Source organism: Cohnella fermenti, from assembly GCF_004801405.1.
In the GTDB taxonomy this organism is placed as follows: Bacteria; Bacillota; Bacilli; order Paenibacillales; family Paenibacillaceae; genus Cohnella; species Cohnella fermenti.
Window position 1 is genome coordinate 1 of sequence record NZ_SSOB01000018.1, and the last position, 115,343, is coordinate 115,343.

73 protein-coding genes (1 of these 73 running past the window's edge) are annotated in these 115,343 nt (G+C 56.5%); 11 read left to right on the forward strand and 62 right to left on the reverse strand.

Annotated features, from left to right (window positions below):
* Window positions 1-479: 479 nt before the first annotated feature.
* From E6C55_RS15435 to bglB, 7 genes are all read right to left on the reverse strand, one after another.
* A complete protein-coding gene (locus tag E6C55_RS15435) occupies window positions 480-6,752 on the reverse strand; it encodes an S-layer homology domain-containing protein (protein ID WP_136370705.1) in 6,273 nt (2,090 codons plus the stop codon).
* A 21-nt stretch (window positions 6,753-6,773) separates the two neighbouring features.
* The gene (locus E6C55_RS15440) at window positions 6,774-8,588 is read right to left on the reverse strand and encodes a hypothetical protein (RefSeq protein WP_136370706.1); all 1,815 of its coding nucleotides are present in this window, start codon (window positions 8,586-8,588) and stop codon (window positions 6,774-6,776) included.
* A gap of 105 nt (window positions 8,589-8,693) precedes the next feature.
* A complete protein-coding gene (locus E6C55_RS15445; protein ID WP_136370707.1) occupies window positions 8,694-10,214 on the reverse strand; it encodes an ABC transporter substrate-binding protein in 1,521 nt (506 codons plus the stop codon).
* Between the two features lie 86 nt (window positions 10,215-10,300).
* Window positions 10,301-11,194, reverse strand: a complete 894-nt coding sequence (locus E6C55_RS15450; protein ID WP_136370708.1) for a carbohydrate ABC transporter permease — start codon at window positions 11,192-11,194, stop codon at window positions 10,301-10,303.
* A gap of 17 nt (window positions 11,195-11,211) precedes the next feature.
* Complete coding sequence (locus E6C55_RS15455; RefSeq protein ID WP_168735663.1) at window positions 11,212-12,171, reverse strand: ABC transporter permease; 960 nt, start codon at window positions 12,169-12,171, stop codon at window positions 11,212-11,214.
* A gap of 161 nt (window positions 12,172-12,332) precedes the next feature.
* Window positions 12,333-14,615, reverse strand: coding sequence for an AraC family transcriptional regulator (locus tag E6C55_RS15460; protein ID WP_168735664.1), 2,283 nt, complete (start codon window positions 14,613-14,615; stop codon window positions 12,333-12,335).
* Window positions 14,616-14,683: 68 nt separating this feature from the next.
* Window positions 14,684-15,748, reverse strand: a complete 1,065-nt coding sequence (gene bglB, locus E6C55_RS15465; protein WP_136370711.1) for a beta-galactosidase BglB — start codon at window positions 15,746-15,748, stop codon at window positions 14,684-14,686.
* A 128-nt stretch (window positions 15,749-15,876) separates the two neighbouring features.
* Between bglB and E6C55_RS15470 the strand changes: the two genes are divergently transcribed.
* Window positions 15,877-16,764, forward strand: coding sequence for an AraC family transcriptional regulator (locus E6C55_RS15470; protein ID WP_136370712.1), 888 nt, complete (start codon window positions 15,877-15,879; stop codon window positions 16,762-16,764).
* A gap of 36 nt (window positions 16,765-16,800) precedes the next feature.
* On the opposite strand, the gene E6C55_RS15475 is transcribed toward E6C55_RS15470, so the two are convergent.
* From E6C55_RS15475 to E6C55_RS15545, 15 genes are all read right to left on the reverse strand, one after another.
* Window positions 16,801-18,402 (reverse strand): response regulator transcription factor, encoded by a 1,602-nt coding sequence (locus E6C55_RS15475; RefSeq protein WP_136370713.1) that lies wholly within the window; start codon window positions 18,400-18,402, stop codon window positions 16,801-16,803.
* The gene (locus E6C55_RS15480; RefSeq protein ID WP_136370714.1) at window positions 18,399-20,234 is read right to left on the reverse strand and encodes a sensor histidine kinase; all 1,836 of its coding nucleotides are present in this window, start codon (window positions 20,232-20,234) and stop codon (window positions 18,399-18,401) included. Before E6C55_RS15480 ends, E6C55_RS15475 begins: the two co-directional genes overlap by 4 nt.
* Before the next feature lie 283 nt (window positions 20,235-20,517).
* Entirely contained in the window at window positions 20,518-22,887 is a 2,370-nt protein-coding gene (locus E6C55_RS15485; RefSeq protein ID WP_136370715.1) for a helix-turn-helix domain-containing protein, read from the reverse strand.
* Window positions 22,888-23,001: 114 nt separating this feature from the next.
* Window positions 23,002-24,573, reverse strand: coding sequence for a type 2 periplasmic-binding domain-containing protein (locus tag E6C55_RS15490; RefSeq protein WP_168735665.1), 1,572 nt, complete (start codon window positions 24,571-24,573; stop codon window positions 23,002-23,004).
* Window positions 24,574-24,653: 80 nt separating this feature from the next.
* Entirely contained in the window at window positions 24,654-25,520 is an 867-nt protein-coding gene (locus E6C55_RS15495) for a carbohydrate ABC transporter permease (RefSeq protein WP_136370717.1), read from the reverse strand.
* Window positions 25,521-25,533: 13 nt separating this feature from the next.
* A complete protein-coding gene (locus tag E6C55_RS15500; protein WP_211093592.1) occupies window positions 25,534-26,499 on the reverse strand; it encodes an ABC transporter permease in 966 nt (321 codons plus the stop codon).
* 279 nt (window positions 26,500-26,778) lie between these two features.
* Window positions 26,779-28,995 (reverse strand): sensor histidine kinase, encoded by a 2,217-nt coding sequence (locus E6C55_RS15505; protein ID WP_136370719.1) that lies wholly within the window; start codon window positions 28,993-28,995, stop codon window positions 26,779-26,781.
* A gap of 1 nt (window position 28,996) precedes the next feature.
* Complete coding sequence (locus E6C55_RS15510; RefSeq protein WP_136370720.1) at window positions 28,997-29,689, reverse strand: response regulator transcription factor; 693 nt, start codon at window positions 29,687-29,689, stop codon at window positions 28,997-28,999.
* Between the two features lie 760 nt (window positions 29,690-30,449).
* Window positions 30,450-35,939, reverse strand: coding sequence for an S-layer homology domain-containing protein (locus E6C55_RS15515; RefSeq protein ID WP_168735666.1), 5,490 nt, complete (start codon window positions 35,937-35,939; stop codon window positions 30,450-30,452).
* Window positions 35,940-36,172: 233 nt separating this feature from the next.
* On the reverse strand, window positions 36,173-37,528 hold the full coding sequence (locus tag E6C55_RS15520) for an ABC transporter substrate-binding protein (RefSeq protein ID WP_136370722.1): 1,356 nt from the start codon (window positions 37,526-37,528) through the stop codon (window positions 36,173-36,175).
* A 99-nt stretch (window positions 37,529-37,627) separates the two neighbouring features.
* A complete protein-coding gene (locus E6C55_RS15525; RefSeq protein ID WP_136370723.1) occupies window positions 37,628-39,019 on the reverse strand; it encodes a response regulator transcription factor in 1,392 nt (463 codons plus the stop codon).
* Between the two features lies 1 nt (window position 39,020).
* On the reverse strand, window positions 39,021-40,784 hold the full coding sequence (locus tag E6C55_RS15530) for a sensor histidine kinase (protein WP_136370724.1): 1,764 nt from the start codon (window positions 40,782-40,784) through the stop codon (window positions 39,021-39,023).
* A gap of 68 nt (window positions 40,785-40,852) precedes the next feature.
* Entirely contained in the window at window positions 40,853-41,689 is an 837-nt protein-coding gene (locus E6C55_RS15535; protein ID WP_136370725.1) for a carbohydrate ABC transporter permease, read from the reverse strand.
* On the reverse strand, window positions 41,689-42,657 hold the full coding sequence (locus E6C55_RS15540; protein ID WP_136370726.1) for a carbohydrate ABC transporter permease: 969 nt from the start codon (window positions 42,655-42,657) through the stop codon (window positions 41,689-41,691). Before E6C55_RS15540 ends, E6C55_RS15535 begins: the two co-directional genes overlap by 1 nt.
* Before the next feature lie 86 nt (window positions 42,658-42,743).
* Window positions 42,744-44,963 (reverse strand): glycosyl hydrolase 115 family protein, encoded by a 2,220-nt coding sequence (locus E6C55_RS15545; RefSeq protein WP_407923737.1) that lies wholly within the window; start codon window positions 44,961-44,963, stop codon window positions 42,744-42,746.
* Between the two features lie 208 nt (window positions 44,964-45,171).
* On the opposite strand from E6C55_RS15545, the gene E6C55_RS15550 reads away from it, so the two are divergent.
* Together E6C55_RS15550 and E6C55_RS15555 are read left to right on the forward strand one after the other, a co-directional pair.
* The gene (locus tag E6C55_RS15550) at window positions 45,172-45,552 is read left to right on the forward strand and encodes a hypothetical protein (protein ID WP_136370727.1); all 381 of its coding nucleotides are present in this window, start codon (window positions 45,172-45,174) and stop codon (window positions 45,550-45,552) included.
* 474 nt (window positions 45,553-46,026) lie between these two features.
* A complete protein-coding gene (locus E6C55_RS15555; RefSeq protein ID WP_136370728.1) occupies window positions 46,027-47,289 on the forward strand; it encodes a helix-turn-helix domain-containing protein in 1,263 nt (420 codons plus the stop codon).
* 34 nt (window positions 47,290-47,323) lie between these two features.
* Here E6C55_RS15555 and E6C55_RS15560 read toward each other — a convergent pair whose 3' ends face one another.
* The 8 genes from E6C55_RS15560 to E6C55_RS15595 form a co-directional block, all read right to left on the reverse strand.
* Window positions 47,324-48,838: a beta-N-acetylhexosaminidase gene (locus E6C55_RS15560; RefSeq protein ID WP_136370729.1), complete on the reverse strand. Its 1,515-nt coding sequence runs from the start codon at window positions 48,836-48,838 to the stop codon at window positions 47,324-47,326.
* A gap of 13 nt (window positions 48,839-48,851) precedes the next feature.
* Window positions 48,852-50,171 (reverse strand): glycoside hydrolase family 125 protein, encoded by a 1,320-nt coding sequence (locus tag E6C55_RS15565; protein WP_136370730.1) that lies wholly within the window; start codon window positions 50,169-50,171, stop codon window positions 48,852-48,854.
* Window positions 50,172-50,304: 133 nt separating this feature from the next.
* Window positions 50,305-51,222, reverse strand: a complete 918-nt coding sequence (locus tag E6C55_RS15570; protein ID WP_136370731.1) for a dihydrodipicolinate synthase family protein — start codon at window positions 51,220-51,222, stop codon at window positions 50,305-50,307.
* A gap of 40 nt (window positions 51,223-51,262) precedes the next feature.
* Window positions 51,263-53,137 carry an SUMF1/EgtB/PvdO family nonheme iron enzyme gene (locus E6C55_RS15575; protein WP_136370732.1) on the reverse strand — a complete coding sequence of 625 codons (1,875 nt, stop codon included), beginning with the start codon at window positions 53,135-53,137 and terminating at the stop codon, window positions 51,263-51,265.
* A gap of 24 nt (window positions 53,138-53,161) precedes the next feature.
* Window positions 53,162-54,775: an extracellular solute-binding protein gene (locus E6C55_RS15580; RefSeq protein WP_136370733.1), complete on the reverse strand. Its 1,614-nt coding sequence runs from the start codon at window positions 54,773-54,775 to the stop codon at window positions 53,162-53,164.
* Window positions 54,776-54,855: 80 nt separating this feature from the next.
* Complete coding sequence (locus E6C55_RS15585) at window positions 54,856-55,737, reverse strand: carbohydrate ABC transporter permease (protein ID WP_230986703.1); 882 nt, start codon at window positions 55,735-55,737, stop codon at window positions 54,856-54,858.
* A 13-nt stretch (window positions 55,738-55,750) separates the two neighbouring features.
* Window positions 55,751-56,671 carry an ABC transporter permease gene (locus E6C55_RS15590; protein WP_136370734.1) on the reverse strand — a complete coding sequence of 307 codons (921 nt, stop codon included), beginning with the start codon at window positions 56,669-56,671 and terminating at the stop codon, window positions 55,751-55,753.
* Between the two features lie 36 nt (window positions 56,672-56,707).
* On the reverse strand, window positions 56,708-57,739 hold the full coding sequence (locus tag E6C55_RS15595; protein ID WP_230986704.1) for a LacI family DNA-binding transcriptional regulator: 1,032 nt from the start codon (window positions 57,737-57,739) through the stop codon (window positions 56,708-56,710).
* 389 nt (window positions 57,740-58,128) lie between these two features.
* Here E6C55_RS15595 and E6C55_RS15600 point away from each other — a divergent pair, with 389 nt between their 5' ends.
* The 4 genes from E6C55_RS15600 (at window position 58,129) to E6C55_RS15615 (ending at window position 63,432) form a co-directional block, all read left to right on the forward strand.
* The gene (locus E6C55_RS15600) at window positions 58,129-59,085 is read left to right on the forward strand and encodes an ABC transporter permease (protein WP_136370735.1); all 957 of its coding nucleotides are present in this window, start codon (window positions 58,129-58,131) and stop codon (window positions 59,083-59,085) included.
* Between the two features lie 12 nt (window positions 59,086-59,097).
* Window positions 59,098-59,982, forward strand: coding sequence for a carbohydrate ABC transporter permease (locus tag E6C55_RS15605; protein WP_136370736.1), 885 nt, complete (start codon window positions 59,098-59,100; stop codon window positions 59,980-59,982).
* A 109-nt stretch (window positions 59,983-60,091) separates the two neighbouring features.
* Window positions 60,092-61,648: an ABC transporter substrate-binding protein gene (locus E6C55_RS15610; protein WP_136370737.1), complete on the forward strand. Its 1,557-nt coding sequence runs from the start codon at window positions 60,092-60,094 to the stop codon at window positions 61,646-61,648.
* Window positions 61,649-61,872: 224 nt separating this feature from the next.
* The gene (locus E6C55_RS15615; protein ID WP_136370738.1) at window positions 61,873-63,432 is read left to right on the forward strand and encodes a DUF3502 domain-containing protein; all 1,560 of its coding nucleotides are present in this window, start codon (window positions 61,873-61,875) and stop codon (window positions 63,430-63,432) included.
* A 430-nt stretch (window positions 63,433-63,862) separates the two neighbouring features.
* On the opposite strand, the gene E6C55_RS15620 is transcribed toward E6C55_RS15615, so the two are convergent.
* Both E6C55_RS15620 and E6C55_RS15625 read right to left on the reverse strand, forming a co-directional pair.
* Window positions 63,863-66,175 (reverse strand): glycoside hydrolase family 95 protein, encoded by a 2,313-nt coding sequence (locus E6C55_RS15620; protein ID WP_136370739.1) that lies wholly within the window; start codon window positions 66,173-66,175, stop codon window positions 63,863-63,865.
* A 577-nt stretch (window positions 66,176-66,752) separates the two neighbouring features.
* Entirely contained in the window at window positions 66,753-69,059 is a 2,307-nt protein-coding gene (locus E6C55_RS15625) for a sugar-binding domain-containing protein (protein ID WP_136370740.1), read from the reverse strand.
* Between the two features lie 120 nt (window positions 69,060-69,179).
* Here E6C55_RS15625 and E6C55_RS15630 point away from each other — a divergent pair, with 120 nt between their 5' ends.
* Window positions 69,180-70,010, forward strand: coding sequence for an AraC family transcriptional regulator (locus tag E6C55_RS15630; RefSeq protein WP_136370741.1), 831 nt, complete (start codon window positions 69,180-69,182; stop codon window positions 70,008-70,010).
* Between the two features lie 318 nt (window positions 70,011-70,328).
* Here the strand turns inward: E6C55_RS15630 and E6C55_RS15635 are convergent, their stop codons facing one another.
* Window positions 70,329-70,778: a hypothetical protein gene (locus E6C55_RS15635; RefSeq protein ID WP_136370742.1), complete on the reverse strand. Its 450-nt coding sequence runs from the start codon at window positions 70,776-70,778 to the stop codon at window positions 70,329-70,331.
* Window positions 70,779-70,919: 141 nt separating this feature from the next.
* On the reverse strand, window positions 70,920-73,487 hold the full coding sequence (locus tag E6C55_RS15640) for a glycosyl hydrolase (RefSeq protein WP_136370743.1): 2,568 nt from the start codon (window positions 73,485-73,487) through the stop codon (window positions 70,920-70,922).
* A gap of 142 nt (window positions 73,488-73,629) precedes the next feature.
* Between E6C55_RS15640 and E6C55_RS15645 the strand changes: the two genes are divergently transcribed.
* Window positions 73,630-74,508 carry an AraC family transcriptional regulator gene (locus tag E6C55_RS15645; protein WP_136370744.1) on the forward strand — a complete coding sequence of 293 codons (879 nt, stop codon included), beginning with the start codon at window positions 73,630-73,632 and terminating at the stop codon, window positions 74,506-74,508.
* A 7-nt stretch (window positions 74,509-74,515) separates the two neighbouring features.
* Here E6C55_RS15645 and E6C55_RS15650 read toward each other — a convergent pair whose 3' ends face one another.
* From E6C55_RS15650 to E6C55_RS15680, 7 genes are all read right to left on the reverse strand, one after another.
* The gene (locus E6C55_RS15650; protein WP_136370745.1) at window positions 74,516-76,900 is read right to left on the reverse strand and encodes a glycoside hydrolase family 95 protein; all 2,385 of its coding nucleotides are present in this window, start codon (window positions 76,898-76,900) and stop codon (window positions 74,516-74,518) included.
* 473 nt (window positions 76,901-77,373) lie between these two features.
* On the reverse strand, window positions 77,374-80,157 hold the full coding sequence (locus E6C55_RS15655; protein ID WP_136370746.1) for a glycoside hydrolase family 2 protein: 2,784 nt from the start codon (window positions 80,155-80,157) through the stop codon (window positions 77,374-77,376).
* Window positions 80,158-80,394: 237 nt separating this feature from the next.
* A complete protein-coding gene (locus E6C55_RS15660; RefSeq protein WP_168735667.1) occupies window positions 80,395-83,472 on the reverse strand; it encodes a carbohydrate binding domain-containing protein in 3,078 nt (1,025 codons plus the stop codon).
* A gap of 106 nt (window positions 83,473-83,578) precedes the next feature.
* Window positions 83,579-84,868 (reverse strand): alpha-L-fucosidase, encoded by a 1,290-nt coding sequence (locus tag E6C55_RS15665; protein WP_136370748.1) that lies wholly within the window; start codon window positions 84,866-84,868, stop codon window positions 83,579-83,581.
* Between the two features lie 67 nt (window positions 84,869-84,935).
* Window positions 84,936-86,579 (reverse strand): extracellular solute-binding protein, encoded by a 1,644-nt coding sequence (locus E6C55_RS15670; protein ID WP_136370749.1) that lies wholly within the window; start codon window positions 86,577-86,579, stop codon window positions 84,936-84,938.
* Window positions 86,580-86,649: 70 nt separating this feature from the next.
* Window positions 86,650-87,528 (reverse strand): carbohydrate ABC transporter permease, encoded by an 879-nt coding sequence (locus tag E6C55_RS15675; protein WP_136370750.1) that lies wholly within the window; start codon window positions 87,526-87,528, stop codon window positions 86,650-86,652.
* A 9-nt stretch (window positions 87,529-87,537) separates the two neighbouring features.
* Complete coding sequence (locus E6C55_RS15680; RefSeq protein WP_136370751.1) at window positions 87,538-88,488, reverse strand: ABC transporter permease; 951 nt, start codon at window positions 88,486-88,488, stop codon at window positions 87,538-87,540.
* A gap of 357 nt (window positions 88,489-88,845) precedes the next feature.
* Here E6C55_RS15680 and E6C55_RS15685 point away from each other — a divergent pair, with 357 nt between their 5' ends.
* Complete coding sequence (locus tag E6C55_RS15685; RefSeq protein ID WP_136370752.1) at window positions 88,846-89,679, forward strand: AraC family transcriptional regulator; 834 nt, start codon at window positions 88,846-88,848, stop codon at window positions 89,677-89,679.
* 53 nt (window positions 89,680-89,732) lie between these two features.
* Here E6C55_RS15685 and E6C55_RS15690 read toward each other — a convergent pair whose 3' ends face one another.
* From E6C55_RS15690 to E6C55_RS15725, 8 genes are all read right to left on the reverse strand, one after another.
* Complete coding sequence (locus tag E6C55_RS15690) at window positions 89,733-91,388, reverse strand: FAD-dependent oxidoreductase (protein WP_136370753.1); 1,656 nt, start codon at window positions 91,386-91,388, stop codon at window positions 89,733-89,735.
* Between the two features lie 29 nt (window positions 91,389-91,417).
* Window positions 91,418-91,795 carry a rhodanese-like domain-containing protein gene (locus tag E6C55_RS15695; RefSeq protein ID WP_136370754.1) on the reverse strand — a complete coding sequence of 126 codons (378 nt, stop codon included), beginning with the start codon at window positions 91,793-91,795 and terminating at the stop codon, window positions 91,418-91,420.
* 4 nt (window positions 91,796-91,799) lie between these two features.
* Window positions 91,800-92,060, reverse strand: coding sequence for a metal-sensitive transcriptional regulator (locus tag E6C55_RS15700; protein WP_136370755.1), 261 nt, complete (start codon window positions 92,058-92,060; stop codon window positions 91,800-91,802).
* Window positions 92,061-92,118: 58 nt separating this feature from the next.
* The gene (locus E6C55_RS15705; protein WP_136370756.1) at window positions 92,119-92,598 is read right to left on the reverse strand and encodes a DsrE/DsrF/DrsH-like family protein; all 480 of its coding nucleotides are present in this window, start codon (window positions 92,596-92,598) and stop codon (window positions 92,119-92,121) included.
* A 56-nt stretch (window positions 92,599-92,654) separates the two neighbouring features.
* On the reverse strand, window positions 92,655-93,224 hold the full coding sequence (locus E6C55_RS15710; protein WP_230986707.1) for a sulfurtransferase TusA family protein: 570 nt from the start codon (window positions 93,222-93,224) through the stop codon (window positions 92,655-92,657).
* A 31-nt stretch (window positions 93,225-93,255) separates the two neighbouring features.
* Window positions 93,256-93,576: a rhodanese-like domain-containing protein gene (locus tag E6C55_RS15715; protein WP_136370757.1), complete on the reverse strand. Its 321-nt coding sequence runs from the start codon at window positions 93,574-93,576 to the stop codon at window positions 93,256-93,258.
* Window positions 93,577-93,615: 39 nt separating this feature from the next.
* Entirely contained in the window at window positions 93,616-94,401 is a 786-nt protein-coding gene (locus E6C55_RS15720) for a sulfite exporter TauE/SafE family protein (protein ID WP_136370758.1), read from the reverse strand.
* A 98-nt stretch (window positions 94,402-94,499) separates the two neighbouring features.
* A complete protein-coding gene (locus E6C55_RS15725) occupies window positions 94,500-95,645 on the reverse strand; it encodes an MBL fold metallo-hydrolase (RefSeq protein WP_136370759.1) in 1,146 nt (381 codons plus the stop codon).
* 168 nt (window positions 95,646-95,813) lie between these two features.
* Here E6C55_RS15725 and E6C55_RS15730 point away from each other — a divergent pair, with 168 nt between their 5' ends.
* Window positions 95,814-96,077, forward strand: coding sequence for a sensor histidine kinase (locus E6C55_RS15730; protein ID WP_136370760.1), 264 nt, complete (start codon window positions 95,814-95,816; stop codon window positions 96,075-96,077).
* A gap of 27 nt (window positions 96,078-96,104) precedes the next feature.
* Here the strand turns inward: E6C55_RS15730 and E6C55_RS15735 are convergent, their stop codons facing one another.
* The 13 genes from E6C55_RS15735 to E6C55_RS15795 all read right to left on the reverse strand — a co-directional run.
* A complete protein-coding gene (locus tag E6C55_RS15735) occupies window positions 96,105-96,641 on the reverse strand; it encodes a type III toxin-antitoxin system ToxN/AbiQ family toxin (RefSeq protein WP_136370761.1) in 537 nt (178 codons plus the stop codon).
* Between the two features lie 256 nt (window positions 96,642-96,897).
* A complete protein-coding gene (locus E6C55_RS15740; protein WP_136370762.1) occupies window positions 96,898-98,379 on the reverse strand; it encodes a stalk domain-containing protein in 1,482 nt (493 codons plus the stop codon).
* Between the two features lie 449 nt (window positions 98,380-98,828).
* Window positions 98,829-100,253: an L-fucose/L-arabinose isomerase family protein gene (locus tag E6C55_RS15745; RefSeq protein ID WP_136370763.1), complete on the reverse strand. Its 1,425-nt coding sequence runs from the start codon at window positions 100,251-100,253 to the stop codon at window positions 98,829-98,831.
* Window positions 100,250-101,413, reverse strand: a complete 1,164-nt coding sequence (locus E6C55_RS15750) for a carbohydrate kinase family protein (RefSeq protein ID WP_168735668.1) — start codon at window positions 101,411-101,413, stop codon at window positions 100,250-100,252. The genes E6C55_RS15745 and E6C55_RS15750 overlap by 4 nt, the downstream gene beginning before the upstream one ends.
* Before the next feature lie 34 nt (window positions 101,414-101,447).
* Window positions 101,448-102,350, reverse strand: coding sequence for a sugar phosphate isomerase/epimerase family protein (locus E6C55_RS15755; RefSeq protein WP_211093591.1), 903 nt, complete (start codon window positions 102,348-102,350; stop codon window positions 101,448-101,450).
* 34 nt (window positions 102,351-102,384) lie between these two features.
* On the reverse strand, window positions 102,385-104,037 hold the full coding sequence (locus E6C55_RS15760; RefSeq protein WP_136370765.1) for a glycoside hydrolase family protein: 1,653 nt from the start codon (window positions 104,035-104,037) through the stop codon (window positions 102,385-102,387).
* 26 nt (window positions 104,038-104,063) lie between these two features.
* Entirely contained in the window at window positions 104,064-104,954 is an 891-nt protein-coding gene (locus E6C55_RS15765; RefSeq protein WP_407923738.1) for a carbohydrate ABC transporter permease, read from the reverse strand.
* A 6-nt stretch (window positions 104,955-104,960) separates the two neighbouring features.
* Window positions 104,961-105,863: an ABC transporter permease gene (locus E6C55_RS15770; RefSeq protein ID WP_136370766.1), complete on the reverse strand. Its 903-nt coding sequence runs from the start codon at window positions 105,861-105,863 to the stop codon at window positions 104,961-104,963.
* Between the two features lie 84 nt (window positions 105,864-105,947).
* Window positions 105,948-107,606: a type 2 periplasmic-binding domain-containing protein gene (locus tag E6C55_RS15775; protein WP_136370767.1), complete on the reverse strand. Its 1,659-nt coding sequence runs from the start codon at window positions 107,604-107,606 to the stop codon at window positions 105,948-105,950.
* 198 nt (window positions 107,607-107,804) lie between these two features.
* Complete coding sequence (locus E6C55_RS15780; protein WP_168735669.1) at window positions 107,805-112,364, reverse strand: S-layer homology domain-containing protein; 4,560 nt, start codon at window positions 112,362-112,364, stop codon at window positions 107,805-107,807.
* A 190-nt stretch (window positions 112,365-112,554) separates the two neighbouring features.
* Window positions 112,555-113,661: a GntR family transcriptional regulator gene (locus E6C55_RS15785; protein ID WP_136370769.1), complete on the reverse strand. Its 1,107-nt coding sequence runs from the start codon at window positions 113,659-113,661 to the stop codon at window positions 112,555-112,557.
* A 230-nt stretch (window positions 113,662-113,891) separates the two neighbouring features.
* On the reverse strand, window positions 113,892-115,247 hold the full coding sequence (locus E6C55_RS15790) for an FAD-dependent oxidoreductase (RefSeq protein WP_136370770.1): 1,356 nt from the start codon (window positions 115,245-115,247) through the stop codon (window positions 113,892-113,894).
* Window positions 115,244-115,343, reverse strand: partial view of a glycoside hydrolase family 130 protein gene (locus tag E6C55_RS15795; protein ID WP_136370771.1) — the 3' end only. The gene runs 920 nt beyond the window's last position; 100 of the gene's 1,020 nt are visible here — the last part of the coding sequence; the start codon falls outside the window, past its right edge — the gene reads right to left on this strand; the stop codon is at window positions 115,244-115,246. Before E6C55_RS15795 ends, E6C55_RS15790 begins: the two co-directional genes overlap by 4 nt.

A 115,343-nucleotide genomic window follows, 5' to 3' on the forward strand; every position in this document is an offset into this window, starting at 1 on the left:
GGCTGTCTACGCTTAAACGACTCTGTTGCCAGCTTCGCTCCAAGACTCGCTATTGGTGGCGTGGCTTCGCCTTTTCCAAGCAGGGTTTCCACCTGCTAAGTTACTCAACCTATGCTCGGTCGCTCTGGTTTTTCACATTCATCGGGTTCAATCAGCGGCAATCTCGGCGTTTTATGTGATTTTTAGCATATATGCGGCAACGGGAGCCGGAATTTTCTCTATATAGGCTATTTTTCACATAGAATCGTCCAACCTGCCCGTTATCGCGCCGCTCGAATGTGATGTTTCACATAAATCCCTCTATCCGGCGAGTCCGGCGAGATGCCCGGCGCCCCCCTCCCGCACGATTCTAAATCGGCTGCCCCAAAACTTTAGATTCTTATATGTCAAAAAAAGTACAGCTCCTTGTATGAAGGAAACTGTACTTGATTTGGGTACTATGGAGGGTTATGTCCGAGCAATAGAATAGATCAGCCTCGTTAAAGCTTGCCGTTCTGCTCCAGCAACCGGTACATAATGGCTGCAGCTTCCGACCGGGAGATCGACTTGGACGGCGCGAAGCTGTTGTCCGGCAGGCCTTGGATCAGCCCGAGACTCCGGGCCGTCTCCGCCGCTTGCCGCGCCCACGGCGCAATTGCTGCGGCGTCGTTGAAGGTCAAGGAAGCCGCCTCGCCGCTGTAGTTCGGCGTTCCGCGCAGCAGCGCGTACGCCCTTAAAGCCACTACGGCCATCTCCTGCCGGGTAATGGCGTCTTGCGGACGCAGCCGATCGCCGTCACCCGCCAGAAGGCTCGCTTGGACCGCCGCTGCCAGCGAATCGGCATACCATGCTTCAGCGGTTACGTCCGTATAGTCGCCATCGTACGACAGCGTCGGCAAGTCGAGCAGTCGAACCAGCATGGCCGCGAATTCGGCTCGGCTCACTTGTGCCGAAGGTGCGAAGTCCGAATCGCTCACCCCGTTCACGATGTGCCGGGATGCCAGCACTTCAATATAATCCCGCGCCCAATAAGAACCGACCACATCTGCGAAAGACTTGTCGTATTCGAACGCCGCATACAAGACGTCTCTGAGGTCATTCGTCGCAATCGTGATTGAAGCTCCGTCAGCGCTTCTCTCGCCGCCGACGTAATCCCATTCGCCTGTGTCAGCGTTGTAAGCGTACAGACCGACCTTCCGCAGGTCGCCCACGCCTGTAAGCTTGAGCGACACTTCGGCCGGTTGGGCAAGATTTGCCTCTTCATTGCCGCTTGTCAACGATAGGCGAATAGCTGGCGCGAGCGCTTTGCGCCCGTCCGACGAATTCGCAGGAAGCCCGCTCTCCGCCACATTGATCCGGATGCTGCCGTTCGAGACCTCCGAGCCAATGGCTCCAATTGGAATTCGAATGGCGGCATGCTCCGTTTGGATGTCGATGATCTTGCCCGCGTCTTGGAGCAGCGACCGCACGGCCGGGGACAGCTCGATCGCCTTGACGCCGGAATCGCCGACGTCCCGCAGGTCGATCGTCAGCACCCCGTTCGTGCCAACGAGTTGCTCGGCCAGCTTGTCGGGCGACACGGTCAGCACGGCAATGTCTCCATTGACAGCGATGCTTCCCAGCTTGTGGCCGATAGCCGCAACGGACTCCGCCCCTGAGCCGCTGTTGCTGTTGTTGCTGTTGTTGCTGCCCTCATTGTCGTTCTCGCCCGGGCTGTCATTGCCGTTATTCTCGTTATCGTTATCGTTGTCGTTATCGTTGTCGTTGTCGTTATCGTTGTCGTTATCGTTGTCGTTATCGTTGTCGTTATCGTCTCCGCCGCCCGGTTCGCCCGACGATGACAAGCCGTTCACGGCTGCTTCCAGCCCCCCCAGCGCCGCAGCGACTTCCTCCGCAGAAGCGGACACATTGCGAAGTACGGCCCTCGTCTCTTCCATCGCTTGTTGCAGAGCGTTCCAGCTCTCATCGGAGGCATCGTCCTTCTGCAGCAGCTCCGCTTCGCCGAGCTTCGCCAGCAAGGCGGTCGTATCGGCCGCCTGCACAGGGGCAGCTTGCAGCGTGAACGTCTCGTTCCGGCCGACGATGCCGAAGTAGCCCGGCTCGGTCAGCACGCCTTCGCCTGTATCCTCAAAGTCGAAGACGAGCTGGCCGTCGATCTTCAGCACCAAACGTACGCTCACCCCGTTCGTAAGGGCGCCGAATTCGATCGTATGCTCCTCGCCGTAGGTGAAGGCTGATGATGTGATCGGCGGCCCCTTGATGCCGTCCACTCCATTAAATCTGCCGTACAGCACCGTCCTCACATTGGCATTAAACCGCTGAATCTCGATGCCGCCGCTGCCGAAGATCAGGATATAGCCGGTGCCGCTCGACACCGCATAGTCCGCAGTCGGAGAACGAAGCATGACGCTCGGCCAGCCTCCCGTTCCGGTCGACGTATCGATCTTCAGCTTGAAGGTGAGCAGTTCATTGCCGTAGCGGCGCTCCTTGTAGTAGGAGAAGCCGTTGAAGGCGTTCGTCTTCATGGACTGCTCCGACGCGAATACAAAGCCTGCGCTGCTGCTCCACTGGGAGCTGTTCGCAGAATCGAACCATTCGGGCGCGTTGTACGGCTCGAAGAACAGCTCGCTCTGCACGGTCACTGCGAACGTGCCTGCGACGACCGGCGAGCCTTCGCGTCCTGCCTCGCGACCGCTGACCGTAAGGATGGCGGAACCGGGGCCGACCGGCTTCAAAACACCGTTCTCGACGACGGCCGCATAAGGGTTGCTGGACGAATAGGTCACGTCCTCAAGCTCCACCTCACGCCCCTGATCGGTGATGCCGTAAGGCGACAACTCCACGCCAGTTCCCTGCATCCCCAGCGATATTCCCCCGTCAATGCCCGTTAACTTGATCTGCTGCAGTTGACCGCCTACGTACACGTTGATCTTCAATGTGCGGAGTACGCGGTTCGACACCGCATAGACGCGCAGCAAGGTCTTGCCCTCCTGCATGCCGGTCAACACGCCGCTGCTGTTAACAGTCGCAATGCTCTCATCTTCTACCTGATAGTAGACCTGAAGGCCGGAGGCATCAACGGCTTCATTCTTCCCGTCGGTTGCCAGCACGCCGACTTCGGCGGTCTGGCCTGCGTCAAGGCCGACTGCCTGGTTAGTCGCGCCCGTAAGCGCAACGCGCTCCGCATGATCTTGGCGCAGTTCCCCATAACCTTCCTGCAGGCCTGCCGCCTGGACGATGCTCTGCGCCTCTTGCGGCCAATCCGCATCCGGATAGACGCTCGGCTCCGTATAGCTGACCTCGCTCGTCGCCGAATTAAACGTCCTCTGGACGGTTGTCGAGTAATTCCGGTTGATCCGGATATGGTTGATGCTCGCCGCGTTCAGGAAGAACCAGGTGGCGGCAATGCCCTGGTTCCACACGGGCGTCTCGCGAAGGTCGACGACATTGTCTTCTATCTGCCAGTAAGTGGAGCCTTCGTCCATGTAGATGCTGCCGAACAAATTCTTCTGATTGCGAATGTAGTTATGGGCGATCAGGTTGTAGCTATCAGACGTGCCGCCCGTATTGCCGATCGTGTAGATCGCTGCCCCGTCGTAGATCCCTTCGCCCATCAGATCATGAATGTAATTGTATTCGATATGCATGTTCCGCAGGACGTTGGGGAAGATCGTAGCCCAACCGTACCCGATATGGAAGCCGCTGTACGGAATGTTAAAGATCTCGTTGTACTTGAGATCCATATCTTCGGCGAACGCGACCGAGACGGCTGCGGCCGATTTGTAATCGATGCCGATATCGTGAATGTAGTTGTTCAGAATGTCGTCGTTCTTCATGAGCTTGCGCAGGTCGGACGGATTCGTATTGTCGGATTTGGAGATGTCGGGATCGCCCACGTTCACGGCGCCGCCCGACAGGTCATAGAAGCGGTTGCCCGACACCAGGCTGTTCTGCACACCCTCCACCAGCTTCAAGCCGGTGATGCCAAGGCGAGTGAACGTGTTCCCTGTAAAATTCACCGCGGCAGCGCGCCTGACCGTCACGGCCGCGGGCGGCAACGTATCGGGTTTGCCGGGCTCGCGGATATGGTTGTTCTGCGCGTCCGGATGTCCGTTGTCCGTGCCAGGTCGCAGCCAAGTGGTGTCGGCGAGTGTCAGTCCTTCGAATGTCAGGTTATGCGCCATGTGGTCATAGTCGCTGCCCTCCACGATGATAAGCTCCTCCAACGAAGGCATGGTGACCTGCGCCGACTGCAGATCCTCCCAGACGCGCGGTTTGTAATACAGCTTATTGGCGTGTGTATCCAGGTACCACTCGCCCGGCTCGTCCAACAATTCAAGAGCATTCTCGTAATAGACCGGCAGAGTGGCCGACGTCTGTCCCTTGTTGGTGACATAGCTCCAGCCGGGCTGCGCCATCGTGATCTTGACTTGGTCGCCCGCCGCTTCCACCGATGCCACGCGGTCGCGCGGATTCGTCCATTGTTCATTGAATACAAATTCCAGATCCTCCGGATGCGCGTAGGTCAGGAACTCCGTATTATCGGACAAGAAGCCGATCGGCGTCGTCCCTTCTTTGTATTGAACGGCGGAAGCGAGTCCGCCCTCGCTTCGGGCGCGGACGCCGCGCACTCCGTCCACGAACAACTGGCGGGAATTGAAGCCGACAGGCACATCCGCAATGTAGATGCCCTTCGTCCCATCATATATCTGCCAGCCGGAGAACGTATGCGCCGAACCGATCGTCGCCTCTCCGTCGCCCTCGTGGGCATAAGTGACGAAGTACCCGTTGGTGCCGGAGTCCGTCTCATTGAAGCGAAGCGTATCGGCCTGCGCATAATAGCCGTCAGCCAGCACGACGCGAATATCGCCGGTCATGTTCGCGTTGCTCTCTCGCACAAGCTGCTGTGCCCGCTCCAGCGACTTGACCGCCAGCGGCTTGGTCGAGCCGTCGTTCGCGTCGTTGCCGTTCGGCGCGACGTAGATCGTCTTCATGACACCGCGCGGCATCACGTGTACCGTCACGACGGCGGTCGCCTCAGACAGCGGCTCTTCGGCGATCACCGTGATCGTCGCATCGCCGGGCGCGGCAGCATGCACCTCGCCGTAAGCGTCCACCGTCGCTGCCGTCTCATTGTCGGAGACATAACGAACCTTCTTGTTCGCAGCTTCGGCCGGAAGAACTGTCGCTTGGATCTGCTTATAGCTCCCGACCGGCATCGTGAAGCTGTTCTCTCCCAGCTCGATTGCAGTCGGCACGACATTATCCACCACAACAGTCGTGCTGACCGGCGCCAGTCCGGGCGCATGGGGCACGGCGGCAATGACGGCGCTGCCCTCGCTCAAGGCCGAGATATTGCCCAGCGCATCGACGGACGCCACCTCCGGATCGGAGGAAGTCCATTCCGCCTTGCGGTCGGAGGCGTTCGCCGGGGTGAAGTTCAGCGCCAATTGCCGCGTCGACCCCAGGACGAGATCGTACTCCGGCTCAAGCGCTGCTCCGGTCGCCTCGACATAAGGCGCTGCCTCGAGGTCGTCCAGGCTGTACGTATTGATCGTATCTTTATAGATGCCGATATTGATCGAGCTGATCTCGCCGGTTGCCAGCGTCGGCTCCCCGGCCGCGACTAACTTCTCGTCGACATAGAGATCGTATGTTCCTGGAGAGGTGCTATTGTCCACAATCAGCTCGATATCGTACCACTTCCCCGCAACGAAGGGCTGCAGCGTCACCCACGGATTCGCCGGGTCCGGCCGCTTCTGGATATAACCGGCATTGAATGCCAGTTCCATCAGCTTGGCGCCGCCTCTCTGGAACACGGGAAGGTAGAGCGCGCCGCCGGTTGCGTCGGCCTTGACCCTGTACTTCAGTGTTCCCTTCTCCGCAGTGCCGGGCAACGGAACGGTCACTCCGACCGACGCTGGCAGCACCTGCGCTTGCTTAATGCGGAACACCTTGTTGCCCGTACCGTCGTCGGCCGCGCCGAACTCGGTCGTATTGGTCGGAATCGTCCATCCGGCTGGCCGCGCCCCTTCGGCAAGCGACTCGAAGTTCTCGCTGTACGAGATGCCCGCTGGCTCCGTGACAGGCGGCGGGTCTGTCGGCGTCGGCGGCTCGGGCTTCTCCGTGAACGGAATTACCTGCAGATCGTCGACCTTATACACGTTCACCGATGACCGCCATATTTTCATAAAGACCGTGTTAGCGCTTCCAGAAACAACCGTCGGTTCATCCGTCAATAGCGCTACGCCGTCGATATAGAAGTCGTAGGTGCCCAAGCTGTTGTCCATGACAATCTCCGCTTGATACCAGCGATTGGCTTCGAAGGTCGGATTGCCCGCAATGGCTACCGATCCCCCGGTGGAATTGCCCTTCTTGAACTCGCCGTCAGCCATGAATACCTGCAGCTTGGGCGTTCCTCCCGTCGCCAAGGTCGGCAGGTAGAACGCTCCGCTCGTGACAGACGCCTTCACTTTGTACTTAATGACCGCCTTGTCGGCAGAGAAGGGCAAGGTGTACCGCAGTTCCATATGAGCGCCGTCTCGCGCCTTATGATCGATCGTCAATGTATTCCCGTCAGTCTCGTTGTAGGTTACGCCTACCACGGAGAGATCTTGATTGTTCACCGTCCAGCCCGCAGGCAGCTGCCCGACCGCCGTCGAATCGAAGTTCTCGGTGTAAGAATCGCTGCCCTCTTCTGCAGTTGCAGGCACGGTCCAGACGCCAATAGTCAGAACGACTGCCAATAGGTTAATCAACCATTTATTGAGCACTAGTTTGCCTCCTCCTTGTTCCTATTCGTACATAAACCCGCCATTCTTCACGATTTTGGTCCTCCCCGAAGAGGGGTTATTAATATATTGCGAAGGCTTCAACGGCACCGTTACAGCGGCGGTCCCAGCCGACCTTGCCAATTGGCCTGTCGCTTCCCGGCCGCTTTGATCCAACGCGCAGCTATAACGGACATCCCCATCATCCGGGCAAAAAGCTTCATCAAACACACTGAGCCCGAACACGAATGCGGCCTGGCTGATCCGCTCGAAATCCAGCGTCTGCTCCTCTCCCTCGAACAAGATAAATTCTATCCATCGGGCAGGACCCTCCTCCCCAATCTCCACGCGGATCGTACGTTGATCGAATTCACAGATCAGGGGATGAATATGGACCGCAATGCCAGGAGCCCGAATGGAAAAAGCGCTGCCGATTCTCGCCTCTTGCGGAAGCTGCACTTGATCCACCCAACCTCCGATTTCAAAGCGCAGAGACAGCTTGCGGGCTCTAAGCTTGCCTCCTTCCTTCAAGGGATCAAGGATAAAATGGAAATCCCCATGATCTTTGACGAAGTAAACGCCGCCTACAAGATGATTTTCCTGTTGCGAGGTGCGCAGAATGGCAGAAGCATAGTCCTGTCCGTCATGCAGGCAACGGAGTCTCAAATACGTACAGTTCTCCGGAGTGCCCCAATAAGCCATGAGAGGTCTTCTTTGATTCCAAAGATCGTACTCCGCAAAGCTGCCCAAGGAAAAACTCGGGTTCATATAGGTGGTCGACTCCAGTCGGGGAGTCCCCTTCTCGATAAAAACCCGGATCTCATCGTCAGAGATCAGGTCTTCCCCTTTATAGAAAGTTTCCTTGATCAGTCGTGGACTCTTCAGCGGTTGGAAATATTCATAATAGTGGTCCGGACAAGCAATGACCATATCGTGCCACATCAGCCCATACTCCAGTTCTTCTTCCCGCATCAGGCCCAACTGCATTCGGGTTCCCAGATGAAGGAAGGACAGGAATCCTTGGCCGCTAATGTTCTCATAGCATCGGCTATGCGGCGCCGATAACTGACAGGTCGGCCGGTGGAAATGAACCGCTATGCATTCCCACGCTTTGTCGTTCAGGAACTCGGCCAGCTCCCGCGACTCCCGGTCCTTCACATGCTTAAGCATTCTGCCGATCTCCTCCAGGGCAAGAACGGTGTAGGTTGGGCTGTTGTATTCGGTGAATCCGCCGTTGGCTTCAACATAGGCCCGTTCCTTTATCAGCCTGTTCCTGCCGTATTGCACAAACTCCTGGTTATCCAGCAATTCCCCGGCCGCGATCGTCACATAGGCCCCCATAAGGTAGATATTGGTATAGTCGGGCCCGATGTTCCGGCGGATAATGCTGGCTGCGGCATGATGCAAGGCCAGGATTATCCTATCGATCATGATAGAAGGCAGAGCTTCACGATGCTCCAGCAACAAATAGACCAATACCTTGCCATTGAAGTCGGCCCAGTTCCAATCCGGGGACTTCATCCTCGGAAGCGGCTCTTCCAGGTAATAAGGCCATATGCCGTATGTGGGGCTGTCTTCCTCCGTATCCTGCATCGAGAGAATGTTGTCTATTATCGCGAGCGCCCGTTCCTGACAGGTGTCATCTCCGCTGTACAGAAGCGCGGCGGCGTAGGCCAGACTCCGGTAAACCCCATGCACCGTATCGTCGTCGATATGCGTGTGATATCCCTTGCGGCTCAGCTTCTCGGCAATCATGTTCACCTTGGCGTCAAAGTGTAGATGTTCCCGTACAAGCCTTTGCTGAAAAGCCGCTGCTAGATGCGTTTGCCTATCATCCATGTCAGATTCTCCTCGTATTGGAGGAGAGTTTCTATATTCCATTGCATCATATAGAAACTCTCCTGAGCCTTAGCCGTTATCATTCCTTATTTGCTTTGCCGCTGCTTACTTCTTGTTTATGGCTACCCAGGCATCCAACTGCTTTTGCTTTTCAGCAATAATTTTGTCCATACCCGCAGCCTTCAGCTCCTTGTTCATCGTAGCGAGCGTACTGTCCACGTCATACATGCCGTAACCTAAGCCAATCGCATATTTGTCGATTATCGTTTTGGTTTGGGCAATTTCCGACTTGACAGGCTCAGCATCAAATGAGAAGCCCATGATTCGCGAAGTTTTCGCACTCTTGTTCAACTCGTCAATCTTCTGAGGGGTATCCGCCTCAACACCCGGGAGCAGGTACGCGTTCAATTGATCTCCCAGCATCCAAGACACATTGGGGGCGTAACCGGAATCCGCAATCAGCTCTACGCTGTTGTCTCCCGTTTTTTTATAGTGCGTGCCTTCGATTCCGTATACCAGCATGTTGTAAAGTTGCTTGTCGGTATTGATCAACTCCAGGAACATCATGGCTCGTTCCGGATTTTTGGAAGTTCTGCTGATGGCCTGCATCGTGCCGGTGACAGAACTGGTGGATACCAATGGTTCCGTCAGGAAGGCATAGACCGGCTCGAAGCCGTAACGGGCTAAAACTTCCGCTTCGCCCCCTGGCTTGTACTGTCCCAGCATGGACAGTATTTTTCCGTTTTTAGAGAGCTCTTCGAAGTTTTTGGCCAGAGACAAATCTTTATTGATATAACCTTTATCCGCCCAGCTTTTAATCGTTTTCACATAATTAATAAAGACAGGCTGCTCGTATTGGTTAACGACCTTATAATCGGTGCCTTCAAGCTCAATCGCGCCGGGAGTCCCTTCTCCGCCCAAGGTTTCCATCTTCAAGTAGTTCATGATATCCATTTGATTAATGCCCGGGCCGGCCAGAATAAATTTGTCGCTTCCTTCGCCTGCTTGCATCTTGGCCAAAGCCGGCTCCAAGTCTTCCAACTGCTTGATGGCGGCCACGTCAATATCGTATTTCTCCGCCATGTCTTTTCGCATCGTGATCGTCGTTTGTCTTGCGGCAATCTGATAATTAGGGAAACCGTAAATTTTGTTGTTTACTTTCATCGCATCCCAGAATTCGACCGGGATCTGTCCATAGGCCTGAGGTGCATATTCGGTCACCAATTCATCCATCGGCAAGAAAGCGCCTTGTGCCACATTCTCATAGAACTGGTAACCCGGAGCAGTAAACATAATATCGAAATTTTCTCCTGCGGCGATCATTAACTTCGTTTTTTCTATATAACTGGCAGCATCGATCCACTGGATGTCCAGCGTGGCGTTGATTTTCTCCTTCAATATCTTGTTTACCTCTGTCAGTACCTTTTCCCCATCCTTCTGGGCTGGAATCCGGAGAACCCATTTCAGCTTCACCGGTTCCAACTCTGCGGCAGTGGCGGACGGTGTCGTCGAGACAGCCGGGCTTTTTTCCGTTTCCCCCGTACTTTCTTTGCTCTGACAACCGGCCAACCCGGTTGCCGCCAACACCATCGCTGTCAGCGTTATCATTGCCCTGAGCTTTTTCACCTGAACAACTCCCCTGTACTTTTTTATATTTTAACTTCACATTGGAAGTCAAAACCGGAAGTCAAAACCGGAAGTCAAAACCGCCTTTATCCCTTTACAGCACCGGAAGTGATCCCCCGGACAAAGTACTTCTGGAAGAAGGGAAACACAAACATCATGGGACCAGCCGCAATTACAGCCATAGCCATCTTGGCGCTGTCCGAAGGAAACTCTGACATGCCCAGACTCAGGCCCGCCTGAGAATCCTTCATCATCTCCTCCGCATTCCGGAGAATTTTGTACAGCAAATACTGCAACATATATTTGTGTTCTGAATCGATGTAGATCATGGAGCGTGTCCATTCATTCCAATAGCCCAAGGTCAACATTAACCCGATGGTAGCTAAGGCGGGTTTGGATATGGGAAGCACAATCTGCCAGAAGATCCGCATCTCGCTGCAGCCGTCGATGCTGGCCGATTCCAGCACCTCCTGCGGCAAATCAAAGAAGAACGTCCGCAAGAGAATGATATTCCAGGAATTGACCAAGCCCGGAAGAATGAGAATCCAGTAGGTATCCTTCAGAAGGTAGTACTTCGTGAACACGATATAGCTAGGAATCATCCCCGCATTAAATAGCATGGAGAAGAACACTAGAAATCCCAAGATACCCGCAAGCTTATAATCTTTCCGGGATAGCGAATAAGCAATCATCGCCGTTAGAATGAGTCCAACGCCCGTTCCGACAACGGTTACGAATAGCGTCGTGCCATAGGAGTTCAGAATGAGTTCCGGCGATTTAAAAATATATCGGAAAGCATCCAGGCTCCATATCTTGGGAAAAAGGCTGTATCCGCGTTCGATGATGCTCTCGGTACCGCTTACCGATAGAATAACGACGAGCAGCATCGGAATAATGCAACTCAATGCCAGAAGAGTAAAGACACTGTGTGTGAAAAAAAGACCTGCTCGAAATTTCCGTTTGTTGATGGCCGAATTCATCCCGATTACCTCTCTCTCTAAAAAATGGCTTGTTCCCGGCCATAGCGGTACCGGATGACAAAGTTGGCCGCCAGGACAAGAATGAATCCCGCCATAGATTGGAAGACACCGGCTGCGGCTCCCATCCCCAAATCAGCCGACCCCCGCAGGGCGCTGTACACATAGGTATCCAGCACGGACGAGACATCCCGAAGAGATGGCGACTCCATCGGAACCAGGAAGAACTGTCCGAAGTCGGCATTAAAAATCCGGCCCAGTGCTCCAAGGAAATTGATCAGAATGATAGGCCGCAGAGCAGGAATCGTAATCTTCAGCGCCATCTGGAATCGGTTGGCTCCATCAATAGAAGCAGCCTCATAATAAGAGGGATCTATCGACAGGATATAGGCGTAATTTAATAACGTCGCATAACCCATCGTCTTCCAGAAATGAAGAACGATATGAATCCAGAACCAGTATTGGGGTTCGAAGTACCATTCGATCTCCGCCATCCCCATAGCGCTTAAAATGGAATTGATCATGCCTTTGCTATTGTCCAATAAAGCAAATACGATGTAAGCCACAATGGTCCAGGACAGGAAATAGGGTAAAAAGATGGCCGTCTGATAAACCTTCAATACTCTTCTGCTTAGGATTTCGTTCAGAAGTATCGCCAGAATGACGCTGCCGACAATACTTGTTACAATAAAAACGGCATTATAGAGAATGGTATTTTTTAGCGCAAGCAACGCATCGGAGGTGGAAAAAATAAAGATAAAGTTTTTCAGTCCAATCCAAGGGCTTTTAAATATCCCGTCAATAAAATTGTAGTTTTTAAAAGCCAGCACAATCCCGGGCAATGGTACAAAATAAAACAAGATAAGCAATACGAATGCAGGGAGAGCCAGCAGAGATAAATCCACATTTTTGCGGAAGGAGCTTTTATTCAGCTTTTGTCTTACTCCTGCCGGGGACTCCGGTGCTAATGTCTTCTTCACAACTACGCCTCCTTCTCCTTTAATGTCGTGCTTGATGTGGCCTCATTATCCCTCTCCTGTCCGTTGAATCGCTACTGTTCAATCCCATTTTCCTCTGCACGGGACTGTATAATCTGAAGAAAACTCTATACCGGTCCAAAAAAAAGAAAATGACACGACTCTCATGTCATTTCCTTCAGCTTGTTGATGATCTCCTTATCCACTCTGTAGCCCTTGGGCGTGGCGCCGAACTTGCGTTTGAACAGCTTGTAGAAGCTGCTCTCATTATGGAAGCCTACCCGTTCCATGATCTCTCCTATGCTTAGTTCCGTTTGGAGCAGCAGTTCGGCGGACTTGTTCAACCGGATCTGGTTGATGTAGTCGAGCACGGACAAGCCGACCGCTTCCTTGAAGATCTGTCCCAGGTAGCCTTGAGACAGCTTGAACTCCACTGCAAGGCCTTTTAGGCTCAGCTCCTCGGCATGATGCTCCGCAATGTACCCCTTCACGGATTCCACCAAGGCATCGTGCCTCGTTTCCACAAGCGCTCTATGAGATGTCATTTTCTCGATTACTTCATAAAACTGAATTTTCAACTCGTCGATGGTTTCGAAGGCAGCCAATCGGATATAAAAATCTTTCATGGAGACAGGGATTTTCTCGATACGACTCTTGTTCAAGACATCAATTGTATTTCCCAGAGCCAAGGAAAAACGGGTCATCAAGAGCATGAATCCTTCGATATCGCCTTGCGAAGCACCTTCGATCAGCTTGTCGAACAAGACTTTAGCTTCGTCTCCATTCCCTGCTCGGACAGCATTCAGGAACCTTTCTTCAAGACTTTCATCGTATACAACCTGGTGATTCTCATGCTTATATAAAATGGAAGGCTCCAGAATCGCTTCCCGACTGTAAACCAAGCTGTATCTGATCAGAATGGCCGCAGTTCGGTAAGCTTGAACCAGCGCTGCCTCCCCTTTGACATGCCCGCCAATAAATGCAGATAAGCTATAGCTTGTGAATTGCTTGACCGACTGTTGTAAAAAACGGATTTTCTCCTCCCATTCGATCCTGTTGTTCTCCAGCGGCAGAAAGATTAGCAGAATAAATTGCCCTTCCCCGATATATACCGCTTTGGCGGAATTCCCAACGTCCAGAACTTCTTCGGATACGTTCATCATGATGAAACGGTATGCTTTCTTCCGATCGACATCCTGCTTTTCGAACTGATTCCGGTCATCGATCTTCAGAAGAATCAGCAGCATATCCCGATCAAGCATATTGCCGAAGACGGAGGCGAATTCGCCTGTCAATTGATTAGCAATGGAGTTGTTCTCCATCAGAACCGCTTTGATATAATTCTCCAGAAGAATGGCATCCGCAGAATGTTTATAGCTGTTGTAGTCATGAAGCAGGCGCCTATTCTTCTGAAATACGTCGGTAAGCAGCTTAACATCGTCCAGAAGCTGCACGCCAACTTCCTTCTTTCCCCTTGGTCCGAGGACTTCACGGAACAACCTTCCGAACGGATGATAAATCCGGTGCGAGATAAAAGCCGCCGCTACAAAGGCAAGAAGCGCCATAAAAAATGTGATATGAAGAACAACTTTTTTGACAATTTGCAAAGACTGGTCTAAAAATTGATTGGACTCCTCTACCACCAGTACCCAGTTCGTATCCGGCATCCAGAGGTAAGTAAAAATCCGCTCCTTCCCTTTTTCCCCTGCCTCAAAACTGCCCGTATCCAGGTTAGACTTTGTAATTCTCTCAACCAACTCCGGATTAAGCGCTTCCATACTGCGGATCTGCCTGGAATCGTCTATATAAGTGAGGCTTGTCTTGTCGATAATGTAGGATTTGACGGATTTTCCCGTCAAGCTGCTCAGCGTGTCGCACAGCCATGTTGCATCTACGTTAACGCCCAACGCTTGGGTAACCCTGTTGCCGCTATCCGTCTGGAAGTACAAATAAGTAAATACGGTATCGCCATTGTTGTATGCCTCGAAGGGAAGCACTCTAGGAATTGGCGTCAAAACTGGCGTGCTGCTGAAATTTTTGACCGCATTCACAAAAAAAGCATCTTTATGCGCTTGAGAACTTAACGTTGAATAGTACTTATCGGTTTTGCCGCTATAAAGCGTGACGGAATGAAAGATCGGATTGACTTCAAACGACTTCTTGATAGCAATCATCAACTCGTACATCTGCGCGTAATCCAGCGAGTTCTCTTCAAACAGAGGGATGAGGGATGGATCATTCAGATGCCGGAAGGTGAAGGCCTTCACGTCCTCATGCATTCTCTCGATGCTTTTGCTGATAATGCGCAGCTCCTTGCTGTTCTCTTCAAAGGTCCGATCCCTTACGATCCCTTCAAAGCTCTTGAATGCTGTAACGGAGAAGCCTGCCTGAACAACGACAAGCAGCAATGTAATTAACCCCACAATCTTCAGAAAGGTCTTGCTCATAATCCACCCCATAATAAAAGATAAGCTATTATTGTATAAATGAATTATACATAATAGCTTCAAATTATCTATGATAGCTTCATAACCTCGGTTAGCATGAGAATAGGCAGCGCTTGCCCGTAGGTCATCGGACAAAGCTTAATTTGTCGGTACTCCTCCAAGGTCGCACCCATTCCGGTTCCGTAAGATACGTTCTGCACGGTTCCGTCCTCCGAGATTTGGGAGATTACCGCTTCGGCAGCCTTGCGTCCCATCGGGAGGCAACGGGGGTCCAGATACCCCAATCGCACAGCCTTGAGTATCCCGTAGGCAAAGCCGGCAGTAGCGGAGGTTTCCACATACGACGAGGGATCATCCAGAAGAGTATGCCACATGCCGCCCGGATGCTGGAGTCGCTCCAATGCAGCGACCTGGGATCGGAGGGTATCCAGAAGGTACAGCTTCACCCCCGGATCAAGATCGTCGACGATATCCAAATAATCGACCACTCCCGCGGTGTACCAGCAGTTGCCCCTTGCCCATAATGCTTCTGCGAAATGATGACGCCCCTCGAAGGTCCAACCGTGGTACCAGAGTCCGGTCTTGCGATCCGCGAGGTACTTGATATGGACGAGGAACTGCCGCACCGATTCCGCCGTATAATCCTTCCGATTAAACAACTTGCCCGCTCGTGCCAAGAAGAGCACGGTCATGAACAGCGTATCGTCCCACAGTTGCCCGGAATTGGCATTGCCCGTTACGATATGCTGCAACCCGTTTGCTTCCGTACGCGGCATCTCCTCCATAATCCATTGCGCCCATTCTTGGCACAGGGCCAATAAATCTTCACGCCCCGTTTCCTCTGCCACCAGGCTTAGCGTTAGCATCGGACATAACGTATTTACATTTTTCTCCGGCAAGCCGTTGCGAATATTGCGCTCAAACCACTCTACCAGAAAATCGAGAATTCCGGCCTCTCCCGTTTCTTGATAATAGTTGTACAGGCCATACAGTCCGACGCCTTGTGCCCATTCCCAAGTATCCATTGAAATGATACTGATGGGGCACTCTTCCACAAGTCCCGTTTCGTTGCCCAAATTTTGCATTTTGCTGGCCACTTTGTCGATCAGCGCGCTTATTGCGGCTTTATCCATCCTGTAGGTTCCTTCCCTTCTGATCCATTCAAGCTCATTATAGGCAAGGAGGAAACTTCCGTTCTTGCATTATCGTCGGGATTTCATGCATTTTTGTGATATATTAACTTTGAAGAAACCGAGAGTCGGTGACGATCAACGTGGAATTTAAAAAGGTGAGGAACAACTACACGGAAAACGTGCGCTTGGAGCACAACTTCGGTGCGGACTGGAGCATGGACTACTATCACTTTCATAATGTCTACGAGGTATACTTGGCTCTGACGGAAGGGGCCGAATTCTGGGTGGGCAACCAACGGTACGTATTGGCTCCCAACGATTTGCTGTTGCTCACCACCAGCGACTTGCACCGCTCCATCATCCATGACAAGACAAATTACGAACGATATATCCTTTATTTCGACCCTTTTTATATAAGCGTATTAAATACCGCCAGCACCAATCTGCTGGAATGCTTCGCCCGGAGAAGCTCATCCCGTAGTCACCGAATTCACTTGAGCGACACCGATGCCCGCCAACTGACGGAGCTGTTCCGCGAGCTGGATCAATTGCTTAAACAAAGCGGATTCGCCACCGACGTCAAAGTAAAAATACTGCTGGCCCATATCCTTATTCACTTGGAGAAAATGACGCGTGACGGGGGGGCGGAACTAACGGGCAACGCGGCCCCCAACGCCTCTTATCTGCTGCTTAATCCCGTTATGGACTATATAGATGCGCATTACGCCGAGGATCTGTCAACAGACGGGATCTCGAGACAATTCCGCTTAAACCGCCACCGCTTAAACGAATTGTTTCGCGAGGTGACCGGTCTGTCCTGCCATCGGTATCTGGTTCAGCTAAGAATAATCAAAGCCAAAGAATTGCTGGAGCGAGGCGGCATCTCGACCACCCAGGCATGCTTCGAGAGCGGGTTTAACGACTACTCCCATTTTATCCGCACCTTCCGCACCCTGGTTGGAATGTCGCCTGGGAAATATGCCAAACAGGCCAGCGACAGCAAATTTCTGCATTAGCGGCCTCCGGCCCGGGCTGCACGCAGTCCGCCGCTGTCATCCTTGCGGATGCTCCTCTCTCCGCCAACTCTGCCCCTGCTTCCGGTAATCGGTAGGAGAGAGCCCCGTCATCTGCTTGAAGACGGTCGCGAAGTAGTTCGAACCCGGGAAGCCGACGGCTTGCCCGATCTCCGCGACTTTCTTGTTCGTGTTCTTCAGCAGCAGCTTGGCCTTCTCCGTTCGGAAGCGGAGCACGTATCCGCTGAAGCTCTCCCCCGTCTCCTTCTTGAACAGGGAGCCGAAGTAATTGGGGCTGAGGTGGGTGTGGGCGGCAACGGTCGGCAATGCGCATTCTTCGGCATAATGCTCTTCAATATAAAGAATCGCGCGTTGCACAATGCCGCCGCTGCGCTCCATATGCCAGCTCAGCAGCGCCTGCTCGAAGGTGCGGATCTGCCCTTGGAGCCACGCCTTCACCTCCTCCCGCGTGCGAGTGCGATGAAGCTCGGCCACCCGTTGCCCGATATCCCCGACGGTTCGCGGGTCGGCCTCGAGCTCCTTGCGCATCACATCGTCCATCGCCATGGCCGCGCAGAAGGCCTCGATCTTCATCGCATCCGCATGGGCGGAAATCTGCAGCGCCGAATCCAGGACGCGGCGAAGGTACGCCTCCAGCTCGGCGGGTCTTCCGAGCAGCAGCAGCGCCGTCAGCTCGCTCCGAATCAGCCGCACCTTGTCGCCGCCGATCGTCTGATCCTCCATCGCTTCGCCCGGCCCCGCACCCTGGTCCCCTTCCCGGGAATGGTCCAGAAGCGCCGCGTCCATCCACGCTTCGGTATGCTTGAAGCCGCGGAACGGACCGTATCGGCGAACAGCCAGTTCAAGGCCCAGCAGCCGCTTGACGACGGAGGAAGCCTCCTCGAACAACGATTCGGAATCGCCTTCCGGGGACAGGAAGAAGACGAAGCTGTCGTACTCCAGCATCAGCCGACGATCCTCTCCCTCTCCCGGCGCTCCCGATGCTCCCGACACTCCTTCCGCCAGCTCCTGAAGAATGTTGCCCACGGCGAATTGCAGCAGCTTCAGGTCCCCGCCCTGATAATCCTTCGCCTCCGGGTAATACGTCTCCACCTGAACAAGCCACAGCTCCTTGCCCGTCAGCGCCCGCTCCAGCTCCCGCGCTTCCTCGGCCGCATACGGCAGGCGCTTCCAGACGGAGCGAAGCAGTTGGTCCTCCCGCCGGCTCCGCTCCTCGGCCTCGCGTTCCTTGCTTGCCTCCTGCAGCCGATATTGCTCGAAGGCCGCCTGCAGCACGCGGCACACTTCCTCCTCCGGACACGGCTTCAGCAGAAATTGCTTCACGCCGTAATTGACGGCCGCTTGCGCGTACTCGAAGTCGCGATATCCCGTCAGCATCACCACGGCCGTCCGAGGCGCCTGCTCGGCCAATCGCTTCGCCAGCTCGATGCCGTCCATCACGGGCATGCGAATATCGGTAATGACCAGATTGGGCTGCAGTTCCCGAAGCTGGTCCAGCGCTTCTTCTCCGTTCGCCGCTTCGCCGACGACCGACCATCCGAGCGGGTTGCTCTCCACCAGCTTCGTCAGCCCCTTGCGGATCATCGGTTCATCGTCGACAATGAACAATCTCCCTCTCATAGGTCCGTTCCCTCCTTATGCATGGGCAGCAGCAGGCGAACGGTCGTGCCGCTCCCCGGCGTCGCTTCGATCGTCAGGCCGTACGGCTCTCCGTACAGAAGATTCAACCGGCGAAGCACGCTACGAATGCCGATATGGACTCTTTTGCCGCCGACGATCGGACCGCTCTCCTCCCTCTTATCGCTGCGGGGAGCCAAGGCATCGGAGACGACCTTCCGGACGGCGTCGTCCTCCATTCCTCGGCCATTGTCGATGATCTCAATAAGCAGCGCTTCCCGCTTGTCCTCCTGCCCGGCCCCGGGGCCTGGGACGAGCGACGTCTGGATAATCAGAACGCGTTCCGTCCGCTTGTCGGCGAACGCATGAACGAACGCATTCTCGACCAGAGGCTGGATGATCAGCCTTGGCACCTTGGCCAGCTCCGTCCCCGCCCCCATCTGAATGACGGTGTCCAATTCGTTGCCGTGTCTGGCGCTCTGAATCTTCAAGTAATTGCGAATTTGCGCCAGCTCCGCGGACAGCGTCGTCTCCGTATCGGCCGGCTCCAGCGCGTAGCGCAGCATCTCGGACAGCGAGACAACAAGCCCGGCCGTCGCCCGGTCGTCCTGAAGGTAGAGCTTCCAGTAGATCGTATCAAGCGTATTCTGCAGAAAATGGGGGTTCAGTTGCGTCTGAAGCGCCGTCAGCTCCGCCTCCCGCTCGCTGAGCTGCCGTTCGTACACCTCGCGGATGAGCTGCTCCAGGTTCTCGGCCATCGAGTTGAAGCTCTGCCCGATATATGCGAGCTCGTCCGACGTATCGACCTCGACTCGCGCCTGAAGATTGCCTTCGCGCATTCGGCGCATGCCCCGAACGAGCTGAGTCAGCGGCCGGAAGAGCCGGCGGCCGCTCCACGAGACAAGCGTCGCCGCCAGCAGCACACCGACAACTCCGACTAACAGGGAGATTTTCAGAATGATGGTGCTCTTCTGTTTGAGGGCTTCCAGGGAGACCCTGCTGATCAGAGAGAAATCCATCAGCCGGGAGCGGCTCTGCACATACAAATAAGAGCTTCCGTTCTCCTTGACGATCTGACTGCCCGCCAGCCGCGACGGTACGGGCGTGCTGCCCGCCTCTTCTCCTGTCCGGTCCGTGTAAACAAGCCGATCCTGCCGATCGAACAAATAAACGTTCGCATTCTCGTCGCTGACGAGCTCGTTCAAGTCCTCGGAGAACAGCGATTCGTCGAAGAGCATGATCATCGTGCCGTATTGCTCAAGGTCCTTGTTCTTCATGTAACGGGCCGCCGCGTAGAAGTCCCGATAGCCCGACTCCTCCACCGCGCTGGGAAGCTGGATCGGGAACCAGACCAGATTGCCCATCGTCCCGTCCAACAGCGTCTTGACCTGCTCGTAGATGTCCCGATCAAGCGTGCTGCGAGCGGTTGGAGACACGTGGAAAAAGTAGCTGTTGTCCTTCATATCGTAAAGAAACATGGAATACAGCTTGTTCTCGTCGTTCTTGACCTGGAAGAGGAGCTGGTTAAGCTCGTCCTGGTCGGTAATCTGCGTGTCGCTCTCGCGGACGTCGGATTCGCCCGAGCGCCTTAGCACCTGTTCGATATAAGGATGGAACACGATAAAGTTCGATATCCGGTAAATATCCCGAAGCTGCAGATCGATTCTTGCCGCCGCCTGCTCGTTCGCCTTGCCGAACTGCCGGCTGATCTCTTCCGTAAACAGGTTGTTATTGATGCGGTACGACAAGTATCCGGACACGGCAAAAGCCAGCATGATGATGATCGACATATGAAGCATGATACGCGACGAGAAGCTGTTCGCCCGCTTGCGCATGCGGCCCTTCCTCTCCGTTCCGCGCCGCTCCCAGGCCCGGCTTTTTCTTCCATAGTAGCATCGGTCCCTGGGGCGTTCAACGGTTTTAGTCGGCCTATCCGCAACGTCGGTGAAGATCGAAGAGAAACCGTTGATTCTCGAACATTTCGCTGTCGGGCTTCGTTTACGATGTCGTTGTGCGGGTTCTCCGTACGTTGTGGTTGCACGGCTCTTAAGAAAAAATACAGCCGGCTCTCCAAGAGCGGCTGTGGCCAAACGAACCTATCCCATCTTCTGCCTCCGCTTAATCCAGTTTTGTCTTCTCCCGGTATTGAGACGGCGTCAGGCCCTCCAACTTCTTGAAAATCCGGTTAAAATAAGTCGGCTGGTACCCGACCTTCTCCGCGATGTCGTTGATCCGCCAGTCGGTCTTCGCGAGCAGCTCCTTCGCGCGCTCCAGCCGAATGCCGGTCAAGTATTCGACGAAGTTCACTCCCGTGACCTGCTTAAACGTCTTGCTCAGCGTATAGGAATAGACGTTGATCCGGTCCGCGCACGATTCCAGCGAGATATCCTGCATGTAGTGGCTCTGCATGTATTGAATCACCTGGTCCATCAGCTGCAGAAGCTGCTCGTCCTGCTTCTTGTCCCATTCGCTCAGGCACGGCTCGATGACCTTCCGCAGGAACCACTTCAGCATGGCGTTCGGATCGTCCAACTGAGACAGCTGGGCGTTCAACGCATTGCCCGCGAGCCATTCCGGAGACACCCCCATCTTCATCATCACGTGCTGAACGCTCGCCAGGAGCTGAAGCATGCCGTGACGAATGATGAGCTCCTTCGCCCCTCCGGCCGCCAGTTCCTTCATGAACCGGGGCACCAGCTCGAACAGCTCGTCGCGCACCCCCATCCGGAGGGCATGGATGATCTCCTTCTCGATCGCGAACGGATACTGATACGAAGCGCTTCCTTCCGCCAGCGCCTCCCGCTCCAGGCCGAGCACCTGCTTGTCGTGAAGCAGGTCGCGATTCGTCAGCGCCTGCCTCGCTTCCTCGAACAGATACGGGATCTGGTGCGCCTGCTGCGAATTCGCGCTGACGGAGACGGTGACTCTAAGCGAGAGCACCTGACGGATCGCCTGAATCAGGCGGTCGCTGAACTCGGACAGCCCGTCGCGCAGCTCGTCCATGCTCTTCTCCTTCGGCGCGAGCAGCAGCAGGCCGATCGACAAGTCGTGGAAGTTGACGACGATCGCTTCCCCGATCGCGTTCTCCTTGCATTCATCGACGATGTTCGCGGCCACGAACGTGACGAGCCCTTCATCCCCCTCGAAGAACCGACCCTGCAAGTTGGCAAAACCGGACAGTTGGATCATCATCGCCACGAACTGCTTGTCTGCCACTTCCCAGCCGTACTGCTCCATTCGCGACCGGACGCTGTCCTCGGAGAAGGAGTAGAGGTACCCTTGCACAAGCTGCAGCAGGTAGCCCTCCTTCAGATAAGGAAGCTGTTCGGACAGCCGGCTCTGCAGCGATTGGTGTTCCTTGGCGATCTGCTGCCACTGCGCCTCGATTACGGCGAATTCGTCGTTCTGAGATCTCCGGATCGAGCCGTCCTTCTCGCCGGCGATAACCTGTACGAGCCGCTTGACGGGCGAATACAGCTGGCGGGAAGCCAGCCACGACAGGAGCGTCGCGAGCAGCAGGCCGATTGCGCTGATCCACAGAATAACCTGGGAGATGACGCGCACGGGTTCCGTGATGGCGGTCAACGGCACAAGCGACACGAAGGTCCACGTCGACCCGAGGCGCTCGATCTTGCCGAACGATACCGTGTAGCTCGTTCCTCCCCACTTGAAGAGGAATGAGCCCGTGTCTCCTTCCCTTGCAAGCACCTTCGTCTGAATAAGCGCTTCCAATTCCGAGGGCTGCGCTCCGCTGCTCGACTCCAACCACTGCCCCTGCTCCGTCATCAGGAACGACGAGCCGAGATTATGGGGCGTCAGCGTCAGCAGCATGTCGATAAGCTGGCGTTCGCTCAGCATAACGAGAATGACGCCGAAGGAGGACGCTTCTCCCCCCGGCAACCGATTGTACAGGGTAAATCCCGTTCCTGCTCCTGCTCCTGCTCCCGTTCCTGTTCCTGTTCCCGCACCGGATGCTCCCTCCGACAAGGTCCAGCCGATCGACTTGGGCCGTGCGAAATAAGCGGTGTACTTCCCGATCTGCTCATCCCCCTCCAGGAACGTATAATTCGAGGTCGTGAACAGCACGGGGCGAGGCTCGTTCAAGTACAATTCGACGTGGTCGATCAGCGGATCGGACAGCTCCATGATCGGAATCGTCTGGAACACCTGGCGCACCCGGATGTAGTCCCTCACGAAGTCGAGCTTGCGCAGCTCGTTGCCGAAGCTCGGATCGAAGGACCAATGGGCGATATTGACCTCCATATGGGAGAACTGCTCGTCGAAGTACGAGACGCTCTGCTCGAATTGCTGCCTGCTCTGGCTCTGCAGCTCGCGGTCGATTCGGCCGCCCACGAACCAGTAAGTGCTGAAGCCGATAATAAGCCCGGGAATGCCGGCCACGAACAACGTAAGCACGAGGCTCTTGATATAGAAGCTTCCGAACAGCTTCTGCTCGCTCCGGAACAAGCTTCTGAGCTTGCTGGCCACATCGTTCACCGCCGTTCGCTGTCGTTAGTCTCACTTTTACTAAAATAGCAGAATCCTGCCGATATCTCGACAAGATTCTGCAGTGGACTTACGGCTCTCGGTGTCGGCTATCGCTTAGTTGGCCCCCGTCCGCTTCTGATAAGCGTCGTTCAACTCTTCCGTAATCTTCGTCATCGTCGCATCCGACTTCAGCTTGTTCACGTAGTCGTCCCATGCCGTGATCGGCGCGGAGCCGAGGATGATCTTGATCTTCAGATCGGTCATGCTCTTATTGATCTCCGTCATGTTCTGGTTGGCCGTCGGGGAATTCAAGCCGACCGTGTAATCCGGCACGCTGCCGGCCTTCTCGCGTTCATCTTGAATTTGCTTGTACAGCGTCTGCGTATCCGGCTCGAAGAAGTCCTTCGACGAGCTGGCGTACGGATCGGAGACGTAGACGATCTGGTTGTAGTTCGAGATGCCGTCCTGATTCGCCTTCTCCGTGTCGAGCACCTTCTTGCCGTCCTGCACCGTGTAGTGAACGCCTTCGATGCCCCACTGCTGATATTGGAAAACATCGTCGTTCATCCAGGTATCGACCATCTTCAGAATTCCCTTCATCTTCTCCTCCGAGACCGACTTCGGAATCGAGATCAGACCGTTGAAGCCGGGGTCTCTCGGGCTGAAGCCGTTCAGCGTCGTCATCGGATAGAAGTCCGTCTCCTTGAAGTCCGTATCGAGCTTGACGATCTCGTCGAAGTAATTGCGCATGTTGCCCGCCTTCTCGACGATAAGGGCGGATTTATCGGCTTTGAACAGGTTGTTCACCGCATCCGTCTTGATCGAAGCGAAGTCTTCCGAGATGAGCTTCTCGTCGAACAGCTTCTTCAGGTATTCGATCGCGCTGCGCTCCTCCGGAAGGAAGGCCGTGTTCGTCAGCTTGCCGTCCGCCAGCTTCCAGCCGCCGTAAGACGGGCTCCATGTCGCACTAGTGAATGCGCTCTCAATTGTAGCCAAATAACCCAGGTTCAATCCGCTTGCATCGACTCCGGCCGGGAACGGCGTAATGCCCTTCTTGTCCTTGATCGCCTTCAGCGCCGCATACAGCTCATCCGTTGTCGTCGGGACGGCAAGGCCGACCTCATCCAGCCAATCCTTGCGGATGTTCAGGAAGGCGGCGCCTTCCGACGGACGCGGACGCGGAATGCCATAGTTGCCTCCATCCGCTTGCTTGGTCAGTTCCCAGGCGGTCTCGGAGATGCCGCTCGTCAGATTCGGATAATCCTTGTAGTATGGCGACAGATCCCAGAAGGCGCCCTGATCGACGAGCCCGCGGAATACCGAGGAGAACGGGTCGTTGATGAAGATCAGATCCGGCAGATCGCCGGCGGCCAGCGTGATGTTCAGCTTGTCTCCGTACGTATTCTGAGGAATCCATTGCACGTCCAGCTCGGTATTCGTCGCCTTCTCGATGAGCTTCTCGATCTCGTTGTCCGCCGCCGGAGGCATCGGAGCCGTCTGCTGCGTCATCACGCTGACCTTCAGCGGTTTGGCGCTCGCGGCGCCGGACGCCGGAGCCGATCCCGTGTTCGTTGTCGTCCCCGCGCTCTCAGCCGCTTTGTTGTTGTCGTTGTTGCCGCCGCATGCCGTTAGAAGCGAAGCCAGCATGGCGACGGATGCGATAGCGATCGTTAACTGTTTCTTCATTTCCTGTCCCCCCAAGATCATTGTTTATAATAAGACGGCAAGCGCTTGCCTATTGGGACTTACCGTCATATTAACGCATGTCAGCCTTTGACGGAACCGACGAGGGCCCCCTTGGCAAAATGCTTCTGCAAAAACGGATATACGAGAAGAATCGGAACCGTGGCGATAATGACCGCTGCCATCTTTAACGTCTCTGTCGGAGGCTTCTCCGTGTACGCCGTGGACAGCAGGTCTCCCGTGGACGCGTTGATCAATATATTTTGCAGAATGACCTGAACCGGCCACTTCGATGAATCCGTCAAGTACAGCATGGCGTTGAAGAACGTATTCCAATAGCCTACCGCGAAGAACAGGCCGAACGCCGCGAGCGCGGGCAAGGACAGCGGAAGAATGATCCGCAGCCAGATGGAGATGTCGTTGCAGCCGTCGATGGCCGCCGCTTCCTCCAATTCCGTCGGCAGGCTGTCGAAGAACCCCTTCAGAAGAAGGACGTTCCAGCCGCTGGAGAGAGCCGGCATAATAATGGCCCAGTAGCTGTTGATCAGATGAAGCTCCCGAATCAACATATAATTGGGAATAATGCCGGGACTGAACAGAATCGTCACCAGAACGAACAGCATGATCGCCTTGCGCCCCCGCATTCTTCGCCGCGACAGACAGTAGGCCAGCGATGACGAGATCGCCAGGCTGCACAGTGTCCCTACGATTGCCAGATACGCGCTCGACCCGAGCGACTTCACGAAGAACGGAGTCGACAGCAAATATTCGTAGGAAGCGAGCGACCACTTCTCCGGGAAGACGATCAGCGCCTTGCGCAAGTATTCCGTCGGGTCCGTGAAGGATACCACGATGACATAGTAGAACGGGAAGAACGTAATCAGCGCCACGATGCCGAGCAGCACGATGTTGATCCAATTGAAGACGCGATCTCCGGTCGATAGCTTCACAAGAACCCTCCTTCTAGTAAACCCCTTCTTCGCCGAACCGCTTCGCCAGCCAGTTGCTTAGGAGCACCAGCGTCAGGCCGACGATCGACTTGAACAAGCCGACGGCCGCGGTGAAGCTGAACTGCCCTTGCTGGACCCCGACGCGGTAGACGTACGTATCGAACACGTCCGCCACTTCGGACACCGCCCCGTTGGACATCAGGAACACCTGCTCGAAGCCGACGTCCATGATCTCCCCGATCCGCAGAATAAGCAGAATGACGATAACCGTGCGAATCGCCGGCAGCGTGACGTGCCACATTCGTCTCAAGCGCCCCGCCCCGTCGATGGTAGCGGCTTCATAGAGCTGCGTGTTGACGCCTGCGATTGCCGCCAGGAAGATGATCGTCCCCCAGCCTGCTTCCTTCCAGATCGACTGCGACGTGATCATAATCCAGAACAGCTTCGGGTTCGTCAGGACAACCCACTTGTCTGCGCCAAGCTCCGCCAGCACCTTGTTGACGAAGCCGTCGCCCGTGGCGAACAGCAGGTAGGTCAGGCCGCAGATCAGAACCCACGATAAGAAGTGCGGCAGGTACACAACCGTCTGGATCAGCTTCTTATACTTGTCGCTGCGAAGCTCGTTGAGCAGAATCGCGAGCAGGATCGGCAGCGGGAAGAACAGGAACAGCTTCATGAAGTTGATCGCCATCGTATTGCGAAGCAGAAGCAGGAAGTCCGGGTTGGAGAAGAATCGCTCGAAGTGGGCGAAGCCGACCCATTCGCTGCGGATGATCCCCTTGAACGGCGAATAGTTCTCGAATGCGATCACAAGCCCGTACATCGGGAAGTACTTGAACACAATAAAGAATAAGATCCCCGGCAGCGCCAAGAGGTACAGCCATCTGTCTCTCTTCAGATCGCTCCGCAATCGGCGGTTTGGCCGGGAGCTTTGATCGGGTGCGGGTCTGGGCTGCACCGGTGCCGTGTAGGCGTCCATCGGTTCCGGACTCAAGTGGCCCCCTCCTCTGTCCATACATTTTCGATATCGAGCCGGACGAATCCGACAACGCCACTATACGGCCAAGCGGATGGAAGGGGCAATCAGACATTGCGGGAACGGGGATTAGACATTTTTGGCGGATTATACTTTCTTGCGGACGTGCAACAGAGCGCGGAAAATCGGCACAGCAACCGCAGTCGGCAAGAAAAAAACGCCCCGCCGACGATTCGATCGCAGGAGGAGCGTTCTCTTGGACATGGTCTTGCGTTGGTTGAATTACAGGGCGTCGGCTTCGGGAATAAGCTTCAGCGCGACGACGGCCTTGAACAAATCTCCGTCGGTCTCGATCGTCAGGCTCCCTTCATGCAGGTCTACAATCGACTTGGCGATGGCGAGTCCCAGACCCGCCCCTTCCGTATGGCGCGAAGCGTCTCCGCGCTTGAACCGCTCGAACAGCTCTTCGACTTCTTCGCCGTACTCGAACTTGGACACGTTCTTGAACGCGATCGCCGCTTCCCGCCGTTCCGTGATCTGCAGCGAGATGTAGGCACGGGAATGATCGAGCGAATACTTCGTCATGTTCCCGATCAGGTTGTCGAACACCCGCCACAGCTTCTGCCCGTCTGCGAGAACATAGACCGGCTCCTCGGGCAGCGCGACGCGGAATTGGACAGACAAGCCTTGGATAACATCCTTATACTCCGCCAGCGCCTGCTGCATCAGTTGGACAAGGTCCGTCTTCTCCAGAGCCAGCTCCACATTGCCGCTGGACATCTTGGACACCTCGAACAAGTCGTCGATCATCGTCTGCAACCGCTGCGACTTGCGATCGATAATCTCGAGGTACGCGTCCCGTTCCTCCTTCGTCGCCTCCTCCGATCGCAGCAGCCCCGTGTACGTAATAATGGAGGTAAGCGGCGTGCGCAGGTCGTGGCTGACATTGGCGATGAGTTCGGTCTTGAGCCGTTCGCTCTTCGCCTGCTCGTTCTGAAGCGACCTGACTCCGCTCCTTAGTCCGTTGAGATGACCGGCGAGAGCGGCCAGAACGCTTCGTCCCCTGACGGGAAGCTCCTTCGTCATGCCGCCGGCCGCCAGTTCTTCCGCAGCCTTGGCAATCCGGTTGAGGTAACCGACGGAACGTGCCGCGAGGAGAACGACAGGAAGGACAACCAGCACCGCGATCAGAGCGAGGGGGAGGATAGAGAAGGCGTCGTCCCCGTTTAACGCGATCGCAACCGCCCCTGCCAGGAGACCGATACCGAAGAGAGCAACCGTCAAGACGAGCAGCCTAACGCCCGAGCTTCTATAGAGGAAGCTGTCCCGCACCTGGTTGCCGGTCCGAACTAGCGAAGCCTTAAGACGCGCGCTGCCTGATCGGAGCAAGGAGCGCCGCCATTGTCGGCGGATATCCTCCCAGCTGTGCAGCTCGGTTGCCAGCAGCCTCGCCTGAAGGAGTGTCATACTTAGGCCGGCCGCGGCAACCGCCAATGCGAGGATCAGCCTTCCCGCATAGCCCCAAGGGTCGTCGAGCATAGTCGGGAAGCGGCCGGCCGCAGCGACGGGCAGACCGACCGTCAGCGCCGCCGTTCCCGCGAGCAGCAGCAATTGAATGTCCAGCGGAAAATCCAGGTATGGCGAGCGCCCCCGCGGCTCGGAAGGAACCGGCCTTGCATAGCCGAACCGGAACAAGCAGAAGACGAGCAGAGCGGTGCCGGCCAAGCCGTAGCTGAGCAGAATCCATTGCTCTTGGCGGTATCTCTCCGCCTCCGCCTGAATCGAGCTGTCCGCTGTCACCGCGACCCAGCCTTTATAAGGGAGCCTCGAGCTGAGAGACCCCAGCATGAGATATGGCAATTGGTCGGTATCAACCATATAGTCGACTGCGTATGTATAATCGTCGCCGAACAGTTGCTTCCGGGCCGTGCTCTCGTTCGACGTTCTCAGGCTTGAATAGTGAACTCCCGTCGTGGGATTGACGAAGTAATAATCGAACTGATCCTGCAGATTCACGAATCTCGCACGGTGCAGCTGTTCCCGGTCCCGGTAGGCGGCGTCAATCTCTGCCTCCTTCTCCTTCCGAATTAAGGCGTCAACATACTCGTCGTCCTCCATGATCTTCGCCATCTCCAACTGCTTGCTCTGTTTCTCTTCTCTATAATAAGAAGCAACATCAGTGGAACCCGCAGCGACCGCCTCCTGGATCAGAGGATCGTATTGCTCGTTATAGGAATTCTGCATATAAGCCATGGGGCCGAACTGATTGCGATAATTCGCAATCTCATAATCTTCTACCGTCAGGGACGCCTTGGCTTCTTCCACGGGAACCGAGTTCAGCTCGAACAAATTCAGATACGCGACATACTCGTTCAGTTTGCCGCGGAATTCCGGCGTGTGGTAGTAATCCCGGTAGGTATACTCGCTGCCCTGGCCGATAAGTGCGATCGGCCCGCTCAGACCGATGACGCAGATCAGCGCGTAGAGATACAGCGGCATTCTATTTCTCCATTTTGTAGCCAACTCCCCACACCACCTTCAGGTATCTCGGATTTTTCGGATCGATTTCGATTTTCTCGCGAATCTTGCGGACGTGGACGGCAACCGTATTCTCCGTGTAGTAGCCCGGCTCCTTCCACACGCGCTCGTAGATCTCGTTGATCGACAGCACGCGCCCCGCATTCGTCATCAGCAGCTCCACAATCTTGTATTCAATCGGCGTCAGCTTGACCGCTTCTCCGTTCACGCTGACTTCCTTGGCTTCCTGGTTCAAGGCGAGCCCCCGCAGCTCGATCGTCTTCTTGGCGCCCTCGTATGAACCGAGAGTCACATACCTGCGGAGCAGCGACTTGACGCGAGCCACGAGCTCCATCGGATGGAACGGCTTCGTCACATAATCGTCCGCCCCGACATGAAGCCCCAGAATCTTGTCGCTGTCCTCGCTCTTGGCGCTGAGCATCAGAATCGGCAGGTTGCGGCTCTCGCGAATCTTGAACGTTGCCGCGATCCCGTCCAGCTTGGGCATCATCACATCCAGAATAATCAGATGCACCGGCTCCGCCTCCAGCATCGCAAGCGCCTCCAAGCCGTCCTTCGCCTGCAGCACTTCAATTCCTTCGTGCTTCAAATAGATTTCGATGGCGTCCCGTATCTCCTTGTCATCGTCGACCACCAGCACCACTTGCTGCTCCACCCGTCGCTTCCTCCTCGCCCGCTGCAATCTCTTTCTCTATTGTAATGGGAAAATATGAATATTCGTTAGGGAAAAGTATGAAGATCTTCTTAAGGTAATAGGAACCGGCGCAAGAAGGGGCAACCGTGCCCCTGTCCGTTATCCCAAGCACAGCCCCACCCACGTACAATCGAACCCCGGACCCTCTCGGATGACCGTTTTTATGCGAAAAACCACATACAATCCTCATTGCCAGAGGGGGCAGGAGCAGATTGCCCAGTGGTTTCTCTAAAAGGGTGCCTTATCCCATCTGTTCAGGCCATCATTTACCAATAATTAGGATACTGATAAAAGGGGATAAGGTACCCTCTTTGAATATAAAGAAAAGACTGGTTTCAATCAGTGCAGCAATAGATACGGGGTGGGAGTACCGGGGGACACTTCACTTGCTTTAACGCCCCCCATCCCATTCTGCGGGAAGTCCGGAAGCAGAGGCTAGGAGGTAGCTATCACAAACGGGATTGCGGGATCGTTCTACTAGAAATCGAGTTGTGTTGTGCGGGATTTTCGTATAACGGTGCACAGTACGAGGCTGGTGAGGCTGCGTTATAATGGCGCGTAGGGCGGGGTTTGTTGCGTTTCGGGGATTAAATCGCATAACAATCGGACACAAAAAACCGTCCTTGGTTAAGTGAGGTACCCACCACCCACTTGCGCAAGGAACGGTTTCTTTGTGCATTTTCCATACTATAGATCGATTTGGCCGAACAACGGCACAGGATTAATCCGCGATGAAGCGATAGATGACAGCCGCGGCTTGAGCCCGTGTCGCCGCTTGCTTGGGCCCGAAGATTCCATCCTCGAAGCCGCCCATCAGTCCGGCTGCGCGAACGGCCGCGACGGCCTCCTGCGAATACTTGGCAATCGCGCTTGCATCGCCGAATGCCGCATCATGGTCCGCATCCGTCTTCAGCGTCACACCCGCCGCTTGAGCTGCACGGTAGAGCATCACCGCCATCTCTTCTCTTGTGATCGTATCGTCGGCGCCGAATTGCCGCTCCGACTTGCCTTGGACGATGCCCAGCGAGTATGCCGTCGACACCGCTTCCTCATACCAACTGCCCGGCTCAACATCCTCGAACGGAAGCGTCGCAGCCGTCTGGACATTCGCCAGCTCCAATGCGCCAAGCAGCATCTTCAGGAATTCCGCACGCGTGACGGTGCGTTCCGGCTGGAAGGCTCCCGTTCCCGTGCCGTTCACGATCCCTCTCGCCGCGAGCGATTCGATCATCTCCTTCGCCCAGTTCGCGGAGGCCAGATCGCCGAATGCTGCCGGAACATACGCGATCGCATACCGGCTGAAGTGTGCCGGGCGGAACGACATGCTGCCCGTTGCAGCATCGTACTTGCCGTTCTTGACGATCTGCAGCAATCCCGACTCGTCGATGTAGTAGACGACAAGACCGGCCTTCGATTCTCCCGCCTGCAGCGCATAGCTCAGCGAGACGGTTACCGTTCCGTTAAAGGCGGGAGGCTCATTGCCATCCACCAGAAGCGCGAACTCATAGACCGCGTGGTTGCCGATTCGGCTTGCGACGCCGGCGGCAAGCGTTGCCGGATCGATCGGAGCTACGCGCAAGGTCAATTGTTCGCTGTCCGGCTTCAAGATACCCGAGACGTCAGCGACAGCGAGCTCGACCTTGACTCCGTTCCGTTCGATGACAATCGAGCGAACCGCGCTCTCATTGCCGACGAAGCTCTGAACCGGCAGCGTTATCTCTGTCTGGCCCGAGGCGCCTTCGGCGTCGAGAACGAGATCCAGCACACCGTTCGTTGCGCTCTCCAGAGCCTTGGCGACATCGGCCTCCGACAATTCGGCCTTCATCTGGCCGCTGGAATCTGCAGTTGCTTGAACGATAACCTTGCCGTCCCGAAGGGTCAGCGTTAGGCTTGGCGTCGTTGCCGTTGTGTCCCCGCCGGAAGATGACGGATTGTCGACCGGAGGAGTTACCGGCGGATCGGTCGGCGTTGTCGTGCTTGCGGCTTCCACGGTCACTTCCGTCGTCGCCGTGAACGAACCGTCTTGCGTCGTCGCCGTAATCGTCGCGTGGCCTTCCTTCTCCGCCGTGACGACGCCGTTCTCGTCAACCTCTGCAACAGATGAGTCGCTCGTGCTCCAGCTTACGGCTTTGTTCGTCGCCTCCTCCGGCGCGACGACGGCCGTTAGCGACGAGCGGTCTCCCTCCGTCAGCGTCAGCTCGGTCGGCGTTACCGCTACTCCCGTCACCTCAACGGTTGCCGGAGGGTCCACCGGCGGATCGGTCGGCGTTGTCGTGCTTGCGGCTTCCACGGTCACTTCCGTCGTCGCCGTGAACGAACCGTCTTGCGTCGTCGCCGTAATCGTCGCGTGGCCTTCCTTCTCCGCCGTGACGACGCCGTTCTCGTCAACCTCTGCGACGGATGGGTCGCTCGTGCTCCAGCTTACGGCCTTGTTCGTCGCATCGTCAGGTGAGACGACGGCCGTCAGCGACGAGCGGTCTCCCTCCGTCAGCGTCAGCTCGGCCGGCGTTACCGCTACTCCCGTCACCTCAACCGCAGCCGGCGGATCGACTGGCGGATCGACCGGGGTCTCGCCTGCCGTCACGCGGATGGTGTACGTCTGGAACTGGTCTCCGCTGGCGGAGGCAACCGCCAGAACGATCGTATTGAGACCGTCTTGGAGCGTTACCGATACGGGACTTGCAGCGGCAAGCGTCTTGCCGTTAAGCGTCACGGTGACCGTACTGCCCGAAGTCGCCTTCGCATAGGTCAATGTGTGTTCCTTCTCCATGGTGTTCTCTGTCGTATAGAAGAGATCCGCTTCATCGGGTTCCGTTCCCGTAAACGCAGGGTCAAGCGTCAGCTCCGTAATGGCCAACTCGGTTAAATAAGCCAATACCAGCTCGTCCTGCTTGGTCAATTCAAGGGTGTACGTTATTGCCGAGCCGTCGGCTGCCGTAACGATCAGAGGGATCGTGTTGAGGCCAGCCGCCAAGGGAACCTCAACGTAATCGTTATCGTCGACGCGTCCGAGATCCTTCCCGTTCACCGACACTTCCGCGAATGGACTGGAAGGGGCGACGCGCACCTTTACACTGTCATAAGAGAAGGGAACGCGAGAGGACGACGTAAAGGTATGGGTACCGGCATCGTAGGCCAGCGCTTCGCTGCCCAGCTCCTCTACCGTCACATTGGCGATATCCGCGTCGTCTCCTTCCGGACTTCCTTCATAGGCCCACAAATAATCGATCAACAGATCGCCGGTGTTATTGGCGCTTCCGAAGATTTGGAGGAAGTTGAGAGCGGTGCCCGCCGTGCGCAACTGCGCGCCTGCCTTCATCAATTCTCCATCGATATAGAAGTCGAAGGTGTCCGAATCCATGTTGACGACCATCCGGATGTCGTACCAACGATTCATGGCCGAAGCGAAATTCGTGGTCCCGGAAGAGCCTCGGGTAACGTGGGTAAAGATATTGCCCTTGCTGATCCCGACATCCGCCATCGGTGCGCTGATGGTGCCGCTGCTATCGATCGTCTCGCCGCTGTAGATGGCGAACTGATTCGCGTTGCTTCCGGCTGCCGTTCTCATGATTCGAGTCTCGATCGTGAACACTCCGGTCGCATTCAAGGCGTTCTTGTTCCAGACCGTTACACTTCCGGAACTGGCCGTCTTCTCAAGCTTCAGATACGAATTCCCGTTGTTGTCTTTAACGATGTCAACCGTTCCGCCGGCGCTGTTCACATTCCACAGCTCGTTGCCGGTGAAGGCTCCCTCCGCATAATTGAAGCTCTCGTTCAGGAAGTAACGAAGCTCCTTGACGACACGGGAGATCGGAAGGTCCACCACGGTCGTGTGGGCCGCTTGCACGGCGATTCCGCTCTTCGTACCGTCATAATAATCCTGCTTCTGTACCGTCACGGTATAGCCGCTCCCGACAGGGATGTTGTCAATGACATAACTTCCGTTCGTTGTCGTTACGGCTGTGCCGACGACTTGTCCCGAGCCGTCCGTTACCGTTACGTTGACATTCGGGATGCCGATCACATTGCCGGCAATCGAACCGGTTGTCAGCAAGCTGGCCCCGAGAGTCAGATTCAGCATCGACACATCCGCGCCGATGATTGTGGCGGCAGCGGCGGTCGAGTCCTGATAGTCGCTCATGGACGCCGTCACGGCAACTGCCGTTCCGGCGGGAATTCCGCCGATCGAATACAATCCCTTCGCGTCCGAGATGCCCGTATACGATTGTCCGCCGGCCTTCGCGGTTACGGTCACCCCCGCCTTGATATCTCCGTAGGGATCGAAGGTATATCCTCTCAAATCACCGATGGAAGAATCGTCCCCGACGAACTCGTAGATGCCGATATCGACGCCTCCGGCGGTGATCGAATTCCCGGCGACGTCCGTAATCGTACCGACGGGAATCGTCGTATTGTCGTGTGACGCGATCGCCTTGCCCGCGCTGATCAGCGGCGAGTCGGCTTGCAGCTCGAGACCGGAGAGGTCCACATCGCTGCCGCTTCCTCCCGTGACGCTCGACGGCGCCTTGAACTTGGGATCGGCGACGATGGCCGCGGTGTCTTCCGCCGGCACTTCCGTCACGTTGTAATAGCTATTGTTGCTATAGGTCAGGCTGGTCCCATCATCCGTTCGTGCAGAGGCGTTATTCGGGCTGTAGAAGATATTGTTGTAGAGATAATGGAAGTTGTTCGTATCGTTCAGGAAGGTGTTCTTGTCTCCCGATGTCGAGACGAAGGTGGCCGCCGTGCTGCGAGAGTTGTAGAAAATATTATTGTAGATATAATTGTGGCCCTTGTTCCCGTGAATGTTCAGGTATCGCTTGCCGCTCTCGCTGTCCTTGATGACGTTGTAGCGGACGACCGCGCTGCCATAAGTGAAGCCGCACAGGAGAATGCCGTCGCCGTTATCGTGCAAATAATTGTACTGGATCAGCGCATTGGTAGACGCCCGGTCCGGATCGATCGCATTGGAGTCGGAGCCTGTCGGCTTCTGCTTCGCTTCATAAACTTCATTCCACTCGACCGTAATGCGATCGGTGTAGTACAGTTCGATTGCACTGGTTCCGGCCCCGGCCGAGACGTTGTTCCGAATGATCGAATCTCTCGTGCTCGTCAGATAGATCGTATCCGCCGCATAATCGCTCCCCGAGTGATCCAGGTAATTGTGCTGAATGGTGAAGTTGGTGTTCGGATACCAATCGGTATAATCGTAGGACGGAGCGCTCGCATCCTGCCGTTCGCCCCATGCCTTCAATTGCTTGACGATAATGCCGCCGAAGGAGTTGTCGATCAACACATTGTTCTCGATAACCGCGTCCGAGAACCAGGTCGGCTGATACCCCGTTACGTCGACCGGATTGGCGATGACGGGAAGGCCGTCCTGCCCCTTGACGATGATCTCGAACAGGATGCCGGCCGTGCGCTTGGAGGGGTCCCACCCCGTTCCGCTGACGGAGTTCCATTCGCCCGCTACATCGTGCACATAAAGATCGTGGAGCCAGTAGCCCTTCAGCTCCGTCTGGGTCGTGTTATTGCCGCCCGCGATGTGAATTCCGCGTCTGTCCTGAATCATCGAGACCTCGGATTGCTTGCCGGTGTAGCCGTCCGGGATATTGCTGATGTCCAGGTCGCGGATTTCGATATACGGCTGATTCTCCAGATAGACCGCATCCGAGGCGTAACGCGTGCTGCCGTCGGTGAACGTCCATGGAATCGCGATATTCTTCGCCGACAGCTTCGGCTTGGCACCCGATCCGTAGGCGCCGATAACGATCCGTTTGCCCTCTTCGCCCGATCCCTTCGGATGCAAGGACTCGGTAAGCTCCCAGGCGCCGCCCGCCTGGAACAGAATCATATCGCCGGGCGAGAAGGTCGTCGCGTTAACCTTCTGCACGGTCTTCCACGGGGTTGCCTGGCTTGTTCCGTCGTTGCTGTCGTTCCCGTTCGGGGACACATAATAGACGGTTCCTTGAGCCGCGCCGGGATCGCTCGTCACAACTTGAGCGTTGGCTTCATCGCTCAGGATGCTCTCCCCCAATTGCTTGATCGCGTAGTCGCCGGCTTGCGACACGACGCTTGAATACAAGTCCGACGTTCCGGCCTCCTCGGCTTGCGCGCCTTGGCCGGAGAACAGGCTGAACAGAAGAGCTCCGGCAAGCAGCGCCGCCAAGCCCTTCCTCATTCCTCTGTTTGCCTTCCGATCGTTCATCATCGCTATACCTCCATATCCTCTGCCCATCCTCTGTTGGAATGCGCTTACAAGTTCTTGTTCACTCCAAATTATAGAGCACGCCATACGGCTGCATAGTAGGCTAGCGAACGCAAATCTTTCACTATCCATGCATGTCCGCGCGAATCCGTCGATAGTGAAGGGGATAGAACGCAATCGAACCGACGCATAAGGCCGCCGGTTCGATTATGAGACTCCTGGCTATCCGTGTTCCGTTATCCCTTCGCCGCCGCCGCGTACTCGTCGGCCTTCTTCAGCAGCTTCTCGTAGGCTTGCTCCGGAGTTGTCTGCTTGAACTGGATCTCTTCGACAATCGTCTTGTAGTCGTTCTTGAAGCTGCCCCAGCCTTGCGGGTCGTTGATGAACTTCTGGGCCGTCGGCGTTACGCTGTTCAGGAAGGCGACGCTCTTCTTGTCCGCTTCGCTGAAGTTCGGTGTCAGCGACTCGACGACCTTGGACGATACCGGCGTGCCGCGGGTGAGGCCCAGCGTCTGGGCGACGTCCGTGTCATTGATGAACCAGTCGATGAATGCCTTCGCTTCCTCCGCGTGCGAGGACTTGGCATTCACGCTCCAGAACATGCTCGGCTTCAGCCAGCCGCCGCCTTCCGTTCCCTTCGGCAGGGCCGCATAAGCGTAGGTGTCCGGCTTCAGCGCATCGATGGCGGTGACTTGGTTGGAGAACAGGTGGCGCGCAATGGCGTTGCCGTTGACGACGTTATCCAACTGCGGGTCCAGCTCCTTGTCCGTCGCCGTCAGGTCGGCCGGCGTCAGAATGCCCTTGTCGCGCAGCTCGCTCATCTTCGTCATGTATTCGATCCAGGTATCCTTATCGATCGCGAACTTGCCGTCCTCGCTATAGATATACCCCTTGCCCATGCTGTACTGATAAGCGGTGTAATCGACCAGGTCGGCCGATTGGTCCTCGAACACATACTTGTCCTTGCCCAGCTTGGCCTTGGCCGCTTCGCCGAAGGCGTAATAATCGTCCCAGGTCCAGTCGAAGCTCGGAGCCGTGAGGCCCAGCTTGTCGACGACCGACTTGTCGTACACCATGCCAAGCGCGGCGACGCCGAGCGGCATCGCATACAGCTTGCCGTCCACCTGGCCCGAAGCGAGCACGGACGGGTCGACGTCGGCGGTGTTGATGCTGCCGATGTCCGCCAGCAGGCCGCGGCCGACGTAGTCGTTCACGTAAGCGGCGTCCATCTGGATGATGTCCGGCGCGTTGCCTGCGGAGTTCTGCACCGCCAGCTTGTCGAAGTAGCCGTCCCAGCCCGAGAATTGGCTCTCGAAGGTGACGTTCGGATGAAGCGCCGTGTATTGCTGAAGCGCCTTCTGCGTGGCGTCGTGACGCTCCTGCGAGCCCCACCAGGCGATCGTCAGCTTCACCGGCTCGCCGGAAGCTCCGGACGGAGATGCGGAGGACGACGCGCTCGACGACGCCGACGGAGATGCGCTCGCCGCGCCGTTGCCGTCATTCGAATTGTTATTGTTGCCGCATGCCGCGAGTGCGGCAACGAGCATGGAAGAAGCCAATACCGCAGACCATGTTCTAGCGATGGATGCCATTGCTGTATTCCCCCCATATGAATGTGCTTACACGTTTATACTAGCATCGGCCCCGATCGGGGAGTAGACGAGCACCGAACGATAAACTTTCACTATCCACTAAGGTTTCGGTTCCTGACGAACGAATTCGCTCGGCGTAACGCCGCAGTACTTCTTGAACAGCGTCGTGAAGTACGGAACGTTCTGGTAGCCGACCATATCCGCCACTTCGTACACCAGGTGATGGCCTTCGTAGAGCAGCGCCTTCGCCTTCTCGATGCGGACCCGGATAATGTAGTTGGTCAGCGTCTCCCCCGTTACTTTCTTGAACAGTTGATTCAAGTAATTTTTCGAGATGTACAGTTGCCCGGCCAATTCCTCCAGCGTGAGGTCTTCCGCGTAGTGCTCGTGAATGTAGCGAACCATGAAGTCGACGGCCTTCTTGTGCTTCGGACTGACGGCAAGCGCCTCGGGGGAGCCCGACGGCTCGGACGTCCCGGACGGTCCGGACAGCTCGGACGTCCCCGGCGTCCCCGGCGTCCCCGGCGCCCCGGACAAGGAGCCGCGTTCGGCGCCTGCAGCCGACGCGGCGGACGATGCCCCCGCTTCCGCTTCGCCTTCGCCGAGCGCGAACAGCGACTGCAGCGCCAGATCGGCCGACAGCTTGATCTCGCCCCAAGCCTGCTTGACGCTTCCGAGCCCGAAGCGCACCTCCAGATCGATATACTTGCGCATGCTCTCCGCGATGAGGAGGCCGATCGACTCGGCCCGTTCGGACAGCAGGTCCGCATCGGCCGCCGCGTCGGCGTGAAGCACAATCGCCGCATGATTGCCGAACAGCCAGACGAAGTCGGAATCGGGCCAATGCTGGCCCAGCAGCTCCGACGCGATATTGGTGACGGCGAACTGGAACAAGTTCCAATCGGCGAACGTCACGCCCCGGATTCGCTCCGTGCGCACGACCTCGAGCACCATGACCAGATGGCTCGCCGACTTCCAGGCCGCCTTGGAAGCCGGCAGCTCCGACGCAATCGCCTGGCCGGTGACGACGGCAGCCAGCCACTCCTCGTCCGTCATGCCGTCCAAGGCTTCCTTGCGGGATTCCAGCACGTTCCGCTCGATATTGTGCAGGTAGGACGCCTCCAGCTTCACGATCGTGCTCGCCAGCACCTCGCGGATCTGCTCGACCGTGCCCGGCTTCGTCAAGTAATCCTCCACGCCGAGCCGGATCGCCGTGCGCGCGAACTCGAAGTCGTTGTACCCGCTCAGAATAATGAACCGCCCGGGGAATTCCCGCTTGCGAAGCGCCTCGATCATCTCGATTCCGTTCATCCCCGGCATATAGATATCGGTGATGACAATATCCGGATTCGTCTCCTCGATCAGACGGATGCCCGCCTCCCCGTCGATCGCGTCGCCAACGAACTCGGCTTCGAGTTCGTCCCACGGAATGGCCCGCCGCAGCCCTCTCAGTACCTGGAAGTCGTCGTCTACAATAGCGATTTTCCACATCTTAGTTGTCCCCTCCTGGCTTGTTCGGACGCTCCCGGATAATCGGAAGACGAAGCAGCGCAAGCGTGCCGCCCATCTCGGAATCGGTCAGCTCGAAGCCGTACGCCGGGCCGAACAGCGCCTCGATCCGCTCCCGGACGTTGCGCAGCCCGTACCCGCCGCCCTTCGCTCCCGCAGCCGCCTTGTCCGCTCCTTCCGGAAGAGTCTCGCGCCGCTCCCGCGGAATCGTGCGCCCGTCGTCGGCAATGGCGATCTCCAGCCGGTCGGCGCTTGGCCGGATCGTCACCGTCAGCTTGGCCGATCGCTTGCCGTGGAAGCCGTGCACGAACGCGTTCTCGATAAACGGCTGCAGAATGATCTTCGGCATATACCAGCGCTTCGTCTCCTCCGCGACGTCGACGCGATAGACAAGCTGCTCCTCCCAGCGGATCTGCTGGAATTGCAGGTAGCAGTCGATGTGCGCCACCTCCTCGCTCACCGGCACGAGGCTGTCGGTATTCGTCAACGCGAGGCGGAACATCTGCCCGAGCAGCGCCAGCATCCGGCTGATCTGCGATTGCCCCGCTTCGATCGCCGCCCAATTGACCTGGTCGAGCGAATTGTACAGGAAGTGCGGGTTGATCATCATCTGCAGGCTGCGAATCTCCGCATTGCGCCTGCTCTCGTACTGCACCTCCAGATTGCCGTACAGCTCGTCGATCCGGTTCGTCAGCTTGCCGTACCCCTGGAACAGGCGGCCAAATTCGTTCTTGTAGTCGCCCGGAAGAAGATCGCCGCGATGATTCGGGAAGGCGTTCATCGCCCGCAGCAGCAGCCCGATCGGCTTCATGAACTGGCGCGCCAGGAACGTTCCGAGAAGCATGATGAGGAGAATCGCGAAGACGCCGAGCAACAGGTACAGCTTCGTTGTCTTCATGCTGCTGCGGGTCATCTCTCTCCACGAGGACTGCTCCAGCAGCGTCCACTTGGAATCGATCGACTTGGACCAGACGAGGAAGATGTCGCCGCTGCGGTCCGACCCGATCGAGCTCGCTTCAAGCCGGGCCCGCATGCGGTCCACATACGATTGCGTATAGGTGCTGTCCGCCGTCTGCGTGATCAGCTTGCCGGTCGCATCCAGCAGCGCGACATCGGCTTCGCCGTCGTCCGACTCGATCAGCGACTGGAAGACCGGCACTTTAATATTCAGCACAATGAGGGCGTAATATTGGTTGCGATTGTTGTAGACCTTGCGCGCGAAGCTGATAACGGGCGTATCTCCGGTATTCGTGCGGATCGTGTGCTCGCTGAGCCAGGCATAATCCGTCTTCTCGATATCCGGATACCAGCCCTCTTGCTCGATCTGCTCCATCGGCAGGAACTGGACATATTCTTGCACGCTGTAGCTGGCAGGCAACGCAGAGTAGACGTGAATCGATTGCAGAATGGGGGTGCCGAAAACATAATTGTTGAGCTGGGAGCGAATCTCCGACTGGGCGCGCACCCTCTCGTACAGCTCCCCTCCCTGCATGCGGGAATAGATGATGTCGACATTCTTGGACGCGGTGTTGGAGCTCTGCTCGATATCGACCAGCGTTGTCGTCAGCTTCTTGTTGAGCTCGCTGAGCAGCTTCTGCTGATAATACGAGGTGCTTGTCGCGATCTGCCGCGAGCTGCTGGTGTAGCTCATGTAGACGATCAGCCCGACGAGCAAGGCAACGATAAAGGCAAAACCGAAAAAAAACACGAAGTCGATCCGCATGGACTTGAACGGGTTCCGCAGCATGTCAACCTCCCCGATGCAAAGAAAGCTGCGAGAATTTCGCAGCTTGAGACTCGTCTTTCCGACCTATTTTACCCTTTAAGCGCTCCTGCGGCAATTCCTTCGACGAAGTGTCTCTGCGCAAGGAAAAAGATGACAACCGCCGGCACAATGGACACGAGCGACATCGCGAGCAGTTGCCCCCACGGCACGGAACCTTGCGAGTCGATGAACAGCTTAAGCGCCAGGTTGATCGTATACTTGTCGACCGAGTTGACGTACAGCAATTGGCCGAAGAAGTCGTCCCAATTCCACAGGAAGCAGTAGATTCCCACCGTGACCAGCGCCGGCTTGATCAGCGGCAGCATGATGCGCCAGTAGATGCCCCACCACGAGCAGCCGTCGATCTTCGCCGATTCGTCGAGCTCCTTCGGAATCGAGCGAATGAATTGGACCATCAGGTAGATGAAGAACGGCCCTCCGATGCCCCCGGCCAGCAAGTGCGGAATGTAGAACGGCAAGTACGTGTTGACCCAATGCAGCTTGTTGAAGAGAACATATTGCGGCACAATCGTCACCTGCGTCGGCAGCATCAGCGTCACCAGCATGACTCCGAACCAGATATTGCGCAGCGGGAAGTCGAGGCGGGCGAACGCGAAGGCGACCAGGCTGCACGAGACGACGCTTGTGAACAGCACGCCGAGGATCAGCTCGAACGTGTTGATGTAGAAGTGCGTAAACGAATAGTTGGGAACGGCATGCCAGCCTTCGGTGAAGTTGCTCCAGTGCAGCGTCTTGGAGAACAGGGCCGCCGAGCTCATATCGGCATTGCTCTTAAGCGATGCCCCGAGCCACCAGAAGACGGGGTACATCATGATCAGACTGACGATCGACAGACCCGCGTGCGGGACGAGACGTTTGACGGCCATTAGCGTTTGCCTCCTTGCGATTCGTAGAAGACCCAGTAGCGGGAGGACCAGAACAGCAGCGCGGTGACGAGGCCGATCAGGACAAGCAGCACCCAGGCCAGCGCGGAAGCATAGCCCATCTGGTACTTCGTGAAGGCCGTCTCGTACAGGTACATGACGTACACATACGTCGAATGAACCGGTCCGCCGTTCGTGACGACGAACGCCTGCGTGAACATCTGGAACGAGTTGATCGTCGTCTGCACCATGTTGAAGAGAATGATCGGAGACAGCAGCGGCAGCGTGATGGTGAAGAACTGCCTGATCTTGCTCGCTCCGTCCACCGAGGAGGCTTCATACAGATCACGCGAGATCTGTTTAAGGCCGGCGAGGAAAATAATCATCGAGGAGCCGAATTGCCACACCATCATCAGGATCAGCGTATACAGCGAGTAGTGGGGATCGGCGATCCACGACTTCCCCGCAATCCCGAAGAACCCCAACACATCGTTGATGAAGCCGTTGCGTCCGAAAATGTTTTTCCACAGGATGGAGACCGCAATGCTTGTCCCGATCAGCGAAGGGAAGTACACCATCGTCCGATAGAAGCTGATTCCCTTGACGTTGCGATTGAGCATCATCGCGATAAGCAGCGCGAAGATGAGCCTGAGCGGAACGGTCAGCAGCACGAAGACGAATGTGATCTTCAGCGTCTTGGGGAACGTGTCGTCGCTCATGAAGATGCGGTGATAGTTGTCCCAGCCGACCCAATTGGGAGCGGCCAGGAGCGAATAATCGGTTAAGGAATAGTAGAAGGACATGCAGATCGGCCCCAACGTCAGGAGGAGGAAGCCGAGCAGCCACGGCGAGAGGAACAGATACCCCGCGATGGGCGATTCCCACCGTCTGGTCCGGATGTTGATCCGCTTGTCGGATAGCGCGGGGACCGATCGTGCCCGGTCGGCTGCGTTCGCGGCCGGTTTTGCCATATTGCCCACTCCCTGTCTCTATGCTGATGTTCCCAGTATACAAGCGCAGGAAGCGGGCGATAAGGAGAGCAATGAATGCATTTCTTTCAGTATCCAACAAAGAGATTCGGCTCTTCCTGCCGGAATCGTTCGCCAAGAGCGGCGGCCAGCTTGTCGTCGGAGAGCGGATTGCGGTGCGTGTTCTCCAGGTAAATGTGCTTCTCGGTCTCGGGCATAAGGTATTCCTTGTACCAGAGGAACATGTCCGGGCTGTCGCCGTGCATGCGCAACCAGCGCCGCAGCGTGTCCATGTGGTCGACCGTATTGGCGATGTTGGTCAGCCAGTCCGCGCGGTAGAAGTTCGCCCACCGGCCGTGCTCGGCCTCGCGCAGCGCCTGCTGCCCGTCTCCGTAATGCCCGAGCGCCTCGGACGCATGGACGAAGGCAAGCGCATAACGCGAATCCGCATAGGCTTCGAACGCGCGGCCCAGCGCGGCGAGGCCGCGGCAGCCGGACAGATGAAGCCGGACGGGCAGCAGCAGTTGGTCCTGCAGCCTGGCGCTCGCGGCCGCCGGGAGCCGTTCCGCCGCCGAGACGATCCGGCGCTCCAGCGCCTCCCAGGAGGCGATCGCCTCCTGGGCCAGGTTCGCGAACCGGCGAACCTGCTCCCGGAACGGGCGATCTCCGGCCGCCCACAGCAGCTTGGCGTTCGGCGTCGTCGACTGTCCCCGCAGCCAATGCCCGACGATCTCCCGCGCGGGATGATGATAGAACTCGTCTCCCGCGCGATCGTCGGGATGCGGGCCGTAAGCGATGGCGCTGTCGAAGTAACCGCGGAACAGCTCGGCGATCGCCTCCGGCTCTTCCTCGCCGCCGTCTCGTCTCCCGTCCTCAGCAAACATCCTCCTCGCGTATCGGTTCAGATGCTCGCCAACGTCCGCGCGACTCTCGTGCCACAGCTCCGCGACGAGATCGAGCGTGTATAGATGCGGGCGGATATTGCCGCAGTTGACAAGCACGTACTCGGATGCTCCCGCTTCGAACGCCGCCTCAAGCTCACCTGCGATCAGCTCCGGCGGGGACGGGAACAGCGTCAGATGATTGGACGCCTGCAGGTCGTGGAACGTTACGTGGTAGTATACGCCGTTCCTTCCCCTGTCCCCTCGCGGCGGCAGCGCCGGCACGCGCTCGTTCAGATTGCCGTGGCGGCGCGACACCATCTTGCCGTAGCCGTTGTCGGCCCAGATCTTGATGACGCCGTCCGGCACCTCGATATGGCCGGCCTTGTACAGCTCGGCAATCTCGCCGTACATCGCCATGCAGCAGACCGGCTCCGCCGCCTGCTCGCGGATCATGTCATGCTGCCGGCGAACCACATGGGAGATCATCGCGCCGCGGCTCTCCGGCGTATCGAAGGCCGGGTCGTTCTCCCAGAAGGGCTTGTCGCCCTGCCCGCGGAAGGACAGCACCCAGAGGACGCAGTCGTTCTTCTGCTTGTCGATCGCCTCCCGCCACAGCCTCTCGAACAGCTCGGGGAACTCCTTGTAGCTGGCGTTCTTGCCCGGGTAAGCGCGCAGGAACATCTCCGCTCCGAGCGGTTCGGCATGATGGTGCGTCAGGTACAGCCCCATCTCCGCCGCGAGCTCGGCATGGACGCCGGTCTTGGGCAGATCCGTGCCCGGAATGACCATATTGCCTCCGCAGCGCAGCAGCGCCTCGAACACCGGCTCCCACACTTCGCGTGTCGGCGGGTACTCCTCCTTCCAGCCGATCAGGCACACCTCGTCGTTCACGAACCAGCCGCGATAACGAACCTTCGGCCGGACCGAATCGAAGTCCGCCGCCGGCACCTCGATCCGCTCCCTTCGTTCCGGCGGTCGGTCCGCCCAGAACCAGAACGGATCGACGCCAAGCACCTCCCGGCTGTAGCGGAGCATGCCGTAGAGCAGCCCAAGCTCGTCCCGTGCGGCAATGTGCAGGCACATCCCTTGCGAGGAAGGGCAGAATCGCAGGACGAATGCCTCCGGCCACTCCGGGCACCGGTCTGCGGGCTCGGCAGCCCGGACGATAACGGTCGAGCTGCCTCGGGCAGCGGTCGAGTTGCTTAAGGCAATGGTCGGGCTTCTTCGGGCAACGACCAAGCTGCCTCGGGCAACGGCCGTGCCGCTCGTTGCGTACGGCTCCTCCGTGTGCGGCGCCTGGCCGAACACCGCCTCATGGTCCCGGACGATCATGTCCCACACATGGCGAATAGCCGGAGTCGCTTCGACCCGGCAGTCATATCCAGTATCTCGAGTAACGGCGAACCGTGCTCCGTTTAAGCTCATCATCCATCTCTCCTCGTATGCGGCGCTGTAGCCGGGATGCCGTTCCAATCCTTCTATTATAAGGTCGGCTTCTCCGCAGGATAGACGGGCAATGAACGAACTTCTTTCACATTCGCAAGCGAATGGGACCACAAATCCTCCCGCAACGAATAAACCTCGGCATAGCCGGGATACTACTTCAGGTCCTACAAAACAAGGAGGAGATCCCATGTACCAAAACCAAAGCCAAAACCAAAATCAATATCAATCCGGCAGCACGCTTCAGCAATGCGAACAAGCGATCCAGCAGCTGATTGCCCAAACGCAGCAAGCCAGCCAGAATTATCAAATGCTGCTGCAGCAGGAACAGCAGAACGCCCAACGTCTCCAGGAGTTGGCCCAACGGGAGCAGCACGCTTCGCAAATGATCCAGAATGCGCTTCATGGTCATCAGAACGCCGTTCAGCAATTGCAGCACGTCTCCCAACTGTGCAGGCAGATCGAGCAATCGGCTCACTCGGCCGCCCATCTGAACCAGATGAACCAGATAAACACGATCCAATCCCAATCCTACGGCCAGAACAACGCCGGCGGTTACCGGACGATGTAAGAATGTAAGCGGCCCAAGATAGGGCCCCGTGGAAAAACAGCCTGGGGATCGTCCCCAGGCTGTTGCTTGCGCGCGGCAGCCGCCTCGTTCTAACCCTTCGGGCAAGCTCCCCGCTACCTCCCCCGCCCAAAATCCCACTCCAACACTCTCCCCTAACTCACACTCTAACTTTCGTACTCCAAACTCAGTCGGCGGGACAATGTACAGATGAGGCGGTGAGGCGGGAGGTCGGCGGCCGATGAGTAGTGAGTAGTAATTAGTGGAGGTGGGAGCGGCGGAGGCAGCGGGAGCGATGGAATCGGCGGAGGCGACTGCTTCGGCGGGTTCACCGACTTTAGGAAACTCAATGAAACAAAAGCTCTGGAGTAGCGACAACGGAACTGGAAATCGGCAAAAGGCGGACAGAATCTGTTAAACTGAGGCTATCAACGGATCGTCAGGAGCGGCCCTCCTGCCCCGTAGGAGGTAGGCCCCATGCCACATACGATGAAGCAACGCTATGACCAGTTAAAGCCCTTCCTGAATGAGCATCAGCGAAGATTGTTTGTCGCAACCGAGGCGCTCGCTTACGGCCGCGGCGGCATTGCCTTCGTCGAACGAGAACTGGGCGTCTCCCATAAAGTCATTCAACAAGGCATACGGGAACTGGAACATCCGGAACAGATCGATGTGAACCGCATCCGCAAAGCCGGAGGGGGTCGCAAGCGGACGATCGATACGGACCCGACGCTGCTGAGGGATCTCCTAACCTTAATTGATCCCGTCACGCGGGGAGAACCGGATTCTCCGCTGCGTTGGACCTCCAAAAGCACCTTGAAGCTCGCGGCCGCTTTGAAAGAAATGGGGCATGCCACCAGCGAGCGGTGGGCGCAGTTGGAGCAGCTCATCCTCGCCCGGCCCGGAACCCGGTGCGCAATCGGCGTCAGCCGCCTGTCCGCCGACCCGACGCAGTTGAAGCCGCTCTACGAGGAGGCCGGAGATTGCCTGCGGGCGATGAAGTTCCAATATCGGATGCCCGTTCTGTTCGCGGAGGATGCGGCGGAGCTGAGCGCTGCGCCGGTACCGGACAGCGCGCTGCAGGCCGTTCTGCAGGTGGTCCGCAACCAGGAGCACGAGCTGATTCCGCGGGCGGTGGAACGCCTGCTGGCGGAGGCCGGCGCCCATCGCCTGGAGCAGGCGACGATCGGGCTGTCGCGGCTCGCCTCGGATCTCGCCAAGATCGCCGAATCCGGCGTGGCGGGCGGCCTGGCTAAGCATGCGGACTTTCTGGAGCATTACCAGCGAATCTGGGACATTCCCGGCTACGAGGAGCTTCGGGCGTGGCTGGAGCAACTGTGCCTGAAGGCGCACGAGAAGCTGCGAGCCTTGAACGCCGTGCAGACGCACGACGTGGCGGGCGAAGCGATCGCCTACATCCGCCAGCATTACGCCGATCCGTCGCTGTCCTTGAACGGTCTGGCCGACAAGCTGGCGATCAGCCCGCCTTATCTGAGCCGCATGATCACGGAGACGACCGGCAGCAGCTTCCCCGACTTCGTGAACCTGGTCCGACTCGAGTTCGCCCGCTCGCTGCTCGCCGAGGACCTCGACCTGGACATCCGCGCCGTCGCGGAGCGATCCGGCTACAGCAGCAGCACCTACTTCACGACCCTCTTCAAGAAGCGTTACGGCATGACTCCGACCAAGTGGCGCCTGAGCCGCATCGTGCAGCCGACCGACTCCGACGTGAAGCCCTGATCCTATTTGGATGCAGGGCTTCTCCTTTTACATCTTATAACAGCGCCGAGCCATATTCAGAGCCTGCCTTGGCATCCCTAAATTGTTCATAACGCTTCTCCCCTATCCACGACAGCTCAGCCATGGCCAACAACGGCTCACGAATTCCCAAGCTAACCTCAGCTTCTGTCTGCGCGGACGGGGTATCGCTCCAGATGGCGAAGGAGCATCCCTTTAATTGCCGGGGATAAGGACAGTCCAGCTCCTGCTTCAGCGCATCACCGGGTCTCGAGAATAATCCCGGATGCCATTGCTCATAGATGCTCTCTGCAGAAGGGTACTTGTATCCCGCATTTTCCCCTAATACGTAATAGAAGTAGCCATCATTATAATTCAGAACATCATGTCCCTTGTCCAATATCGTTTGAACGGTCGCCATATTGACGTGCCATCTTGTCCAATAGGCGATCTGGATGGACGGCTTTAAATGTACTCTCTGAACTTGGTTCGCCCGATATAATCCATCGTTCCAGGCACGCACGACAAATCCTCTGCTCTCCAGCAATTCTGCAATCTCATTCAGGTAATCAATATAAGTATCAATGCCGTCGCCATCGGCGATTCCCAACTCCTGGCGAGCGTAAGCGGCGAGCTGAGGATACGATTCGAAAGTGTCGAAGTCAATAAATTCATCGCCCCCAATGTGGAAGGACGTGCTATCCTCGAATAAATTCGCATATTCGCCAATTAAATCAACGATAAACGCTCTAGCCTCCGGATTGGATATATCCAAAGCCCCCTTCGCTGCATTGCCTTCCCGATCCCTCAACAGCCATTCTTCATGGGCTCGAAGCGCATACGCCAAATGACCGGGCGAATCCAGAGAGGGGATGATCGCAATGTCGTATTTCTTTGCCTCTTCCTTTATCTCCAGTATTTCCTTCATGGACAAATGCCTCTCCGATACGATTTCGGGATGACGCTCGCTAGCAAACGCAAACCCTTCGTTCTCGGAGAAGTGAAGCTGCAACGTATTGAGCCTTAAATACGACATTTCTTTAATCCGTTCTTTAATCCAATGACAAGTGAAGTATTTCCTCCCGATATCGATGTGCAACGCCCGCTCTTTGATGACCGGAGAATCAACGATGACCCCATGGGGAATCGGCTGTTGCTGACAGGTTCTCAGCAGAAGCCATCTTGCTCCGTATAGCAAACCTCTTGTGCCGGAAGCTTGTATGGTGACAACGTCGCCTACTTCAATCGTGTACTTCTCCGAATCCTCTCCCTCTTCCGACGCTCTCATCTCAATAACGATGTCTCCCGCCTCTGCCGACAAGAGGCTCCCATGCGTAATCGCCATGCTGCCCTCGTCAATAAGCTTCATCTCAAGCATCTCCGATTGCAGAAGCTCGAGGGTTTGATCCAATCGCTCGTTGTTGCTCGAACGATCATTGCTGATCACGATAAGACGGGAATTCGATTGCCATTCCCATATCGCTTCGCCTTTAAGCTGATAGGACTGTACGCTTGACACAGCATATTGTACTTCTCTCGCTTCATTCCCCATACGATTACTCCTCTTAAAGGATATCCTCTTCCAGCGCCTGAAGAATCAGTTGCGAGAAGAGACTGTTGGACCAGGCGAACCATTCCCGCGTGTAAACATGCGGATCGTCGGCCAGGAACCCTTCGTGCATATAGCCCGTATCGGCATCGGTTGCTTCCAGCATGGCGATCATCGCCAGCTTCTCTTCATTGCAGCTTGCCGTCAATCCCTGCATGGACAGGGCCATGTGCCAAATATAGCCCGGCGGAGTATGAGGACTTCCGATGCCTTGGGCTGCCTTCCCTTCGAAGTGGAAGGGATTCTCCTTGCTAAGGGCAAAGCGTCGCGTGTTCTGATAGATAGGATCATCGCTTCCCGTATAGCCCAGGTAGGGAATGGATAGCAGCCCCGGCGTTCCGGCATCATCCATCAGGCAATAATTGCCGTAACCATCCGTCTCATAAGCATAAATAGGCCCGAATTGCGGATGGCGATAGATTCCGTATAGCTTAATCCCTCTCTCTACCTCCAACTCCAGCTGCCGCAGCTCCTCACGGAAGCTCAGATCACGGTAAACCTCTGTGGCAATCTCCTGCATCTGGCGAAGCGTCACGACAGCGAACATATTCCCCGGGATGTTGTAATGGAACTCGCACGCATCGTCACTGGAACGGAACCCCGACCAGATCATACCGGTATAATTCACAGGCATTCCCAACCCGTTATTGCCCAAGGTGTCCTCTTGAACGCCATTGTGGCGAGCGAATCGATAGGGAGATTGTTCGGCATGACGCTGCTCGCGCTTGAACAACTCGACAATGACTCGCATTGCTCTGCGGAAGTCTCCGGTGAAGATATCCGTCGTCTGCGTTGCCTGCCAATACGAATAAACCAAGCGGATAACGAAACAGAGAGAATCGATCTCGAACTTGCGCTCCCATACCCAAGGGGACATGTCGGTCTCATCGCTAGGATCCCAATGCCACTCATTGGCTGACTCATTAAACGCATTCGCGTAAGGATCAATCAGGACATATTCTGTATGTCGCTTGATCAAGCCGCTGATAATGCGTTGCAGATCAGAGTCTCCCTTGGCATAAGGAATATAGTGAATAACCTGCTCCACGGAATCCCGCAGCCAACTGGCGGGAATATCTCCGGTGATGACGAACGTCGTTCCGTCCGCCAGAAGCTTTGTCGTTGTCTCTAGCGTATTGGGGAAGCAGTTGCGGAACAGACGTTGAAGCTTCGGCCGATGGGCCAGTCGCTTGTCCGCATCGGCGAGCGCCGCTTGAATTGAAGAAGGCAGGTCAAGCGGCGGCATATCGATCTGTGGCAAGTAACGCGCTTCCATATTGAACTTTCTCCTTTGCATAACAAGATTAGCCTATGTGAATGAACGTAATGGAGACAAGAAGAAGGCGAGATCTCGTAAGAATTCTCGCCCCTCCTGTCCATCTTCATTTATTTGTAACGAGGGCAATGTCTCAGTGGACGGAAGCAGCCAGACATTCCGTGTCCAAGGCTCGCAATTGTCTTGCCAGTTCAGCCGCTTCATCGGATGGCAGGTCAAGCTGAGGCAGACGCATAAAGCCCGCATCAACTCCCCGATAACGCAAGGCTGCCTTGAAGTAAGCCATATTGCTGCCGTTGCGCAGCGTCTCGCAATATTTCACCGCAATGCGCTGCCACTGTCTGGCCAACGCGATATCTCCGGACCGGTACGCTTCATACACGGCTACGAAAGGCTCCGGAAATACACAGGACACACCGGAAACGACTCCATCGCAACCCATGGCGAGAGAAGCCAGGAACAAGCGGTCCGTCCCTTGTACAACCGAGAAGTTGCCCTCTCTGACTGCCAGGTATTCGCTTGTACGCAGCATGTCCGGAAGACTGTACTTGATTCCTGCTACATTAGCATACCGCTTCGCCAACGACTCGGCCGTCGCCATTGTCAGATCATTGGCGGAGCATTGCGGAATGTTATACAGGTAAACCGGGAAGTCCTGCGGCACGCTATCCATAATTCGGGAATAATAGAACTCCTGTTCAAGAGCGTTCGCGCCTAGAAAGATCGGTGTGACCGCTCCGATTCCATCCGCTCCGATGTCCGCCGCATGACGGGAAAGCTCCACCGCATCTTCAAGCTTTACGGCTCCCGTATGGATATATACCGTCACCCGTCCAGCCGCGCGCCTGACGACCGTCTCGGCTACCGCTTTGCGCTCCTCCGTGGATAATTTGACCATCTCCCCGGTCGTTCCGAGAGGATAGAGACAATGCACTCCTCTCTCGATCAAATAATCGGTCAGCCGCTCTACTCTCTCTAGGCTGACTTTGCCTTGCTCGTCAAAGGGAGTAACCATTGCTGTCGTTACCCCATGCAGTAGTTTAGCTGCCATCGGTTCTCCCACTCCTATTCTCGACAATTCTGCCTGCTGACTAAACGCTAATTGTAGGGGTCCGAAGCCATGCATAATTGAAGCGATAATGCAACTTGCTCGAGATTAAATGAATAATTCCGTCAGGTGCCTGGATGGCCTGGATATACCCGGCCGGCTCGGCATGGGAAGCGTCTGCCGTGAACCATTCGGTATTGCCGCCTCCATCATACTCTCTTGACTCGGCTCCCGGAGTCAACAGCTTGTGATTCGTCCAGCTTAAGCCGTCATCCTCGGAGATCGCGGCGAACATTCCGAATCCCTTGCGGCATACCCCGGCCTGATCGATGATGTCAACACCATTCACGAATTCAGCATCCGGTGTCCCCCACTTGTCCGTAAAGCCGACAAACAAAAGCGGACCTTCTGCCAGTCGAATCAATACAGGCCGTTGCCGCCAGTTGAAGCCCCTTCCCAACGATGGCTCGCGTCGGTAAATCCAGGATTCGCCTTCATCGTCGCTAATGCTGATTGGCACTCCAACTCCGGGGATAGCTTCGTGCTCTGCGTTCCAATTATCGCGACCGACCGCCAACCATCTTCCGTCATGAAGCTCAACGATTCCCGGATGTTGACCGACAATCTTGCCTTCCGGCTGTCTCCACGTCCGGCCGCCGTCTTTGCTGACAATGATGCGTCCCCACATCGGTTGATCGAAGTTAAAGTCGCTTGTGACAACCAGACGACCCGTCCGCGTCTTCATGACAACATGAGGATTCCACATCGATCTCTTGTCGCTGATGATGCGCGGATAGGACCATGTCGCTCCGCTGTCCTGGCTAGTGCGCATAAACAGAATTTGATTCCCTTGCTTAGGGAAGCTGCCCGTCCCTTGAAAATGATACATTCGCCCATCCTCGGGATCCGTCCATACGGAAGCGGAATGATCATTGCGATCCGCCGCGGCGTAAAACAAGGATGCCTGCTCCCACTCCGAGGCTCCCCGCCGCAGTCTTGATGCCGCAATATTCAGTTGACTGCCTTCCTCTCCGGTGTAACCCGCTCCGGGATCGGTGAACCAAACGGCGAGCAAGTCGCCGTTCGGGCACCAGGTGATGGACGGGAAATGGTTGTGGCTGGCAAACACAGGACCTTGCGCATCATTTGGAATGCGAACGAAGTCGACAGGCGGAATAAACACAGGCGAATCCTCAGACGTCTTTTCCCACGATGCCTTGCTTTGATCGACGTTAAGCTCATGCAACTCCAGCGGCTGATCCTTCTGATGGGTAGCAGGAGGCTTACCCGAGGCAATGCGGAATCCCAGCTTCGGATATCTCGCCGCAGGCAAGAAGCTCATCCGATTCGTTCGGGTGCGCGATGAAGCATGCTGCCAATTGGAAGCTCCTCGCGTCACTTTCGTGATGCCGCTTCGGTATCCTCCTGGGTCCGTCTGCTCGAAGGGCAGATAGGGACCATACCAATCCAGACACCATTCCTCTACACTGCTCTCACCATTCCTGGGAGAAACAAGAGCCTCACCACTCTCTTCATCGCGCAGCGCCGCATACTCCCACTCCGCTTCCGTCGGCAACCGATACGTAATTCCCGAGCTTCGGCTCAGCCATTCGCAGAATGCAACCGCATCGTACCAGGTGACTCCAACCGCAGGGTCGTTATCGCCCAGATGTCCTTCGTACTCCGGATATTCCGCTAAATTCTCCTCAGACCAACGCAATATTTTGCGCAACTCATCCCGCAAGCCTGGTTTAAACCTCTCGAATTGAGCAAAGGTAATAGGGTTCTCGGACAACCGAAAAACGGAGGATATCGTGACAATATGGGCAGGTCTTTCGTCATACTTGCCTTGAGAATGGCCCCGGGCAAACTTGCCCGGCGCCAATTCTCTCATTGTAATTCCTAATTCGGTCAACAACTCCGATTCAACCTCCCATTAGCCTTATTTGCTTTCCTGGAAGCGCTTCTCGGCTTCGTTGGCAATCTGCTCCATTCTTGAGCCGCCCTTGTCCATGATTTCCTTGGCAAATTGCTCGAACTCGGACAGATCCTTTGCTCCGCTGACAAACTTGTTTAATTGAACGAGAGAGTAGTCGTTGATCGCCTGACGAATTTCTTTAAGCTCCGCGCCTTCCTCTTGAGTAAACGGAGGCAGTTGCGGAATCGAGATGATCGCCGGATCGTCTTTATACATGTTGTGAATATAAAGCGGACTGATACTGCCTTCATCTGTTGTTTTGAATTGATCTGCTGCGGACGATTTCCATACTGGTGTGAAGAACAGTTCGCCTATGCCGATATCCGATTGGATCGTATAGAAGGGATTCTCTACATTTGAGTATTTATCCACGATCTCTTGCTTCCATTGCGGCTGTCCTGCGCTATCCAACTCGTAGTGCACGCCTTCCTCGCCATAATTGAGCGCAAGCATGCCTTCCTCGCTGTAGAGCCAGTTCAAGAATTTAACGGCCAGCTCGGGATCGGAGACTCTCTTGTTAACTCCCCAGCGGTTAAAGTAATGGTCCGGTTGCTTATAGTTCTTACGTTCGCCTTCATCATTGGCCAAGATCGGCAACGGCTCGAACTTCGCATTCGGCTGAATTTGCTTCAATGGTTGCGTTACGCGATCGATAAATACGGGATTGTCATAGAAGAACAAGTACTTCCCGCTGGACAGTCCTTCAAGCCAGGCCTGGGTATCGACCAACAGATATTCATTATCAAGGATCTTGTTCTCGTACATTTTATTGTAAAGCTCCAGCGCTTTCTTGTAGGAAGTCTGCGCGCGGCCAAGCTCCCAATTGCCATCTGCATTCGGGTATAGATCGTAGTGAGCGCCAAGACTGCGCAGCGGGCTCAATGTGTCGACTAGCAGCCGATTGTCTCCCCGTGCGCCGTACGGAATGGAATCCGGATAGGCGTCACGAAGCTTGAGCAGCACTTCGTACAGTTCGTCCCATGTTGTCGGGGTTTCCAGCCCTTGCTCTTCCAGCAAGTCCGTCCGAATAATAGGCAAGGTTCCCTTTTCGTAGTTCTCATCTGCCCTGATCATCGGAAGCGTATAAATGTCGTCCATAATCATGGTCCGATCCAGGTTTTCGACGGTGTCATAATACTTTTGAAGCTCCGGCGCGTTCTCTTTAATCAATTCCCGCATCGGCAGCAATGCTCCGGTATCGTATATGTCCATCGGTTCGCCCCACAGCAGGAAGAAGTCGGGCAACTCGCCGCTAACCAGCAACGTGTTCATTTTGGTCGCATAATCGGCGCCAGGTATAATAACGGGCTTGAGCTTAATCCCCGTTTTCTCGTAAATGACCTTTAAAGACGGAGAGTCGGCATTGATTGGCTGCAACGAATTTTCGCTCATTGCGATAGTGAATTCAACGTCTTTGTCTGTCAGCCTGCCGCTCGTATCCCCCTCATTCGAAGCTTCCGTTGCGGAGCTCGACGGAGATGAACTGCTATTGTTAGAGCCTTGCGAACAACCGCTGACTACAAGCGTGACTGCAAGCACTGCAATTAACCAAGAAAACGCTGTTTTTGACTTTCTCATGGATGTGCCCCCCGTATCCCGAAATAGTATGAACTGTTCCCCGCTGTTGCCAATTGAGCGACTAATACGAACCTAACAGCTTATCCTTTGACGGACCCAACCATCACCCCCTTCTCGAAGTATCGGATAATGAACGGATAGAGAGCGATGACCGGTGCGGCAGCAGCCAATATAATGGCATATTTTATGGATTTCTCCGCTGCTGCGGATGCTCCGGTAGCCCCAATGGCCATACCGATATCAGAGGTCTGCCCTTCAATAACAATATTGCGAACGAATAGCTGTATCGGATAGTTCGCCTTCTCCGTCAGGAACATAAGAGGCCCCATGAAGGCATTCCATTGCGAGACGGCGTAAAACAATATCAAGGTTGCGACGATAGGCTTGGAGAGCGGAAGAATGATTCTTGCGAACACATACAGATCGTTCGCTCCATCGATGTGCGCCGCTTCCGTCAATGCGAACGGAATCGATTGGAAAAAGGAGCGCATGATGATCATGTTGAACACGCTAATCGCTCCGGGCAGCACAACCGCAGCAATCGAATTAATCAAGCCGAGGTTCGAAACGAGAAGAAATAACGGAATTAAACCGCCGCTGAAAAACATCGTAAACACAATCAGTTTCATGAACAGGTTTTTCCCGTAAAGATCGTTGCGCGAAAGCGGGTAGGCGCACAAGGAGGTCATGATGATATTAAGCGTCGTCCCGACTACCATGTAAACGAAGGAGTTAACGAACCCATTCAAGATTAAGGGGTCTTTGAACACTGCCGCATAGGCTTTAAAAGACGGGTTGATGGGGAGCCACTTCACCTGATTCGTCATAACCGAAACATTATCGCTTATGGAAACGATCAGCATGTAGTAGAATGGATAGAAAATAGCAATCGTTATTCCGAGCAGCACCATGATATTAATGATCTCGAATGTCTTCTCCGACCAGCTTCTACGTATGCCCACTGTCGTCCCCCCTTTACCAAAGGCTCGAGTTGCCAAATTTGCGTGCCAATTGATTGGCTGCCACCAGGAACATGAGATTTACAATCGAATTGAATAAGCCGACCGCTGTTGCGAAGCTGTACTGGAAGCCTTCAAGTCCCTTGCGGAAGACGTATGTCGATATCACGTCTGCCGTTTCGTAAATTGATGGATTCTGCAGCAAGAGCACCTTCTCGAACGAAACATCCAGTATCGATCCAATATTCATAATGAACATAATAACAATCGTAGGGGTTATTGCAGGAAGGACTACATAACGCATCTGCTGAAGACGATTTGCACCGTCAATGACGGCCGCTTCCGTCTCCTCCGGATTCACACCGGACAATGCAGCCAAATAAATGATGGAGCTCCAGCCGATCGTCTGCCAGATCTCGCTCGCAACGAAGACGGTTCGGAACCATTCCGCATGAAGCAGGAAGGAGATCGGTTCGGCGCCAAACAGTCCCGTAATCTGATTGATCAGTCCGTCTTCCTTGGTAAAGGTTACGACCATCGAAACAACAACCACCATCGAAATAAAATGCGGCAAGTAGCTGATCGATTGTACGGTCTTCTTATACCACTTCTGTCGGATCTCGTTGACAAGCAATGCAAACAGAATGGGAGCCGGGAACCCAAATATGAGCATATACAGACCAAGCACTATCGTGTTCTTAACCAACGTCCAGAAGTTCGGGTCCGACAGAAATCGCTTGAAGTACTTTAAGCCAACCCAATCGCTTCCCATTATTCCGTCATACACTTTAAAATCCTTGAATGCAATTACAACGCCGTACATCGGGCCGTACTTAAACAGCGCAAAATAGACAACGGGGAGCGCCAGCATCAAGTACAAATACTTCCCTCGGATAATGTTTCTGCGCGCTTGCATCCATCGACTGCTCTCCATCATCCTCGAACCCTCCGTTGATTCAAAATATCGCTTGCGTCAATCCCTTCGGGCCGCAGAGCCACAGCTCTGCCTAACGGCCAAATGATAGTCGAACTGTCGTGAATACGGCGGAGTTAATTTATGATCCATCAAATCAACGATCATCCTGAAGCATGCTGCGGCCATATCCTCAACCGGCAAATGCATCGTTGTTAGCGAGGGAATTGAAAAGCGAGACGCTTGCTCGTTGTCATGTCCGACAACTTCGATATCGTCAGGAATGGAAATCCCGATCTCGTTGAATGCATAAAGTCCGCCGATGGCCATCTGATCGCTAAGGAAGAATATGGCGGTCGGGCGTTCCGGGCAATTCGCCATGGACTGCGATGCCAAATACCCGCCTTCTTCCGTATATTGATTATGAACAATGCGATATTCGGGCAACTCCATGCCATATTCTGTGCAGCCATCCATAAAGCCCTTTGCCCTGGAATGAATCGCATGAGAAGAAACGGTTGGGATGACAGCCCCCACTTTGCGATGTCCTCTCGCTGCAAACAATTTGGCGACCTCTTTGCCAGCCTTATAATGATCGATATTGACGCTGCAATATTTGTCGGAATCGCGCAAGTAAAGCACGGTAGGCACACTAATGTCAGCGCTTGCCAGATAAGCCTCATCTTCAAAAGTAGCATTGGCAATAATCGCTCCGTTAAATCTTGTGCCTGTCAGCAAGCTGGTCTCATCGCATATTCTTGACCCCACATATGGTTGGATAAGCAACTCATATTTATATCCGCATTCGCTTAATGAATGCTGAATGGACGTTAGAAAACGATTAATAAGCTGAGTCCGAGCATCAATTGTCCAGAATAATGCGATAATAGGCTTGACCGTTTCTCCATTCGTCCGCAATCGCTTGGCAGAGATATTCGGCTTATAATCAAGTTCTTGCACTACCTTCAGCACCTTTGCTTGAGTAGCCTCAGAAATACGAAATTCCTTTGCCTTGCCGTTAAGTATGATCGAGACCGTGCTGCTCGAAACATTCGCCAGTTCTGCAATTTCTTTAATGCTAGCGATATTCATGCCCCCCCGTCATTTGGTCTATTAGTCCGACAAAATATGATGGTTTGCTAAAACGTTAAGCTAAAACGTTATAGCAATGTTATTGAGTCGATCCTATCATATTCCTCATTATTCTGCAACGTTTAAAAAGTGCATTAAGCCCGACTTGCGTCCATAATCTCGCATTTATTTATTTTTAAGCGATTTCATTTTTTTGAAGCCCGTGCGATTGCGGAATTTTTAAGCGATTTCATTTTCTTATGATGGCGCTTACATGGCGACCGGCTCTATGCTTATCTCGTACAGCGCTCCCCGACGCGCCCCGCAATCCGGACGTCTGCAAGCGCCATCATTATTGTACGAACATCATCAGTCGGAACATCATCAGTCGTATGAAGGAGTGAATCCCGATGTCGGAAGAAGCCTTGCGGCGATCCGGAACGACCCGTTTGCGGAAGCGTCTCCGGGAACTGCGCAATGACGGCTCGCTCTTCTTGCTCGCGTTGCCGGGCGTGATCGCACTTGTTCTGTTCGCGTATCTGCCCATGAGCGGCCTCATCCTCGTGTTCAAGAACTACAATTACAACGGCGGCATCTTCGGAAGCCCGTGGGCAGGCTTCGACAACTTCGACTTCTTCTTCTCGAGCATGGACAGCGCCATCCGGGCGACGCGCAATACGGTCATGCTGAACGTGCTCTACATGCTGAGCGGCACCTTCTTCTCCGTCGCGATCGCCATCGGCCTGAACGAGCTGAGAAGCAAGTCGTTCATCAAAGTGACGCAGAGCGTCATGTTCTTCCCTCACTTCATCTCCTGGATCGTCATCGGCGCCATCCTGTTCTCCTTCCTCGACTACGAGAAGGGAATCGTCAACCGCCTGCTCGAGGCGGTCGGCATGCAGCCGGTCGACTGGTATTCGCATCCTTGGCTCTTCGTCATCATTCTGGTTCTGTCCCACATCTGGAAAAGCGCGGGCTACGGCGCGATTATCTACTATGCGGTGCTGCAGGGGATCGATACGTCGTATTACGAGGCGGCGCGGATCGACGGGGCTTCGAGGTGGCAGTTGATTACCAAGATCACCGTTCCCATGCTGATTCCTTCTATTATATTGCTCACGCTTCTCGGAATCGGAGGCATGCTCAAGGGCGACCTCAGCATGATCATGGGCGTTACGTTCCTGAATCCGCTGCTGCTGCCGACGACCGATATCATCGACGTGTATGTGTACCGAACGGCGATTCGTTCCGGCGAATTCGGCTTCGCCTCGGCGATCACCCTTTATCAGTCCCTGTTCGGGTTCGTCCTCGTGCTGGTCGCCAACAAGCTGGCGGGCTGGTACGACAAGGAAAGCAAACTTTTCTAGGTGGTGTAGGTCATGCCTTACAAAGAGAACCGGGCGCTTCTCGTCAGCTTCTACGTCGCCATCGGTCTGTTCTCGCTAATCTGCCTCGTTCCCTTCGTGCTCGCCGTCTCGGGCTCGCTCTCGACCGAGGCGAAGATCGCGGCGGACGGCTATTCGCTGCTGCCCCGAGGCTTCACGCTCGATACGTACCGATTCATGTTCAGCTCGAAGACGGAGCAGATTGTGCGCGGCTATGCGAATTCCGTCATGGTAACCGTTCTCGGAACGGCGTGCTCCGTGCTGGTTACGACCGCTTACGCTTACGTTATCACCGCGAAGGGCTTCCGCTACCGCAACTTCTTCGCGTTCCTGGCCTACTTCACGATGCTGTTCAGCGGCGGCACGCTGCCCTGGTACATTCTCAGCACGAAGTATTATCACCTGGACGATACGCTGGCAGGCCTCTTCATTCCGTACCTGCTGAACGTCTTCCTCATGTACCTGCAGGCGAACTACTTCCGAAGCATCCCGCACGAGGTGGTCGAATCCGCTCAGATGGACGGCGCGGGGCACATCAAAATTTTTTTCCGGATTATGCTTCCGCTCGGCCAGGTCGGTCTCGTGACGATCTCGCTGTTCTACGCGCTGCAGTTCTGGAACGACTTCTATCTGCCGCTGATGCTCGTCACCGACGAGAAGCTGTTTACGATTCAATACATGATGTACTACATGATGGCCAACATCCAATTCCTCGCTTCGGGGAATGCGGCCCGAATCGGCGGAGCCATTGTCGCTCCTCCGCTCGAGACCGCCAAGCTCGCCATGACCTGTCTGACGGTGCTGCCGATCGCGGTTCTGTACCCGTTCCTGCAGCGCTATTTCGTCAGAGGCATCATCGTCGGCTCCGTCAAGGGATAGCCGATTGCCAAGCCCGGTTGCGCGTGGCATGATACAATCACCCGAGAATCGGATGAGCGGTCGCATGCCGTTGCACAATAAATAACTATTATGCATTGGGGGAACTCGAATGGTTAAGACAAAATGTTGGGCGACTCTGCTTCCCGCAACTCTGCTTCTTCTGGCCGCCTGCAGCAACGGCAATACGAATGAACCGTCCGGCAGCGCAAGCAATGCCGCCTCGCCGTCCGGCACGGCGAGCGCTTCGGCGAACGACGGCGGAAGCTCCGCTTCCGGCCTGGCGCCCGCGAAGCTGACCATCGTCCTCTACGGCGACGAATCCGACCGAATGAAGGAACTGACCAAGTCGAAGTTCCAAGACATCGTGAAGCAGGAGATCAACGCCGAGCTGGAGTTCCAGTTCCTCCCGTGGAGCGAATACGGCGGAGGCAAGACCGACCTGATGCTGTCGACGGGCGAAGACTTCGCGGCGTATACCGACTCCAACTACATGGCCAAGTCGGTCGCCAAGGGGCTCTATGCCGATCTGACGCCTTATATGGATGGCGCAGCCGCAGCGGACATGAAGAAGACGGTCGACGACAACTCCTTCAAGGCGTTCCAGCTCAGCGGCAAGCAGTATGCCGTTCCGGTCGGCAACAAGCCGAACTCGGCCGAATTCTACAGCGTGCTCGTTCGCCAGGATCTGCTTGAGGAGGTCGGCATGAGCAGCGTCTCGTCCCTCGCCGAGCTGGAGCAGTTCTACGAGAAGGTGCACGCCGCCCATCCGGAGCTGATCGGCTATGCCGGCACCGACGCAAGAAGAATGCTGATGTACGAATATACCGACAAGAACCTGTATTGGCTGAACGACTTCCTGGCCATCGACGAATCGGCCCAGGACGACAAAATCATCAGTTGGTTCGAGACCGACGAGTTCAAGGCGTACGCCGGCATCATGCGGGAATGGTACGAGAAGGGCATCGTTCCGAAGTATGCGGCCACCAACCAGCCTCAACTGACGTCGGACTGGAACTCGGGCAAGGCGATGTTCTGGGCGGGCACGGCCGCACGGCCGTTCGAAGGCGCGGCCGCCATCTCGCAGGCGGTTCCGACGGCCAAGCTGGTCAACTACTTCCTGAACCGCGACCTGCCGAAGATCAGCCGCGGCACGTACAGCACGGCCTGGTTCGTCTCGGCCAACGCCGCCGATCCGGAGAGATACGTCATGTTCTTCAACCTGCTTCAGAAGAACCAGGAATTGTACGATCTGTTCGCCTACGGCATCGAAGGCGAGGACTACACGCTCGACGCGAACGGACGCATGACGCGAACCGCGACCGACGAGCTGATCCCGGACTGGCTGATGATGAACAAGAACTTTATGCGCTTCGACACATCCGTTCCCGACGACTTCATCGCCACCTATAAGGCCTGGGACGATGACGCAATCATCTCCAAGGCGGCCGGCTTCACCTTCGACAACTCGCCGGTCAAGAACGAGGAGACGAAGATCAACGGCGTTTTCTCCGAATTCCTCACGCCGGTCTCCAGCGGCTTCGTCGACTTCGACAAGAACTACCCGAAGGCGATGGAGAAGCTGAAGGCGGCCGGCTTCGACAAGTACATGGCCGAATACCAGAAGCAATTCTCCGAATGGTACGCAAGCCAGAGCCATTCGCAATAAGCCGGGATGTTGGCGGTAAGCCGGAGGCGTTGACGGTAAGTAAGAGGCATGGACGGTAAGAGGCATGGACGGTAAGCAAGGACATTCGCAGTAAGCTCCAGGCGAGGCAGCCGCGGTTCCGCCGCTGCTTCGCTTCTTTGCTCCGCTCCCGTTCGGGCTTTCATCTCTGTAAATGTATATTGCAACCGCTTACTTATCCAATAATTTCAAGGGGGTCATGCTTCATGATACGTCGACTTACGTTATTCTCATTGCTCGCCGCGCTCCTGCTGGTTACCGCCTGCAGCTCGCAGTCGAACGAAGGAGGCAACGCCGGCTCGAATGCCGCACCCGCTCCTTCTTCCGAGGCGAGCGGGAACGCTTCGGAGACTCCGGCCGGAACGTCCGGCGCAGACTTCTCGGAGCCGGTCACGTTGAAGCTCTTGTTCTACACGGGGCAGTCCCAGCGACTGGCCGAGATTGCGGGCAAGGAACTGAAGGAGCTCGTAAAAAAAGAAATCAATGCCCAGCTTGACCTCACCTATCTTCCATGGTCGGAGTACGGCGGAGGCAAGACGGATCTGATGCTCTCCTCCGGCGAGGAATTCGCCGCCTACACGGACATCAATTACTTGTCCAAGTCCGTCTCCAAAGGCTTGTACGCCGACTTGACGCCCTATGTGGACGACTATGCGCCCGATCTGAAGAGCAATGTCGCCGCCGCTTCGTTCGACGCCTTCAAGATGAACGGCAAGCAGTATGCGATCCCGGTCGGCAACCGGGCCAGCTCCGCGGCGTTCTACAGCGTTATGGTTCGCCAGGACCTGCTGGAAGAGGTCGGAATGTCCTCGGTCGGCTCGCTCGCGGAGCTGGAGGAGTATTACGACAAGGTGCACGCCAAGCATCCGGACATGATCGGCTTCGCTTCCGCGGATGCGACCTACATGCTGATGTACGAGTACACGGACATGAACCTGAACTGGATCAACAACTTTATCGCCGTGAACGAAGCCGCCGAGGACGACAAGCTGATCAGTTGGTACGAATCGCCGGAGTTCAAAGCTTACGCGAGCCTGATGAACGGCTGGTACAAGAAGGGCATCATTCCGAAGTACGCCGCAACCAATCAGCCTCAGCTTCTGTCCGACTGGAACGTGGGCAAGGCGATGTTCTACCCGGGAACGGCGACTCGCCCCATCGAAGGCATCGCTTCTATCACCCAGGCGGTCCCGACGGCCAAGCTTCAGAATTATTTTCTGAACAAGAACGACCGTCCGAAGATCAGCCGCGGCACCTACAACACCGCCTACTTCGTGTCGGCGAACGCCAAGCATCCCGAGCGGTACGTCGCCTTCTTCAATCTGCTGCAGAAGAACCAGGAGCTGTATGACTTCTTCACATACGGCATCAAGGACAAGGACTACACAATTGACGAGAAAGGAAGAATTGCGAATCTGACGAGCGACCTGTTCTTCGACGACTGGATGATGATGAACGACAAGTTCATGCGATTCGAGACGAACGTGTCCGACGACTTCATCGAGGAATACAAGCATTGGGACGACGACGCCATCCTGTCGAAGACGGCCGGCTTCAACTTCGACAACACCAAGGTCAAGAACGAGGAGGCCAAGCTGAACGGGGTATACACGGAATTCGTCGCGCCGATCTCCAGCGGCTTCGTCGATTACGACACATACTTCCCGAAGACCCTCGAGAAGCTGAAGGCCGCAGGCCTCGACGCCTACATCGCGGAGTACCAGCGGCAATTCTCGGAGTGGTCCGCCGGCAGGCCGCAATCGTAATCTCTAATCTTCGCCCCGATTCGTTCGATTGGGCGCACAACGAGAAGGCCCGCTGCCGCGGTCACCCCGGCGGCGGGCCTTCTCTCGATTGCACGATTTTATGCGGTTTTTCACATTCGTTCGCCTGAATTTGCGATGATTAGAGGCGTTTTATGCGATTTTTCGCATATATAGGGACAGTTCGGGTCACAACGGCCCCCATGAATGTGGTTTTTCGCATAAAATCATCCAACTGCCCCGTTATCGCGCTGCACCAATGCGGTTTTTCACATAAATTCGCGTCGCTCCACCGCCCTCAGCGGCCACAGCCGGAGGCCTCGCATCGCTTGCGGAGCCTCCGGCTTCTCGTTTACCGAACGGGCTTGTTCGGGCCTTATTCGACTCTTGCTCCGTTAGTGCCCGCTCCTCACCCGCGCCCCATTATCGCGGATTATCGAGGCCGAAGCTCGTAGGTCTCGCCCTTCCGCGTCTGCAGCTCCAGCACGCCGGCTTCGCGCTGCTCGACGAAGACGGGCACCGTGCCGTCCTGCCGCACAACACGCAGAGGAGCATCCGCCCTCAGCCGGAGCAGCGAGCCGCAGGTCGATTGAACCGTGGCGCATTCGAGCCGTCCTTCGCTCCATTCCAGGTCGACCCGGAAGCCCCCTCGCGCGCGCAGCCCCTCGATGCGGCCGCTCGGCCACGAATCGGGCAGCGCCGGCAGCAGGCGGACTTCGTCGAGATGGCTCTGGAGCAGCATCTCGGCAATGCCGGCGACCGCTCCGAAGTTGCCGTCGATCTGGAACGGCGGATGATTGTCGAGCAGATTCGGCAGCGTGGACTGCTCGAGCAGCGCCAGCGTATGTGCGTAAGCCTGATTGCCGTTCAGCAGCCGGGCCCAGAAGTTGATGATCCATGCCCGGCTCCAGCCGGTATGGCCGCCTCCGCCCGCGAGCCTCCGCCTCAGCGAGACTTCCGCGGCCTTGGCCAGCTCCGGCGTCTTGTCGGGGCTGATCGTCGTGCCCGGATGCAAGCCGAACAGATGCGAGATGTGGCGGTGGCCGGGGTCCTTCTCCTCGTAGTCCTCCAGCCATTCCTGCAATTGACCGTGCAGGCCGATCTTCATCTCCGGCAGCCGGGACATAATCCGTTCCCACTCCCCGCGGTCCTCTTCGTCCACACCGAGAATTCGTGCGGCCTCAAGGCAAGCGCCGAACAGCTCGCCCACAATCTGCGTATCCATCGCGGGGCCGTAGCACAGCGTGCCGGTCTCTCCGTTCGGCAGCCGGTAATGATTCTCCGGCGACACCGAAGGATTCGTCACCAGATAACCCTCCGGACTCTCGACGAGGAAGTCCTGGAAGAACAATGCCGCTTCCTTCATAGTATCGTACGCCCGTCTCAGGAACCGCTCCTCCGGATGGAATCGGTAGTGCTCCCACATATGCAAGGCGAGCCAGGCGCCTCCCATGACCCACTGCGTGGCGGGGCCGTAGATATCCTGCGGAGCCGTATCGGCCCACAGGTCCGTATTGTGGTGGGCCGCGAACCCGCGGCAGCCGTACATGGACCGGGCCGTCACGCGTCCGTTCTCCCGCATCCGTTCGATGAGCTCGAAGAGCGGCTCATGGCAATCCTCTAGGCTGCAAGATTCGGCGGGCCAGTAGTTCATCTGCGTGTTGATGTTGATCGTATACTTGCTGTCCCACGGCGGTGTCATCGAGTCGTTCCAGATGCCCTGCAAGTTGGCCGGAAGCGACCCCGGCCGACTGCAGGCGATGAGCAGATAGCGGCCAAAGTGGAAAAACAACGTGATCAGCCCGTCATCCCGCTCCCCCTGCCGAACCCGCTCCAGCCGCTTCGCCGCGGACAATCCGGCCCGCGCCCGCTCCCGCTCCTCGACGCCGAGCTCCAGCCTTGTTCTCCGGAACAAGGGCGCATAATCCTCGACATGCCTCCTTCTCAACTCCTCGCAGGAACAAGCCGCCGCGCTCGCGAGCAGCTCGAAGCAATGCCGATCCGGGTCCGCATGGCGGAACGTCCCGGCGACGGCGAGAAGCAGCGTCGCTTCATCCGCCCCTTCAACGAAGAGATGCTCGCCGACGATGCGCACCCGTCCTCCGGAGGCAACCGCCTTCACCGCCGCCGTATACGCAAGCCCGTCCCGGCCGCCGCAGTCGTTGCTCATCGCAACGGTATCCGTTCCGTGCCGGAACGAACGGTCCATATACCTCCCTTTGTTCCGCTCGAAGCGCGCGTTAAACGACAAGGAGCCGGGGCGATCGGCCCGAAGGCGGACAACCATCACCTGATCCGGGTAGCTGCAGAACACCTCGCGCCGATAGGCCACGCCGCCGATCTCGTAGACCGTCGACGCGATGGCCGTCTCCAGGTCCAGCTCCCGGCGATAGCCCGTCGTCTCTCCCGCGGGATGATCGAACCGGAGCAGCAGATTGCCCGCAGTCAAGTAATGCCTCTCGCTCCGGGGCGTCGCGGAGAGAGCCGCTTCCGCCAGCCGGTGCGCCTCCTTCAGCTTGCCTTCGAACACAAGCCGCCGCACTTCGGGAAGATTGTCCAGAGCGTCGGGGTTGTTGCGGTTCCGATAGCCTCCGTACCAGATCGAGTCTTCGTTAAACTGCACGGTCTCCTCGCCGACACCCCCGAATATCATCCCGCCGAGCCGTCCGTTCCCCACGGGCAGCGCCTCATTCCAATCATGCGCCGGCTCGTCATATCGCATCAGCGTCTCCGACAATCGGATCATGCTCTGATCTCCCTCTTCCTGAGAATGTCATCCGGACCTTAAAGATCCTGCAAGCACCCTCATTATAGTAAAGAAACCAGTCAATTTCTCACTTCCCACTGCCCATTCCAGCCGAAAATTACACTATTATGTTCTTCCCAACAAACTACCGGAACGCTCGCCCAACAAAAATAAGGCTATCTTCCCCCTGCAACTATAATGGCCCATGCGCCCGAACAAAGCTATCGAGCTTGCTTGAGGCCGAATTCAGTTGGAAGGGGACCGATTGCAACACTCCTTCGTTGACGGTTGCCTCTTGCATCGGACGATCTATGATTTTATACGATTTTTCACATTCATCGCTCGGGATTCGGGCGAATCAAGGGGTTTTATGCTATTTTTAACATATATACGAATGTTCCGGGCCGGAACAGGCCCAACGAATATGCTTTTTCACATAAAATCGCCCGAGTGGGCCGGTATCGAGCAGCGCCAATGTGAAATTTCACATAAATTCCTGCAGGTACCGGCATTAACGGCATCACAACCTTCAACCAAAAAATCCGGGGGCTTCTGCGCCCCCGGATACACCGCCGCCTTACCCGACCTCCACTGCCGCACGCCCCGACTCCATCCCGTCCGCGAACGCCGTCAGTTCCACGCGGCCGGGTTCGCCCGTCAGCGAGAGGACTGCGCTGGCACAGCCCCGGTACAGGTGGCGCCATGAGGAATCGTACGGCTCGGCGGAGCAAAGATCGCCGTTGTCCACGCCGATGAGCTCGGCCGGGCCGATGACGCGGAATGTCACCTTGGAGCTGTCGCGGAACACGGGCGTGCCGTCCTTGTCCAGCGCGCGGACCGTGAACAGTTGCGAATAGCCTTCCCTTGCCGCCAGGCGAGTCTCGGCAATCGGGTCGAAGCCGAGCTTCGCGGCCTGGCCCGGCGTGCGCAGCGTGTACTGGCATACCTCTTCGCCGTTATTGAAGCCGCGAACCGTGACCGTTCCCGGCAAGTACGGAAGGAAGCCCGTAATCATCCGGTTCGGATAGGACGACGGCTTGTTCACGTAGAACCGCTTGCCGTTCACCTCGACCGTCACTTCTTCGCAGTTGGAGGCGATCATATACGGAACGACGGTCTTGTTGAATTGCGGGAAGCTCCAATGGCTCGCATATCTCGGCGCATCCCAATGCTCCTTCACGCCCTCGTCCTGCAGCGAGTAGTCCATCACCGCGAAGTAGACCATCGGCTGCTCGGACCAATAGCTCTCGTACAGATACGAGATCGGCTTGCGCTCGCCGTTCGTCGCGAACACCGAGCCGGCCCAGCCCTTGGCCGGGTATCCCATCGACTCGCCGAGGTAATCGATCCCCGTCCACAGCATGCCTCCGATGACGTAGTCGTGTTTTTCCACATCCATCCACGGCACTTCGTCGCTGAAGTTCTGCATCTGATCCACATGCCCGCGGAAAAACTGATACGTCTCCGACCCCAAAATCAGCTTGTCCGGAACTGCCTTGTGGATGGCCGGGTACCATTGCTCCTGGTAGTTGCAACTGATCACGTCGACGATCTCGGCGATTCGCCGGATGCGCTCGACCCTCTCGTTCAGATCGTCGATCTCCGTCTCGCTGACCTCGTCGACGAATTGCTGCACGTCCTTCACCTGGGCCAGGTCCACGTTGCTCTCATACTTGAAGTGCGGGTTCATCGCATAGGAGACCGGCCGCGTATCGTCCAGCGTCGCGAGATGATCCTTAAGCATCTTAAGAATCCGCAGCATCGACGGCTGTCCCTGATTCTCGACCTCGTTGCCGACGCCCCACATGAACACGCACGGGTGATTGCGGTCCCGCCTCACCATGCTCTCCAGGTCGCGCTGCCATTCCGTCTCGAAGTACCTCCGGTACGAGCCGGCGGTCCACTTGTCGAACGGCTCCTCGTAGACCAGCAAGCCCAGTTCGTCGCACAGATCGAGAAGCTCCGCCGCCGGCATGTGGTGGGCGGTCCGGATCGCGTTGCAGCCCATCGCCTTGAACCGGATCAGCCGGTCTCGCCAGATCTCCGACGGGGCGGCGATCCCGAGGCAGCCCGCATCCTGGTGAATGCAGAAGCCTTTGATCTTCGTCGCCTTGCCGTTCACGAACATCCCTTGGCCGGCGATCATCTCGATCTCCCGGACACCGATCCGCATCGCGTACGTATCGACAGCCTGCTCCCCGTCCAGCAGCGACAGCTCCAGCGCATACAGGTGCGGCGACTCGGGGCTCCACATCTTGACCTGCGGAAGCTCGAGCCGAATCGTTCCGCTGCCGGACCCGGACGAGACGTCGGCCGTCCCCTCCTTCAGGCTGGCTGCGACCGGGTCGGTCGTGCCCGTCCGAATGACGACGATCCCCTTGTCCCCTTCGACGGCGGTCGTCACCTGAATGTCCTCCGGCTTCAGATGCCGCTTCGGGAGCTCGAGAAGCTTGACCGTGCGGTAGATGCCGGCCCCCGAATACCATCGATCGGACGGCAGCGCCGTGTTGTCCACCTTGACGAGAATCCGATTGTGTCCCGCCCGGATGCAGTCGGTAATCTCCACCGCGAAGCTCGAATAACCGTACTTCCGTCCTCCGACTTCGGTGCCGTTTATCCAGACCGTACTATTCTCATAGATGCCATCGAACTGAAGCTGGTAGACACGATCCTCTCGAACCTCCTGCAGCCACAGCTCCCTCCGATACCAACCGATGCCCTGGCGGTCCCGGAAGCCTTGCGCTTCGGCCTGGTCCATCTGGCGGTTCGTCGGCGTGTGAATGGCCCAGTCGTGGGGCAGCCTCACCGGCGCGAAGCTCGCGTCATCAGGCTCTTGCAGCGTAAACTCCCACCCGCTCATGATCTTCGTTACCACTCTGCACATAACGTCACGTTCCCTTCCTTCAGGCAGTTATCTTTGCTATATTATTATTGTAAATTGCGGGGAATCGGCTAACAATCTAATGATTTTAAGAAGGATATGATAATATTAAGGTGGTCGGCCATGCCAAGAAGATACATTCCCGTCGTGACGCCATCCGACAAGGAGCTGCCGTACTACGTGCTGGATGTGGGGCAGACATGGCAGCAGGAGCACGTCGTCAGGCCGAACGGCTACCTGCACCAATGGATTCAGTGCGTGGAGGGAGAAGGCGAGCTGAAGCTGGAGGGCAAGACGTACCGAATCCGGGAAGGAACGGCCATGCTGCTGTTCAAGGGGGCGCCGCATGAATATTATGCCGCAGGCCCGACCTGGGTGGTCGATTGGATCGTCTTCGACGGCGGGCAGGTGGAGACGTTCCTGAAGCAGACGGCCGGCATCGCGTCCTCAGGCGTTCTATACTTGTCCAATCCGGAGGCGTTCCGGGTGCGAATTCAGGCGGTCCTCGACCTCGATCGGGCGGACGTGGCCTTCAAGGGACTTCACGGCTCCAGTATCCTGTACGGGCTGCTGACCGACATTATGCAGTACGCCTCCGCACAGCCGAACAACAGCGCTACAAGTTTGAATCTTCGGTTGAAGCCGCTTTTCCACTATATCGATCTGCACTACGCCGAGGGCCTGACCTTGAACGAGCTGTCCGCCTTGACCGAATACACGCCGCAGCATCTGTGCACCGTCTTCAAGAAGACGATGGGCATCCGGCTGTTCCAGTACATCAATTCCGTGCGCATCAAGAAGAGCAAGGAGCTGCTTCTGCAGCAGCCGAACCTGCAGGTCAAGGAGATTGCCGGGATGGTCGGCTTCGACGACGTCAACTACTTCTGCACCGTCTTCAAGAAGCTGGAGCAGCGGAGCCCGAACCAGTACCGGGGCCTTCATGCGAGGGGGTAGGGGACGCTGAGGGGGCACGGAGGGGATGAGGTTGGTCCATTCCGGATTTGGGTGCAGGCCGCGAAATGTAGTAGGAAATTCATGCTTATTGGCCGATTTGGGGTGCAGATTGCATAATGTAGTCGGATTTTCATGCTTATTGGCTCGTGTTGAGCGCGGGCTGCGGAATGTAATCGAAAATCCGTGCTTATTCTCTTATTTGGAGCGCATGCCGCGAAATGTAGTCGAAATTTCACGCTTATTGGCTCGATCCGACCTCGGGTCAAGCGCGTTATGGTTCACAATAAAGAAAAGCCCCGGGAAGGGGCTTGCAGGGGCTTACGATTGAGCGGGCTTCAGAGAGTCTACTTCTACCATCGTTTCGCTTAAATCCGTCTCCATGGCGGTCATCCGACGAGCGAGGGTTTTGAAGTTGACGCTCGTCTCGTGCTGGAAGTCGGTTAACTTCTTATCCGTATGTTTAATTAACGCGATGATATCCTCATTCTGTGCTGCCTCTATGCGATTCAGAGAATTCTGCACCGAGTCGAAGCGATCTTCGAAGGAATCCAAGCGCAGATCGACCTTGTCCAGTCTAAGCTCGACATTCTCTAGCCGGGACTCCACCTTATCCATTCTCAGTTCGAGATTCTCTAGCCGGGAGTCCATCTTGTCCAGTCTATTGTCGATCTTCTCCAGGTGGGAGTCGATGGTGTCAAAGCGCTCGTTCAATGGTTGCAGTTGTTCTTGAATAACCAGTCTTAATGCGTTCACCAATTCAGCATCCATCGGCAGAACCTCCGTCATTGGATTAGAATAAGTATAGCATCTGTAGGGCCGAATGACGAACCCTTCTTCGGTTGACTGTTATCAGCATACCAAACAAACGTTCGCATGTCTACTCGACTTTCCCGGCTTATTGGGTTAATCTTACTCCTTACTGGAATGCTTGCTAATGGTCTGCATCGTGACCGGTCCGAGCAAGCCCGACGGAAGCGAGCGCCGATCGTATCGATTGCTTAAGCTGTTCGTCACTTCGACGCGCAGCTTGTTGCTCTCGCGAAGGAGCTCCCGCCCGATCGTGAAGGTGTATGGCTTCCACATCCGCACGCCGATCTCGCGATCATTGACGAACACTCGCACCAACTCATGCGCGTCCCCAAGATCGAGCGTAACGGTCGGCTCCTGCGGCGAATCGGAATCGCAATAAGAGCCGGAATCGGGAAGCCCGAAGCCTTTCTCATATACCACCGTCCCGGAAAAACACCGCATGCCATCCCATTCCATCCATGAGGCGAGTGTCCGAACTTCCCCGTTCACGTGCTCGCCTTGCACCTGCCAGTTGTCAGAGAGATCGGCTAATTCGACGCCTCTATCCGCTGAAGTCTCAATCGGCTCGGCTTCCCGGCTCGGGTCGATGGCGATGACCACACATTCCCGGCGATCGATGCCGAATTCGATGGAGGTTCCGCCTTCTGCGACGGGAATGGCCCTCGCCGCTTCGATGGCCCCTGTCCACGGGTCCCACCGCTCGGCATACCCGGCTTGCGCCGCCCGAAGCTTCCCTTCGTATCGCTCCTCGCCTTCATTCACGATGACATGGAAGGTAACGCCGTCCTTGACCACACAACTGATGCGAATGGACGGCTGAGCCGGCTGAAGCTGCGCTTCCCGGCCCAACGCATTCAAGACCGCTTGGGAAATATCGGACAACGAGACGCAACGCTGTCCAACCTCCATCGCACTCCGTTCATCCGGCGAGGCATCCAGCACAACGCCGCCCTGCTGGACGAACGCCTCCAGCAACCGCCAGGTGTCCGCTTCCAGACGGGCTCCGTCCTCGATCAGGACAACGGTGTAAGCCTGCTCAGCAATGCGAATCGTGCCGTCAACCAACCGATAGGAGCTCCGAAGCAGCTCTTCCTCCAGGTAATTAAATTCGATCTGATGCTCATACAGCGGCTTGACGGCGTTCCATGGCAGATACTCGGCCCCGGCAAGCACGGCCACCTTCGCCGTGTTCGCGCTGTCCGTCATCAGCCAGCTCATCCGCTTGATGTAACGGGAGAAGCGCGCATATTCCGGCCACCAGATATTGTTCGGCCCGACATCCGGCGGACGCTCGTCCCGCCGCTCGTCCCGGATCGAGTAATAGAACGCGTGCGGGGAGATCAGGTTGACTCCGCGGACGAACAGCCAGTCCAGGTACCACTTCATGTTGTCCGCGCTCAGCGCCCATCCTCCTTCGACGCCGCAGACGCCGAAGCATTCGTTCAGGTTCCGCCTTCTTCCCCGGTGGCGGGCCGCATCGGAGGAGCACTTGCCCATCGTGCTGTGCACGCCGTCGATCGCCTTGCCTTCTTCCGGCGCGATATATCGCCAGACGACGTCCTGTCCCGGGATATGGAAGTGCTCCAGCAGCCCAATATCGTTACTGACCGCCGGATGCCCCGTAAGCGCAATTCCATGCGCCTCGCACCAGTCGGCAAGCGGTTTATAGTAGGTTCTCGCCAGCCGCTTGCGAATGGCGGCTTCATAACCGTCGCGAATCCGCCCGGTGGCCTCCCCGGCATCGAACCAGAGCGCCGCCAGATCGGTCTCGCGACCGCCGCCTGCCAGGAACTCGTCCAGGAATCCGCTTGTCCACGGCTTTAATCGCTGCTTATGCCCCCGTCCGAGCAGGTCCGGCTCATCCGTGAACATGGCGAACACCGTGGTGCCGAAGTAACGCTTCAGCTTGTTGTAATACTTCTCATGCGTCAGCGCGATAAAAGCCTGGACCGCCTCCGGGTTGAGCAGATCGGCCGCCAGGGGAGCATCCGGTTCGCCGTCATCCTGCCCGGGATGAACGCCGCGAATCGTCCCCCGCGATGGCGTCTCGACGAACAGCAGGACGGACCAATCGCCGTCCTCCGGAGGCTCGAAGCGCACGGCGTTCTCGGCAACAGCGAGCCGAATCGCGCTTCCCGCTTCGATCTCGGTGTCGGAGCGCTTCCGTACGGCCAACGCCGACACCGCCTTCTCCCCCGCCTGCAGCGAGAATGGAACGATTGCCGTGTCTACTCTTGCCGCTTCTTCTTGGTTCGTAGCTGCTTTTTCCGCGCCATGCCCTTGCCCCAGTCCCGGCCCGCTGGCAATCTCGCGCATCTCCAGCCCAAGGCTGGCGAAGTCGGGGTTCTGCCGCACGACCATGCCGCAGGCGGAGCCCGAGGGATACATGCCTTCATCGTAGAGGATTACTCTCATGCCCAGCTTGTCGGCTTCCGCCACGGCCGCTTCAACCAGCTCCAGATAAGCTTCCGATAAGTAAGGCATGGATCGCGGGAGCCCCATCCGGGGATGAAGCACGAAGCCGTGCACTTCCTTCGCATGAAAATCATGAATTTGACGGATGAGCTCCTCCCTCGACAGCGCGTCATTCCAGAACCAGAACGGAATCGGGCTGAATTCCGCCGGCGGTTGTTCGAATTGCTTCCTCAACCGATCATATGTCTTCACGTCTCACACCTCATTCGGGGGTTATCGCATTCGCTCCCTGCCACTATACCAAGCCCTGCCGGAGCTGTAATTGCAGCTTTGCCGGGCAGCTATGCAGTTTTGCCGGATATCCTTATAATGAGGGCAGAAGGAGGCGAGCGAGATGCAAGCGCAATCGGCAGGTTCATTCCAGCTCTGGAGTCCCACGGTGAATTACGCCGGTCGAACCGTATCGGAGCCGGGCTATCGCTGGGGCCCTCGTCTCATCCCGGACCATCACCTCATCTACCTGCTGTCGGGCGTCGCCGAGTTGCGCCTCGGCAACCGAGCCTTCGAGCTCCGCGCCGGAGACATCGGCCTGTACGGGAGAGACACTCCGATGACACTGCGCTCCGCCGCTCCGTCGGCTGCGTTCTCGTACTACAGCATCCACTTCAACTGGGAAAACCCTTCTGCCATCCCAGACCACCCTTCGGCGAAAATGCGATACTGCGACGAGGCGGAGCTGGACCGGGAGCCGGCTCCCTTATTCGTGACCCTTGACGACGGGCAGCGGCTCGCGCTTCCGTTCGTCGCAAGGGCGCCGCAGCTCGAGCCCTTCATCAGTCAGGTGGTGGACGACTACCTGCAGCAATCGTTCGGGTACGAGCTTGTGCTGCGGGGCCGGATGTGCCTGCTGCTCGCGGAGCTGATCCGCCATCTGCGGGAGGAACGCGAGCCGGAGGCGAGGCGCAAGGTGCTGCCGGCGCTGGAGCTGATGCGGGAGCACCCGGACCGGAGCTGGCACGTCTCGGAGCTGGCGAGCGCCTGCGGCTACCAGCCGGCCTACTTCGCCGAGCTGTTCAAAGAAGCCTTGGGCGCGACGCCCAAGGCCTACATGATGGAGCAGCGGATTCGTCTGGCCAAGCAGCTCCTGCTCGTCGGAGAGCCGATCGATGCGATCTCCGACCGGCTCGGGTTCGGCAGCCCGCCTTATTTTCACCGCAGCTTCAAGGACGCAACCGGTTTGACTCCTTCGGAGTTCCGGATGGGAGGAAGGTGAGGAAGGCTCATTCGACCGTCGCAACCCTCAGCGTGTAGCTCTGCCCCCGTTCTGTCGGGAACACCGTCGCCCCATCCGCATTCCCCGCGGCGGCAACTTCGGCTTCGCCCGCGAAGACGCGGAAGGGCAAGCGGCACACGATCGCGCAAGGCTGTCCGAGAAGCGATACGATCTCGGCTTCGGTCAGTTCGCCGTTCGTCCAGCGCAAGCTCGCCTCGAATCCGCCTCGCGCCCGCAGCCCGCGGACGAAGCCGTCCGGCCAGCGATCGGGCAGCGCCGGAAGAAGCTCGAGGAAGCCTTGATGCGACTGCAGCAGCAGCTCGGCGATTCCGGCCGTGGCGGCGAAGTTGCCGTCGATCTGGAACGGAGGATGGGCGTCGAACAGATTGGCATAGACGCCCCCATGGTCATGATTGATCGGCTCGTCCGCCCGGACAAGCCGCAGCAGATTCGAGATCAGCCGCTCCGCCCGGTTGCCGTCCTTGAATCTCGCCCATAGATTGATTTTCCAACCGAGGCTCCACCCCGTCCCGCCATCTCCGCGAATGTCCAGTGAAGCCCTTCCGGCACGGAACAGCTCCGGCGTGGACCTCTCTGAGAGCAGTTGCCCCGGATAGATGCCGACCAGATGGGAGACGTGCCGGTGATGGACATCCTCTCCTTCGTAATCGTGGCTCCACTCCAGCAGTTCGCCCTGTTGGCCGATGCGCATCGGCAGCAATCTGCTCTTCGTCCGCTCCAGCCCGCGAACCCACTCCTCCTCGTCCCGAAGCTGTCGTCCGGCCCGAATGCATATGTCGAGCAGTTCCCCGATCAGGCTCAGGTCCATCGTCGCCGCCTCGCTGACGGCATAGCGGCCCTCCCCGACCCGGAACTTCTGCTCCGGCGACGTCGAAGGAGAGGTCACGAGATGCCCGTCCTCGTTCTCGATCAGCCAATCCAGGACGAACAAGGCGGCATCCTTCAGAATCGGGTAAGCCTCGTTGCGAAGGAAATCCTCGTCTCCGCCGAAGGCATAATGCTCCCACAGATGCCGGGTCAGCCAGACGCCGCCCATCGGCCAGAGCGCCCATACCGGATCGCCGCGGCCGAAGTCGCCGACGGGAGCGGTCTGCGCCCACAGATCGGAGTTGTGATGCGCCACCCAACCGCGCGCCCCGTAATTCGTCGCCGCCGTCCGGCGGCCGTTCTCGGCCAGCCGCCCGACGAAGCGAAGCAGCGGCTCGTGAAGCTCCGCCAGATTGCACGTCTCCGCCGCCCAATAGTTCATCTCCGCGTTGATGTTGAGCGTATAGTTGCTGCTCCAGGGCGCTCTCGTCTCCTCGTTCCAGATGCCCTGCAGGTTGGCCGGCTGCGTGCCCTCCCGAGAGCTGGCGATCAGCAGGTAGCGACCGTAATGGAACAGCAGCTCGACCAGGCCAGGATCGCGGCTGCCGTATTCTGCGATTCGCTTATCCGTCGGGAGGTCGGCAGGAGCTGGGCTGTCTCCCAGACGAAGTTCGACGCGACGGAACAGCCGGTCATGGTCGTCGATATGCCGTCGGCGCAGCTCCGCGTATTCCCGACCTCGCAGCGCTTCGATCGCCGCCGCGGTCAGCCGCTTCGGCTCGCGGGCTTCGTCGCTGCCGCCAAGCTTCGGCTCGAACGAGGTTGCCGCGCTGAAGAAGAGTGTCGCCTCCGTTGCGCCTTCCAGATGAAGCCCATCGGCATCGACCCGAAGCGTTCCGCCGACGTGCTCGATCGCCAGCCTGCCGTGGTAGCGAAGTCCTCTGGCCGTGCCGGGAGCGCCATAGCGAACGGGACTCTCGATATCGTCGTAATTGGCCGAGACATGCTCGGGCGCGATGCCCGAGAGGGTGAACTGGTCGTCCTCCGTCCCGGTAGAGTGGCGAAGCGGGCTGTCCAGCCGCGCCCGGAAGCTCAGCCGACCTTCCTTGCTCGCCGTCAGCCGCATAACAATTGCCTGATCGGGATGGGATGCGAAGATCTCGCGAGTGTAGACGACCCCGCCGATGGCGTAGGTCACGGAAGCGACCGCTGTCGCCAGGTCGAGCTTGCGCTCGTAGCTTCCATAGCTGAGCTGGCCGTGCTCCATCGTGAGAAGCAGATCGCCGAAGGGCAAGTACGATTGCGTGAAGGGGCCCATCATCTCCTTGGCCAGACGGTCCGCCTCTTCATACCTCTTCCGGGCGATCAGCTCCCGGATCTTCGGCAACGCTTCCCTCGCGCCGGGATTGTTCCCGTCCTGCGGATATCCCGACCAGAGCGTATCCTCGTTGAGCGCGATGCGTTCCTTCTCGATGCCGCCGAACACCATCGCGCCGAGCCTGCCGTTGCCGACGGGCAGCGCCTCGACCCAGTGAACGGCGGGCAATTGGAATTGAATGTTCATTGCGTAGTCCCTCCATATATTCGCAGTGTCTGCCGCTGTCTGAGTTTGATTCCGATTCCGATTCTGATTCAAATCGAATTCGAATCTATAAATAATGAACCAAAGATTATAACGAGCAGATTATAACGAGCACACTCGTATCGATACTTCTCGCATGGCATAAGGTTCTATTGCAATGATGTTGGAAGTTTGTCGTTCTGACCGCGGGCCGCGAATTATAGTCGAAATTTCAGGCTGGTTCGCTCAATCGGCTGCGGGACGGCGACGCTTCGGCTCTGAATGCTGGTTTTTTCAGCATTCAGCCGCGGAACGGCAAATTATTGTCGAGATTTCAGGCTTATTCGCTCCAACGGGTACCGGCCGCGGATCAGGAATTTCCGGTTCCCAATTCTGCGCGATGTAACTTGCCAAGATAAATTCATTCGTTCAACTTAAATAAGTCAAACTTAATTAAACCTTATTTAAAACTAAATTTAAACTGAATTCAAACCAAATAACCCGAACGTTCTCAGGTTGGCCGGTACTTCCTGCGGCATCTGTGTGAACGTTATTCGAACGTACCGGCAAGCCGCCCGCTTCACCGGCTTGACGAGCGTCTCGCCGTCCTTCCCAAGCTCCACCGCCTTCTCCCGATGATCGAGCAGCGGCGACCACGACTCCCCGTCGCTCGAGCCTTCCAGCACGAACCGATACATCCCCGCCCGTTCGAACGCAAGCTCCACTCGGTCCGGGTACTTGACGCCCTCCAGATCGAGCATCCACCACTCTCCCGAAGCCAGGCTTCCTGCTCGCCAGGAGGAGCCGGGGTCGGCATCATTGGCGTTGTTCTTGCCATAACCGCGCGCTGCGCTGCTTGCCTTGTTCGGCCGATTCGTCGCCAGGTCGAGCAGTTGCTCGCGGGCCTCCTTCACCTGCACGGCAGACTTGGAGGGAAGAGGAATCGTCAGGTCCGGCTCCGACTCTATCGCTGCAGCCGATTCTATCGTTCCGATCGAATGATTCGTTCCGACCGATTCCGTCGTCACGATCGTCAGCCTCGCTTCCTGAAGACCTGGCGATGTCGCCACGATGACCGATACTCCCGCATAATAAGAACGGAAGACGATCGCGCCAAGCCCTTCAATCACCTGCAAGCCGGTGTCGGTGTCTATCCGCTTCGCAGCGTACGACGGGAATTGCCCCGGACCGGATTCGACCGTCAACGCGACGGGAGCGGACGCAGCGACCCGCTTCCCGTTCTCGTCGACAAGCTCGACAACAAGCTGCGTATCGTCGGTCCCGTCGTTGCGAATCCGCGTCGAGCTGCCTACGCCTGGATATAACCGCAGCCGCGTCGGAGTGCCCGGCCTCGGCCATTCCGGCTCCCCGCCCGGCTCCTTCGGCGGCTCAATGCCCAGATAGCCGAGTGCCGCTCTATCCATCGCTATTCTCGCCCTCGCCGTTCGCTCCGACTCCACTGATTGCTCCAACTCTGACGCTTCCCCCGCCGCATTCAAAGCCGTACTATTGAAGCGATGCCAGTACCAGCCGCGCAGCGGAAGGCGGTAATAATCGACAATGCCCATATGTCCCATATCGTTGGCTAGACTGCCATGATGGAAGCCGCACCAGAGTGCCTGTCCGCATCGCCACTTGGGCGCCGCATGGCGATAAGGATCGGTTCGGCTCGCCGCGACATGATCGTAATACGGGCGATAGCAGCCGGGACGATCCATCACCTCGCTGCCATATTCGGAGACAACCTGCGGAATGACCGGCCGTTCCGTCTCCGGATCGTCAACCCGTTCGTCGCCGTCCCACTTCATATAGAAGCCGCCGCCATCGCCGTTCAAGCCGGCAACGTCCGCGATATCCGGTCGGTCCAGCTCCCATCTCTGCGCGCCTCCGACCGCCGCCGGGCGTGTCGGGTCCTCCTCGCGGGAGACGGCGACCATCCGGCGCAGAAGCTCGACCGCCTGCTGACGGACGGACTCGTGGCTGAAGAACGGCTCGTTGCCCATGCTCCAGACGATCACGCTCGGCCGATTCCGGTTGATGCGGATCATCTCGCGCAATTGCCTGATCGCGCTGATCTCGAAGCCCTCCCGGTCCTCCTCCAGCACCGGGTACGCGCTGGCCCGCCAATCGGTCCGCTCCCCCGTATCGTTGGCTCCTCCGCCCATTCCCCAGAAGGTCGCCTCCGACCAGAACAGAATGCCGTATTCGTCGCAGGCGCGAGCGAAGGCGGGATGGTGCGGATAGTGGCTGCCGCGAATGAAGTTCATCCCTGCGTCCTTGATCATCTTGACGTCGCGATAGATCGCCGCCTGCGTGACTGCGTCTCCCCAGCCCGCCTGGTCCTGGTGAACGTTCGCCCCGTTCAGGAACAGCCTCCGGCCATTAAGGAAGAAGCCCTCGTCCGCCGTCCACTCCATCCAGCGGAACCCCATCGTATCCTCGAACTCGTCGACGACCTCCCCTTCCGCAACGATCTCTGTCGTCACCCGGTACAGATACGGATCGTCCGGACCCCACAGCCTAGGATTGGAGACTGGCCCGCCGAAGCTGTCGGCCTTCCGTGTCGTGCCTGCCGCTACCTCAAGCGTCCGCTCCGTCGCGACCGTCTCCCGGCCCTCGCGATCCCGCACGACCGTGCGGACCGTAACCCGCTTGTCCTCCTCCGAACCATTGACGACCTCGGCTTGCACACGTACCTGCATCCGTGTCTCGTTCCCATCGTTCGACAGAAGCGGCGTGGTCACGAATGTGCCGTTCCATGCAAGATGCAGCGGCTCGGTAACAGTCAGGCTGACGTCACGGTAGATGCCGCCGGAGAACGTATGCTCGCCGGAGCGCGGCGCGATGCGCCCGCTCCACTCGTTGCCGACCCGGACGGCGATGACATTCGAGCCGTCCCGCAGCCACTCCGTAATATCGTAGCAGAAGCCGGTATAGCCTCCTTCGTGCCGCCCGACCAGGCCGCCGTTGACGAATACCTCCGCTGTCTGGAAGACGCCTTCGAACGCCAGATGCACGAGCTTGCCCGCCCATTCCGGCCGATAAGCGAATCGCTTGCGGTACCACCCCGACCCGATAAACCATTCATTCTCCATATAATAAGGAATGCTGAAGGAATGGGGCAAGCCGACATGCCGCCAGCCGGTGTCGTCATACTCCGCTTGCTTCGGACGTTCCTCCTCATAGCCGAACTCATCGCTGCGAACGAATCTCCATTCCCGATTCAAGTTGATACAGCTTCTTCTCCGTTCCGATCTCACAGGCCATCACCACTCCAATAGAACAAAATTACAACTCATATACTAAGTATCAATCGAAAATTTGGCGAGGTAAATAGAAACTTACTATGATTAATAATATGATATTACGTTATATTCAAGAAATCGGAGCATCGAAGAACCCCCCTGCCCGAACCTGGACAGGGGGGGGCGCCTTCTTTATGGCAACGCCATTCCACTTGGTTCACACAACGCATTCAGACTTGGCTCACAACCAAATCAGACTTGGTTAACAACGAAATCATCGAACGTTACTCTGGTTGTCGTGCAAGCTGCGCCAATCGTGGCGGACGTGGATGAGGCTCCCGTCGTGAAGGCAATCGTTGTGGTGTACCAGGTATTGTCCGACGTGATCGTCTGATTCAATTGGGAGCCGCCGTAATCCTTCACGTACACATAGCCTTGACCGGTGCCCGACACGCCCTTGGTCTTGACCGTCAGCACATACGACGTATTCGGGCTGAGCCCGGTGATCGTCTGCTCTGCGTAGTTGCCCGGGTTCTTGAGCTCCAGGCCGTAAGCGCTGCTGTATGCCGCCCACACCTGCGCAGCGCCTCCGGAGCCGGTCCAGCCCGTAATGTTGCCGCCTTCGAAGTTCCCGTTCTGCACCAGCACCGGAGTCGGCTTCAAGGCGAAGTTGTCGAAGCTCACCCGGGTTGTCGTGCAATAAGCTCCGATCGTCGCGGAGGTGGAGGACGGCCCGGTGACGAAGTAGATCGCCATGCTGTGCCAGTTGTTGTCGGAGGCAATCGTCTTGTTGATCTGGGAGCCGCCGTAATCCTTCACGTACGCATAGCCTTGCCCCGTCCCGGATACGCCCTTGGTGTCGACCGTCAGCACGTAGGCCGTATTCGGGCTGAGCCCGGTGATCGTCTGCTCCGCGTAGTTGCCCGGATTCCAGAGCTCGAGGCCGTAAGCGCTGCTTCGTGCGGCCCATACCTGCGCGGCGGCCCCGGAGCCGGTCCAGCCAACGGTCGTCCCGTTCTCGAAGTCTCCATTGGCAATGAGCGGACGCAGAACGATATTGTCGAACTGAACCCTTCCGGTCGTGTCATAGACGCCGATCGTCGCGGCGGTCGCCCCGGAGCCGGTAACGAACAGAAGGGACGCGCTGTGGAACGTATTGTCCGACGTGATGCTCTGGTTGACCTGGGTTCCGCCGTAGTCCTTCGCGTACAAGTAACCTTGCCCCGTTCCCGATACGCCCTTGGCATCGACGGACAGCACGTAGGCCGTGTTCGGGCTAAGGCCGGTTATCGTCTGCTCCGCATAATTGCCGGCACTGCGAAGATCAAGGCCGAAGGTGCTGTTGTACGCTGCGGAGATATGCGTGAGCAGCCCGGAACCGGTCCACGTCGCCGTGTGGCCATTGTCGAAGTCCCCGTTCTTGACTAAGGAGGCGCCGTTGTATTGAAGAACCCGGAACTCGTTGAAGCCTGCTGCAACTCCCGAGGTCAAGCCCGTCACGGTAATTCGGACATACCTGGCCGTCATGTTGAACAAGTCATTGTTCGTCTTCGCCGTGCCGTTGCTTGCCGTCCGGTCCGCTGCCGTGGTCCAGTTGACGTTGTCTGTCGACACCTCGACCTTGTACAGATGCGTAAGATTGTTCTCGTCCCATATCACCTTGGTTCCATGGATCGTCTGATTGCTGCCAAGGTCCACCTTCCACCAATGGCCTGTATTCGTGTCGTTCGCGGTCCAGTTCGTTCGATGGTTGCCGTCGTTGCCGCCGGAGGCCGAGGTTCCGGTCTTGACGCTGTCCGAGCTGGCCGTCTTGTTCAATGCCAGATTCGTATACAGCGGTGTCGGAGTCGGAAGCGGCGTATAGCTGCTTGCGCCCGGAGCGACGAACTGGATGTTGCTCGTATAGCCGTTGACGCTGATATTGCCCGCTGCGGCGGACAGGATCAGATTGCCGTTGACGACCAGATTCTCGAACGTGACGTCTTGAACGAGACGATTGGGACTATAGCCGGTCAGATTGGAGGAATTGCTGTTGGTGCCGGTATACGTAATATTCTTGAAGTAGATATTCTTGACGCCCCGCCCCGGCCCGGTCTGGCTTCCCGTCCACGTATTGTTCAGGTTAAAAATCGCATGCACATAATTGTCCTCGATCCGGATATCGGTAAACGTTACATTCTGGATGAGGTTCCCGTCGCCGTTCGTGAACTGGATCGGGCTCATCGGACTTTGCGTGTCGTTCAACAAGATGTCGATGTTGGAGAAGTGGACGGAATCGATGAACAGCCCGCCCTCGTATTCGGTCGGATCGCCGTGGGTGCCGAAGTTGATCGGACGGGCCACATCGGGCATAAGGATCGTGTTTGTGACCGTCTCGTTCGCGACATTGCTCCAGAAGTTCGATTCCGGGCGGGCGGTATAGACCGCCAGGCTGTCATCGCCAGAGCGAATAAAACAATCGTTAATCGTAATGTTCGTGGACCCCAGATTGTCGATTCCGTCCGTCCAGCTCTTGTAGCTGAAGCCTTTAATATTGTTAATCGTCACATTGTTGGCATTCTGCAGATCGACCAGATCCCCGCCGCCTCCGCCGTGGCCGTAGTCGTTGACGATAATCCCGTCGACCGTGATATTGTCGGAATAGTTGACCGAGACGCCTCTCCAGGAAGGATGATCGAGGATGCCCCGTCCCCTGACGGACGCGTTCGTCGCGTTGTCCAGGAAGACGCCTCCCTTGACGACCGCTCCTCCCGCAATGTACAAGGTCTTGCCGCTCGGCACCGTATAATCCTGGTTGTAGACGCCGGGCCCGAGATAGATGACGTCCGGATCGCTTGGGCTCGGGACGTCAACCTCCAGTGGATTCGCGAACAGATGCAGATTGTGGTTGATGTCTCCATTCACTTCCACCGAGAGCTTGGTCGGACCGGAGATCGTGAAGGTCAACGTGTTCCCCGCAACGGAGGGGGCAATGCCTTTGCTTGCCGGACGAACCGCTGCGGATGAGACGGTCCCCGCGTTATAGGTGACGGATACGTCCACCGGACCGTCCGTATCGAAGTAGACGAAGGAAGCATGCGAAGGGTGGTAGCCGCCTACCGTCGTGTCGTATTCGTCCAGGTCCTGCCAGGCCCCGCCGTTCGCGCGCACCTTCACGGTGAAGTCGGCGTTGAGCGCGGCGCCGCCCGTCGGATTCGGATACGTCACCAGTGTGGTTCCGGCCGCATGCACTTCCGTCGGCAGACCGAACGGCAGCACAGCAAAGAATGCAAGCGCTGCCATAAACACACACAACCAGTTTACCGGCCTGCGGCTTCTTCTTGTCAACATCATCCACAACTCCTTTTCCTTCATGCAGATTTGTCATTCGGTCAGATTTGTCTTACGGTCAGATGAAGTCCGGCCGCCTCCGAAGAAGCGGGCCGGACTGCGTTGCTTACAGGGCCGAATCTACCGTCAGCTTCACAACCGTATCGAAGCGATCCCGACGAGCCTCCGGAATGCGAATCGCAACTCCGCGCTCGTTCTGCTTATAAGGAATCTCCGTGCCGTCCAGAAGCTCGCAGCGAGCAATTCGCTGCGGCAGCGCCGGCAGAATCGTCTTGTCCATCGCCGCCGCGTCCAGCACGTGCAGGTACAGGCAATCCCCTCTGTGCGTCATGCCGTATACATTGTCCACCGGTTGCAGCGGGCCCGCGCGCGTGCCGTAGATGGCTTCGCCGTTCTTCTTCATGAAGGCGCCGATCTGCCGCAGCCGCTCCGTCTGACTATCCGGAATGGTCCCATCCGGATTGGGGGCCACGTTCAGCAGCACGTTGCCCCCGCGCACGAAGCAATCGACCATCAGCTTCACGATTTGCTCGAGCGGCATCACCCTCTCCTCCGGCTCGTACGACCAATGATAGGCAATCGTAAAGCACTTCTCCCAGTCCATCGGCACGATCGGGCCCGTGATGTCATGGCCGCCTTCGTCGCATTGGAAGTCCCCGCTCCAGCCCGAACGCGGATTAATGACACAGTCGGGCTGGCTGGACCTCACCATTTCGTTCAGCTTGATCGGCTCCCAGAACCAGGCGGCGTCGGCATCCGAGCCGGAATGGGCAAGCCAGCCGCCGTCGTACCAGAGAATGTCGATCGGCCCGTACTTCGTCGTCAACTCCCGGATTTGCTCGTAGCATTGCCTCTTCATCAGAGCCGCATTTTCCGCCAATTCCATGGGCTTGAAGTAGCCGGGGAACCGCCAGTCCATCGGGGAGTAGTACAGCCCGACCCTTAGCCCGGCCTCGCGGAAAGCCTCCGTGTACTCCTTGACGAAGTCGCGACCCGCCGCCGCCCTCTTGCTGTCGAACCCGCCGTAGCTGCCCGGACTGTCCCACATCGCGAAGCCGTCGTGATGGCGGGTGACCATAACCGAATAGGCCATGCCCGCCTCCCGGACCAGCTCCGCCCACTGGCGCGGGTCCCATTGCTGCGGGTCGAACGACTCGGCCAGCTTCGCATACTCGTCGGCGGGGATGCTCTCGTTGAACATCGCCCACTCGCCGCGCCCGAGCAGCGAGTACAACCCCCAGTGGAAGAAGAACCCCAGCTTGGCGTCCCGCCACCATTCCATCTGCTCGTCGCTCAGCTTCAGCGAAGGAGCCTCCACATCGTCCCTGCTCTTCAATTGAATGCTGCTCTTCAGCATCGAGGCGAGCTCGTCATTCCGCAATTCCTTATCCGTCATGCCTTTCCTCGCCTCTCCAGTTTGCTAACTGAATGATCGCCTGACCGTTCCCCTGTTCCGCCCGCTCTTACAGCTTGCTCTGATACAGGCTGACGACCGACTCGTAGTCTCCCATCTTCTTCAGCTGAGCTTGGAACTTATCCCAATCGCTCAGGTCCATCTCGCCCTTGATGAACTTGATGACCGATTCCTGCACATAGGTTCGGACCGGCGTCATCGTGTTGCTGATCTGCTCGTTCTCGTCGCTTGTGAAGTTGATGCGCGGCGCTTGATCGTTCGGCGCAACCCGGCCCTTGCCGTAGGTGCCGTTCGCGGTCCAATAGCTCTCTTCGGTCTCCTTGCCGTCATGGTAGAACGACGTTACGCTGCCCGGGTCCGTATACTTGGCGACGCGGTCCTGCGGCGTCCATACGATGCCGGCGCGGCAGCTGCCCGTCGTGCCTACGCCGTACTTGCACAACTCATCATACAGATTGTCGGCGTTCAGAATGTTCGACGTGTACTGCTTCACGCCGTCCTTCTCCTCGTAGGTCGTGCCCTCTACGCCCCAGTTCATCAGCGTCATCATCTTGCCCGAATACTGGTAGTCGAGCATCTTCGCCAGCAGCTCGGGGTGCTTCGCCTTCGCCGAGATGACGATGCCGCTGCCGTTGCCGAGCCCCTTGCCCGCCGGCTCGGAGGAATACAGCCAGGCATCGCCGTACTTCGAGCTTGGAATCAGCGCATTCGTCCACTTGACGTTCGCCTGCTCGTTGTCGTTGAACTCGGTCGCGAAGCCGGACCAGCTAAGCGGGTAGATGAACGTCTTGCCTGTCGTCGCCTTCGGACGGGCCTGATCGATCTCATCGGTGAAGTAATCCGGGTCCATCAGCTTCTCCGCGTACAGCTTGTGCATGAATTCGAGCGCTTCCTTAAAGCTCATCTCCGTCGGACCGAACACATACTTCTCACCGTTCCAATAGATGTCGTCGCTCGTGTGCAAGGAATTGTAGAAGCCGGCATACGCCATGTACTTGCCGCTCGAGCCGATCGGATAGGTATCCGGATACAGCTCCTTCAGCTTCTTGGCGGCATCGTACATCTCATCGAGCGTCTCCGGAATCTTGATCCCGTTCTGCTCGAAGACGTCAAGCCGGTAAGACGAGGAATATTGGGACGGCGTCAGCTCCGTCGGGTTGTCGTAGCCGTCGAAGTAGGCGTAAATCTTCTTGTTCGAGGAGAACAGATAGGTGTCCGAGTTCGGCGTGCCGTTGACGAATTCCTTGTAATACGGGTATTGCTCCAGATACGGAGTGAGATCGGCGTACAAGCCTTCCTCCCCGTTGTCGTTAATGCCCGACAGCCCTTCGAGGCTGAGCATGACATCCGGGATCTCGCCGCTCGCGGCCATCACCTTCGCCTTCTCGAAGTACTCGTCGCCCCACTGAATGCGGTTCCACTTGATGTTCAGCTTGACGCCGAGATACGTCTCCATCTCCTTCTCCCATTGCTCCTGAACGAGCGTGTCCGCGGGATCGACCCCGAACTTCGGAATCATGACCTCGAAGCTGAGCTCCTCCACAGCGTTCGTGTCGCCGCTTGCCGAGGAGCCGCCGCTCGCTGCCGGAGAAGCGCCCGAATCAGTGCCGCCATTATCGTTGTTGCCGCTGCAGCCGGCCAGCATCGAAGATGCGAGCAGGATGGACAGAAGCGCCGTTGTTGATTTTTGCATACAAGAACCCCCTGATAATAGTTGAGTGGCGAAGCGTTAAGCCGCCGTTCGTCGGACCTCGATACGTTGACTACCCCTTGATCGAGCCGACCATGGCCCCCTTGACGAAGTGCTTCTGAACGAACGGATAGATGCACAGAATCGGCGCCAGCGCGATAACGATTGCGGCCATCACAATGTTCTTCGGATTGACCTCATTGTTGACGAGCAAGTTCCGGTATTGGCTGCTCGCGCTCCCGTCGTCGACAATCAAGCTGCGCAGGAACATCTGCAGCGGATACTTGCTCTCGTTCTTCAGATAGATCAAGGCGTTAAACCATTCGTTCCAGAAGGCCACGATGGAGAACAGCGCGAATGTCGCGAGCAGCGCCTTGGATAGCGGCAGATAGATGCGGAACAGAATCGTAATGTCTCCGGCTCCGTCCATCAAGGCCGATTCTCGCAGCTCCGAAGGGATATTCTGGAAGAACGAACGATAGATAAAGACGTTGAACGCGCCTACGCTGCCGGGAATGACCATGATCCAGAACGTATTGAGCAGATGAAGCTCCTTCATCAACAGATAAGTCGGAATCATGCCGCCGCCGAAGAACATTGTGATTGCGAGGAATATAGTAATAAACTTCTTAAGCGGAAAATCAGCCACGGTCAGCGGGTAAGCCGTCAGAGAGGTGAGCAGCAGCGTCAGGAGCGTCCCGACCGAAGCGTACAGCAGCGTATTGCGGTAGCTGATGTACAACTGGGGCTTGCTCAGAATAATCTCGTACCCCTTGGTATTGAATCCCTTGGGCCACCAACTGACCTCACCTAGCGCAATATAATCCGGATCGCTGAGCGACAACGAGATGACATTCAGCAGCGGATAGACCATCACGACGACGAGCGCGAGCATGAAGGCGTAATTGAGAATGTCGAAGATCCGGGAACCCATGCCTTGCTTGTAACCCATGTTCCTCACCTACCAGAGACTCGAATCGGAGAATCGCTTGACGATTCCGTTGGTGATCGCGACGAAGATGAACGAGACGACGGACAGCATCAGTCCGACGGCCGCGGCGTATTCGAAGCGCCCGCCCTGAAGCCCCTCGCGGAAGACGTAGGTGCCGATCACGTCGGCCGTCTCATACGTCCCGGGGTTATAGAGCAGCAGCACCTTCGAGAAGTCGTTGCCGAGAATGCCGCCGATGGCGAGAATAAACAGAATGATCGTCGTCGGCATGATGGACGGAAGCGAGATGTTCTTCATCTTGTGCCAGCGGTTCGCTCCGTCGATCGACGCTACATCGTACAAGGTCGGATCGACGCCGCTGAGCGCCGCCAGATACAGAATCGTTCCCCAGCCGATCCCTTGCCAGATTCCGGAGCTGACGAAGATCGTCCGGAAGAATTGCGACTCCGACAAGAAGTTGACCGGGTCCATGCCGAACAGCCCCGTCACCTGGTTGACCAAGCCGTCCAGCGAGGTCAGTTCCTTGATCATGCCCACGATGATGACCGTCGAGATGAAGTGCGGGAAATACGAAACCGTTTGCACGAATCTCTTGAACCACAGAATGCGCAGCTCGTTGAACAGCAAGGCCAGAATAATCGGCGCCGGGAACCCCCACAGCAGGCCGTACAGCCCGAGCAAGACCGTATTCTTGACTGTGCGCAGCGCCATCGGATTCGACAGGAACATATCGAAATATTTCATGCCGACCCACGGGCTGTCCCAGATTCCCTTGGCCACGCTGTACTTCTTGAACGCGACCAGGATGCCGTACATCGGGAAGTAATTAAAGACGAGCACCAACAGGAATCCCGGCAGCACCAGCAAGTACAAATACTTCTGCGACAACAACTTCTGAACGATACGACGGAGAGAGCCTTTCTCTTTCTCGCTTCCGATCGAATAGGCTGTCTGCGCCATTGCCTTCCCCCTTTCCTCTTCCTAACGCGCCGAGCCTGCTTTCCCCGGGATTCAGGCAGTCGCGACTAGCGTTATCAATAATAGTCTATCCGCTCCAGTAAGCGTTGACAATAATACGAGATTTCGAATTATAAAACAATATTACTCCGTAAATTAATATTGTTTTATTTATGAAAACGGATACACCTCAATCGATTCAGCAATATTCGTTTTTAATACATACTTCATTTCTCGAAAGAATACGAATTTCCCACACTTTCAGCATCGTTCTTCAGCGAATTGTCCGCTTCTCTCTATACAACGAAATTACTTTTTGTTATTCTATTTTCAAAGTCCCCGGGAACGGAGCGTCGGCCGATGAACCGTCAATATTTCCTTCCGCCGTTCGAAGAATACGGCTTCTTCTGCTTCCCCCACTCCTCCGGCTTCTATGTGAAGCCGGACAGCCACACGGTCACCCGCGAGGAAGGCGTCCGCGACTTCAGCCTGCACTTCGTCACCGGAGGGAAGGGGTATCTCGAGCTGAATGACACGCTCTTCACCTTGAAGCAAGGCGATGTGTTCCTTCATCACCCGCACGAGAGAATGCGATATTACACATCCGATGACGATAGCTGGGATATCCATTGGATGCAATTCAATGGCAGCGGGCTGGCGGACTTCCTGCTTCAGAGGGGATTCCACGGCTCCTCTCTCTGGTACATGAAGGATAACGCCATGCTTGAGCAGGCCTTCCTTGAGCTGCTGGACGAGCTCGAGCAGCACAGCTTCATGCGCCCGGCCCGCATCTCCGCTCTCGCCTACGGCGTGCTTGTGGAATTCGTCAGCGGGGCGATCCCGTTCTCTACCAAGCGGGGCATGCAGAACGTCGATCGCATCATTCATCTGTTGCCGTTCATGCAGAAAAACGCCCATCTCCCCTTTATCCTGGAAGAATGGGCGGACAGAGTTCAACTGACGCCGAATTACTTCTGCAGCCTGTTCAAGAAGGTGACGCGCATGACGCCGCTCGCCTACATGACCAAGTGCCGCATTCAGCTTAGCAAGCAATTGCTGCTCGGCCATCCGCAGATGGCAATCAAGGAGATCGCCATCGATTCCGGCTATCCGAGCGTGAGCTACTTCAACAAAATTTTTATGCAGACGGAAGGCATGACGCCGACCGAATTCCGTAATCTTCACTTTAAGTGAGGGACTGTAGAATCGGGTATTCACTGTAGTCGCGCGCATGTGAACCGCAATGATTAGTTCCGCGGCGCATATCGCGCCATGGAATAGCTGCGATAGCCTCCTGTCACGTTCTTGACGGCAAATCCCTTCTGCTGCAAGATGCGGGAAGCGATATATCCTCTCATCCCTACGGCGCAATAGGCATAAATTTCCTTGCCTTGCTCAAGCTCGCCGCACCTCGCGCGAAGCTCGTCAACCGGTATATGCCTTGCGCCTTCGATATGCCCTTGATCGAATTCCGCCTTCGTCCTGACATCAAGCAGGATTTGCCGCTCCGGGTCGAACGAGCCCAATTCCTGCAGCGTCGCAACGTCGCTCCGTCCGCTTAATACGTTCTGAGCCAGATAGCCTGCCATATTGACCGGATCTTTGGCCGAGGAGAAGGGAGGCGCGTACGCAAGCTCAAGCTCGGCGAGATCGTCTACGGTGCCGTTCATTCGAAGGACGGCGGCGATAACGTCGATCCGCTTGTCCACCCCCTCGGCTCCGAAGGCTTGGGCTCCAAGGATTTTCCCCTCATCGTTAAATATAAGCTTGAGAGCAATCGGCTTCGCTCCCGGATAATACGCGGCATGCGAGCTTGGGTGAACGTAAACCGTCCGATACGGAATGCCGAGCCTTGACAACGTACGCTCATTGCTTCCCGTGCTTGCTCCGGCAAGATCGAACAGCTTGATAATCGCAGTACCTTGCGTCCCCTTGTAGGTCGATGGAAGTCCGCAGATATGATCGGCCGCGACACGCCCTTGCTTGTTCGCCGGACCGGCCAGCGGAATCGCGGAGGGCTGCCGGGTCACGTAATCGACAATCTCGACGGCATCGCCAACCGCGTAAACACCGTCACAGTCGGTCTGCATCGATTCGTTCACCAGGATATGCCCCCTTGGCCCAAGCCTGATGCCGGAATCCTTCAGGAAGCCGGTATCCGGAGCCACGCCGATCGCGAGAATGACCATATCTCCGCAAGCTTCCTTCCCGCTCTGCAGCATGACTGCGATTCCGCCCTCCTTCTCAACGAACGAATGGACGCCGTCGCCCAACAAGAGCCTAACTCCGTTGTCCTCAAGCTCCTTCTCCGCGAACGCCGCCATCTCCGAGTCGAACGGCGCCAGAATATGCGGCGCAGCCTCGACCAACGTGACCTCCAGTCCGCGATGACGAAGATTGTCCGCCATCTCCACGCCGATGTATCCGCCGCCGACAACAATGGCGCTCCGAATGCCCGCCTGGTCTGCATGAGACTTGATCCGGTCCATATCCGGAATCGTTCTCAGGGTGTAGACAAGACGGCTGTCGATCCCCGGGATCGGCGGCTTCAGCGGCTTGGCGCCGGGAGACAAGATCAAGTAATCGTAGCTCTCCTTGTAGACTCCCTTCTCCTTGCTGTTTACGGTAACGGTCTTGGCGTCCGCATCAATTCGGGTCACTTCGCTGTGAATGCGGATATCCAGGTTAAATCGGGCCTTCATGCTCTCCGGAGTCTGCACCAGCAGCTTCGAGCGATCCTGAATCGTTTCCCCGATATAATAGGGAAGACCGCAGTTGGCATAGGAGATATGAGGACCTCGCTCGAACATGACAATCTCCGCATTCTCGTCCAGCCGTCTGAGTCTGGCCGCGGCCGACGCTCCGCCCGCCACCCCGCCTACAATAAGCACTTTCTTGGCCATGACGCCTCACCTCTCCCTTTCCGGCATGCTTATCTCTGAATCGGTCCTCTCCACGCCGTCATCCCGCCCCGGAGGTGCGCGACGTCGGAGCAGCCTTGGCGCAGAAGCAGCTTCGCCGCTTGCTTGCTGCGCATTCCGCTCTGACAATACAAATAAATCGCTCGATCCTTGGGAATGTCCCCCAGGCGCTGCGCCAACCCGCTGAGCGGAATGTTCACGGCGCCCTTGAGATGTCCTCTCCGGAATTCATGATCTTCCCGAACGTCGATCACCTTGTTCCCCTCGGACTCGCTCCGGAACTGATCCGCCTCCAGAGTGCGCAGACCTTTTATCGGGACAAGCCGTTTGTACAGCAGCCACAACACAACTAGCGATAACAGAACATACAGTCCGATACCCAAGTCCATTCACCTACCTGCTCTTGATTAACAATTCAACGGCTTCCTGAACGACCTTGTTGGTGTCCCCTCCGTTCTCGCGCTCATCCAGAATGCACTGCTCCAGATTGACCGCAACGACAAGCGCCATCGTCTTGTCGACGGCGCTGCGAATCGCGGAGAGCTGGCTGACGACGTCCTTGCAGTTTTTTCCCTCTTCCATCATCTTCAGCACACCGCGCACTTGCCCTTCCGCACGGCGCAAGCGACGCTTCATATCGTCATCGTACTTCATATCGCATTCCCCCAATACCTGTATAGGTATATTATAACCGGATACGGGGGGACACGCATCAGATGAACAGGTTCACTTTCGCGTCCGCGGCATCCCCCAAATAAGCCGCAACCCCGGCATACTCGACCCCGTCCAGCAGCTCTTCCTTCCGGAGGCCCAGCAAATCCATTGTCATCGTGCAGGCCACCAGCTTAACCCCCTGCTCCTGCGCAAGCTCGATTAGCTGCGGCAGCGTTAACGCGTTGTGCTTCTTCATGACGTGTTTGATCATCTTCGGACCCAGCCCGGCAAAATTCATTCTCGATAACCCCAGCCGATCTGCGCCGCGAGGCATCATTCTCCCGAACAGCTTCTCGAGGAAGCCCTTCTTCGCCGGAATCTGCTCATCCTTCCGAAGCGCGTTCAACCCCCAGAAGGTGAAGAAGATCGTCACCTCGTGATCGTAAGCCGCCGCGCCGTTCGCGATAATGAACGCCGCAATCGCCTTGTCCAATTCCCCGCTGAATAATACAATGGTCGACTTCTCCTGCTCAGCCACTCGAATCGCTCTCCTTCCTTGCTATGACGACCGGTCCCGCGCACCGGCCCTCGCGCTTACTCGTCCCTCTCCGCGGGTCCTTCCCATGCGGACATCCCCGGCACGACATTCCTGACCGCAGAGTATCCCCGTTCGGCAAGCAATTGGCAGGCGAGATCGCTCCGGGTGCCCGTTCGGCAGACCACCGCATACTCTCCGTCCTTCGGAAGCAGATCGAGCTTCTGCTCCAATTCGCCCAGCGGAATCGAGATCGCTCCCGGAATGCGATGGAAGCTATATTCCGCCGGTTCCCGAACGTCCACGATTGTGAAGGCGGCTCCGTCCGCCATTCTCCGATTCAGCTCTTCGTTGCCGATGACGTGCGGATGCTTCGTCTCGGGTTTGGTCTCGTTCTCCGGAGACTTCCGGAGGAAGTGGCGGAAGACGCCTCCCTCTTCCTTCATCCCGATATATTGATGTCCTGTACGGCTCGCCCAGCTCTGCAGATCGGCCACCGACCCATTATCCGTCGCCCGGACCTCGAGCACTTCGCCGGCCTTCATCTCTTCCATGGTCTTCTTCGTTCTGACGACCGGCATTGGACAAGCCAACCCTTCGCAATTCAGCATTCGGTTCGTTTGAATGATAGCTGTCACAGCATTAATCCCCCTTCCGTTATTAAATTCCGCAGACGAATTCGCCTTCCCAGCAGGACATGCCGCCGGCCATATTCGTTACGTCATAGCCCAGCTCCTCCAGCAGCTCGCAAGCCAGACCGCTTCGGCCTCCGCTGCGACATACGACGATATATGGTTGCGAACGATCCAGTTCGCCGTGTCGTTGTCCGATAACGCCCAATGGAATATGTTTGGCATTCGGGATATGTCCCGACTCCCATTCCGCCGGTTCGCGCACATCAATAACGCCAAGCTTCTCGCCTCTCTCCAGCCGTTCTCTAACTTCCTGCGGAAGCGCGACTTTCGTGAATGTTCCCGCCATTGCACATTCGCTCCTTCAATTGAATGATTGGGCAGATAATCAAGATAAAATATCAATCCAAATTTTAAGGACGGTCGCCGTAATCAGGGCCGCGAGGAGCCATTGGAGCACCTTCACGTTCATCCTCTTGCCTACCTTCGCGCCGACAGGGGAAGCGATAATGCTGGCGACAACCATGACAGCCGCAGGGGTCCACAGCATGTGGCCTCCCATGATCTTGCCTGTCGTCGAACCGATGGAGGAGATGAACGTAATCGCCAGCGACGACGCGATCGCAACCCGGGTCGGAATTCGCAGCAGAACGAGCATAATCGGAACCGTAATGAAGGCCCCGGCCGCGCCGACAATGCCGGACAGGATGCCGACCACGCCCGCGGATACGGCTGCCAGCCCGCGATGGAACGCGAGTCTCGCGTAGTCATCCTCCTTCTCGCCCTTCTTCGGGAGGAACATCATCACGGCGGCGGCCAACGCCATGACCGCATACGTAATATTGATGGCGCTGTCCGGCAGATACCTGGAGCCATATCCGCCAAGGAAGCTGCCGATGACGATCGGAATCCCCATATAGAGCACAAGCTTCGAGTGAATGAAGTTGCCCTTGCGATACGCGAATATTCCGGCCAACGTCGCGAAGAATACCTGAATCGCACTAATAGCTGCGACCTCCTGGGCCGACAGCGCAAGGAAGCCCAAAGCGGGAGGAATATAGAGCAGCATAGGGTATTTGATGATGGACCCGCCGATCCCTACCATGCCGGATATAAAAGAACCAATAAAGCCGATCGCGAATAACACGAGAATCCACCCGAGATCCAGATTCATGGCGGCCAATCCTTTCTCTATGACGAGTTGGCTCTCGGAGCCCTAAATACCCAACGGGGTATTATTTTGGCCAAAAAAAAGCTCCGTCTTGCAAAAGGCTACTTATCGTGCACCGCGCAGCGGTTCGGCCCCATCTCCATCTCCCGTTGCTCTTCCTCGTCCGGCGTCAGCCTGCCCATATTCGTTCGGCGAATCTCCTGATAGGCATTCGGCTGGGGCGGGAGGTTCTTCGTCACGGCTGCCCTGAACTCTTCGTCGCTCCGAATGTTAAGCCCCGGATTGCTCTTGAACAGGTCTCCGAGACGAGCGGCCACTTTGCCCCCTTCCCCCAACTCGGTGGCCTTGCCGAAGTGCGCAGGAAGCACGGTCAACTCCTCCGCCAGGCCTCTGTACGTCTCGTACAGCGTCGTCCTCAGGTCCGCCACCCAATCCTCCGCCTTGCCGGCCAGGTCCGGACGACCGATGGACTCTACGAACAGAATATCCCCGCTCAGCAAGTATTGATCATCAACGATGAAGGAGGTGCTTCCGATTGTATGACCGGGGGAATAGATCGGCTGGATGCGGATTCGGGACCTGCCGACCGTTATCTCCTTGCCCTCCTCCAGAGGCTCGTATTCGAAGACAACCTCCGTCGCATCCTTCGGAGGAAGCCAGTAAGTCGCGCCGGCGTTCTCCGCCAGCTGTCTGCCGCCCGAGATGTGATCGGCATGCAGATGCGTATCGAGCGTGTGTTTGATCGTCGCGCCCTTGTCCTTGGCGAATCGCTCGAACACCTCGACCATACGAAGCGTGTCGATCGCCGCGGCCTCCCCGTCGGACAATACCATATAAGACAAGCAGCCCTTCCCTATCCGAACGAATTGATACAGTTCGCCTCCGTCCTTCAGATCGCCAACCTTCACGGGCTCCAGATGTTCGCTCCAGGCCTTCATCCCGCCCTTCAGATAATGGACGTCCGTTCGTCCGGCCTCGGCAAGCTGTTCCGCCACGAAGACGGAAGACCCTTCCTTGGCGCACACGACCAGGATGTCCCTGCCGTCCGGAATCTGGCCAAGCGCCTCGTCGACCCCGTCCAACAGATCGAAGTAAGGAATGTTCAAGGTCTCCGTCGCACCGCCTTCGATCTTCCAATTGTCGAATTCCGCTGTATTCCGAACATCCAGAATAAATAGCTTCTCATACGACAGAATAATCTTGGCGAGCGCTTGAGCAGTCATTGCTTGAATTGCCGTTGTTGCCATCGTCCTTGTTCCTCCTTAGAGAATAGATTCCCGATTGCCTGAACGATTTTGCCGATGTCCAATATACCCTATAGGGTATAATTTGGAGTAAAAATTAATACCCCATAGGGTATGTTAGCATCATACACATTTCTCTTGCCTCTGTCAACTGCGCTGGACGATCGCAACATGCTGCTCCTCATGGAGGACAACGGATTCGGAATGAGCAAGGACGAGATCGATGCGCTGAATCAGCAACTGAACGACCCGATCCGGCAGATCGACGAGAGCTACGGACTCAAGAACCTCCATCAACGACTGAAGCTGTTCTACGGCCCGGACTACGGCCTGCACATCCAAGGGAACGGGTACGGCGGACTCACCGTCCAGATGAAGCTGAGGAAGATGCGGGTGGAGGATTACATGAATGCGAATCAAGCCCCGCTCCCTTGAGAGAGCGGGGCTTGGCGGGAGATTTACTTATGTATCATTTTGTTCAATGCCAACTGCCACATCCACAGTTGGCGTTGTCACAGCTCCAAAGTTACTCACCGCTGCCTCAAGGGCCAAGAAATCGCAACATCGTTTATGTAGTGAAGGATGCTTTTTGCTTTTTATCATTGAATGTAACCGACTGGCTTTTTTCTTTATTGCTTCTTCTTTCGACCGGATGAATAATGCCTGATTTGTTAACAATCCGCGGTACTTTGCATCTGCAACTTGAGAAATATCCATATCAATAATTGCTGAGTCGTGAATGGGTATCATGTTATTTAAGTTAATAACGCCCAATTTTCCGCCATCTATTTTCACAACGTCGGGAGCGTGTTCGGAAATCATACTATGTTTTGGTTTGGGGGAAGAGAGCGGTGCGCAGTATTTATGGCCATTCACTTCAAGAATGATACCTACAAACTTGCGATTTCCTGTGGGATCCAAGCTAACGAACGGATCATAAACCCGTAGATATTGCAAGTACGCAGGCTGAATTGCACATATTCTCAATGTTTTCTCCATTGGCGCCGGCCTCGCTCCCAATAAAATAAGGGTAGCTTTAGGCTACCCTTACGCGCTTTTTTGGTCCCTCACTTGTACGGTAGAGGATCTCCGACTTGTTCCGTTTCTCACTTATATGGCTGAGAATCTCCAACTTGTTCCGCTTCTCACTTATACGGCTGAGAATCTCCGACTTATTGCTTTTTGCATTTGTGAAGCAATGCCTCACACAACTAGTCTATGACAAAAGGTATTTGTTTGTCAATTAGGTTTACCTTCACTCTCCACTCACGATAATAACCGTCTTGCTGCTCGCATCCCAATCGGTCTTGGCGCCGAGGGACTCGCTGATGAAGCGGACGGGAACAAGGGCGGAATTGTTGACGATAGCCGGAGGAACGTCGATGGCCAGCTTCTGGCCGTTCACCCAAGCCGTCTTCTCTCCGACGGTCAACCGGATCGTCAGGCTGCCCTTCTCTGCCGTAATCGTCGAGGCAGCCGAATTCCACTCCACGGTTGCGCCCATCGCTTCGAATATGGCTCTTAACGGCACCAGAATTCGTCCATCCTGACTGATCGGAGGCTGGTCCATTCGCAGATAGCTCCCGTTCACTTCAACGAAGTACGGGTCCTGCTCGATCGTTTCATTCGGATAGCTTGCGATGGCTACGGGGATTTTGCCGTTCCACTTCGTTCCATCGCCCAGATAGGGAGCCCCCCAGGACCATAGCGTGCCGTCCGCACGAATGGCCATGGAGCGGAAGCCGATGCCATGGGCCGCGATCTTCGTCATCTTCTTCAAGCCGGTCACCCGGACAAGCGTATCGCTCGATTGGAAGGAACCGTTGCCCAATTGTCCTCCCGCATTCGTCCCGCTCGCCCAGACCGTGCCGTCCTTCTTAAGAAGCAGCGGTCCGCCTGCCGAAGCCTGAATGGCGGCCACGCCCGTTGCCCCTTCCAACTTGCGGGCGGCAGAGCCGTCGGCCATGGAGACCCCGTTCGACATCCCTTCTCCGTTAGAGCCCCAATACCATACCGTTCCATCGGTGTCGAGCCCGTATGTATATTGGGAGCCGACGGCTACTTGCACCATATTGACGACGTTCGGGATTTGCGTTAACTGTTCCAGGTACTGCCACACGGTCCCGTCCTTCTTAAGCGCAACGAAGCTCCCGTAGCCCGATGAGATCGAGACCACGTCGCTCAGCCCGTTCAATTGCGTGGGAACGCTGGCATTCCGGACCGTGCCTTCCGAATCTCTGTAGTAGAATCCGCCCCATCCCCACACGGTGCCATCCTTCTTCACGGCGAAGCTTCGTATCCAATCGGCCTCAATGGCAACAACGTCCGTAAGCCCGGCTACTTGAGCCGGAACGGTCCGGCTCTTGTCCGTTCCGTCGCCAAGCTCGCCGTCATGATTGCCGCCCCAAGACCATACCGTCCCATCCTCGCGAAGGGCAAGAGAATGAATCTGGCCTCCGGCCACGGCGATCACATCCGTCAATCCCGACACCTGCTCGGGAACGAGTGCGGACAGAACGGTCTCTCCTTCTTCGGCTCCGCTGTAAATCGCAATCTCCCCCCACTGCCAGACGGTCCCGTCGTTCTTGACGGCCAAGCTGTGGCTGGCTCCTACCGCGATGGAGCTCCAGCCCTTCGCAGACGCCGGTTCCGCTTGCGCGCCGGATAACGGGAATGGCGTTCCTAAGGATAGAGCCCCGACTATCGCAAGAGCAGCCGCTATCGATTTAATTCTCATGGAAGAATGCCTCCTTCTGTCTCTATCTGTTTCTATCCGTTTCCATCTGTTTCTATTATATCTACCAAATTATATAAGCAAAGCTCGATGATGACCACCTATAATATCCCAACAGGAATAACCGTCAGAGCGGATCGCCCTGACGGTTCTGTGGATTGGGGAGGGGATCTTAGCTCCTCCGGTACGGTAGCTTTACGGTTTTATGCGATTTTTCACATTCGTCAGCCTGGATCGGCGCGGAATCGCGGCGTTTTATGCGGTTTTTCGCATACATACGGCGCTTCGAGCCGGAAACTCCGCCATGTATGCTATTTTTCACATAAAACCGTGCAAAGTGTCCGTTATGGGGCTTCGCCAATGTGATTTTTCGCATAAAATTCGGCGGTCAGCGGGGCCGACGGGGGCGGCAAGGTTGATTTGAGACGGGTTCCGAGTCCAAGGCCCAACCATCAATTGGCGTGATGATAGACCTTCCAGCCTAAATACTTGGTGAATGCTTCCTTGACCGAATGCGCCACTTGATTCAAATTCACCGCCACGTGGTGCTCGAAGCCCTGCTCGCAAATATAGCGCAGCAGCTCCTGGAACCGGGGAATCTGCACGACGCCATAACCGCCGAAGGTTTGCAACGGATCACTGGTGAACTCGCCTTCGCCCAAGTAAGCGGTAATTTGCCCATTCAGATCGTCCGTCGCTACCTTGCAGTACGTAAAGGAACGATCTTTGATTCTCCCCTGCAGCGTCCCGAACGTATTTTCTCTGCCGACCGTACCGGACAAGATCTCATGGTAGTCCATGTGGATGGCTTCGAGCATTTCTTTGGGCAAGTTGCTGCAATGGAACACAACTCCCTTGTCCGGATCATCGCCGTAATTATTGTTCCAATCCAGCAATGCGCTCGGCTTCCGCGACGCTTGCTGCAGCGCGTACATCCCGACCAGGCCCGGCACATCCACCTCGCAGGCGCTCGGCAGCAGCCCGCTGCTCATCATGCTCATCAATGTACAAGGGACGATTCCAAAGTATTCCTGCATGGAAGTCCAACACTGAATGGCCGTCGCATCCAGTTCCTGGTCTTCCATCCAATCATCGATCACGACACCCAACGACGCCATCTTCACGATTTTGTCCAGCGGATAGCCTTGAATGTCGATATAGGCATTGATTTCTTCCAGCTTGCGCTTCACGGCTGGATCGGATTCCTTCACTTTGCCGATTCGCCCGAAGATCTCCGAGAGATCGATCGTTTCAATAGAGATGCCGCTCTGCTCCAACAGACGTTCGCTGTAGCGCACCGTATTGAACGACGCCGGACGCGCGCCGATGGAACCGAATCGGGCCGCTCTCAACGACTTGGCGACTGCGCATGTCGAGACAAAACGTCGGAGGTCGCTCCTGAACGCTTCGCTCTCCGGGTCCATCGTATGAAGCGAAGTGAGCGTATAGGGGATGCCGTACTGTTGCAGATTGTTGCAGAGCGACATCTTGCCGCAGAAGCTGTCTCTGCGGTCTCGAATCGTCATCGAAGCGACTTCGTCGCTGAAGGCATGTACGAGAACCGGGACTTTCAGTTCCGCCTTGCGAATGGCATGGGCAATCGCCTTCTCGTCTCCGAAGTTCGGCAGCGTAATCAGCACGCCGTCCAATCGGTCTCTGTGCTCCTTAAATAAGTTGGCGCAGATGTTTGCTTCATCATGCGTCTCGATTGCGCCGTGCTTCGTCTCGAGTTCGCCGACGATGACGACCTCCAACCCTTCCTCTGCAAGGACTTTCAGAATGGTCGCACGACCTGACGCTGCCAGATGATCCGGGAAAAAATCTCTATTGCCTACGATAACGCCTATAACGGGTTTGGATCGCACAACCTGTCTCATTCGTCCACTTCCTTCTTGTTAGCTTGATCGAGTCTGCCTTGCCAGATCTGGATGGCGGAGTTCCAGCTCCAGCCCTCGCCTTCGGGACCTTTATCCGACCGCTTCCATCCCTCTTCGATTCGACCCCGGATCTCCTCCCAGGAATGCAAGCCGCCAAGCGCATCTTTAGCCTCTACGCTGCACGCGCCAACGGCTGTTGCGCTTTGCAGCGTCTCTTCAAGCGTCAGGTCGGCTACAATCCCCCGAATGAATCCGGCAATCGTGCAGTCGCCCGCTCCCGTCGTTCCGATGACGTCGACTTGATAACACGGCGCCCACAGCTCCCGCAATCTCCAGTTCGCGGCTGTCGACAGGAAGGCATGAGGCACTTGCTGCAAGCGGTCGCCTCCCGCCGTTCGGCAATAGATACCGCAGTCGCCGAGCTTGATCGCCACGATGGCGCACCCCCAATCGAGCAACAGTTCCGCCGCTTCCCGAACCGCAACTTCCATCGGAAGTCCACTTAAGCCAGGCAACATGACGCGCAGCTCATCCAAGCTTGGAAGGAACAAATCCACTTCCGGCAGCACTCGCTGCAGCCACCGCGGCCAATCGACGCGACGGGCCTCGTCAGACCCCGGCATCGCCATATCCAACGAGGTCATCGCCCCTGCCCGACGAGCCTCGCCCATGATGAGGGCCATCTCTTCCCCTTGATCGCTGAACAGGCTTCGCATCAGCGGAGGGTAGCCAAAGTGGAACAGGCGCGCCCCCCGCAACGCTTCCGGGCTAACGTGCTGCGACCGGAAGCGATGATTCACGCCGGGGCAGTGAATGAATATCCGGTCGATCCCGGGCGATTCGAGCACAATGGTATAGGAGCTGATCTCGCCCTGCACGACTTGCAGCCCCGAGACCAAATCCGGATTCGCGCTGCGAACCGCACGCAAGGTCAGTTCGCCGAATTCATCGTCCCCGATGCAACCGATCAGCCTCACGGGGACGCCGATCCGATCGAGCGCCAGACCGGTATTGGCTACGCAGCCTCCCGAGCTGAACGCCGCTCCCCCGGCTTCAACAAGCTGGCCGGGTCTGAGCGAGGTGAGGCCGCCGGCCCGATCGGACAATGCCGGAATCAGGTCCACGGCAATATGCCCCGCCACGACAACATCGGCCTGCAAGGATATGTCCCCTCTCCGACGCTCCGTTTGCTCCTTATTGCCGAACATATTGCCTCCAGTAATCCACCGATTGCCGGTGATCCTCGATGATACGGAACTCCGAGCTCCAAGCCTCTCGATGATAGAGTTCGAAGATCAATTCGACGTCGGTTGCTCCCGACTGCTCCAGCGCTTCGATAACTTTGTCCGGGCGAATGATGCCTTGCTCGTTATACGGTTCGATGAAGGGCCAATGGCGACTATGATCCTTCTCCGTCTGCTGGATATGCACGATGGGGGACATCGCTCCCAGCTCTCTCAGCCATCGATAGGGGTCGCGGTCGTCGGGATGCGGAGCGTGACCGACGTCCAGACAGAGCCGAATCGGAATGCCGGCGTCGGCGTTCAACCGTTCCAACAGCTCCTTGGTCTCCTCTACCGAATTGGCCAATTCTCTCGGAACCGACATCGGCTCGAAGATCAGATGCGTCATGCCGATATCCTTGCAATACCAGCTAAGCTCCTGCCAATGCTTGATCCCTTCCCTGATAATGGTCTCCCTTCGCAGCGGGTCGTCATAATCGTGGAAGGTCAGAATGCCCAGATGCCCTCCGGTCGACAGCGCCCCCATCTCTCTGGAGACGCTTGCGAATCTCTTGAACCAATCCAGCCATACCTTGCGTTGCTCGGGGTCCGGATTCATGAAGTGATTGACCCGCGTGAAGCTGCTTAGAAAAGAACTCGTTATTTCGATTCCATACTTCTGTGCATTCTCGTTGATTCGCTCCACTTGGCGCCGGACGATAGGCTCAGGCAGGAATACGTTCAATAAATCGGCGACGAATTGGACATACTTCAATCCCAGTTCTTCGCCGACAATACGTGTCCACACCTCCGGTTCCACGTACTTGTTGCTGGCGAATCCCATATTGATGCCGAGTTTCAGGTTCAGAGTCATAATCTTGTTCCCTTCTAATGGTTACTATCGAATTCTAGTCGTCTGCCTGGCCGACCCGGAACAGCACCTGATAGCTTTGCTCTCGCAAGGTCGCCTCATCAAGCAGATAAGCTCCTCCCAGAGGGAGCAGATCCAGATCCGGACCGGTGTAGCGCCCCTGGCCCGCATAAGCCAGTGCGGAAGGATTCACCCGCTCCTCATAACGGCGAGCGGCCCCCAACACAAGCAAGCCGTGCCTCAACGTGTGCAGATCGCTGCCCGCATACAGATTGCCTTGCGTCGGCACGGCCATCAACGGAATATCGAATGTCAGCGTGAAGGCCGTTCCGGTCAGCAGTTCCCCCTCGAAATTCGCAAAACCGGCTTCGAGGCGGAAGGGGATTGCCGCACCGTTCTTCTCCACCTTGACGTTAAGTGCCCAAGACGGCACGAACATGGCAATATGAACGAGACTGCCGCTGCCCTGCATCACGGACAGTTCGATTCTTCCCTCGCAGGGGTAAGAAGAGGCGACTCGCAGCTCTTCGCGTCCGCCCTGCTCGCGTTTGTAAATACCGTCCACGTAGAGAGGAAGCTGCAAGCGGTCGTCCGTCTCAAACAGAGCTTTGCGCATCGGAACGCCGAGTCCTTCTCCGCCTCTCATCGTGCAGCACCAATAGGCTTCATAGTAGTTTTTGTGAATGGCAACATGCCCGTCTTCGACGGTCGTATCGCAACCGAAGCCGCCATTCGGACGTTGCCCGCGCTCCACCCCGTTATGCCAGATCGCATGCGCTTCCTCCAGCAGCTCCTCGTTCCCCGTATGCTCCCACAAGGAGAGCGCAAGCATGTAGGAATCGATGATGCCGCACGGCTCGGTCCAGGATGGCGTACGGAACAGGTTGAAATTCGCGTAGTTCTCGGTCATGCCCTCCGATTTGTAGAGCTTGAAGAACGACAAGGCTTGCTCCAGCAGACTTGCTTGGCCCGTCACTTCATACATGCGCACGACCCCGCGCATACCGGTCAGGGAAGCATGTGTTTGAGCGGTAATACCGGTAAAATCGATTGTGAAAAACACGCCCATCATTTCCTCGAGCAACTGCCCCAAAGCGGGGTCCCTCAGTTCCTCGTAAGCTTGGGACAGTCCATCCAAGGAAATAAATACGCAGCCGATATCCGTGGACAGCAGCCACTCGTTAACCTTGTCCGCCAAGCTTCCTGCCGCTTCGCCCTGATGGAACTCCCGTTCCTCTTGCCTTACCGGATAATTGGCGAAGTGACCCGCAAGCGGAAGATACAAATTGTTCACGATTTGTTGAATCGAAGAGCGCACGCGCCCGTCGCCCTTCCATCGGTAATACTCCACCAGTCCGCGCAGCAGCCAGCCGTGTCCGGCCATCTGTTGTTCATTGATCGCGTCCGGAACGAGCAGGTCTCCACGGTAGCCGCCCGCGTTGCAATTATCCAGAATTTCTTCGACGATCTCCTCCAGATAAGCGGGCTCCGAATCGATCGATTGCGCAAGCAGGGTAAGCGCAAGAATCGTACGGCCTTCCCAATCCCCCGGCCAGCCTACATTCTCGGCTTCCTTCGTCCCAACGACACCGGGCCTGTAGAGCCGGTCGTGCATTCTGGCGTAATTTTTCACATTGCGCGCGCACAGATCGCCTTTCATCTGAACATTGCGATATCCGATTGATCTCATGTCGCTCAGTTCCCCTCTAGTTCGAATTAGTCTTTGACGCTGCCGAGTACGATACCCTTGGAGAAATATCTTTGCAGGAAGGGGTAAATGATCAGCACCGGTACCGCTCCGACGATCACTTGCGCCGCCTTTATGTTCTTATTGGATAGAAGCTCATACCCTTGAACGGTGCTGTTGAACGCAACCGATGCCAAATCGGTCTTGAGCACCAACGTCTGCAAGTAGCTCTGCAGCGGATAATTGCGATCCGAGTTCATGTAGATAATTCCGTCGAACCAGGAATTCCAATGCCCGACGAAGCTGAACAACGCCGTTGTCGCAAGTACGGCCGCAGATAGCGGAATATAAATGGCGAACAAGCTTTTCCAATGGCCGGCGCCGTCAATGAACGCGGCTTCTCCGATCTCCTTGGGAATCCCGCGAAAGAAGTTCAGCAATAGCACAATGTTAAACACAGGAACCGCACCCGGGATAATAAGCGCGCCGATCGTATCGATCAGCCCCGTCTTATACACGAGCATGTAGGAGGGGATCAGCCCGCCCGAGAACAGAATGGTAAATACGAAGATCCACGCATACACGGTTCGGCCGCGGAATACCCCCCGTTCCCTTGAGAGCGGGTAAGCGGCAAGCACCGACAGCAGCATGCTTAACGGGACGCCCAGCAATATTCGTTCGATGGAGATGCCGATAGATCGCAGAAACTCGGGTTTCCCCAGAGAATATTGGTAGGCGTACAGATGGAATCCCTTGGGGATAAACACGACCTCGCGAGCATCGATGGCACTGCTGGCGCTGAACGACATGGCCAGCGTATTCATGAATGGCGCCAAGCACACTAATGCCAACACCGCAAGAACAAGGTAGATGACCGCATCCGCTATCCTGTGCAATGGTCTTGAACTCAATCCGGTCACCTCCTTCTAGAAAATACGATAGTCGGCCAAGCGATACGCCAGATAATACGACAATGCAACGAAGGTGAACGAGATCGTCGACTTGAAGATGCCGACGGCGGTGGCAAGCGAATAATGCGATTGCACCAATCCCAAGCGGTAGACGAATGTGTCGATAATGTCGCCCGTGTCGTATACGACAGGATTATAAAGCGTAAAGACCTGATCGAATCCGGCATTAAGCAAGTTACCTATGCTCAACACGGCAGCCAAGATGATAATCGGCGCCATTCCCGGCAAGGTCACGTTCCACATCTTCCGCAGCCGGCCGGCCCCGTCGATCTCGGCAGCTTCATAAAGCTGAGGATTGATGCTGCTAAGAGCAGCCAGGAAAATAATCGTCGCAAACCCGACTTCCTTCCATAGATGCGAGAAGATCAACGTCCAGGGGAAAATCGAGGAATCTCCAAGAAACGATATCGGCTCGATCCCGAGACGATGCAGGAACATATTGACGATGCCGCTCAGCGACAGCACCTCAAGCAAGATCCCGCCCAATATAATCCAGGACAGAAAATGCGGAATATAGATAATCGTCTGAACCGTCCTTTTGAACCCGTTCTTCACTTCATTCAGCAATAACGTAACGACCAGCGCCAGGATTTGACCGAGCGCGATCTCCATAATGGAAATAAACAAGGTGTTCCAAACGACTTGCTTAAAATTCGGGAGCGAGAACACGTATTTGAAGTTGTCCATTCCAACCCAGGGAGAACCGAACCAGCCTTGTGCCGGCGTGAAGTCCTGGAAGGCCATGACGAGCCCGAGCATTGGCCCGTAGCTGTATACGAGCAGCAGCGCAAGCGCCGGCAAGATCATCAGGTGAAGGGCCGCGGCCGAACGATTGCGAGGTCGTTTGCTTTCTTTCATTGCCCGTCTCCTATCGTGCTGAATTCCGAAGGAAGAGCTTTAGGCTCTTCCTTCGGGTACCGCCCAATTGCCATCGGTCCACGCTTAACGGGATTGATAGAACGCATTGACTTCTTTGGTGATTTCGTCCCCGCCCAGAGAGTGCCAATTATCCACGAACTTATCGAAGGAATCGATCGACGTGCCTGTTATGATTTTGGTAAACGTCTGGTCCTCGAGATCGTTAAGCGTTGCGCTGTATTTGACCATTGCTGGCGTAGGTGCGCCGTAAAACTCGTTCTTGACGTAATGCGCAGGCGTGAAATAGTACTGATCCAGTACGGAAAGCGAAGATTCCGGTCCGAATATCTTCCCGAGCCCCCAATCGGTCTTGTCCGTGCTGCCTTCCTGCAGGCGAATGACGTTCTCGTAATTTTGCTTGGCTTGAGCTGTATTGCTGCCGGTCAGCAATCCCTCCGGGTCTCCCGATTCGATGGCCTTGGCGATTAGACGCTGATTGTACAAGTTGCCGTCCGGCGTGCTGATATTGGCGGGGGCATAATTGTGAACCATTCGCCCCTCCGAATCCGTCACATAACTGGAATCGTTGCTCTGCTTGTCTACGAACAGATTGATCATATTGATGAAGGCTTCGGGATTCTTGATGTTCTTGCTCGCGACCAGATAATACGAGAATCCGTTTTTCACTTCGCTTTTGGCCGGATATTCAGCTTCGGTCAGAGCCGGTTGCGGCACGACGATCCAATCGGCGTTCTTATCCTTGTCCCAGGAATCCATCAAATTAAGCGGTGCGACATAGTTGTCGTAAATCATGCCGATCTTGCCGTTCGTAATATCGGTTTTGACAACATCCATGCCCTTCGTGTAGAATTCCGGGTCGATGTACCCGTTCTTATACATCTGCTGCAGCTTGAGCAACGCATCGCGCATCTCCGGCTGAATGCTGCTGTACACAAGATTGCCGGAGCCATCCGGCATCCAAATGCTGCGGTAAGCGTTATTGCCGTTCAGAAATCCGAAGTAATTGTTCAGGGTCATCCCGAGCCCGATCGTGTCATCGGCGTTGTTCCCGTCCGGATCTTGCTTGGTAAACGCTTCCGCAATTCTCATGACGTCGTCTATTGTCTTGGGCGCCTCCAGATTCAACTTGTCCAACCAGTCCTTGCGAATGTACAGCATCTGCTCGGAGTCGGTCTTCCAACTGTTGGCCTGGACGACGGCATACATCTTCCCATCCTTCATCCCCGCCTGAAGGGCATCCCCGCCATCCAACATCATTCGTTCCTTCAGTGCCGGGGAAGCATACTTCTCGTAGGCATCGGTCAGGTCTGCCAGCAGTCCGGCCTTCAGCGCCTGCTCGTACCCGGTCGCGTCAAGCTGCAGGAAGTCGGGAAGATCGCCGGTCGCAAGCATTAACGCGACTTTCTCGCTATATTGTGCCGATGGCGCCGTCCATTTGTACGTAATCGTGACGCCGTATTCGTCCTTGGCTGCACGCGTCCAAATATTGTTCTCGATGTCCTCTCCATCCGCGAACGTAACGTTGGGGTCCAACATCTTTACGCTTGTCAATTCGATCGGGCCGGCAGCCGAAGCTGCGGACGATGCAGGCGATCCCGCTTGCGATGCGGAACCTGAAGGAGACGCGTTCTTCTCGTTGGATGAATCATTCGAGCAGGCAGATACAGCCACTACCGCCATTACGCCGACCAGTACGGATACGAACGTTCTGTTGAGCTTCATTTGTATTCTCCCCTTAGCATATTAGATAAATCATCCTTCAACTCCACCCATTGCCAATGCCGATACCCTCAGAACCCCCTCTTAATGATATATCATCCCATTCGTCATAACTCCTTATAATAGGCGTGTTAACCGCTTACATAAATAATAAATTATCAATAATGTATTGTCAATATATCTTATATATCATGTTAAAAATTATTCATTATACAGCCGATACATCAAGGTCGCCGTTTGCGCCCGATTGACGACAGAGGCCGGATTCAGCTTCGCGCCGTCGCCCAGAATGATCCCTTGCTCGACCAACGACGCCACGCTTCCGGCTGCATACGGCGCGATAAGCCGGCTATCGGCGAACGGCATCGGGATGGCGGCGATTCCGTCGCTCGGGTCCCGTCCCTCCTTCCAAGCCAGGGCTCGCTCCGTCAGCACGAACATGTCTTGCCGCGTCAGCACTTCGTTCGGCATGAAGTTCCCGCCGTTCGTCCCTTTGACGATACCGAGCTTGCGCGCGATTCCGATCTCCTCGTAGTAAGCAGCAGCCGGTGCAACATCCGCAAAGCTGCCGTCAGCTTCTGCCGTCAGCCCGAGCGCCTCGACCAGCAACGCCACAAACTCCGCTCTCGTCACGGACAACTCGGGATGGAATCGGGAAGTTGCGCTCTCTGGAAAATAGCCCTTCGAAGCCAGCACTTCGATTGCGTGTTCCGCCCAGCCATATCGTGCCAGATCCGTAAATTCTTTATGGACGGTTACGACGGCATACGTACTGAAATGATTCGTGCGGAAGGTCATCGCCTGTTCCTGTTCGTTATACCGCCCGCTTGGTACAGGTACGACGGCACCGCTCTCATCCAGGTACCGAATCGTTAAGTGCTCCGGTTCCTCAAGCTCCTCCGGCGAAGGAGCATAAGGCACGGTCACCTCGACCACCGCACGCTTGTTTGCCCAAGCGAAGGCGCGGCCGTCCACATCGAGAGAGATGTCCACCGCCTTGCGGCTCTCAACGACAGGCTGCAAGTCCGGCGGCACCGCCACTTCCGTTATCGCGACCCCGATATGTTGAGCGCCTTCGGGAAGCGAAATCCCGTTCATCATTCGACCGGGCAGCGAGACCCTCCCGAGATCCGTGACCATATCGATCGTCAGATTAGTTGTCGCCGATTGAAGCGCGTCAACCGGCAATACAAGCCTGTATGCTCTCGCACCGGATTGCGGCGGAATGGCGACTTCGATTGCAAGCGGCATTATTCCTTGTTGGCCGCCTAACGCAACGGCGCGTTCGAATACGGATTGAGCGAGCTGCGCCGATACCGTTCCCGTTGCCGGATCATAACGGGTTGTCGCCGCAATCGCCACTCGTCCCGCCGCATCCACACGGATATCCGAACTTATCCCGGTTGTCCCGGAGCCGTTGACCGAGGACTCGGGCTCTTCCGATTCCTCGGGCTCCTCGGATTGTTCGGGTTCTTCGCTCTGCCCGGGGTCCTCCGTCAGATTGGCAATCGGCGCTACGGATATCGTTCCGTTGCCGGATGACGTGAAGAACGTCAAGTACGTCTGACCAGTCCCTCCGAGCATCGCAGTCAGATCTCCATCCGCCCCGTTGTACGTCGTCGTAATGGCAGACTTGCCATCGATCCGTATGTGCCATACGCCGTCAATCCGTTTGATCTGCACAGCATGCCAATCGCCGTCATTAAAGGCGACCAATTCGTCTCCCGGGGACAGAATCGTCCCGTCATGCAGTTGCTGTGTCGCGGCTGCCGCATCCCAGCCTTGGCCGGCAAGCGTATCGACGACTCTGATCGTTGCCGGAGAATACGCGGCAAGCTCGCTTCCGCTGTCGTCGGGCGTTCCGAACAAGACGGCCTTCAAGCCCTGGCCATCCCCCAAGCCGCTTGAGCCGGTGTTGTCGAGCGAGAAGCCCACCCAGTCATAGTCCGAACTGTCGAACCTGACCTTGAAGGCGACATCCGATCCGGTAACCCGCGTATAGGCGGAATTGCCCGCGAATGTAATGGTGCTCTCGTCTCTGTTCTGGTGCACAACAGCCGTCGAATTCGAGAAATCGAATTCCTTGTCCGACTTCGTCTCTTCCACCTCGATACTGCCTTGCAAGCTTGAGCTGAATAAGGTCAAGTACGTGCGATTGGTGCCCTCCAGCATGGCCGACAGATCGTTATCCGCATTCGCATACTTATTGGTGAACACCTCATAGCCGTCGACACTCATCTGCCATACGCCTTCGTCGCTGCCAATCTTCACCTCGTGCCACTGGCCGTCGAACAGATTCTCCGTCATGGCGCCGGCGTCTTGCAACGGTCCGTCGTGCAGTTGCTGTGTCGCGCTTACGGCATCCCAGCCTTGGCCCGCTCCCGTATCCACAACTCTGGCGGTAACAGGAAGACCCGCCCCCTCCCATAGAATGGTCCGCAAGCCTTCCCCTTCTCCAAGCCCGCTGTGCCCCGTGTTATCCAGCGAGAGACCGATCCAGCCGCCATAGACCGACGCATTGTCGATTGTCCTGATCTTGAACGACAACTCGGAAGCGGTGGATATACTGTAAGCACTGTAACCGTCAAAAGAAATCTCGTGAATATTGCCGTTCTTCGCTACCGTCGCAGATGACTCGCCGAAATCCAGCGGTTGCTTGGGCAGAAGCTGCTCCACTTCGATCTCCCCTTGGTTGTTCGCGCTGAAGAAATTCAAGTACGTGCTATTGACGCCTCGCAGCATGTACGTCATCTCTTCGTCGGCAGCCGGATACTTCTGCGTCATAACCTCATAACCGTCAATGGTCATTGACCAGACTCCGCCCGTATTGTTCACGACAACCTCATGCCACTCATGGTCCGCCAGTTGAACATCGGAGTCGCCGCTGCCCAGCAAGCTTCCGTCGTGCAATTGTTGCGAGGCGGCTGCCGCATCCCAGCCTTTGCCCATTGCCGTATCGACGACACGCGAGGTTACCGACAATCGATTGTCCGCCCACAGAATGCTGCGCAATCCTCTGCCGTTGCCCAAGCCGCTCGGGCCGAGATTATCAAGGGACATGCCGACCCAGCCTCCATAGCTGGCTGCATCGCCATTCAGCCGGATTCTGAACGCCAGTTCGGAGGCCGTGCTCAGCGTATAAGCGTTGCCCCCATTGAACTGGATCGTACTGACGTTCCCTGTTCGCGTCACATTCGAAGTTGAGGCGGAAAAGTCAAAATAGGTGGCGCTGCCATTATCGACAGGAAGACCGGCGGGGCTCAATGAAGAATCGTAGAACGCGTCGGCCTCGAAGCCTTCCGGAAGCGTATAAGTATCCGGATCATACGGCGTCCATTCGAAATAAACCAAATAAGAATCGATTCCTTCGCTATAATCCAAAGCGTGGGTGTAAATATCGATCATCGGCCAGCGCGCCCGCTCATGCACGCGAAGCGGTATAACCGCGGTTCGCACCTCGCCGGAAGACGCGGTTGCATCAACCTCCGGGAGGGCGTACATGCCGGGCATAGGCGCAACTTCCGGATGAGGAATGACGACCTTGCTTACTTCGGGCAACGCGGAGCCCGGCACCTTGACCCATCCGGACAGCTTGTTATGCCCGCTCTCCAGAGCAGCCTCGCCGGTCAACGTCAGACTGCCGATTTGAAGATCCAGATTGGAAGCGCTATCATTTGTTTGCGAGTAGGAGCCTCCGTACGTCGATATCCTTGTTCCGCTGACGCCTGACCAGGTCTGTTCGACAAACTGCGCTGCCGCTGCCGAACTATAAGCGACCAAATAACCGTCACGCGCGAGCGGCATATAGAATCTGCCGTCGGCTCCAATCGTCTGGTAGGTGGTGTAATCGAGTCCCGTCAACATCGGAGTCATTACATTATTGCCCGGATTAAACCGCGCAAGCAACGCGGAATTGCCGTTATCCCAGGCATTGGACTCCCCGACTACATACAAATAACCTTTGTCATCCGTAATCAAGCCGCGGCCGCGCCACACATATCGGGAATCTCCCCCGGCAACGGCGGTCACTTTGCCCGCTTGCGTGATGCGATACAGCTTCCCGCCGGAATAAGAGACGCCGATAAGCGGCACGTCGCTATGCTGGCTGTACGTCTGCACGTAAATCGTACCGTCGTCGAGGACGGCGATGCCTTGCGCTCCGCCAAGCGATACCGCAACGGAGGACACGCTGCCCGTGTCTTGCGTCCACTTCAGCACGGCCCCGTTCTCGCACACGACATATACGTTATCGTATTTATCCAGAGCGATTTGTCTGGGGTGCGTCAAATTCGGAATGATGACCGTCTTGCCGCCTGTGATCGGATCGTAAATTCCGACATAGCCGTCGGTCCCATCGCTGTCGATGCCATAAACGATGTTGCCGTCCGCGTTCACGGCAATCGCATACAGTTGAGGCACTCCGATATCCATCTCCGTCGTTGCGGAGAACAGCGACACATAACCAAAGCGATCCGGCACTGTTTTTTTGATTTTCCCGGAATAATCGGCGTAGTAAATCGCGCCTTCGGAATCGGAGGCAATGCCGTAGGAGCTGGAGCCGATTGCACCTGCAATGAATACGCCCGTTGGCATCCCGTCGTTCGACATCGCCTGATCCAACTCCGCAGGAAGCTGTGAATTCAGGTTAACCGTCGGATCGATCAGCGGATCTACCCCGGTTATCGCAGCGCTGGCAACATAAGGCGAGACTGACATGCATACAAGCAATGAAGCAATAATTATCCTGGCCATTAATTTCATTCGCTTGCTCCCCTTTCCGTAAGCAACGGATCTAGGCTCCCTCTCGTCGACAGGAGTTCGCCCGCCTCCTATGTATGGTCCGGACATACATAAAAGCGCTTACAAATAAGGTTAGCAAAAATATTTATATAGGTCAATATATCTTTATACAAAAAGTATATATTTTAATTCATTAATTATATCATTGATATCATATTTCAATGATTTTAGGATCTACTTTAATGGTCTGCGGCTCTGCGGCTTGTTCGATGCAATCGATTAGCAGCTTCGCAGAGCGTCTTCCCAATTCCTGCGGGGACTGATCGACATAGGCGGCGGGCACGATGCCGCCATAATAGCCGCTAGGCTCGTCGCAGCAGACGATCGTAACGTCCCGACGATTCAATTGGGCGCAGGCAAGGCTTACAAATCTCGCCAACAGCGCATCCACCGTGGCAATAGCGTTAAGCTGAGGGCGTTGTTTAATAAATTCCACGATGCTGTCGGGCACCGTCTCTCTCGGCTGCGCCCATCCCGGCATAATCAGATCATTGGGTCGCAGCGTCAATATGCCATCCTCGGACAGCGGCTTGACGCCGCCATTGACCAGCCCTGCCTGGAAGCCGAATATTCTCTCTTTGACGCCATACGTAAACGACGAAGGATAGGTAATCAATCCGATCTCGCGCAATCCCTTATTCAACAAATACTCGGCCATCAGCGCGCCGGCCCGCTCCGTATCGCAATAGACGCTATTCGTACGGATGTCGCGCATTGTTTTCTCAACGAGCACGAGCGGATACTTGTTCAAGGCAAGACGAATGATATCGTCGTTAAAGTGCTCTTCCGAATTGGCAAAAACAATTAGGCCGCTCACCGGCACATCCAAAAGCTCGCGCAATGCCTGAGATTCATTCTCAAAGGAGGCTACTCTTTTATAAATGACAAGGTAGCCCAGCTCGTTCAACGCGGTTTCGACGCCGGCGAACAATTGGGCCCCATAGTGCACTTCCATCCAATGGAACATAAAACCGATGATTTTTTTCTTTTTTTCAGGTTCAGGCTCGACGATCTCGGTTATTTCCGCCCGTTTCCGTTCCGCCACGAACGTTCCCTTCCCCCGATGACGATATAACAGCCCCTCGTTCACCAATCCCATTACGGCGTTCTTGGCGGTGATTCGACTAACGCCGAATTGTTCGCCGATTTCCTTCTCGGACGGAATTTGATAATGTGCCGGCCATTCGCCGGAGGTGATTTTCTCACTCATATTGAGCTGGATTTGCGAATAAAGCGGCAGCTTCCCGTTTGATTTCATGTTAATATGACTCTCCTCCACACGCACCCACTCGAATGATATGACAACTATATCATAATTGACATATCACATCAATCACATGTCGGCTTCTTGCCGGCGAACGACCTTGTTGGTGTCCCCTTCGTTCCCCCGCTCGTCCCGGATCGTTCCGGATCGTCCACCAATTTCCACATAAAACCGTGCGGAGAGCCTGCTATCGGACTGTGCGAATGGTCGGTCGCTCTGATTTATCACATCAAATTCGGCGCGAAGTCTTCTCCGAGCCATACATCCTGCTCGACCAGCCGCTGCTGAAGCTCGCCGACGGAGATGCCGCGCGAGCCGACGCCGTCCCGCAGTGCCAAGGCGGCAGCCGTTCCCGAGGCCTGCCCCATGGAGAAGCAGTTCGGCATCACCCGAAGCGAGCCCTGGACCGCGCGATCCGAGGATACGCAGCGTCCGGCGACCCACAGGTTGTCGATGCCGACCGGCAGCAGAATCCGGTACGGCACGCCGTGCGACACCCCCGGCGGCAAGTGGTTGAACGTCATCGCGCCTTGGCTATTGGCGAGATGAATGTCGATGTAGTAGGCGTTGCGGGCGATGTCGTCCGTGAAGGAACGCGCGGCGAGGAAGTCGTCCACCGTCAGAATGTAGTCGCCTTCGATGCGCCGGGTCTCCCGGATGCCGAGCTGCTCCCCGCTTGCCGCCATGTGGGCGTGCTCGAAGCCCGGCACATAGCGGCGGAAGAACTGCAACTGGCGTTCCGCCGTGCGGCGTCCTTCGATTGCCCCTCGCGTCAAGTCCTCGGCAAGGGTGCCGTCGACGCCGAACACATGGCCGAAGTTGACGCCCACGAGGCAGTCGCTGACCCAGGCAAGGCCGGAGATCGACTTGCGTCCCTCCGGCAGCGCGCCGTCGGCGATCGCCCGCTCCACGGTCCGGTGCAGTTGGCCCGTATCCCCGCTCTCCTCAAGGAACTTCCTGAACCGCGGACGGTCCACATTCGCAAGCAGATAACACATGCTGCCGGGCTGAAGCTCGCCCGCTTCGCCGCCCTTCTGGAACGGAACTCCGGCCAGCGCGGCAATGTCCCCGTCTCCCGAGCAGTCGATGATGTACCGGCAGCGGATGACGGAACGTCCCGTCTTGTTGACGACCACGACGCCTTCCACCGTCTTGCGATCCGCAGATAGAAGCACATCGTACACGAAAGTATGGTAGAGCGGCACAACACCATTTTCCAATATGGCATCGTCATACACCCGCTTCAGCACCTCGGGATCGATCGGCACCCAGTCCAGCATGTCTTGGTATTCCTCGCGGTACCCCGGATTGCACGCCAGCTTCATCCGCTCCATCAGCGCCAGGCCGAGCCCGCGGATAATCGGCTTCCGCTTATCCGTGAAGGGGCAGAAGGCCGGGACGAGCGCAACCGTGCCCATGCCGCCAAGGAACCCCCGCTGCTCCACCAGCATGGTGCTCGCTCCCCCTTGCGCGGCGGCGATGGCCGCGGCGATTCCGGACGCCCCGCCGCCGATGACGAGAACGTCCACCTCGCGGGAGACCGGGACGCTGGCGGCCGGCAACGTTGTATATTCGCTCATAATACCCTCCCTGCCGAGCCTTCCAGGCACAAGCGCACCAAGTCGTCGACATGTGCGGTAGCCAGGCATTCTACCGTATCGGCGGCGCCGTAATAG

What these genes read in the sequence shown, in the direction of transcription:
- E6C55_RS15760 (WP_136370765.1), bottom strand. Translation starts at nt 104,037, where the DNA reads ATGAGATCAATCGGATATCGCAATGTTCAGATGAAAGGCGATCTGTGC.
- E6C55_RS15665 (WP_136370748.1), bottom strand. Translation starts at nt 84,868, where the DNA reads ATGACGGATAAGGAATTGCGGAATGACGAGCTCGCCTCGATGCTGAAG.
- E6C55_RS15630 (WP_136370741.1), top strand. Translation starts at nt 69,180, where the DNA reads ATGCCAAGAAGATACATTCCCGTCGTGACGCCATCCGACAAGGAGCTG.
- E6C55_RS15555 (WP_136370728.1), top strand. Translation starts at nt 46,027, where the DNA reads ATGCCACATACGATGAAGCAACGCTATGACCAGTTAAAGCCCTTCCTG.
- E6C55_RS15785 (WP_136370769.1), bottom strand. Translation starts at nt 113,661, where the DNA reads ATGAAATCAAACGGGAAGCTGCCGCTTTATTCGCAAATCCAGCTCAAT.
- E6C55_RS15735 (WP_136370761.1), bottom strand. Translation starts at nt 96,641, where the DNA reads ATGGAGAAAACATTGAGAATATGTGCAATTCAGCCTGCGTACTTGCAA.
- E6C55_RS15440 (WP_136370706.1), bottom strand. Translation starts at nt 8,588, where the DNA reads ATGGATGATAGGCAAACGCATCTAGCAGCGGCTTTTCAGCAAAGGCTT.
- E6C55_RS15650 (WP_136370745.1), bottom strand. Translation starts at nt 76,900, where the DNA reads ATGAACATTCAATTCCAATTGCCCGCCGTTCACTGGGTCGAGGCGCTG.
- E6C55_RS15660 (WP_168735667.1), bottom strand. Translation starts at nt 83,472, where the DNA reads ATGTTGACAAGAAGAAGCCGCAGGCCGGTAAACTGGTTGTGTGTGTTT.
- E6C55_RS15780 (WP_168735669.1), bottom strand. Translation starts at nt 112,364, where the DNA reads ATGAAATTAATGGCCAGGATAATTATTGCTTCATTGCTTGTATGCATG.
- E6C55_RS15755 (WP_211093591.1), bottom strand. Translation starts at nt 102,350, where the DNA reads ATGACTCTGAACCTGAAACTCGGCATCAATATGGGATTCGCCAGCAAC.
- E6C55_RS15670 (WP_136370749.1), bottom strand. Translation starts at nt 86,579, where the DNA reads ATGCAAAAATCAACAACGGCGCTTCTGTCCATCCTGCTCGCATCTTCG.
- E6C55_RS15790 (WP_136370770.1), bottom strand. Translation starts at nt 115,247, where the DNA reads ATGAGCGAATATACAACGTTGCCGGCCGCCAGCGTCCCGGTCTCCCGC.
- E6C55_RS15565 (WP_136370730.1), bottom strand. Translation starts at nt 50,171, where the DNA reads ATGGAAGCGCGTTACTTGCCACAGATCGATATGCCGCCGCTTGACCTG.
- E6C55_RS15590 (WP_136370734.1), bottom strand. Translation starts at nt 56,671, where the DNA reads ATGATGGAGAGCAGTCGATGGATGCAAGCGCGCAGAAACATTATCCGA.
- E6C55_RS15580 (WP_136370733.1), bottom strand. Translation starts at nt 54,775, where the DNA reads ATGAGAAAGTCAAAAACAGCGTTTTCTTGGTTAATTGCAGTGCTTGCA.
- E6C55_RS15695 (WP_136370754.1), bottom strand. Translation starts at nt 91,795, where the DNA reads ATGGACTTGGGTATCGGACTGTATGTTCTGTTATCGCTAGTTGTGTTG.
- E6C55_RS15685 (WP_136370752.1), top strand. Translation starts at nt 88,846, where the DNA reads ATGAACCGTCAATATTTCCTTCCGCCGTTCGAAGAATACGGCTTCTTC.
- E6C55_RS15540 (WP_136370726.1), bottom strand. Translation starts at nt 42,657, where the DNA reads ATGGCAAAACCGGCCGCGAACGCAGCCGACCGGGCACGATCGGTCCCC.
- E6C55_RS15775 (WP_136370767.1), bottom strand. Translation starts at nt 107,606, where the DNA reads ATGAAGCTCAACAGAACGTTCGTATCCGTACTGGTCGGCGTAATGGCG.
- E6C55_RS15475 (WP_136370713.1), bottom strand. Translation starts at nt 18,402, where the DNA reads ATGAGAGGGAGATTGTTCATTGTCGACGATGAACCGATGATCCGCAAG.
- E6C55_RS15535 (WP_136370725.1), bottom strand. Translation starts at nt 41,689, where the DNA reads ATGGCCGTCAAACGTCTCGTCCCGCACGCGGGTCTGTCGATCGTCAGT.
- E6C55_RS15620 (WP_136370739.1), bottom strand. Translation starts at nt 66,175, where the DNA reads ATGATCCGATTGTCGGAGACGCTGATGCGATATGACGAGCCGGCGCAT.
- E6C55_RS15715 (WP_136370757.1), bottom strand. Translation starts at nt 93,576, where the DNA reads ATGGCGGGAACATTCACGAAAGTCGCGCTTCCGCAGGAAGTTAGAGAA.
- E6C55_RS15740 (WP_136370762.1), bottom strand. Translation starts at nt 98,379, where the DNA reads ATGAGAATTAAATCGATAGCGGCTGCTCTTGCGATAGTCGGGGCTCTA.
- E6C55_RS15505 (WP_136370719.1), bottom strand. Translation starts at nt 28,995, where the DNA reads ATGCCGCTGTATCTCTACGCGCTGATCTGCGTCATCGGTCTGAGCGGG.
- E6C55_RS15530 (WP_136370724.1), bottom strand. Translation starts at nt 40,784, where the DNA reads ATGCTGCGGAACCCGTTCAAGTCCATGCGGATCGACTTCGTGTTTTTT.
- E6C55_RS15675 (WP_136370750.1), bottom strand. Translation starts at nt 87,528, where the DNA reads ATGGGTTACAAGCAAGGCATGGGTTCCCGGATCTTCGACATTCTCAAT.
- E6C55_RS15605 (WP_136370736.1), top strand. Translation starts at nt 59,098, where the DNA reads ATGCCTTACAAAGAGAACCGGGCGCTTCTCGTCAGCTTCTACGTCGCC.
- E6C55_RS15645 (WP_136370744.1), top strand. Translation starts at nt 73,630, where the DNA reads ATGCAAGCGCAATCGGCAGGTTCATTCCAGCTCTGGAGTCCCACGGTG.
- E6C55_RS15460 (WP_168735664.1), bottom strand. Translation starts at nt 14,615, where the DNA reads ATGAGCAAGACCTTTCTGAAGATTGTGGGGTTAATTACATTGCTGCTT.
- E6C55_RS15700 (WP_136370755.1), bottom strand. Translation starts at nt 92,060, where the DNA reads ATGAAGTACGATGACGATATGAAGCGTCGCTTGCGCCGTGCGGAAGGG.
- E6C55_RS15600 (WP_136370735.1), top strand. Translation starts at nt 58,129, where the DNA reads ATGTCGGAAGAAGCCTTGCGGCGATCCGGAACGACCCGTTTGCGGAAG.
- E6C55_RS15595 (WP_230986704.1), bottom strand. Translation starts at nt 57,739, where the DNA reads ATGAATATCGCTAGCATTAAAGAAATTGCAGAACTGGCGAATGTTTCG.
- E6C55_RS15500 (WP_211093592.1), bottom strand. Translation starts at nt 26,499, where the DNA reads ATGGACGCCTACACGGCACCGGTGCAGCCCAGACCCGCACCCGATCAA.
- E6C55_RS15550 (WP_136370727.1), top strand. Translation starts at nt 45,172, where the DNA reads ATGTACCAAAACCAAAGCCAAAACCAAAATCAATATCAATCCGGCAGC.
- E6C55_RS15480 (WP_136370714.1), bottom strand. Translation starts at nt 20,234, where the DNA reads ATGCGCAAGCGGGCGAACAGCTTCTCGTCGCGTATCATGCTTCATATG.
- E6C55_RS15720 (WP_136370758.1), bottom strand. Translation starts at nt 94,401, where the DNA reads ATGAATCTGGATCTCGGGTGGATTCTCGTGTTATTCGCGATCGGCTTT.
- E6C55_RS15450 (WP_136370708.1), bottom strand. Translation starts at nt 11,194, where the DNA reads ATGAATTCGGCCATCAACAAACGGAAATTTCGAGCAGGTCTTTTTTTC.
- bglB (WP_136370711.1), bottom strand. Translation starts at nt 15,748, where the DNA reads ATGGATAAAGCCGCAATAAGCGCGCTGATCGACAAAGTGGCCAGCAAA.
- E6C55_RS15635 (WP_136370742.1), bottom strand. Translation starts at nt 70,778, where the DNA reads ATGGATGCTGAATTGGTGAACGCATTAAGACTGGTTATTCAAGAACAA.
- E6C55_RS15625 (WP_136370740.1), bottom strand. Translation starts at nt 69,059, where the DNA reads ATGTGCAGAGTGGTAACGAAGATCATGAGCGGGTGGGAGTTTACGCTG.
- E6C55_RS15680 (WP_136370751.1), bottom strand. Translation starts at nt 88,488, where the DNA reads ATGGCGCAGACAGCCTATTCGATCGGAAGCGAGAAAGAGAAAGGCTCT.
- E6C55_RS15515 (WP_168735666.1), bottom strand. Translation starts at nt 35,939, where the DNA reads ATGATGAACGATCGGAAGGCAAACAGAGGAATGAGGAAGGGCTTGGCG.
- E6C55_RS15525 (WP_136370723.1), bottom strand. Translation starts at nt 39,019, where the DNA reads ATGTGGAAAATCGCTATTGTAGACGACGACTTCCAGGTACTGAGAGGG.
- E6C55_RS15520 (WP_136370722.1), bottom strand. Translation starts at nt 37,528, where the DNA reads ATGGCATCCATCGCTAGAACATGGTCTGCGGTATTGGCTTCTTCCATG.
- E6C55_RS15490 (WP_168735665.1), bottom strand. Translation starts at nt 24,573, where the DNA reads ATGAAGAAACAGTTAACGATCGCTATCGCATCCGTCGCCATGCTGGCT.
- E6C55_RS15610 (WP_136370737.1), top strand. Translation starts at nt 60,092, where the DNA reads ATGGTTAAGACAAAATGTTGGGCGACTCTGCTTCCCGCAACTCTGCTT.
- E6C55_RS15570 (WP_136370731.1), bottom strand. Translation starts at nt 51,222, where the DNA reads ATGGCAGCTAAACTACTGCATGGGGTAACGACAGCAATGGTTACTCCC.
- E6C55_RS15615 (WP_136370738.1), top strand. Translation starts at nt 61,873, where the DNA reads ATGATACGTCGACTTACGTTATTCTCATTGCTCGCCGCGCTCCTGCTG.
- E6C55_RS15725 (WP_136370759.1), bottom strand. Translation starts at nt 95,645, where the DNA reads ATGGCAACAACGGCAATTCAAGCAATGACTGCTCAAGCGCTCGCCAAG.
- E6C55_RS15545 (WP_407923737.1), bottom strand. Translation starts at nt 44,963, where the DNA reads ATGAGCTTAAACGGAGCACGGTTCGCCGTTACTCGAGATACTGGATAT.
- E6C55_RS15745 (WP_136370763.1), bottom strand. Translation starts at nt 100,253, where the DNA reads ATGAGACAGGTTGTGCGATCCAAACCCGTTATAGGCGTTATCGTAGGC.
- E6C55_RS15730 (WP_136370760.1), top strand. Translation starts at nt 95,814, where the DNA reads ATGCTGCTCCTCATGGAGGACAACGGATTCGGAATGAGCAAGGACGAG.
- E6C55_RS15690 (WP_136370753.1), bottom strand. Translation starts at nt 91,388, where the DNA reads ATGGCCAAGAAAGTGCTTATTGTAGGCGGGGTGGCGGGCGGAGCGTCG.
- E6C55_RS15560 (WP_136370729.1), bottom strand. Translation starts at nt 48,838, where the DNA reads ATGGGGAATGAAGCGAGAGAAGTACAATATGCTGTGTCAAGCGTACAG.
- E6C55_RS15770 (WP_136370766.1), bottom strand. Translation starts at nt 105,863, where the DNA reads ATGAAAGAAAGCAAACGACCTCGCAATCGTTCGGCCGCGGCCCTTCAC.